We start from the raw sequence: 115,343 nt of genomic DNA on the forward strand, positions 1-115,343 counted from the left end.
ACTGGCTAAAATAAAAACCGTAAGCACAGTTTTGAGGCTGTATCTCACTATCAATACCTATATTGGCGAATCCATGTATATATAAATTGTAGTCAGAAAAACAAATGCAGTGAGAAATCATTGAGATAATTCTCTACACATACATAGATAATGTATAAGGATGGTTTTTACTTAGGTGCTCATCTAAATTTAGTTACAGCAACACATACCTGAGCACCTAAAATATTATGACTACTACGTATCTGCACATATTTGTGGTGAATGTTATGACAGGACTTTACTAACCAAGATCTCGCATTAGTATCTCATACTCCTCATTTGCATCTGCAATAAGGTGGGATAGCTCTCTTGCATCCCGCTCTTTGAGTACAAGCTGCCAGCTAGTAGCGCCTTCAATACCTGTGATCACAATGTCGGCACCAGTGTGTTCATATTTAATATTATCAAACTGGGTTGAATGGTGCTCATGAAGCTCAACAATATCGACATCCAGCTGACCTGTTGGGAAGACTTCAACATGGGCATGTAAATTTCTTTCTCCAGATAAGCAATATTCTCTATGTATAGTAATCATCACAAGCTCCTTACTGTTTGTTTAAGCCAAAAGTAAGTGTAGATCAGGTTAGTCAGATAGTGATACCCCGTCTAGATTTGTGGCGATTTATATTTCACAAATATCGGAATCAGCGTGAAAAAAGAACATATTAAATTTTTATGAATTATCAACCTTGGGTAAACCTCAAGGATCCCTTGAGGCAGATATCACATAGAGTTAATCTGTCAAAAATTATCCAAATTGGCCTTTATAACCCGCTACACCTTAGTGATTCACTGCTATTAAACGAGGATAGAGTCAGATTAATATAGTTGGAATCTTTCACGCTGCTCAGCGCAGAGTACCAAAAGCACTGGCCGGGACAGATAATGATGCCAAAGCGGAATTGAAAAAAACACATATCGTAAACAAGTGACCGTTAACTGTTACGTGATAAGGAGAATTGACAAATAATGCGGATGAGCTGTAGCTAATAAAAGGAAGTTGCATCAATAAGCATTCAGTAAATAACAAAGGGGGCTACCGCCCCCTCTAAGTATTATTGAAACCCGTTCAACATATTTTCACATACAACAGGCGTAGGCCTGTGATTGTCATCAACTGCGACAAATGTAAAGCTGCCTGAAATAGCCAAGTGCTTATCATCTTTGTGCATCGTTTCCAAGAAAATTTGTACTTCTACTTTGAGACTCGTGTTACCAACATGGACAACTTTCGCAACAAGCTCAGCAAACGTGCCCGCGGGAATAGCTTCTTTAAAATCTACACGGTCCGAGGAAATTGTTACTAATGGTTTGCGGCAAAACCTTGTTGCCGCTATAAACGCCACTTCATCCATCCACGCCAACGCATCGCCACCAAAAAGCGTGTTGTGATGATTGGTTCTACCCGGAAATACAGTTTTGGTTACCGATGTTATCGAGTCATGAATACGTTTCGCAATGGTTGCGTCTCTATCTTGTTCTGTCATTATTTACTGCTTTTGTTTGCTGGTTTATCTATCATTAATAATTCAGGGTCCAGTCTCTCACCGTACCAATTGAAACGCCAATCCAAATGTGGGCCTGTCACGCGGCCTGTTGCGCCTATATCACCTATTACCTCACCTGTGGAAACCATGTCCCCCACTTTGACGTGTAGCTTGCTCATGTGAATGTAGGTGGAAGTAATACCGTAGCCATGATCTAAAATCAAAGTTCCACCACTGTAATAGAGATCTTTTTCAGCAAGCACAACTTTACCCGGCAACGGCGCCCATATCGGTGTGCCGGTTTTGTTCGCGATGTCTAAACCAAAATGAGGGCGACGAGGCTCGCCATTAAAATATCTTTGACTTCCATAAACACCGGAAATACGGCCTTTCGCGGGGCGATATACTGGAGAATCAAAAAACTCAAGTGTACTGCTTTTGGCACGCGCAGCACTCACTTTCTTAGAGTCATTACGAATACGCTGCAATACCTCTTTCGGTGGGGAGACATATTTTTTTGCGACTCCAGTAATTCGATCGATATCGTAATCACGTGAGGTTATAAAGAACTCTTTCGAGTGCTGAATGTTATTTTTGTCGACCCAAATTAGCTTATGCTCGCTCTTTGCATCGCGTCCAAAACCAAAAACAAACTGTCCATTGGGTGTTATTTTCAGTTCTTTGCCATTTAGAGATACTGATTTTATGCCCTCTAAATGACCAGTCACCATGCCTCCTTGTGTAAGGTGGCCTTTTAACTCAATTGCTTGTGCACTCAGTGCAAAGCATGCGCCCAGTGCTAGCAACAATTTATGCATAAGCAATAGCTCCTTTGCCCACACCCTCATAGGCTCTGACTTTTACTTCTTTGTCTGGGTATGTCGTTTTAATTTTGTTAGCTAAGTAGTCAGCAATACACTCTACTGTGGTATCACACGGTAAAATATCACATCGCTCTTTGCTGATACACATTTCAAAATAGCCTTGAGATGATTCGTATGCGAACGAATAGTCTTCTTGTTTCGCTGAAATATACTTTAATTGAGCATGCTCAATTAAGTCTTCTTGCGTACCTAAATAGATATCTTCCCACTTTTGAGACCACTCTTTTTGTAGTCTAGGCATACTTACACCATCAAAGAATATGCCGATTAATGAGCGGTGCCCATGAATAATGCGTTGGCAATTACCATCGTGCTTTTTCAAGCCGTGGCTGTAATGATAATAGAAGCTACTGGTTTGTTCTGGACGTAGAGCAATTTCAATGTCTTTAACATTGTCAGGCATTTGAGGCAAAATTTGTTGCTTTAAAAAGGCAATGACAGATTGCTCGTCAATCTTTTCACCTTCAACAACACAAACCGCTTCATCTGGCGCACTCATAGCAAGGTGATGACCATCAAACTCATAATCAAATGATACCCTGCCGCCATTCAAATCTAACTGACAATCTAACGCTGAGGGAATGGCCAATTTATGATCTATTGTGTTATCAATAATTGCTTTAATTTGTTTTTTTACTTTTGCAAAGTCTAAAACCATTGACTCTTCATTCAGTTGACCATGCAGCGTCATATCAACTATCCAACTTTCTCCAACAGCGCCGCGTTTAGCACATAAGTAAGAAAAATCTATTACCGTCAAGGCATCTACAAAAAGGATCATAAATTTCCATTAAATTACTAACAAACAACCCGATTATAAAGTTTTTTCAACCAAAAATCGCGTAAATCACAAAGAGAATTGATTTTAATGTTACTGACGTATGATATAGATAAAAATTTAACTGTTCAGAGTTGTTTAGCGTACAAGTGTACGCTAGAGTACCCGCAATTAGAAAATGAAGAATGAATACTATGGAACCTAAAAATAGTTATACAAAAGAAGAACTAATCCTTTGTGCTGAAGGTAAAATGTTTGGTGAAAACAATTGCCGTCTGCCAATCGATAACATGTTAATGATGGATCGCATTGTAGAAATCAATGACGACGGCGGTGAATACGGCAAAGGCCAAATCATTGCAGAACTAGACATTAACCCTGACCTATGGTTCTTCGATTGTCACTTCAGAGGTGACCCTGTAATGCCTGGTTGTCTTGGCTTAGACGCTATGTGGCAGATTGTTGGCTTTTTCTTAGGCTGGTCTGGTGGCCCAGGACTTGGTCGTGCACTAGGTGTAGGCGAAGTTAAGTTTACCGGTCAAATCTTACCTACAGCTAAAAAGGTAACTTACCGTGTCGACATGAAACGTGTTATCAAGCGTAAATTGTTTATGGGTCTTGCAGATGGTGTTGTTGAAGTAGACGGCCGTGTGATCTATGAAGCAAAAGATCTAAAAGTGGGCCTTTTCCAAGATACTAGCGCGTTTTAATTTCTATCAGTCGATAGAAACAAATAAGCCCCTTTTCGGGGCTTTACTTTATCTCTTCGGTTCTGTTGATTCTGTTTTAGGTTTTAAACATATTGCGATTGTCTATGGCCTCTCGCCAGCCACCTAACCATTCTGATCTGTGCTCAATTTGCTGATATGGACATAAATCTTTGGACCGTCCTGCTAAACCTGCTTTAAATCCTTGTGAGTGTGCTCTCTCTAAACGGTCTCTTTTCTGTCTCTTCATAGGTAAATTCCTCACCTTCAATTTTTGATTGCTTAGTCTTACCGACATCCACATTTAATAAATAGTTAACCCAACTGTAATTTGCAACTATATTTGCGTCTTAATCTCGAATGCTATTTACAACCTCTTTTTAAGCAGAAAAATATATAAGCCGCGCAAATCAGGCACTACATGTCACTCAACTATCTTGGATAGAATCAAATTTAAATTTTGCAATAATGGTAACAATAAGACATCTGCTCACACTTGGTATCAGTGCGTGCAAAACTTATTCAGAAGGAATGGCCAAACCTCAGGTTCCAATTAACCATAGTTTGAAATCACATGCAATAGAGAATAGATAAGAACTTTTCTCAAATTGAAAAATTGGTTTTTTAATGCTTGAAATACTATAAAACAAATAATAAATACGATTAATAAGATTTTTATGAGTTAATGATGCAAGTTACACCGTAAAAAAACATTCATTATTTTGTCATAAAAAAGGCCGCTAGATAGCGGCCTGATATCAATCACTTGGGCTGATTACTTAAGAACCTCTAAGCCACCCATGTAAGGTTTAAGTACATTAGGCACAACAATCGAGCCATCTTCTTGTTGATAATTTTCTAATATTGCAACAAGCGTACGACCAACAGCAAGACCTGAACCATTTAGCGTGTGAAGTAGCTCTGGCTTCTTCTCTCCAGCACGGCGGAAACGTGCTTGCATACGTCTCGCTTGGAAATCTTGCATGTTTGAACAAGAAGAGATCTCTCGATAAGTGTTTTGAGCAGGTAACCAAACTTCTAAATCATATGTTTTAGCTGCACCAAAACCCATATCTCCCGTACACAAAACCACTTTTCTGTATGGAAGTTCAAGCGCCTGTAAGATGCCTTCAGCACTGCCTGTAAGCTCTTCAAGCGCATCCATTGAATCTTCAGGTTTAACCAATTGGACAAGTTCTACTTTGTCAAACTGGTGTTGACGGATAAGACCACGTGTATCACGACCATAACTACCCGCTTCACTGCGGAAACAAGGCGTGTGTGCAGTCATCTTGATTGGAAGTTCTTTCTCGTCGAAGATTTCATCTCTTGCACAGTTTGTAAGTGGTACTTCAGCAGTTGGGATCAAACTGTAGCCATCTTGGTCTTCTTCAAGCACTTCTGTATGGAATAAGTCAGCCGCAAACTTTGGCAATTGACCTGTCCCATACAAGCTTGCTTTGTTTACCAAGTACGGCACATACATCTCTGTGTAGCCGTTTTTGTCAGTGTGTGTATCAAGCATGAATTGCACAAGCGCACGATGCATACGCGCAACACCGCCACGCATCACGGTAAAGCGCGAACCACTTAGTTTCACGCCTGTTTCAAAGTCAAGACCCTTGTCTAGTGCTTCACCTAAATCAACATGGTCTTTTACTTCAAAGTCAAACTGCTTAGGCTCACCCCACTTAGAAACTTCAACGTTATCGTCTTCATCTGCACCCTCAGGGACATCTTCAGCAGGCAAGTTTGGTAATGTTGATGCTAAGTCTTGTAGCTGGGCTAAAATTTTGTCTTGCTCTGCTTTTGCAGCCGATAGTTGGTCACCAAGATTTGCAACCGCATCTAGCAGCGGCTGTACATCTTCACCTTTTGCTTTCGCTTGGCCAATTGCCTTGGAGCGGCTGTTTCGCTCACTTTGTAATTCTTGGGTTTTTGTTTGCAAAGTTTTACGCTGCTCTTCAAGCGCGTTAACTGCTTCAACATCTAGCTCAAAGCCACGTTTTTTTAAGCGCGCAGCAGCTTCTTCGATGTCCTGTCTTAAATACTTTGGATCTAACATGTTTGTTCTTTTAACCTTTTTGCATGACTAAGCAAAGACCTATCCAGGCCATAAATATACATACGACGACATTCAACGTTATATTCAATGCCATCTTCATAAACTGGCCTTGTTGTAACAACAATAGGCTGTCCATGGAAAATGTTGAAAATGTCGTCAAAGCACCTAAAAAGCCGACTCCTATCAAAGCCTTGGCAGGAGATACAGCTATTATTTGCTTTTCGATTAATCCGTAAAGAATGCCCATCAACAATGAACCAAGAATATTAACGGTCAATGTACCAAAAGGGAATCCCTTACCCATGAGTTTTAACACAATATCACTAATAAAAAACCTTAAGCAGGCGCCAAACGCACCACCAAAGGCAATCATTATATAAGTTTTGAGCATTTCCATTTATGCTTGACCCGGTTTTTTATTATACCGTTTTTGGTTACTTGTATTATCTAGGCTTTTTAAGTAGTTGAGCTTTTCTTTAATTTGCTTTTCTAAACCACGATCTGTTGGGAAGTAGTATTGCCGATCAGAAACAGATTCTGGAAAATAGTTCTCTCCCGCAGCATACGCCCCAGGCTCGTCATGGGCATAACGATACTCCTCTCCAAAGCCCATTTCTTTCATTAATTTTGTCGGCGCATTGCGAAGGTGCTCTGGTACTGGTAAATCTACATCTGTTAGAGCATCCCGTTTAGCCTGTTTGAATGCCGTGTATACAGCATTGCTTTTCGCTGCACTTGCAAGGTAGATTGTCGCTTGTGCAATTGCGCGCTCCCCTTCTGCTGGGCCTACTCTGTGAAAAATGTCCCACGCGTTGAGCGCGACTTGCAGTGCTCTGGGGTCTGCGTTTCCTATATCCTCACTGGCAATAGCGAGCAAACGCCTTGCCACGTAAAGGGGATCTCCCCCACCCGCTAGAATACGACAATACCAGTATAAGGCCGCATCAGGGCTACTTCCCCGAACTGATTTGTGAAAAGCCGAAATAAGGTCATAATAGATGTCCCCACCCTTATCGTATTTTGCAAGGTGTGTAGGCAATATTTGCATCAACACAGACTTATCAATGTCTACGTTGCTGCCATTTCGATGTCCCAAATCCACCGCTTGCTCTAATAAGTTGAGCGCTTTGCGTGCATCGCCATCTGCGGCTTGTGCCAGCGCATTTAAAGCTTCATCCTCAATATTAATTGCAAGTTGGCCCAATTGTTCGTCATCACTGAGTGCTTGCTTTAGTGCAAAAACCAGTTCTTCCAAAGTCAATGGCTTAAGCGTGTAGACTCGCGCTCGTGACAAAATTGCATTGTTTAATGCAAAAGAAGGGTTTTCTGTCGTCGCACCTATAAAAACAAAGGTTCCATCCTCAATATGGGGCAAAAATGCATCTTGCTGTGATTTATTAAATCGATGTACCTCATCAACAAATAGCAAGGTACGTCTACCTGATTGGGCTAATCGACTTTTTGCTTCTAGTACTACTTCTCTGATCTCTTTAACACCAGACGTAACTGCTGACAGTTTTGCCAATTGCGCATCTGCATGGTTTGCAATGATCTCTGCCAAGGTTGTTTTGCCTACCCCAGGAGGGCCCCATAAAATCAAGCTGTGGCATCGACCCTGTTCGATTGCTCGATATAAAACGGAATCTTTGGCAATTATGTGTGTTTGGCCAATATAGCCCTGTAACGACTTTGGCCGCATTCTAGCGGCCAAAGGTCTAACATCAGGTGCAAAGTCAAAACCTAAACTACTCACTGGCAGTTTGGTCGTCTATGACCACTCCATGGGGGATTTTGAATGTAAATGATTTATCGTCTAGCTCAATATTTGTTTTGGCATTCGAAAACTTAAACGTCGAAGTTTGCCCTGATGCATCTTTAATACTTAATGAATCAATAGCAACGCCTGCACTTGCAAAAACAATGTCTAACAGCTCAACTTGTGATTCGACATTCGGCTTTGGTGAAATCCGGTAGCCTACAGTCGTTTTGCTTACATCGTACTTTTCCCATTGCGCTTTGTCTTGAGTAGTTAATAAAATAAATGGTGTTGTATCTATCAAACCCGCAGTATTCATTACTGTGACTTGCTCAGCAAAGCTGTCAAAGTAAAAAGTCTTATTTCCGTCAGACACTAACAAGGTTTCATCTGGTTCTAGTTGCTGCCAACGAATCTTTGATGGGTATTTAAGTGCAATATTGCCCGTTCCATCTTGCAATAATGTACCTTCTTCATCTTTAACTTTTTGAGTAAAACTCGCTTCAAATGTATTTAGAGATCTGAGCTTTAACTTTAAGGATTCAGCTTCATTCGCAAAGCTTTGCGAAACAAAACCGCATGACAAACCTAGTACTAAGGCTATTGTTTTAAACTTCATTTTAATTTGCTCCACCTTTCGGTACTAATACTTCGCGTGCACCGTTGTGACCCGGTGCACTGACAACGCCAGACATTTCCATTTGCTCAACCAAACGTGCAGCACGGTTATAACCAACTCGAAGCTTACGTTGAACACTCGAAACAGACACTTTACCAGTTTCAATCACAAATCCTACCGCTTCATCATACAGTGGATCAGATTCTTCATCGCCACCTTCAGGCTGTTCACCCGGTAACAAAATTTCTTCTGTTGCATCACCGCATAAGATATCTTCGATGTAATTTGGTTTGCCTCGCGCTTTCCAATCATTTACTACTGCATGCACTTCGTGATCATCCACAAATGCGCCGTGAACACGGATTGGAACACTGGTACCTGGCGGCAAATATAACATGTCACCCATACCTAGTAGATTCTCCGCACCTTGCTGATCAAGAATGGTACGTGAATCAATTTTACTCGATACCTGAAACGCCATTCGTGTAGGTATATTGGCTTTTATCAAGCCAGTGATGACATCAACTGATGGTCTTTGAGTAGCTAAAACCAAATGTATCCCAGCTGCACGCGCCTTTTGTGCGATACGTGCGATTAACTCTTCAACTTTTTTGCCAACGATCATCATCATGTCAGCAAACTCATCAATTACCACAACGATGCTTGGCAATTTATCTAGTTCTTCTGGGCCATCAGCCATGCCATCAGTATCTTTAAACAATGGGTCCAGAATTGGTTGTCCGGCCTCTTTTGCTGCTAATACTTTTTGATTGTAGCCTTTGAGGTTTCTCACACCCAATGCAGACATCAGCTTATAACGGCGCTCCATTTCACCTACACACCATCGCAGTGCATTGGCTGCCTCTTTCATATCCGTCACAACCTCGCATAACAGATGTGGGATCCCCTCGTATACAGATAGCTCCAACATTTTTGGGTCTATCATGATCATACGAACATCTTCAGGTGGTGACTTATACAGTAAGCTTAATATCATTACATTAACGCCAACTGACTTACCAGAACCAGTTGTACCCGCAACCAGTAGGTGAGGCATTTTAGCAAGGTCTGCCACCACAGGCTCCCCTGCAATGTCTTTACCCAATACCATGGTTAATGGGGAAGCGTTTTGTTCAAACTTTGGCGCATTGATAACTTCTGAGAGCCTTACTATCTCTCGGTTTTTATTTGGCAATTCAAGGCCAACATAAGTTTTGCCTGGAATGACTTCAACAACACGTACACTAACCGCTGACAGTGATCTTGCTAAGTCTTTTGCCAGTCCGGTTATCTTAGCTACTTTAATACCCGGAGCAAGATCAAGCTCGAAGCGTGTAACAACAGGTCCCGGATAGACCCCGACCACCGTAGCTTGGATATTGAAATCCAAGAGCTTGGCCTCAACAAGGCGAGATACCGTTTCCAACTCTTCTTTTGTAATCGGGTTTTTTGCTTTATCTGGCCTATCAAGTAAATCAAGTGATGGAAGCGGATCGGCCGGAGGTTCAGCTTCCAATAAAGCTTCGAATTGTTCTTTTGCAGAAGGCGGTGGCTGATATGCTGCTTTTTGATTTGCTTCACCATCTGGCTTTTTTAACGGTCTCGCAGGCGACACAACCTTTGTTACTGGCTCTTCTTTTACTGCCGCATCATCCAACGCGTTCAATGCTGCTACTGTGTCCAGTGACTCATCGTCAATCGCTGAGAAATTGATTTCCTGCTCTAATATATGATCAAGTTCATCAAATACATCGGCTGCAACTGGTTCATCAAAAGGTGGTTGCGTCTGCAATATCGGTTCAACCACTTCGGCTCTTTGAGGCTTTTTATCTTCTTTTTTGCCGACAACAGAGAACAGCTTGTCTTTTAGTTTGAGTGGCTTTTCAGCCTGATCATGCACTTCAGGTTCAGCCACAGGAGCGCTTGGCTCTTCAAAATTATGAGCGCGCTCAATTTCATCTTTATCTTCTGATTCAAGCTGTATTTCTTCAATAAATGCTTCGCTTTCAGGTGCTTCACTTGGCACTCCACTTTGAGGCATTGTGTCTGCTTTTTGCTGAACTATGTCATTTTTCTTAGTCATTTTAGCAAAAACAAACTTTATAAATTTAACGACCTTCTCGCCTAAATAATCAACAGCTTCAACCCAAGAAACCCCGGTTAATAAAGTGATACCAGCAAAGAAAAAACACAATAGAAGAATAGAGGTGCCAGTAAAGTTAAATGCCGGCATCATGGCACCTGCCACGACGTCCCCCACTACTCCACCGGAAGAAAATGTATAAATATCGTCAAAATTGATACTACTTATCGCACTGGATGAAGCAATAAGCAACGTTGCACCAATAATTCGTAAACCAAGGGTGGTATAATCTAATTGGAAAATCTTGTGCGGTTTTTTAAATAGCAAATAGCCAAATAACTGCATTGCAGCAGGTACCCAAAAGGCAAGCCACCCAAAACTCAGTAACAAAATATCCGCAACCCATGCACCTGCTGCACCGGTGATATTATTTACTTTTACAAACTCACCCGCTTGTGTCCATGCCGGATCGGCTGGATCAAATGAAACCAAGGCGCAAAGCGTAAAAATTGCAGCTGCAGTGCTGACAATAAGACCCGTTTCTAGTAGGCGCTGAACACCATTTAAGCGCATTACATTCAACCTGTATTTATCTTTTATTGTAAACTTCTATTATAGGTTACACCATATCAAGAAATTCTTTAAGGTGCACAAGGTTTTATAACCTCCCCCTGCTCTCCTTTAACCTCTTCCATTACTACATAAGTACGACTTTCGTTAATATTAGGCAGTTTTAAAAGAATTTCACCGAGTACGCCCCGGTACTCCGACATGTCAGTAACCCGTGTTTTTAATAAAAAATCAAAATTGCCTGATACCAAGTGGCATTCAATAATTTCATCGTGTTGTTTGACAGCTTCATTAAACTGTTCAAATACATCTGGAGAGTTTTTATTAATTGTAACTTCAACAAATACAAGCAACCCCTGCCCCAACTTTACTGGGTCTACCACAGCTTTATATCCTTTAATGAAGCCATCTCGTTCGAGTTTTTTTACTCTTTCTAGGCACGGTGTTGCACTAAGCCCGATGCGTTTTGCCAATTCTACGTTAGATATCCTGCCGTCTTTTTGTAATTCGACTAGAATTTTTCTATCAGTTCTATCTAGCTGAGTATGCATGAAAAGTGTTTTATCCTGCTTTTTAGTGTTTTATAGATTTATCATCTTTAAAATAGCACAAAAAAGGTAGGACACACTAGCTTTGCATAATTATAATAGTCGAAAATGTTATCCGTTCTTACTTTGAGGCGATTTATTATGATTATTGGTGTACCTAAAGAGATTAAAAACCACGAGTACCGTGTTGGTATGGTTCCAGCAAGTGTTCGTGAACTAATAAACCACGGCCACCAGGTTATTGTTGAAACAAGTGCTGGTATCGGCATTGGTTTCACTGATGAAGATTATATCCAAGCGGGTGCTGAAATTTTACCAACAGCTGCGGACGTTTTCGCAAAAGCTGAAATGATTGTTAAGGTAAAAGAGCCACAGGCTGTTGAGCGTGCAATGTTACGTGAAGATCAAATCCTTTTCACTTACCTTCACCTAGCACCAGATCTTCCACAAACTGAAGATCTAATTAAGAGCGGCGCAATCTGTATTGCATACGAAACTGTAACTGATGCACGTGGTGGTCTTCCACTTCTAGCACCTATGTCAGAGGTTGCTGGCCGTATGTCTATTCAGGCTGGTGCTCAAGCGCTTGAAAAATCAAATCTAGGTCGCGGCATGCTATTAGGCGGCGTACCAGGTGTTGAACCAGCTAAAGTTGTCGTTATCGGTGGTGGTATGGTTGGTCGTAACGCTGCTCAAATGGCTGTAGGTATGGGTGCTGACGTTACTATCCTAGATCGTAACATCGACGTTCTACGTAGCCTAAACGCGCAGTTTGGTAGCCAAGCTAAAGTAATTTACTCAACTGTTGACGCACTTGAGAAGCATGTTGTTGAAGCTGACCTTGTGATCGGTGGCGTACTAATCCCAGGTGCAGCTGCGCCTAAGCTAGTAACAGCTGATCATATCAAAGCAATGAAGCCTGGTGCCGCTATTGTTGACGTTGCTATCGACCAAGGTGGTTGTATCGCTACTTCTAAAGCAACAACGCACGCTGAGCCAACTTACATTGTTGACGATGTTGTTCACTATTGTGTTGCTAACATGCCTGGTGCGGTTCCTCGTACTTCTACTTTTGCACTTAACAATGCAACTCTGCCGTACATCATCAAGCTTGCAAACCTGGGCTACAAAGAAGCGCTTCTTTCTGATGAGCACTTCCTAAATGGTCTTAACGTTCTTAAGGGCCAAGTAACTTGTAAAGAAGTTGCTGAAGGTTTCAATATGGAATTTGTTGAGCCTCGTTCAGCTGTTGAAAACGCATAATCGCGATCAGCTATGAATAGTAAAAAGGCCTGCAATTTTGCAGGCTTTTTTAATTTTCATTCAAGTGTGCTTTGTCGCCATTTTTCTATTTTTCTCGTTTTTTATAATTTTTGGCTATTCTTATTTGTATAAGATAATGCAGTGAGCGAGAAGTTATGGCCATATCTTTGACCCAACAAGAAAAACAGATCCTTAGGTCTATTTCAATCCCTCCGCGCCCAGAAGCGTTAGTCCAGTTTTCCGAAGAAACAAAATCCGCAGAACCAAATATCAGTAAAATTACGCAAATTTTACAAAGTGACATTGCAATCAGTGCCGCGATATTACAGGTGGTCAATTCAGCTGCATTTAGACGCAGTAAAGAAATTGAATCGTTAGAACAAGCCATTATGATTTTAGGGTTAAAAAGGTTGATCCCACTTGTAAAAGCTGTTGCAGTCAAAGCAACTGTGGATACACCAGCCGCACTTGATAACTTCTGGTCTGAGCAAAGTGACATTGCCCAGTTGTGCTCAACACTTTGTCAAAGCCTCAATAAGCCTGCTTTAGCAAACCATGCATATATGTTAGGTCTATTTCATACAGTAGGTATACCACTGCTGTGCGTGCACTTTGAAGACTACAACGAAGTTTTAGCAGTTGCTAAATCTGACGGGTGGACTAAAGCCACTGAGTTTGAATTCAATAAGTACAACACCAGTCATGCAACAATAGGGGCATTATTGGCCCAGCAATGGAAATTACCAAAACCCATGATAAACGTGATTTACTATCAGCACGATGCCAATGGTATCTATCGCTCTGGTGAGCTAGATGGTATTGCCCTTGAGCTGCTTTCAATTTTAAAGCTTGCACGCCATGGTAACTTCATATTTAAGAATACTGCTTCTATTGAACAAGACCCAGAATGGCATGCTATCAGTGATGAAGTTTTAGACTTTATTAATATGTCTGAAGATGAGTTAGATGAGTTGTATAGCTCATTAGAATCAGCCTAAATTCTCGGTTTTTGATAATTTTGTCGCAAATTTGTAAATAAATCCTTTAAACTAAAGGAAATCATTGCAACTATTCGCTTATGATTTACCTTTAATAATAAGCTCATATCCGGGAGACGTTCAGTGAAGTTTAAATATAAAGTAGTCGCCGTTTCTGCTAGTGTATTAGTGCTTGCCTTATTTTTGCTTTCAGTCAAGCAATACTTCCTGCTTAAAGAAAATTTAGAACAACAAGTCACACATAGTATGGAAGAAGTGATCCAAGGGATCAGTAATACTGTCACAGCTCAAATGCAAGGCTCGATGAACCTTGCTGCACTTACAACTGGTTTGGTTTCTCAAGTCGACGAACTTGAAGACGCTAGGCCAATGATATCTCAACCTAAACTCACGTCAGAATTTCTCTTAATAGGGTACGGAAAAGAAAGCAGTGGCAAATATGTCGCCAGCGACCCCAATTGGGACCCGGGTTCAACATGGGACCCAAGAGTAAGACCTTGGTACAAAGATGCCAAGTCGGCAAGGACCTTAGTTGTTACGGATCCATATGCCGATGCGGTCAGCGGTGAAATTGTTGTATCAATTGGTGCTCCTGTATATAAAGGCAATAATTTTGATGGCGCTATATTTTACGACGTCAGCCTAGCCAAGCTGGGTAATATGATAAATTCCTTTAATTTGTTTGATGCAGGCTTCGCATTTATGGTGAGCTCTAATGGCAGCATCATCTCTCACCCTGATATTTCACTCAATGGCCAACCAGCTCGTACATTTTTGGGGGATACTGTCGTTCGAGAGTCCTCTCAAGAAATTGAGATAGATGGCGTCAGCTATCTTGTTATGTTTAAAGCTGTAGAAGGATACGAATGGTATGTTGGTGTCGCACTTGAAAAACAAAAAGTGTTTTCCGCCATGGAAACTCTCACATACAATGCAACTGTTGTGTCTATCATCGCGGTTATTGCAAGTTTCTTAGCTCTTTCTTACGTGATCAATATTCTGCTCAAACCTTTGGAAGCAATAAACTCCGCAATGTCTAATATCGCACGGGGCAATGCTGATTTAACCGCAAGGCTACAAGCCTCGAGCGAACCTGAGTTTTCAGACTTAGCAGAGAACTTTAACCGGTTCACATCAAGGCTGCAAAATATCATTGCAGAGATCCAAACTTTGGGACACGAGGTGCTCGCAGATGCCAAACAGACTTCTGCCGGCGCAAACCACGCAACTCAAGCCATCCAAAGACAGCTCGAGTCGTTAAATTCGCTAGTTAACTCCACTGCCAATATGTCAAATACCGAGCAACAAGTTGCGAACACCGCTCAGCAAGCGGCAGAAGCAATTAAAACTACCGACGGCCTTGCACAAGACGGCGAAGGGATTGTTGAACAATCAACAAACTCAATTGGTGAGTTGTCATCCCAGATAGAACGTGCCGTTGATGTCGTCAATGAGTTAGAAGTATCTTCTTCAGGGATAGAACAGATTTTATCTGTCATTAATGGTATAGCAGAACAAACCAATCTACTGGCCTTAAATGCCGCAATTGAGGCCGCCAGAGCTGGCGAGTCAGGACGTGGTTTTGCTGTTGTTGCCGACGAAGTTAGGACACTTGCCCAACGGACACAAGAAGCAACAACTGAAATAAAAACGATGATCGACCAACTTCAATCGGGCGCAGAAAGTGCAGTGGGCGTCATGAAGCAAAGCCAGACAATTGTCGAAAAAACAGTAGTCAAGGCACAAGAAACAAAAGACGCTTTGCATGCGATCAGAGAGTCAATAGACAATATCGTCGAGCTCAATGTAAATATTGCAAGCATGCTTGAAGAGCAAAAAGCGGTTGTTGAAGCCGTAGACCATAATGCCTCAGAAATACGCAATTTATCTAACACTGTGGTTGATGAAGCAAAGGTTGTAGATCATACAATGCAATCACAAGTTGATAAAATCGCGAAACAAGAGGAAATGTTAGAGCAATTTAAAGTATAAACTGGTTAACACCTTGATTTAAATAGCTAGAGTGGAGAGAATAAGACACTGCTACTCTAGCTACACTGAATATTGGCATACATATAAATGCAAACAAACTTAAAAGAAAATTTTGAACAGTATTTTCAAATAGAAGAGACAAACCAAATCAACTTGTTCCCAGTTGAAGAAAATATGGTGCCTAAAAACCAAGCACAACTTGAAGCCGCTATCCCACCATTATTTAGACTCGCTAATGAAATTAACGAACTCGATCTCAATGCTTTGAGACCACTGCGTAACCTCGGTGATGTCGCATCCGACTTAGCCGCATATTTACAAGCACAATCTAGAAAAATTGACTTGATCATGAGCCATATTTTGGCAAATGAACAACCTGAAGATGAAAGCAGTTACTGTGATAGTTACGGTGGTGGTGGCATTAAAGTGACTACGGCTGAAAAGTTTCAAATTGGCCAAAACTTTAGGACAAAAATTTTTCTACAGCACGAAGCCAGTGCCATCTTTTGCTATAGTCAAATTATAGAAATAAGTAAACAGGAAGACGAAGCCTTACAATATACTTTGGCATTTACCCAAATAAGAGATTCTGATCAAGAATTGTTGGTTAGAGCAAGTCTACACGCACAAACTAGGCAACTAAAAAAGCGTCAATCAGATAACGAAAGTGATCAAAATAGCTGACACAGCGTTGTGCAGTGATACACTTAGCCCCTAGCAATCAAAAATCAATAAATTGTCATGAGTTTTACGTTATTACCAGAATGGTCACCGCAAGACGCGGTGATGGTCACTTGGCCACATAAGCAAACTGACTGGGTAGACATACTGGCGCAAGTTGAACCAGTTTATGTCGCGCTATGTCAGCAAATCTCCCAAATTCAAAAAGTTGTTATAGTCGCGCATAGTTCAGAACTCAAGGCACATATCACCACCCTACTCCTAGATGCTAGTATCAATATGCAACAAGTTGTATTCGTAGATGCGCCTTGCAATGACACATGGGCGAGAGATCATGGTCCATTGACTACAGCAAATGACCAAGGTGAGCTCAACATCAAAGACTTTGTCTTCAATGGCTGGGGTAATAAATACCAAAGCGACCTGGATACGCAAATCAATACTGCGCTCTGCCGACAAGTTACTGATAAGAAGAACAGAATACAAAAAGTCGACTTTGTTCTTGAAGGTGGCGGCGTTGAAATCAACGAACGTAAAGTACTGCTCACTACCTCCGAGTGTTTACTTAACCCAAATAGAAACCCAGAATTGAATAAACAGCAAATTGAGGAAAAATTATCTCAAGAACTCGGCGCTGAATCATTCTTATGGGTTGACCACGGCTACTTGTGTGGCGACGACACAGACAGTCATATTGACACTTTAGTTAGGTTTGCGCCAAATGACACTCTTGTTTACGTGCAATGTGATGACGAGCAAGACGAACATTACAGTGCTCTCAAAGCAATGGAGTCTCAGTTACAAACATTTGTGACGCCGACAGGTAAGCCATACAATTTAGTACCATTGCCATGGCCTAACGCGAAATACAATACAGAAAACGAGCGCTTGCCAGCAACTTACGCAAACTACCTGATAATCAATGAAACTGTTTTGCTACCAATATATGGTGACGAGAAAGATGCTTTGGCGCTTACGCAATTGCAAAAAGCACACCCTGAGCGCACTATCATTGGTATCGACTGTCTGCCCATTATTCACCAATTCGGTAGTTTACACTGTATTACCATGCAACTTCCTAAAGGTTTTTTAAATAGGGATCCAAATGAGCAATAATAATTTGAAGGTCGCTCTTGTTCAGCACAGTAACAGCGACAACCTTGAAAGCAATTTTGAAAAATCAATCAATGGAATCAGAGAGGCATCCCAACAAGGCGCAAAGCTTGTGGTTTTACAAGAGCTTCATCGCAGCCTGTACTTTTGTCAAACTGAAGACACTGACCTGTTTGATTTAGCCGAAACTATACCAGGCCCAAGTACAGATGCATTTAGTGCACTGGCGAAAGAGTTAAACGTTGTGATAGTTGCCTCGTTATTTGAAAAACGCGCGACGGGTTTGTATCACAATACTGCGGTAGTCATCGAATCAGATGCGTCAATTGCAGGCAAATACCGGAAAATGCATATTCCAGATGATCCAGGGTTTTACGAAAAGTTCTACTTTACTCCCGGCGATTTAGGTTTCGAGCCAATTCAAACTTCTGTTGGTAAATTAGGTGTGCTTGTATGTTGGGACCAATGGTTCCCTGAAGGTGCAAGGCTTATGGCAATGGCTGGTGCCGAATTATTGATTTACCCGACCGCCATCGGCTGGGATCCTCGAGATGATAAAGAAGAGCAAATACGCCAAAGAGACGCTTGGATGATTGCACAAAGAGCACACGCGGTGTCAAATGGCGTGCCAGTACTTAGTGTTAATCGAGTCGGACACGAAACTGATCCGAGCGGCCAAAGCGACGGTATATTGTTCTGGGGCAACTCATTTGTAGCTGGCCCACAAGGTGAATTATTAATACATGGCTCTGAAGACCAAGAAGAAGTACTGGTCGTCGACATCGACCAGCAGCGCAGTGAATCTGTACGCCGCATTTGGCCATATTTGCGTGACAGACGTATAGATCATTACCAAGACCTATGTAAAATATACAGAGATTAAGTAGTTAGGAGTTAAGAATGGCGTTAGTGCAGTGGAATGAGCTACCTTGGGTAAAATCGGCAAAGGATAAAATCCATTGGGGTCAATTACTAGGTAGTAGTTTGGCAATTTCCGTAAGCGAGAGCGTGAAGAACAACAGCTCACTCGTTGTATTGGTGACGCCAGATACCCCCAGTGCACTGCGCTTGGAAACCGAACTAGGTTATCTACTCGGTGAAGACAATGTAATGGTATTTCCCGACTGGGAAACCCTACCCTATGACCACTTCTCTCCTCACCAAGATATTATTTCTCAACGTTTGGCGAGTTTAAATGCACTACGTAAAAAACAGCAAGGCGTGCTCCTAATTCCAGTTGCAACCTTAATGCTAAGAACTGCGCCACCAGAGTTTATTTATGGTAATGCATTACAGTTTAAAGTAAGTGACACACTTGATGCACAGGGTCTAAAAGAAACATTAACACAAGCTGGTTACCGAAATGTACAACAGGTGATGGAGCATGGTGAATTTGCTGTGCGAGGTTCGATTATTGACCTCTATCCCATGGGCAGCCAACACCCCTACCGTTTAGACTTTTTTGATGACGAGTTAGATAGCATTCGCCTGTTTGACATTGAAAGCCAGCGTTCAAGCGACACTATTTCGTCTATTGACTTACTACCAGCCCATGAATTCCCGACCAATGACGCAGATATTGAGCGATTTCGCATAAAATACCGAGAGACATTTGGTGCCAGCTCTGAGCAAGACTCAATTTATATGCAAGTTACGCGTGGCAATTGGCCAGCAGGTATAGAATATTACTTACCGCTGTTTTATGACAAGCTTGCAACTATTTTTGATTACCTGCCTAATGACGCCGTGTTTATGCACCTTGGAGACATAGAGCATGCCGCAGGTGATTTTTGGTTGGATGTTAGCAAACGATATGAAAGCCGCCGAGTCGACCCTCTTAGGCCTCTTTTAGAACCAAAAGAGCTATACCTCAATGTCGAATCTTTGTTTGAATCATTTTCTCACTATCCAAGAATTAGATTGAGTGAAGCGCAACTTGGAACAAAAGCGGGCCACACCAATGTAAACTCTGCGCTTATTGACGATGTCCGCGTTGACCACAAACAAGCTGATCCCTACCATGCTATTTTGAGCTATATAACAGCCCAAAAAAAGCAAAAAGGCAAAGTACTTTTTAGCGTTGAATCAGACGGTCGACGAGAGTCCCTACTTACGCTACTAAAACCCACAGGCTTAAAATTAAAAGAGTTCGAATCGTTTGAAAAATTTGCTAAAGGCCGAACAGATGTAGGCCTTATTGTGAGCCCTCTAGAGGCTTCAGTTTTTCTCGATGGCAAACAGCCTTTGACTTTAATTACCGAGCAAGAGCTGCTTGGTATTAAAGTTTCCCAGCGCAGACGCCGTAAGCACAAGTACGAGCAAGGCCAAGATGCGCTAATTAGAAACTTGGCTGAATTAAAAGAAGGCCAGCCTATTGTGCATTTGGATCATGGTGTTGGGCGTTATCTTGGATTGCAAACCATAGATGCTGCGGGTGTTGCAACTGAATTTGTGACAATTATTTATTCAGGTGATGCCAAACTCTACGTACCAGTATCTTCTCTTCATATGTTGAGTCGCTATTCAGGCGGTGAAGAAGCCTCTGCACCTATGCACAAATTAGGCTCTGATGTTTGGGAAAAAGCCAAGCGCAAAGCCGCTGAAAAAGTGCGAGATGTTGCCGCAGAGCTGCTGGATATTTACGCCAAACGTCAAAGTAAGCCTGGCCATCAGTTTAAACTCGATGGTGGGTCGTACAGAGATTTCAGCAATAGCTTTCCATTTGAAGAAACCGATGACCAGCGCAATGCTATCGAGGCGGTTATTGGTGATATGCAAACTAACCAAGCAATGGACAGGTTGGTTTGTGGTGATGTAGGTTTTGGTAAAACTGAGGTGGCAATGCGTGCCGCGTTTGTTGCCATCAACGACAATAAACAAGTTGCGGTGCTCGTTCCAACGACGTTACTTGCTCAGCAACACTTTGAAAACTTTAAAGACAGGTTTGCAGACTTACCAATAGAGGTTGGTGTTTTATCACGATTCAACAGTACAAAAGAGCAAAAAGAAACCCTCAGTGCGCTTGAAAGTGGCAAGATAGACATTGTAATTGGTACGCATAAGCTGATCCAAGAAAGCATTAAGTTTAAAGATTTAGGCTTGCTTATAGTCGATGAAGAACATCGCTTTGGTGTGCGTCAAAAAGAGAAAATCAAAAAGCTTAGAGCAGATGTAGATATCTTAACACTCACGGCAACCCCGATCCCGAGAACGCTGAATATGGCGATGAGTGGAATGCGAGATCTGTCCATTATTGCGACTCCACCAGCGAAACGCCTTGCTGTTAAAACCTTTGTACGCGAGCGCAATGACGAGCTGATCAGAGAAGCTATTCTGCGTGAAATTAAGCGTGGTGGTCAGGTGTACTTTTTACACAATAACGTAGAAACCATCGAAAAAACAGCAGCCGATATAGCGCAATTGGTACCTGAAGCAAATATTGCTGTGGCGCATGGTCAAATGCGTGAACGAGAACTTGAACACTTAATGAGTGATTTTTATCACCAAAAACATAATGTTTTAGTGTGTACCACAATCATTGAAACGGGCATTGATATTCCATCGGCCAACACCATCATTATGGATCGTGCTGACAAATTAGGTTTGGCTCAACTGCACCAGCTGCGTGGTCGAGTTGGCCGAAGCCATCACCAAGCCTACGCCTATTTACTCACTCGTAATAGCCAAAGCTTAACCAAAGATGCTGTGAAACGTCTGCAAGCCATCGAGTCTCTTGAGGACTTAGGTGCAGGTTTTGCCCTCGCGACCCACGATTTAGAGATCCGTGGTGCCGGTGAGCTTTTAGGTGATGATCAAAGTGGTCAAATTCAAACAGTTGGATTTACGCTATATATGGAGATGTTAGAGCAAGCAGTCCAAGCGCTTAAAGATGGCAAAGAGCCAACTTTAGAAAACTTGCTGCAACAGCAAAGTGAAGTAGACCTTAAAATCCCAGCACTGTTGCCGGATGATTACATTCACGATGTCAACATCCGTTTGAGTATGTACAAACGCATTGCCAGTTTGGCGTCTGAAAACGAGCTTGATGAATTGAAAGTAGAATTAATCGATAGATTTGGTTTACTACCTGACGCTGCGAAGAACATTTTTGAAATACAATTACTCAAATGCAAAGCCCAACAGCTTGGTATCCAGAAAATAGAAGCCAACCCGAAAGGCGGTTACTTTGAATTTAGTAATAATACCAGTGTTAACCCAACGTTCATTATCGGGTTGATACAAAGCAACCCTGCTATATATCGTATGGAAGGCGCGAGCAAATTACGCTTTAATATAGAAGAAAAAAATGGTCAAGAGCGCTTAAAGCTCATTAACGCCATGATGGATGACTTTCAGAAAAAGGCTGTTGCATGAAGCAATCTTTAGTTAAATGGGGACTTTTGGCGGCATTGTCCACAGCGACAATGCCTGCACTTGCAGTGCGCTGGTTTGAAGTAGAGCTCATCGCTTTTGCGCAAAAAGATGCATCGCAAATTAGAGAGGATTTCTCCATTGAGACCCCCCCTTTGCCAAATAACAAGCGTTTGGATTTGCTAACACAAGGCTATAACAATGTTGGCCATCAGGCCTGCTTAGCAGGTAACCCCAGCTATGACCCGCGCAGTGTAACAGAGCAATTTACCACAGCTCAAAGCTCTTGGTATTGCGATGATGACATCAACTACGTTCAAAAGTATGACGTATTACCCGTTGTGCCTGTCAGCGAACCTCTAGAACACATGCAGTCGATGTACTTACTTGCACCAGAGCAGCTTAAGTTCGAGTCGATTAGAAAAAAACTAGAACGTAAAGGACATACTGCGATATTACACACTGGTTGGCGATTCCCAGATCAAAGTAAAAAACGAGCGCCCAATGTTGTTGTATACGGTGGTAAAAAATTCGCGCAACCAGCCAGTTATATATATCGCGCACAGCCCAGCGATAACTTCATCAGTTTGCTCAATAGCGCACCGCAACCAAGTATTAAATCTGGCGGAGAAACGCTCTGGGAATTAGACGGCACAATGAAAATTCATATTCGCCACTATTTATATGTGACGAGTAACTTTGATTATCGCTACCTGTCTGACTCAGGTGAGCTAGAATCAGCGAGAATGTCACAGTTCACACGTGTATACAGTGGTGACATACACTATTTAGACCACCCCAAAATGGGGATTATTTTCCAAATAAGAAAATATAAACACTAACAGGACCGACAGCATGAAAAAATTTTGCGTTATGCTTGCTTTGCTTTCACTTACAGCATGTTCAAAAGTGAACATAGAAAATTATGAAAAAATATCCGTAGGTATGGAACGAGCTGAATTGGAACAAGTACTCGGTTCTGCAGACTCATGTGAAGAAAAGACGCTGCACACTAATTGTGTTTGGGGTAACGAGACCAAAAATATCACTGTGACTCTGGTGTCAGATCGCGTTACGTTATACAGCAAAAAAGGCTTATAAATATTAAAAAGGCTTTTAACTCAAGTTTAACCTATATTTATCTTGCTTGAGTTCAAAGCCTAAATATTTGAGAAGATTAATACTCCGAACATTCTTTGGCGCAACTTTCGCGTTAACTTGTGCAATTAGCGCTTTCGGTAAGATATGATGCAGCGAGTTAATTAAGCAAGTTGCAGCTTCTCTCATATAGCCTTGATTCCAATGCTCCGGTGATAACTCATAACCCATAGATATTTCAGCACTGCTCTGTTGATAGTCAAACAGCCCTATCGACCCAATTACACTCCCTTCTTTCAATAGTATAAAGCGCACACCAATGCCTTGGTAAAACAGCTCCAAATCGCTTTGGATCATTGCTTTGATATCCTGTAGGGTCAGTGATTTGCCATAGTCATTGTAATGGCTCACTTTAGGATGATTTAAGATCTGCAATAGTACATTGCTGTCTCGATAAGAAACCACGCGCAATGTAAGTCTCTGTGTTAGTAGTTCCATTGGGTTTAATTGGTCGATTTTTTATTATTTTGGTATAAACTACCCCATCTTATTTGAAAGTCCAGTGAAGAAAAAAATATGGCGGAAAAAAACTCAGAATTTAAAGTCATCCCCCCCACTACCAAGGTACTTTGCCCGGAAAAAGGGGAAGGTTGGACACTAACAGGCATCACTGGCATAGATGAACATACTTCAGTGATGTTTCAGGGCGTGCGCTACACATTACCGGCAAAATTAATTGTTGACGAACTCTTGCCTAACTATTTGGAATCTCAGAAAAACAAATAGTCAGATATAATTTTCATCCATTTGTCGTAATTTATTGTTGCAATTTTGTTCATAAGGAGACATGATACAATTAGATTGCAAAGATAATAATGGAAGCGTCTGTCTCGAAGGACTAAGAATGCACGTCGTACAGTGGACGTAGATGTGTGATTACTTTGTGTTGTATTAGCTTGCTTAGGATAAACCGAACAGAGTTTGTTACCATGCTAAAAACATCACTAACCATTTTAACCCTCGCAACTGCGTCATTGCCCTCCCTCGGGTTTGCCAACACCTGTCACGGTGAACTGTTTGGCATCAACGCTGGTCGTGGCGATGTGGGGATCTTATTTGGCTTAAATGAGCAAAACAACAGTGCATATGCACAAACCCTCGCCGAATTTAGTGCTTCAGCGCTTGCTTATGATAGTCAAAGCAAACGAATGTACTACATCTCTGCGCCAAGACCCATCGAATACAAGGTGGACGTTAGCGGATTGGCACTCACCGCAGAGCAAAAGGAACACTTGCCGATAGAAGGAAGTCGTTTCAAGTACTTGCGTTTAGCGTATTATGACTTTAACACCAATTCACATACTATCGTTGACAGGACAAGTCAGGTACTCAGTCTTGTGTATGATGCGGATAACGATGTGTTGCTTGGAACTGACTTTAAAAAGTTGTACCAAATTAATAAAAACTCTGGAGCTGCAACTGAGCTAGGTGCTTTAGGATCACTGAAAGGTAAATTTAGAGGTGACTTGGTTATTCAAGACGGCAACCTCTACTTGATCACCAGCCGATCTGTTTATCAAATAGACAGAAACACTTATGACGTGACTAAACTCGCAAATCACTCGTTGACAGCCGCAACGGGTGCTACGTTGAACCAAGCTGGTGAAATCGTGGTCAGCCGCACGCTAATTAATGACTATGGTCATGTCAACAAATCAAAATTATATAAATTAAACCCCCAGTCTGGTAATACCTGCCTGTTAGCCACAGTTCCAGTTCGTCTTAACGATTTAGCGACAAATACAGACAACGCGGTTGCCTGCTATACCACGCCGACTTGCGAAACAGATCCACTGCCATCATTTACATTAGAAGCGATAACAGACTCAGCCAATGAAGGTGGTCAGTTGGAGTATCAAGTCACTCTAAGCAATGACTACTATCAAGACGTTACGATTGATCTAAACATAGTCCACGGGTCAACTAGTGCGAGCGATGTTAGTTTGAGTGCTAGCAGCGTCACTATTGCCAGTGGTGATACAACAGCAAGTATCATTGTAAATGCGCTTGATGACCAAGATCATGAGGATAACGAGACATTTACCCTTCAGGCTACGGCCGATCAAAATGTAACTGGCTCAGCCTCTTTACCTGGCACTGTTTTGGACAATGATCCAGCATGTGTCCCTGACGATTACACCCGGATCAACTATCAATTTATCAGTGAAAGTGCCGCATATAACAATGATTGGGGCGTGCAGGTTAATGGCAGTTATGTGAAATTGCTTGATGAGTATGGTGGTTCAGGTAGCTATGATGTACTTGTCGGCGCCAACTACAACTACGTTTTGGCAATCAATGGAAATAGTAACCAGCTGACTACCAATTATTCAGCTTACGGTGATAAACAGTATTGGGAAGATCAAAATGACAATGACTACAATGACTTTGTAGTTAGAGTGTGGACAACATCTATTCAAAAAGGATGTGATTAAGCTTAACTTAATCTAACTTTTATGCGGTTTGCTGCTTAACTGGCCTTAACAGCAAATCGCTTTTTTGGTACAGCCTCTGCCACAGCCCCTTATTCCCAGAAAATATAGTATGTATGCTTCTCTACTTGGCCAGATGAGGTTGTAACATCGTAAGTTTGTTTATGCAGGGACTCAAACGTGACTGTTCTGCGTAAAATGCCTTTTTGATACTTATATTTTATCTGCTCATCGGGTGTAAGCACTGAATACACAGCACCGATAGAGTTGCTTTGATGATGCTTGATGTCTAAATAGTCGTTAAAACGGCTTTGTGTTGTATTTTCAATCGCTACCGATTTAGCACTCGGTATATCTACCCTATCACTAAAGTCTGAAAAACTAGGTGTCGCCGATGTATTGAATGAAATTCCAACTATGCACGTGAGATATAGAAAATCAGGTCTAATCATAATTACTCCTTTTGACTACTCACTTCTTACTTTAACCAAGGGTTTCTATATAAAGCCAGCCAAATATATTATGGAAAGTCTCTATTTTTAGTCCACATTAATACACACCTAAGATCTAACCTTTAAAATCAATAAATTAAAAAAATAATGTAATTAAAGGGTCCATTTAAATAAACATGGACGCTCAGCTCAAACTATCTCGATAAAGTGGCTCCAGTGCTTAGCAAACAAGCACACCTACTCAACAAGCTAATCATTTTTTAATGACATTAGCTAAGTAGAAAAACCTAAAATCGGAGTAATTAAAATGAACACATTTAAAAAAATGGCCATTGTAACTGGACTGTCCTGCATTTCTATCACTGCAAGTGCCCATCACCTCACACCAGATCAGCAGGCAAAGTTATCAAGCATACTCGGCTGTCTATCGCAGTCGAATGACACAGTCCATATTCATGGCTGTAATTTGCAAATCACCAATGGACTTGGTGAGACTAGCTCAAACAATGGTACAGGCAACTTAATCATTGGCTACAATAATGGTGCTTCTGCCCCATCAGCCCCTACAGCTTCTACCTCTGGCTCTCATAACTTAGTAATTGGCCATGGCCATACCTATACACGTTCTGGATCTTTCATTGCTGGGACGAACAATACCGTTCACTCCCCCTCTAGTTTTGTAACTGGTTCTAGCGGGTTAGCAGAGGGTCGCAACGCATCTAGAAGTACAATTGCAGGTGGTTTGGGCAATAAAAACTTAGCTTTTCAAAGCGGAATTTTAGGAGGCAACAGTAATACAATTTCTGACCAATTCTCCCATGCTATGGTTATTTTGGGCGGACAACACAATGATCTAGACGGTCAATACAGCACTATTGCAGGCGGTGTAAGAAATAAAGTAGTGAAAGCACTACAAGCCAACATCCTTGGTGGTGAAGACAATACTGCAACTGTACAACAAACTGTAATTGCTGGTGGTCGATTCAACACAGCAGCCAGAGAAGCAGCCACCATATTAGGTGGGCAAAACAACATCGCAAAAGGGTTCCGTTCAACCATTGCAGGTGGAGCTGAGCGCCAGACAACAACAGATCACGAATTCAGAGCTGGCGTCTTCAACTCTCAAGACCCATATCGAGCTGACGCAACCAACTCAAACGACTAAAAAATAAATTAGAAGGATAACTAAAATGAAAACACTATCTAAATTCGCTTTTATCGCGCTATCGGCAGCTTCTGTAAATGCCCATGCAGCGCTTACTGAGCAAGAACAAACAGCTTTAATTGACATTCTTTCTTGTTTGGAAAGAGTAGACAACACGCTGGTAGTAAGAGGATGTGATGTTCAAGTTGTTAACGGCTCTGCGGGTAACGTAGAAAAAAATGGCAAAGGAAATGTCATTATTGGTTATAACGCGCAGACCCTACCTTCGCAGCGAGTTGCGACAGGCTCGCACAACCTTGTGATCGGAGATGGTCACCAGTATACCTCCGTGGGCTCTGTAATTGCAGGTGACAACAACGCTGCCTTTGCAAACTCAACCTCAGTTGCAGGCGCAAATAACCATGTATCAGGCTTTCATAGCGCAGTCTGGGGTGGCGAGTCAAACGTTGCTGAGTCAAGCTTCTCGGTGATATTAGGCGGTCAAGAAAATCACACGCCTGCTTTTCATAACTTTGCGTTGATTGCTGGAGGTAAATCCAATACTGCAAGTAACTTCTTTGCTTCTATTTATGGTGGTGAAAACAATACAGCAACAGGTCAAAGCTCTATGATTTTAGGCGGACAAAATAATTTTACTCAGGGTCCAAGCTCCAGTATCACCGGCGGCCGTAATAATGAGGCCAATGGCGAGCTCAGTGCTGTTTTAGGTGGTGAGTTCAATCGCACCAATGGTTTCACCTCGAGTATCGGTGGCGGTCTTAGTAGAACTGTTAATGGCCAAGATGACTTTCAAGCTGGCTACTTCTTCTCAGAAAAATAATCTAATAAAAAATATTTTGGAGCTACAACATGTTTAACTTTAAAAAATCAGTACTACTAATGAGCCTTAGCCTGCTGAGCAGCGCAACTATTGCCAGTTCACACGACCACGACCCTATCAATGAGGAGCAAGCACTGCGCGCCATCCTACAGTGTATGACTAAAGTTGGTAATACTTTAGTTATTGATGGCTGCAACTTACATATTTCAAATGGTACAGGTTATACACATAAGAAAAATGGCGTCAGCACAGCCAACGCCGTCGGAAATTTAATTCTCGGATACAATGCAGTGCGCTATGGAAGTCAAACGCCGCAACTTGACCACAGCGGCTCTCACAACGTGATTTTAGGCGATGGCCACAGCTTTCAATCTACTGGCGCACTACTTACGGGACAAAACAACACCGTAACAGGTCAATCTGCCGTGATTGCTGGCGCAAACAACCAGATCAGTGGTAATGCATCGGCAATAATGTCTGGCAGTAATCACACTGTTGAAGCAAATCATGGCGTCATATTTGGCGGCACTAATCACACCATCTACTCCGATGCAACATGGGCGAGTATTTCGGGTGGCGAATCAAACAGAGTTTATGCGCCACTGGCAAGCATCGTTGGTGGTCGTCACAATACGGCCTACGGTATCGCCTCTTCTATCAGTGGTGGTCAATTCAACCAAACAACCGCTAACGCGCCATATGCAGTTGTCGTAGGCGGAAGTGACAACAAATCAGGCAATGCTGCTGCGGTCGTCTTGGGCGGGCGCTTCAATGAAGCAAATGGTGAAGCTTCAACAGTTGCAGGCGGGTTCAAACGCGCTACATCTGGCAAGCACGACTACAGAGCGGGAAGTAACTACTTCTCAAATCAATAAGTTTATTAGGCACAATCTATATCATTGTTCGGTCTAAGCCATCCCTAAAGATGGCTTATTTTTTAGACCACTCAAATTATTCAACTAAAAGATGGCTAAGCTCACGACGGTACCCACTGCCCTTGTCATCATCAAACAAACCGCACTTTTCTTTGCGAAATTGACTCGGCGTTAACCCAGTATAGGATTTGAACAACTTATTAAACGTGGACTTGCTATTAAATCCCGCATCAAAGGCCACAGCTAGAACCTTATGCTGCGTATTACACAGCAGCAACTTTGCTTCATCAACGCGATATCGGTTTACAAAGTCATAAAAATTCATCTTGAGGTGCATATTGAGTGTATTGGACACCTCAGCAGTCGTGGCATCAATATGTTCCGCTAGTTCCGAAATACTTAACTGAGGGTTTAAAAACAGCTTGTCAGTTCGCATCGACAGTTTTAACTGATGAACTATTTGCTCATTTTGATGTGAGTTTATTGCCTGTGCCTTCGCTATCGGCTCTGCCAATACGCCTTGTACATAAAGTGGTTTTATTTGATTGAAGTAAGACAAATAAAACAACCAAAAACTCATAGGAATATAGCTGGCAAGTGTGATCAGCTTGCTAATAGGTATGGAAAAAATATCATTTACAGATAGTAATAATAACGTAAACACCCAACATATCAGCTGAAAACGGGCCATAAAAACTAACCAAGCATAATTATCATATTGGCGACCCGTTCCTGAAAAAGATATTTTTGTTTTATGAGAATTCAGGTAACGCAATATATACACGGCATAAGATAACGCACATATCACACCAAAGCAGAATTCCCAGGTCATGCTAAACAGGTAACTTGCAAAAACAGGCAATAGGTGAAAAACATCTTCGAAAGAGACTTTTCTAGCTTCTATATGAAAGCGCACATAGAAATAAAAAACTAGCCCATAGAAGGGGTCAAAAGATACATAGTTCTCATAAGTCATGAAATCGGTCATGACGAAAGCGACTTGCGCTAGCTCCGCCATAAATAACATTATCCATATGCTCAAAAGGCTGCATGCGAGCGTTTTCGTTTTAGAAAGCAGAAGTAACAAACACAATATACCCGCCAAAGCCAAACTTAAAATATAAAAGTTTCTTATCACATCAGTGAGTAGCTCAAACATGTTGATTTTCCTTATTTTAATTTGCGCTATCATGCAGACCGTGAAAAACACACAAATGTTACAAATAAAACCAACTTATTTAACAAGGAAAATGACCTGTAGACTTAAACGCAATATTTTAGCGTCTAAACTAAAATATTGCGTTTGGCGTATTGACGCACATACTTACATATCAAGACTTAACGAAACGATGCCGATAGGCAGACCACCATGAAAAAATTCTCTGTGCTCCTAGTCGAAGATAATCATGTCTACGCAAAGCTAATACAACTGTTAGGTAGCGATAAAGCACAATTTACTTGGTGTAAAAACCTACAGGCCGCTAATGAGGCCATTAAAACACAGCAGTTCGACATCTACCTACTCGATCTTTATTTACCAGATGGCGACAGCATTGAGTTTTGTCGATGTATAAATACCCCGAAAAAGGAAGACACTATCACAGTGTTCATTAGTGGAGAAACAGATTTGGAGTGGCGACTTCGTGCCTTTGAGGCTGGCGCAGAGAATTATATTCAAAAAGACATTTCAAAAGAGCTGTTAAAACTAAAGCTGGATAGCTTACTGGATTATCAAGCTAATCGTCTACTCGCACTAAAACACGCGAAAAACGATTCTAAAGTTCAAACTGATAGAACATTTAGAACGCAGTTAGATCACAATGCCCTTATTCACTTCTATCGTCAATGTCTCAATCTCAATGATATCAGCAAATTTTCTGGCTATTTATCCTCATTAATGGAAAGTTGGGAACTAGACTACATTGCGCGTCTGAAGCTAACCGACGGAACTGAGTATCACTTTAAAAATAATGATGAAGCAATTTGTGATATGGAGCTTGAGCTATTTAACGATTTAGAAGTAAACAGCGCCAATGTTCAATCATTTGGTCAATCTACATTTTTTAAATATCAGCAAGCGGAGCTTATTGTTAAAAATATGCCTACTGATAGCTATAGTAAAGGGTCTTTGGTCGATATATTTCACTATGTTGTTGAAGCTATTGATATTCGATTAAATGAAATAGCTAAACTACAACATATGGACTCAATCATTCAAGAAATAAAAGAGCATTTAAAAGAACGAGAAGATGACAAAAGCCTTAGTTTGCTGAATGAGTTGGTTGACGATCTCGAATCTATCACAGTTGAAAAAGATTTGTCTGATGATAATGATGACATGGTATTTTTCTAACAATTAAGAACCAGTATAAATCAATTATTAAAAAGCATTTAAAATATAAAAACCAACAAGCAATTTAAAATATAAAGAACAAAAAAACAGCACTATAAAGCACTGTTTTTATTCTATAAATTAAACAAATAAGTCTATGTATTTAACTCAATTAAAATTGTTCTGAACTTGCGTTTAATTGCTCTTCAGTTACATCATGTGTGAACGGCGTGATCACAGGACCGCTGCCATACCAAAACATGCCGTATGCACAAGAGTTTAAGTTTTCCCATGTACCATCTTTGTAGAGAACACGTGTTGCGCATGCTTCTGCACTGCCACTTGGCTCTCTTGTGCTATTGCTAAATACACAGTATTGCCCTTTTCTGCAATCCCAACGGCCAGAAGTACCACTATAATTCCACGTTACTTCTGCGATTGGCTTACTCGACGTAAGCCTAAATATGACCTCGGTCGCAGGTGAGCTAGCTTGGCTAGAGCAAAACTGAGGCGTAAACTCTTGAGGTGTAGGTGTACCACTTATCAAACATTCAACCACAGCGGCTTGTGCTGATACACTTGCCATACCCAAACCCAATGCTGCAAGTAAAGTAAGTTTTTTCATTTTATATATCATCCTTTAATATTTTTAATTCATTATTTTTATTTAAAGATTAAAAGGCATAGCAAATTTAAATAACACCACCCCTAAAGTGGCCGCATGATTTAATGCAGCTAGGCTGGAGTTGAACAACAAAATTTAAACAGTGCTATAAAACTTAATTTTAACCACCCCATTGCTACTCCATTATACCTTTTACAGTGCGCAGCAATAGTGGCGAAAATAAAATGCCAGCTCCCTCACACAAAAGTCAACCAAAGTAATAATGAATTGAAAAATATAAGGTTTGAAAATCCACAATCATTTCATATGCAGTTGATTTTTTTAGAAAATAAACATAAGAAAAAAGCAAAAATTAATTTAATAAGGTTATGAAGGGATAATCCCAATTTCCACAAAATACAAGATTGAATCGAGGCTGTATCACTATAATATTATTGGTTATATAAAAACTATTTTCGAATAGCTGTTCAGTGCAGCGAAATAACTGCGATCTACACGATGTAAAGTGGGCGGTCTAAGCTCCACTTAATGAAGTTGCAAATTGCTCGACTAAGATAGGCTCAACTTTGACGAGAGTAGAAAAAGACAATTCAGGCCTATTTCGAATAGCTTAACGACTTTTGATCGATAAGCTATTTTGCAGTTTAGGACAATGATTTAGAGTGTTTTTTGACTGACCAGCGTACCAGAATACAACTCGCGCACTTCCAAGATATGCTGATTTGACGTGTTACTTTTCAAAAGAACAGATATATTAGGCACAGTGCTGTCAAGGCTGGGCTTGACTGGTGAGACACTGATAGGCTGATAATCCTTAGAAGCGAACTCTACTTTCGACAAAGTGTCATGAGTTATTGAATCTTTGACAACAACTTGTACGGTACCTGAGTTGCGCTTTCTCAGCAAAAGTAGTTCATCAGCCCCATTCTCATTAAGATCCGAAATCGACTCATGATCAACATAAATCGCATTATTCTCGTTGATTTTAACTTCCAACCCGGTGCTACCGTAGCTCCAGCCACCGTATACCACAAAATCAACAGTGTCACCTTGTTGCAATGCTAAATCATCAAATGAAAATGCCCCGGCATTTGCTTTTGACCACACCGAACTACCATTCACTCTAATTGCTACGGTCATAGAGCCTGAATCTCCAGCTAGAAATGCACCATCAATTGCATAGTCAGCTCCCGCTGGAGATGTAAATCGCGCGACGGCAACTTCACCTTTTGGCCCAGGGTGCAAAGATAGAGATTGAGGCGCAATACCGTACTTTACGACATTAGAATAATTGAACCCCACATTGGGTGTGTAACCCCTATCAATTGCGTCATCAAACCAATGATGAATTTGTCCTGTATCTACCTGATTGGGATACAAAGTAAATGACGAAAAATCTTTAGGCTGCCAACCGAAGGTCCATACACTGTTGTACGGCGATGCATAGTTAAAGTCCTTTGTAATATCATACTCTTCAGAAAATGAAGCATTGCTGTAGGCAAGTGTCGACAGAAGTAGCGACGATAATAAAGCGTTTTTCAAAATTTTAAATCCCTATTTTAATAGAATAATGTAAATTCTACCGCCTAGAGATATTAAGTTATTAATTTTAAATAACTTATGTAGACAGCAACGGCATAACCGCACAACCAGCCAAGCTCGACACCCGTAATGAGAACGGTTATCATTATAATGGAGTTCAATTGAATATTGGTTTCAAGAGTTTATTAGAATATCGGAATTTTCATGATACAAACAATGCACTTAAAAGCAGCACTATTGCTATCCACTTCAACGTTTTTGATGCAAGGTTGCGTTACCACGAACCAAGATAAAACGCTCTCACACAGCATTGTCACGCTGCACGACTACACTTTATATGATGCAAATAAAAAGCAGCAAATCGATATTAAAAAGCTCGTATCACACCTAAACAACGCGGACGTTATCTTTGTGGGCGAATATCACACCCACAGTGCTTCTCACCGCCTTCAAGCCAATATACTGCCCTTGATATATCGCCAAAATCCAAACTTAACACTGAGTTTTGAGCAGTTCACACGCGATAAACAATATGTGCTGGAGCAGTACATAAAAAATGAAATTGGAGAGCAGACTCTGATAAAACAAGCCAATGCGTGGGATAACTACCAAAGTGACTATCGGCCCTTGGTTGAATTCGCCAAACAATACAAACTGACCACTGTCGCAGCCAATACGCCATTGAGCGTCGTGCGTTGCGTCGCGCGCAAAGGGCCGGAATATATAAATACCTTTGATAAACAGCACCAAAACTGGGTTGCAAAAGATATCACCACCAGCTCACAGGCATATCAAGACAAGTTTATTGAGGCAATGAGTCATCATGCTCCAAAAACAAATAAAAAGTCAGGTCCGATAAAGCTAAGTAATAGTTTTTACGCCCAACTAGCTCGCGATAATACAATGGCAGAGTCTATTTACAAGGCACTCAAATCAAACCCAGCAAACCAAGTTGTTCATTTTAATGGTGCATTTCATAGTAATTATCATCTTGGTACCGTTGATGCGTTGAAACGACTGGATCCGCAACTCAAGGTTGCTGTGATCAGCCCACAATTTATCGATGATGCAATTGATTGGAACACGGGTGATTTTATATACACGATACAAGCACTTCCTGAGCGTTACGTAAAAAAAGAAAACTTGAACAAAGCTATCAAAGAAATGATGAAAAAGCGTAAAGAAACGCAATGTGAGCTGTAATCAAAAATGTATAAAGTGTGTTGCCTCCTGTGATTGGCTAAACTCTTTCAGCCCTTACGTCTTATTTAGTATGTTCAGCCACCGAACTGCAAGATTACTTTCTTAATGACAGATTAATCTGTCATTAAGAAAGCTGCCGACATAATGTGAGGAGATTATAAATTAAAATTATGGAAAACAATGAAATATATAGCTCTTGTTCTGGGTGCATTACTTGCGTCAGGTTGCTCTACATCCTCTACACACAGGCCATCAGACTATCAGGTGGAAACCAATGCGCCACAATCAACTGTGAGCTTGTTTCCGAATGACGGCCCCAGTATGAGCGATGCTCAAATCAAAAATGCCCTTGCCCATCAAATTTCATTGCCTCAAATTAATCGCATCGCCATTGTTAATTTATCGACCAAAAATAATTCACGAATGAACTCACAAGAATTCGTACAAATAGACAATGAAATGATTACGCACTTTATTGATAAGCTCAAAAGCTCACATAGGATTTACGACGCTTCTTTTCTACCGACATTATTGTTACCACAACAAAAAACCGTTCCCTTTTTACGAGAAGCAGCAGCACGCTATCAAGCGGACCTTATCTTAGTTTACAAAAATGGATGTGATAACTTTAAACAGCTAAGACTTTTTGAACAAGATCGAGTGCGCTCATATTGCTCTACTGAAGCTGTGCTGATAGACACAAGAACTGGAATTGTGCCATTTACACTCACTGCAACCAAACAATATACTGTAAATAGAGATGCTAAAGAGTTAAATTTCAACGAGACATTGAGAAAAGCAGAACTAAAAGCAATTAACGCTGGTTTAAGTGAAGTTGCAACAAGACTAACATCACATATTGAAGCCACACCAAAACTTTAAGCAGCACCTATTAGAGCCAATGGCACAAACATACATTGTGCCGTCAATCCATCTATTAAAAGTCAGCCAAGATTGACCAATGTACTTTTAGCACTTCACAGGCAGAGCCAAAAAAATTTAACTCTATCTAGTTTAGGGGCGACGTGAATAATGTTGACGTTCTGCTGGTATTGTTGCTTGAAAGTACAGTTACTTTTTAACTCTGAATAACCGAAAAGATATTTCCACTGTTGTCACTTATGTGAGTCATTATACCGCCCCAGCTTTGTTTTTCTGGCTCGTTAGAGAACGATACACCTCGCTTAGAAGCCTCTCTATAGAAGGTATCTATGTTTTCGACTGCAAGACTAAAGCCAAGATATCGTCCACATTCAAACTCGCCTTGTTCTTCTGGCTCCAAAATTAACTGAACGTTTTGCAGTTGCATGCCAACAAAACCTTCAGATGGCGATCCGAATAACACGGTTAACCGTAATTTATCGGCATAAAAAGCATATGCATCATTGAGGTTTTTACAGGGTATTCGAATTGCTGCAAGCTTCATTTTTGCTCCTACTGGCCAAGTTATATCAATATCTAGCTCTAGGCCAAATACGCGGTTCTATATACTATTAAGACAAAACAATGCCAGATTCTTTAAGCTCATTTGGTAACTCGATACGTGCAACAGCCCCGTCAGCATCTGTTCTGCTGTTTAAGGTCAATTCTCCACCTTGTGCACGAATAATTTCTCTACTCAGTACCAAACCAATCCCATTACCTTGCTCTTTTGTTGAATAAAAAGGCGTAAATAAATTGTCAGTATTGCTAATCCCTACACCATTGTCTAAAACGTCAATTTGACAAACTTCATTTTGTAAGCGCAATGTCAATTCTACCCTTTGAGAACCTATTACTTCATTGGCCTGTTGCGCATTTTTGACCAGATTCAATAGTGCTTGTTCCAATTGCTCAACGTCACAAAATAAAGATAAATTTTGCCCAGAGAGAAGCTTTACGCAAACCGAAGGAAATAACGTCTGCAAACGCAGCAATAAACCAGAAGCTGTGATGTGGCTTTTTTGTGGGACAGGTAATTGAGACAACTTCGAATAGTTAGCAACGAAGCTCAGTAAATGCTCTGAGCGCTTTTCAATCACATTCAACATGGTATCTCTGAGCTCTTCGTTCGATTGGTCCGATAACTCTTTTAGTGACTGAGCCATTGAATAAATAGGCGTCAAAGAGTTTCTTACTTCGTGGTTAAGTACTCGCACAAGCTTTTGCCATGCTTGCTGCTCATTGCGTCGCAGTGATTGCTCTATGGATACGTACACCATCAATTGGTACTTTCTCTGGCCTCGGTACAAACTGTGTTCAACAACTTTAAATCTTTGATTTTGTTTTAAAGTTTGCCACCTACCTTGCACTTGCTCCAACTTCAACTGGGCGGTACTAAGCCCAGTGATGTTTTTACCATGGTAAAATGTCTCAGCCGCTCGATTGTGATGATAAACATGATAGTGATGATCGAGCACCACTATCGGCAAGTCTAGTTCGTTGATAAAATCGAAGATAAAAGTCTCATTCTGCAAATACTCTTGCCGTTTATTTTTCATGCGCTCAGCAATCGTCTTGAGGTCGACTTTAATTTGTGCAACGCGCCCTTGTTTATACTTAGCTAAATGCCATACGGTAAACTCTTCATTTGCCAATCCATCCAGTTGCACCGCAACACCATCTAAGCATCCAAAGATGCGCTGGTAAGCTTTATAAAGCGCGAATAAACTAGGCAACAAGACAACCAATATTAGCGTGAATGACGTCAAGGCATCCAACGCCAAACTAATGGACGCCCAAACAGCAAACAATGTTATGGTGCATATAGGTATGAAAAACAACCAAATTAGGCTGCCCTCCAACGAGGCTGGCCGGGTTTTCATCTTTAGTCTTTTACCTGAATGTTAAACTTATCCACGCGACGATAAATCGCTGATTTACTCAAACCTAAAAATTCTCCCGCTCTAACAACATTGCCATCAAAGTGATCAATTGCCTTAAGGATCAGTTTTTTTTCTGCTTGCTCTAATGTCATCAAAGGCAATGGCAATAATGATTCGTCACCAGGTTGAATTTGCACATCTTGAGCTTGAATGACATTAGTATCCGCCATGATCACCGCCCGCTCTAATACATGAGATAACTCTCTCATATTGCCTGGCCAGTGATAAGACTTCAGCTTTTTATAAGCTTGCTCACTCAACGATACATCCGTTCGACCGTATCTATTCATGTGTTTTGCAATGAAATGCTCAGCAAACGCAGCTATTTCATCCAAGCGTTCTCGCAAAGGCGGTAGCTCTATCACTAAGGTATTGAGCCGAAATAACAAGTCACGCCTAAACTCCCCCTGCTCGATGAGCTTATTTAAATCAGCATTGGTTGCAGAGATCACTCGCGCATTGCTGCGTTTTGATGTCGAACACCCTACTTCTTCATATTCTCCACTTTCCAATACTCGCAATAGTTTTGCCTGCAAAGCGATGGGCAAACAGCCAACTTCATCTAGAAATAAACTTGAGTCATTGGCGAGTGTAAACCGGCCAGTACGATTTTCTTTCGCATCTGTAAAGGCCCCTTTTTTATGACCGAACAGCTCACTTTCAAATAAGTTCTCTGGTATCGCTGCCATGTTCACACTGATCATCTCGAGACTTGCTCGTAAACTTTCATTATGAATATATTCAGCTAGCATGCTTTTTCCAGTACCGTTTTCACCGGTGATCAATATATTCGCTTCCGTTTTTGCAATGCGCTGCGCTTTTTCTAGAAGTTGTTTACTCTGCGCGCTGAAAGCCAAAAAATGTGACTGTGTCGACGTGGTTTGCAGTAAATCAGTCTGTATTGTTGCGCCTTGCACAGCTTCTAATAAACGCGCGTTTTTCCAAGGCTTTTCAATAAAGTCACAAGCCCCCTTTTGCATAGCTTGTACTGCCAAGTCTATTTTGGCCCATGCCGTGATCACGATAACGGGGATGGTGTAGTTGAGCGATTGCAATTTAGATAAAAAAGCCAACCCCTCCTGTCCTGACGTAGTGTCTTGGCTAAAATTCATATCCAGCAATATTAAATCTATTTGATTTTGCTCCAAGCAAGTCATTGCGGCACTCGGGTGCTGGGCTTCTAAACAATGAAACCCATGACTTTCAAGTACGATTCTCGCACTGAGGCGAACGTCAATTAAATCATCGACAATTAAAACTGTTTTCATATTTCCTTACTAATTATCAATTATTGTTTGGAAAGTGGGCCTGGGATCTATTTCCAAGCCCACTGTCTATTACTCTTGACGCAAAGAAGCCATCGGTTTCGCGCCCAATATTTTACTCATCGGGTATAGGGTTGCGAATAACGCAAACACAACAATACCTGCGCTCACAGCAGTCAACCACAGCGGATTAACCAACATATAGTCGCTAATTTGCTCAACAAAAAACGTGTAACCTAATACACAGACTAGGACAGCTAGGATGAAAGCAAGTGCCAAAGGTAGGATAGTGTCCTGAAATAGTTGTCGATACAATCTTTTGCTTTTTGCACCTAAAGCCATACGTATACCTAATTCATAACGACGTAACCCTAGGTTGTAACTTAACACACCATAAATACCAACACCCGCTAGCACTAACGTAAACAGTGCGAGCAAAATACATAAGTTGCGAGTGATCCGCTCCATGTGTGTCATAAGCCCGTACTCCTTTTCCAAATTGGTTAAGCGCCATATCCCTGTGCGTTGATCAACACTACGAGCCGCTGTAAACAAAGTCTCTCGGCTTAAACTTTTCCCTTCTTCCATCTTGACGATATATGGAAAAGCAAAAGGTTGAGAAGCCCACCAAAAATGCCGCCCTTGATGTCTGCCGAATGATCTAGGATGATTAAAGTTCTCTGTTATGCCAACCACTTCTACCGGGTTGTCGGGGTCAAAGCTAATAAAAGTTTCGCCAATCAAGCTACCACCAGGCTTGAGTAAATCATTGACTGCTTTAGTCACTAAAAACTCATGTTTTTCACCACGCATGGCCGCTTCACTAAACGTACGCCCTTCAATGATTTTTAATCCGGTAACATCAAAATAGTCCATACCAACCCAAGCTTGAGGGATAAACACACTTTCGTTTCCTGCCATATCAGTAACTGTACTGGCTCGAGTATTGTACTGCACCGGGCTACTGCCATGAGCCACTTTCGCGACGCCATCTATTTTGTATAGCGCCTCTCTATACGCTTCAATAAATCGATAGCGCTCAGCAATGCTTTCTTCCATATCTTGGATAAATAGGTGCACCGCATAGAAGTTTTCGGTTTTACTACCTAATGGGCGATTTAATGTCTCCAGCGTTTTGCTCAGCACCATAGTTGCGCCAATTACCAAAGTTGAAGCTAAAAACAGCTGCACGGCGACCATCACCTTCACAGTTGTTGCGCTTACTTGGCTGACTGCCCCTTTGCCTGATGACTGAACCTGAGCGCGCAATTTGGTAAAATTAATAAGGCGACTTGTGATAAATGCAAATAGCCAAGCTAATAAAACACACACGAGTAAAGCACTGAGCAATACCGTACTGTCCAATGATAAGTCAGCTATCAAAGGCAAAAATCCAGTACTTAAAGAAACAAAGAGCTTTATACCCCATGCAGCTAAAAACAATGCCACCAGCACAGACGCGGTCATTAAAACCGAAGTTTCCAACAAAATGCTTTGAAACAAGACGCGACGCTTCGCACCCAAAACGGCTTGAAGCGCAAGCTGTTTGTGTTTAACTACAGCTCGAGAGACAAATAAATTGCTGACATTTAAAAGCGCAATTAACAGCAACCCGGTTACACCAGCTAGTAACAAAATAGCAAGTTTATTGTTGTCACCCAATTCAGCTTTCCGAAAACTCGTTACAATGGGCACTAAGTCTACGATATTCGGGAAACCCTCAACCCATTGCGCTTTTATTTCTTGCAGTGATTGGTGTAAATGGGTTTTTGCAGTAGCGTTGGTTTCGCCCGGCTTTAAAACTCCTATTAATTTAAGTGTGCCAAATAAGTTGTACCAAGGGCTTGGCTCGTCCTCTCGAAAATAACGTCTATCTGCGCTGAATTTAAACCAAATTTGTGCTTTGCCATCATTGAACATAAACGGGTCATTAAAATTTTGTCCAACCACACCAACAACGGTAAACTGCATCCCTTCCATCGTTATACTTTGACCTATGGCCTGTTCACTTCCGTCAAAGTAGCGCTGCCAAAATTGGTAAGAGATCATCACCTCCTGTACTTTTTCATCTAAAACCTGCACATTTGCGATATGTCGGCCGAGAATCACTGGCACTCTAAATAATTCATAGTACTCATCTGTGGCATAGGTTACATCTATTTTTGGCTGACCAGGTAAGTTGGTAACAATCTCTTGGCCAGTACTCACCGCTGCTGCTTTTTCAAATACTTGCTGTGTTTTGTACCATCGCTCTATAGATTGAAAGCTTTGATATCCCGGGCTGTTTTTATCGGCAAATACATTGTCTTGCTCGACAATAACCAAGCGATCTTCATGTTCTACATTTAATGGTTTGATAAAATAGTTGCTGAATAAACTCATCACAACAAAGAAACATGCCAGCGTAAGTGATAACGTCAGTATGATTGCAACAGAAAACCCTTTTGCTTGCCTAAGAGACTGAATTGCCAATTTGAGTTGATTGGAAAACCGAATGGTATTCATGCTATCTCCCTCTTTCCAGCCACATTATCACTGTCGTTCACTTCAGACTGAGTTTGCAGTACCTCTCCATCCAACAACTTAACTTGCTGTTTCGCGTAACCTGCGTAACGCGGGTCGTGTGTTACCATACAAATAGTAGTGCCTTGCTCATTCAGCGAGTCGAGTATTGCCATGACCGCATCACCATTTTTAGAGTCCAAATTACCCGTTGGTTCATCAACCAAGAGGATGCTGGGCTCTCCGGCCAATGCCCTTGCAATTGCAACACGCTGCTGTTGGCCACCAGAGAGTTGATTGGGCTTATGGTTGGCGCGATGATCTATTTCAACTTGAGACAAAGCGCGGTTAACACGCTGTGTTATGTCTGATTGGCTCAAAGGCTGTTCTCGATAAATAAGAGGCAGAGCCACATTGTCAAAGACCGACAGCTCATCAATTAAATTAAACGATTGAAAAATAAAGCCTATATGCAAGTTTCTCAACTCTGCAAGCGTGTCGGCGTCCAAGCTTTGAGTATCCACACCCTCAATTTTATATGAGCCCGAGCTGATGTCATCCAAAAGGCCCATTAAACTTAACAGTGTAGATTTTCCACAACCTGAGGGCCCACTTATTGCAACATAGTCCCCTTTGTAAATACTTAAATTGATGTTAGTAAGTGCGTGTGTTTCAACATTTTCACTGACGTAAACTTTTGAAACGTTTGTCAGCTCGATAACAGGTGTATTAGCCATAATTGCGTCCTTTTGAATTTATTGAGTTATTTTTATTTGTTCGAGATGTTTAAAATCGGACATGTCCGAGATCACAACTTGCTCGCCGGCCTTTACACCAGTTCGAATTTCGATGGCGTTACCGGCGAGTGTACCAAACTCTATTGGGGTTTTAACTAGTTGATTTGTTTCTTTATTGAGAACGTACAAAGCCGCTGTACTTTGTTCCGCTATGTAGCTAGGCCTTTGCAGAGATAACGCCCTAGCCTTCGTTTCTGTAATGATTCGCCCTTCAATTGACAGTGCAGGCCGAGCGTTGTCTGGCAAAGCGCCTGTTAGCTCTAGTTCAATGGCAATACGCCCATCTCTAACAACTGGGTCGATGCGATTAACACGAGCTTGAACTTCTCCACTGAAGGTGTTGATAATACCAACCTGACCGATTTGCACTCTACTAGCTTGTTTTTCTGGCACTTGTAAGTCAGCCAATAACGACATCTCGCTGCCGACTAAAGCCAAAGGTGCACCAACTTGTACCGATTGGCCCTGCTCAATATTGACCTCTTGGAGCATACCGTCAATTCCAGCTTTAACTTGCAAATTACGAACGTCGGTATCCGCAGCTTGGTAACTTAACTCGACTTCTCTCATTAACTCTTGCTCAATCTGTAAGCGTTGAGTGTGAAGGGCTTTGGTTTGTTGCAGCTGTAATTGTGCAAGCTTGACTCGCTCAGTAAGCTGATTTACTTCTAGCTGTGAACGCTTATGATCAAGGGCCGATACGATCCCCTTGGCAATCAATTTTGCCTCAGCTTCTTCTCTGATCTGTGCATTGGCAAGCTCGCTTTTAAGTAAAGTTAGCTGCCCCCTTTGGGTCAACAATGCACTATGTTGACTGAGTTTGAGCGCTTCGAAGCTGGCTTTTTGTCTTGCTAGTGCAAGGCGACTACGATTGAGGGTTTGCAGTAAATCTGGATTTGAAAGACGCATAATAACGGTATCATGTCTAACACGGCTGCCGGGTAAATGGAATATCTCTTCCACTTGCGAGCGATGACTTGCAGTGATAAAGCGACTTTGCTTGGAGCGTAATTGACCGTAACCTGAAACAGCCAAGCTTAGCTGGCCGCTTTGAACTTGCGCAAAAACCAAACTCGGAGCATCTACCTCTTCACTCTTAACATCTATAAATGCGACACCTATTAGCAAGGCGCAGCTGGCAATACCGATAGCTAGCGATTTAACCGGAAATTTTCGCTGTTTATTTTTCGCAAGGGATGCTTTTATGTCCATATTTGACCTTAGTGGTTGTTTTAAAACACTAAGGCGAATTACATGCCAAAATTAAACCCATGATTTATAATAGGATTTTTATTTTGTTAGCTTAGTTCTCTTCCCACTTTTGGGAAGTTAGTTTCAGTTTTGGGATAGGTTTTATCGACGCGAATAAGTGAACTTAAGGCGCGACAACACCTGCAAATATATTGAAGTTTTGAACTTGTATTGACACAGTCTAATACCAAATTATGATGGCTTTTTATCACCCCTATAGAAACTTGATTACTTTAAAAGCGCAATTTTAATTGTTCATGGCTTATTGCACATGCATTGAGTAAAAAAACAACTATTAATTGGATTAACTAAAATGTTTCTTTATTTACATTGCAAGCTAGTCTAGCATTGCGTCCTATTTTTTAAGAGTGGCCTAAAAATGCAGTTTTCACTGCTATGCCGCTCACGCGGATTTGACATTAACCTAGTAGGAAACCAATGCCTAAGATTTTTACCTCGCTCCTGTTTTTGTTTAGTTCCTTGCTGTCCACTGTAGAAGCGCACGAAACATCAAAGAACACCCTGTATAAAGAGGGTGATATTTACATAAAACAAAAAGATAAATGGGAAACATTGAAAATAATCAATGTTGGTCATGACAACCCTGACGACATAACATTACATGTCACTTTTTTTGAACATTCCGAAAAAAAGCCTACCAAATCAAGTGTCGAAAAACTCGGAGTTTTAGTGGGTCACACGACTTTATCAATAGCAGCACTAGCTGAAGGTTGGGAATCAATAGGAAATAAGCCAGTAAGTAAAAGCGAATTAGGCTACTTCTATCAATATTTGAAACACAATAACTTTCAAAAATATGCACATGTTACCGGGCAAAAAGTTGACGAGCTGATCGCTTTAGCAAATATAAAATATAAAGAAGCATACGCGCTTAGTGAACAAAAGAAGTTTAATGAAGCAATATCTTTATACCTAGAAGCGCTGGATATATTTCCACCTTTTTATGAAGCCATTGACAACATTGCCTTTATTTTTATGGATAATGGCGATTGTCCAGAAGCGCTCAAATACTTTGATCACTCCCTTTCTATTAACCCAAATAATGTCACTGCTCGCTACTATATGGGCCAATGTTATATTCAGCTTCGAGAATATCAAGCTGCAGCGAGTTTATACAAAGACACAATGGAACAATTCCCGGATGAAAAAGAAGCGTTTGAGAAAACCTACTTTCTCTTACTTGATGTACTAAAAGAGGCTAAAAAATAAGGGACTTCAAGGTAGGTACTAAAAACACCGTTTATTAAATTTATCTTTTAGATGTGTGTTTTCTTTAAAAAGTGAAGATGAAAAGAAATCTTTTTAGAGTTAACACACATTAATTCGAACTCTCCCTACTCAATACATTGTCACACTAATAACATACGGTACAAAGATTGCGGTTTCTAAGTTAAAAAATGCTTAAGAGCCTAGGATCAGGAAAGTAAAAAAGCAAAGCTGAGATAGCTTTGCTTAGAAAATAAGTTAGTTTGCAACAAGTATCCAAGCAGGTGAACGCCAGTAGTCAATATCAATGTGTGTTCTATCTCTTTCACCTTCGCCAGTTGTCAAATAACAACGATCCTGATTAGGGATATATTTACCAACTACTTTGATTTTACCATAACCATCAATAAACTTTTCTGCCATACAGTGATAAGAATACTCACCAGAGTCGCGCGCTCCACCAGTGATTTCTTTACCTGTTAAGTTGTAACCTCGGCCTATTCTTTTCCATGTATAGCCACCGCTAGGCGCCATTAGAATTGAGTAATCACTGTTACGCCAATTTTTTTTGTATTCTACATAGCAGTTGCCATCTGCACTTACTACACCCGGAACACGTCTGCCATCAATACAAACCATAGGGTCAAATTGATTACCATTTAATGGCGCTTTTACACCAGGGCCGTTGTAACCATTATTAATATAATCTTGCTGACTAAAAGGTACGTAATTGCCCATTGTTGCTGCTTGCACGCCAACAGTGAATAAAATAGAGGCAACACCTGCCAAGTACTTAGTTGTCATAATTTTCCTTAAATACACAATAAGTAGCATGTTTAACTATGCTAATAAATTCATCCCAAAATCGGGAAAACAAAAATAACAAAACACCCAAGCCAAGTAAATATATTTTATACAATATCCAATATTTTTAATTAATTTAATTGTAAAAAACAATATAATTTAAATTGCAATAATTGGATTTTACTCAATAAAATTTTGATATTACCTGAAAGCTATAGGTGTGATGTGACTCGTGATTATGATGTTAACTGACAGAATAAAAATAAATTGCTGGTGATAAATGCGTGTTTTTTATTAGATACCCCACACATGTGCAAGGAGTATCTATTTAATATTTATCAAATATCATGATAGGTTTGAGTACGAAATATATGGCTGTTAGCTAGGATTACTTGTTTTTTCCATAAATTCAATTGCATTCACAGGCTGGTAGCACTCGCTTTCACAAATGCGTCGATAGACGCTATCATGCAGTGACTCATTGGTACGTTGTCCTACACCTAATTTGCGTATTTTTTCTGTAATTTTATACACCCAACTCATTGAGTCTCTATATTCATCTAAATGATAGGGTCGATAGTAAGACAAAAATCGTTCATTAAAGACTAAACCGTGCTCAGTCGCTCTCTCTTTGATCCAATGCAGTGAGATGTTAGCAAGCCCATCTTGTGAATACCCACCGCCTACATTACTGTGGCTACCTGCAAACCATTTTTGCTCCAGAGTTTGAGTTGAGCCTTCTGGCAATGTCCAAATTGCAGGTTTAAAAGGCCCTCGTTTTTCATCAATGGCCAGAGCGTGATAAGCATGCTCAATGTTGTCTGTTAGACTGACATCATGAAATTGATAGCGACGATTAATTAAATCAAAGTCGAATGGTAAACCTAGCGCGCCAACTGTATCCCAAACTCCTACGAACTTAATCGATATGTCTGTACATTTGTGTTCTGTTTTGAATGCATCGACTTCAGTGTCAGATGCCCTATTACGGTACAACCTGTATGCTTCTGGCATATAAAAAGCGTGGTCTTTAGGTAACAACCCTATTTTATTGATAAGCCCAATCACGCTTCGAATGGTATATGCGCCTCGGCTAAAACCAAAGCCATAAATCTCATCACCAGGCTGATAATTTAAAACCAAAAATTGATATGCACGCAGTACATTTTGCGATAGGCCGAGGCCAAAACCGCCTCCTAGAATTTTATCCATTCCCCAATGTGTACCGACGCCTTCACTATAGTAAACAACTTGATGAATGCCATTTGGACAAACTTGTTCAACACCTCGGGCCAACTTAACAACATTGGTTGGTTTTCTTTTACCACGATCATATTGCGCAGGCTTATTCCACGTCCCATCCATACACAACACCAATCTTTTCATCACTTTTCCTTTTAAAAATCAGCACGATTAAGAATTGACGCTAAGATACAATTAAACTCATTGATAAAAAAGGGCAATTTTCACCTTTACTTTAAATTGATCAAACTCGCTAGACATTCAATGCTATGCGTCTGATTCAACTATTTCGTACTCGCGAATAATGGTGATATCTCTGACTGATGGCGTAAAATACTTCGCCTTTACGACTTGATACTCTGGCGCATTAAAAAATGATGTCATGACGTTTTTATTTGGGAACCGAATAGTAAATACACGGTTGATGTTTTGCGTAACTTCGCTTTTTAGCACTTCTTCAATGCGGAAGTCATATCCGAATTCACCACCCATTGACACTAAAACTGGTTTCATCGCTTCACGATAATCACTATATAAGTTATCGTCCTTCACATCTAAGCCTACCAACATTTCATAGATTGCCATACTTTTTCCTTCTGTGTTCAAACCCGGTATTGCTGCGCAAAGAAACACTCGCGAATTAGTGATTTCTATTACTATTGTTGATCTAGTACTTACCTAGCCTGTTCGTCGTATTCATCACATTGACTCTAAACAGTACTTTCCTCGCTTTAAACCTAATTGACATTAATACCTTGGTGCTATTTCTCGGGGTAGATTGGAGGTGAGACCACCTCCGAAGTATTTATTTAATCACGTCTGTATCACAGAAGATCAAAATGGAAGTAATGCCTTTTATCTCAGCTCCACCTGCAATCTTTTTTGTATCCTGTGGGGTTAAATGTGTATCTGCTACTACAAGCTTTTTTAAGTTTGCTTTTTTTAATACTGGTTTCATTTTTCTATTCCTTGTTTATTTTTAAAGTGTTGATTTATTATGTTTTTGTTTAATTTTAAGTCAATGTTATTTTGATACTCTTTGATTTTCAACATTTATCTTTGAATTTTTCACTGTTGCTTCAGCCTTTTATTATTTATCGGCGTATTTGATCTGAACACGCAAAAGGGCTGAAGTTCAAGTATTTAGGAAACAGAGTCTGTTATGAACGAAATACCCCATTCCAGATTTTGTACTGAGTATTATTGTCACAACCTTCACAATTGCTCCTCAATGATCTTTTATATAGTACTGTAATTGTATTTTTTGGACAAAAGCATGATAGCGCCACTCTTTACACACGATACCCAAATTAATGATGCTTCGCTCAACGTCATTGCCCATATGCCCACAGCGAGTTTATCAACTTTAATGGCTAACGAGTTTACCTTGAAGCTTAGTGATACTGACTATATGCGAATCGCAGTGCTGCTTGCGAAAAAAAGTTATGACGAAGGCGGTTGCCCCATTGGTGCAGTAATTGTCAACAATCATACAAAGGAAATTGTGGGTAAGGGACACAATACACTCGTGCAAGAGTCCCATCCTTACAACCATGGCGAAACTTCTGCAATTAGAGATGCTGGCAGGATAGACTTTTCTCAGACGACCCTATACACCAGTTTAAGCCCTTGTGATGTATGCGCCACCTTGTTATATATGCGTGGGTTTAATCGTGTGGTGGTTGGCGACGTGAGCAACGCCTGTGGCAATGAAAGGCTATTGAAAGAAAAAGGCATTGTTGTCGACATCCTTGAAGACCAGATGGGCATAAGCCAATACGCTCAGTTCAGAAAGGAAAAGCCGAACCAAGATCTAGAAGACTGGCAAGGTTTAGCCGCAATATCTAAATCGTAACTAAGACCAAATGCACATATTTCAAAATTGGCCTTTTTGGTCGTCCAGCTAATTTTGTTGCAATTGAACTCTCAATTCTACGATAAATGACGAAAGTTTTTTAATTCCAGTTTCATTAACCTAAAGGTATATATATTTTTAGGTTACCCTCTTTCACACTACAGAAAAGCCTAAGTTAAGCCATTTATTCGGTATTTCAATTTTATCGTATTAAGCTATGAAACCATGGGGCATAAGAAGCATCTTGGCAGTGTTGATCATTTATATTTTGCTTATCTTAATGACTGCTTTTGTCGATAACCCAGCGAAACACAAGCTTTAACCATATGGTTTAAGATACCTGTCTTTACCGTATTATTGTGGTTTATCTTTGGTCCATGATCTATTTTAAACGCTGCTCAAACTAACTGTTTATAGTAAGTTTGGGATGGGTTTATAACAAAGGCGTGCTGTCAGAGTTAACTAGCAATCAACTCTGACATCAAGTTTGGCATCAGCCGTTAAAGGCGAATACCTTCAATATGTAGCTCTAAAGTCACATGGGTTGATGCAGGACCAAGGTTATAATCAATACCAAAATCTTTTAGCTTTAGCGATGTTTCACCAGAGAAACCTACACGGTAACCACCCCAAGGATCTTTACCTTCGCCAATTTTTTCGACTGGGAAAGTAATCGTTCTTTTAACACCGTTTAACTCGAGTAAGCCTGTAAGCTTAGCTTCTGTGTCGCTAACTTGCTCATACTTAGTGCTTTCAAAAGTTGCTTTTGGAAACTGTTTGACGTTCAAAAAATCTTTGCCACGAAGGTGCTTGTCACGCTCTGCATGGTTCGAGTCAATACTTGCTGTATTGATCACGATGTTAATTTTTGAATCATTCGGCTTATTTTTGTCATAGTTAAACTTGCCGTCAAAATCGTTAAATCTACCCGTCAACCAGCTATATCCTAAGTGCTTAATTTTAAAATTGATGAAAGCGTGTGCTCCCGCTTTATCTACTTTATATTCTGCGGCGTTTGCAACGCCCGACATCACTAAACCAGTTGCTAAAATCGCACTAACGATACGCTTTTTCATATATTAACCTCTAATAATTTACTTTGATTCTTAAAATTAATTTTTATTTAGATGCTTTTAATATCCGGCTCAAACCGCCATCTTTATTAATAAGCTGATGTTTTAGCGCAGCCATTATATGTACAGCTACAAACCCAATTAAACCCCATGCAAGCCAAAAATGGATATCACCAACAATATCTTCTTGATTGTCAAATGACCAAGGCAAAGCTGGCACTTCAAATAGCTCAAATACGCTAATTGGTTTACCGTCCGCCGTGGAGATAAAGTAGCCACTCAATAGCAGCAGTAGCATAAGGATATATAGTACTTGATGGCCAAGCCGCGCTGCTAGCTGCTCTAGCTTAGGTCCTGGCAATTCCTGTGGCTTAATGTTGATACATCGCCACACAAAACGGAACAACCACAGCCCCATTAAAATAATCCCTAATGACTTATGCAAATCTAGAGAGCCTTTATACCACGGGTCGTAATATGTTAACTCAACCATATATAAGCCAAGGCCAAACATAAAAAAGATCGCCAGAGCCATTAACCAATGCACTGCGATACTTACCCAGCCATAACTCTGATTGCTGTTTTTCAGCATATGACACCTTACTTCTATAAGTTACTGATCTTAGGTTACCGCGTAGAAGGTGAAATGCATAGTGCATAAAGTAAAGAACTAATGTGCAAAAAACTATATACTCAGACACTAGACGAAGTTGAATAATTTATATTTATAATTATGCAGAAATTAAATTGGGATGATTTCAAAGTTGCTCATACCGTAGCAAAAGCGGGTTCCCTTGCCAAAGCTGCCGCACAATTAAGATGCAATCATACGACCGTATTACGCCATATTAACCGCTTAGAAGACGCACTCAACGTTAAATTGTTTATCCGCCATCAACGGGGTTATCAACTCACCGATGCCGGGCATATCATGACTGAAACACTGACGGATCTTGATACCCAATTTATTGCCTTAGAAGATAAATTGCAAAGTATTCAACAGGAGTTTAGCGGGAAAATCAGGGTCACAACTGTGACATCATATTCAGCTATGCTTGCTCCGGCAATGTATCAGTTTAGGAAAACCTATCCAAAAGTTAGAATAGAGTTGTTGGCAACTGACGAAGTCATTCCTGCGCAAAGTGGAAATATCCATGTTGCGCTCAGAGCTGGCCCTGAGCCCAAAGAGCCAGACCTTATTGCTCGCCATGTCTTATCACTCAAAATGGCGTATTTTGCATCACAAGATTATATCGCAGAGCATGGTCAACCGAAGCATGAAAGCGATTTTAATAACTTTCACTGGCTTATGCCTGACAAGTCTAAGCACCATATTCCTTTCATCAATCAGGTTATTCAACACTTGCACAATGAAAATATTGTTTATACCAGCAACCAGTTTCTTGACATACAATCCGCCGTTGTCAGTGGCATGGGGATCGGCCCACTGTCTGACAACGACGCCAGAAGATATCCAAATTTAGTTAGACTTGATGCGTGCCCCTTGCTAAGTTCAGAAAATGTCGGGGCACTTTGGTATACCTATCACAAGGATCTTAAACAAAACGCTAAAATACGTGCGTTATATGATGTTTTGGTGCAGCATACCAGCCACCTTGCCGCTGGGTAAACGCACGTTTCTTATAGTGAACAGGGCTAAAAACCTCATCTACTAGTGCTTCTTAACTGTGATATCCTTGCCCTGTTCACCCGCATAAAACACGATGATCCTGACATCTTCATTGCCGACGGCTTTGCCTTTATGCCACTGGTGGACTAACTCAACAATGGGGTCACCGGATTTTAATATTAGCTGCTCTCCACTTTGTTTGGTTACATGCAATTCCCCGGTAATCAAGACACCCGCATTGATCACTGGGTGAAGGTGCATTGGCAACTCTGTTCCGGCGGGTATGACAATATCCAGTACGGTAATTTCTGGTTTTCCAGATGGGTATGCTGGCAATTCCGTGCCATCCCAACTTTGGGAAGTTTTGGCTAAGGTTTTTACGCTTACTTCCTTACTAGATACAGATGACGTGTTGCCTAATAATAGAATCAAAGACAAGGCTGTTAAAGATGATCTTATACTCATAATTCATGCTTATTTTATTTTTAATTGACCTTACTGTAATCAACCTGTTTAAAATTAGCCATGAGATTTTAAATAATTACGACTATTGCCTGAAAAACAAAAAGCCCGCGAAATGCGGGCTTTAAGACTAAGTAATGTAAAAATTACGCAAGCTTGTCTGAGGCAACCTTATATTTTGGATCCTCAATAACGTTAATTTCTACCAAATCAGACGCTTTATCTAGCAACTGTTTACAGTCTTGACTTAAGTGGCGTAAATGCAACTTTTTGCCAGCTTTCGTGTATTTCTCAGCCAAAGCATCAATGGCTTCAATTGCACTGTGATCTGCAACACGGCTATATTTAAATTCAACAATAACATCTTCAGGGTCATTGGCGATATCAAAAAGCTCAGCAAAGTTCTTCACCGAACCAAAAAATAGCGGACCATGTAACTCATAAACCTTAGAACCGTCATCATCTATATAATTGTTGGTATAGATATGTTTTGCATGCTCCCAAGCAAACACAAGTGCAGAAACAATAACACCTACACATACTGCTATTGCAAGGTCAGTGATAACGGTTACACCTGAAACTAACACAATAACAAATGCATCGCTCTTAGGAATACGCTTCATTAAACGGAAACTAGACCATTCAAACGTCCCTAGCACTACCATGAACATAACACCAACAAGAGCAGCAAGTGGGATCATCTCAATTAAGCTGGCAGCAAATAAAATGAAACCAAGTAATAGTAGTGCTGCTGTAATACCTGATAAACGGCTACGGCCACCAGAGTTAATGTTTATCATAGATTGGCCAATCATGGCACAGCCACCCATTGCACCAAACACACCACACGTTACATTTGCAGCGCCCTGACCAACACATTCACGGTTACTGTTGCCGCGAGTTTCAGTGATTTCATCAATAAGTGTTAATGTCAGTAATGATTCAATTAGGCCAATAGCAGCAAGAATTAGCGCATATGGGAAAATAATTTTCAGTGTCTCAAGGTTCCAAGGTACATCAGGGATGTGGAACATTGGGAATCCACCAGCTATAGTTGCATCTGCATTGCCGCTCATGTCTTTTAAGTAATCTAGTACGTTGCGAGCGTCTAAATCAAAACCAATCACAATACCTGTTACAACTAAAATCGCTGCCAAGCTTGACGGAATCGCAGTCGTCAATTTTGGTAGAAAATGAATGATAGCCATTGTCAATGCAACTAACCCCGCCATGATATATAGCTCTGAGCCTTGCATCCATTGCAAAGTACCAGCTTCATCCATTACTTTAAATTGACCTAATTGGGCTAAAAATATAACAATGGCTAAGCCATTCACAAAACCTAACATAACTGGGTGCGGTACCATTCGGATAAATTTACCCAACTTAAATATACCCGCTAAAATTTGTAAAATACCCATTAATAGCACTGTCGCGAACAGGTATTCGACACCATGTTCAATCACAAGACTTACCATTACTACTGCAAGTGCCCCGGTAGCACCTGAAATCATTCCTGGACGACCACCAAAAATTGATGTGATCAATCCGACGATAAATGCTGCATACAAGCCAACCAGCGGGTCAACTTGTGCAACAAATGCGAATGCGACCGCTTCTGGTACCAGAGCTAATGCTACTGTTAAACCTGAAAGCACGTCGTTCTTAGCAGAGCTTGGCGCCTTGCCTATAAGATTAAACATTTATATCCCCAAGTGTTTTTTACTACGACAGAAAAGCGCTGGATCCTAACAAAATCCAGCGCTTTTAACAAACATGATACATTATAGTGTTAATTTGAGATGTCTGTATGACACTAAATGATTGGTAATGCGGTTGAGCGTTTGACGCACGTCATGGTCACATTAGAGTGAACTTCTTGTACATATTCCAGGTTAAGTAAATTATCACGAACGAAAAGCTCGTAACCTTCAATGCCTTTAGAGACAATACGCAGCATAAAGTCCATTGTACCAGCCATGGTGTAGCACTCTGTCACTTCATCATAGCTCATTATCAATTTTTCAAATTCAGCAAGATTGCTACGTCCATGATTTGAGAGTTTTACATGGGCATACACCAACATATCAAACCCAAGCTGTTTTTCATCTAACAGCGCAACTTTCCCTTTTATGAATCCATCTTGTTCTAATTTAGCGATGCGCCTCCAGCACGGAGATTGTGACAACCCTACTTTGTCTGCAATTTCAGCCGTGGACAAACTCGCATCTTGCTGTAACAACGCTAGTATCTGACGATCAACTTGATTTAATGACATATTTTTCTTTATATTTTAGTGTTAAATTTTACGCTATTCACGTTGCGTTACCCAAAGCGACCGCTCATAAATGGGTTATTACGCTTCTCGTACCCTATTGTGGTATCTTCTCCGTGACCACTCATTACCCGAGTTTCATCACCTAAGGTAAAGAGCTTAGTTTCAATAGCGTGCTTAAGTTGTGCGGCATCTCCTTTAGGAAAATCAGTGCGCCCCACAGAACCTTTAAACAGCACATCACCAACTAGTACTGTCGCACTTGCAGGTTCATAAAAAACTACATGTCCTGGTGTATGCCCAGGACAGTGCCTAACTTGCAATTTTAGCTCACCTAATTTTACCACTTCACCTTCACTCAACCAGCGATTGGGTAAGAAAGCAGTATGAGGCGCAAACCCAAACATTTGAGCTTGCATAGGTAACTCGTCTAACCAAAACTTATCATCAATATGGGGGCCGATAATCTCTACATCGAGCGATTGTGATATTACCTTGCTCACTCCCACATGATCTAAATGCCCATGTGTCAAAAGCACAAATTCAACTTGTAACTTGTTCTCTTTAACAACAGCGAGAATCTTCTCTGCGTCGCCACCTGGATCTACTATGGCAGCTTTTCCCGTCAAGTCGCAAGCTATAACTCGGCAGTTTTGCATAAATGGTGTAACTGGTATCGTGAAAACTTTCATGTTACTTCTTCGCATAAAACATCAGTACAGGGTATTTTAAGTACGCTTGATCATAGTATGGTGTTTTCTCATACAGCCATTCAAGCCTTTGTTTATCACTTTTAGCAAATGAATTATCTTCACGGATTTTTTTGTCGAATGCCAAAGCAAGCTTAGGGCTCTCTTTTAACATTTTCCTAGCATATGGCTCAAGTGCATAATTTTCAACATATTCTGTTCGTTGGAAAATACTATGAAAATCACCCCATGCAAAAAATGAATCGGGCGCTGCGGGATGAAGCAAGTGTGTAACTAACTCTGAGTATGCTTGTTTTGTTGATACTTTCGTCCAGCCAGAAAGGGATACTTCACGCTCTATCAGGTGATGATTAAATGTCGCATCGACTCTAAAACGCCCTTCAAAGGGCATTTTAGCGAAACTATAGTCATCTACATTAAGCTGAGTTAGCCCCGCCATAACGTCACCGTCGACGAGCTTTTCTATCTCAATTCCATGCAGTTGAAGTTTTTCAACCAATGCTGAATATTGTGGAGGAATAAAGTAAGCCTCCGGCACAGATACTTTTAACTTAACTTCCTTTTGCCAGAAGACCGGGAGTTTATCATAGTGAATCGGCTCTCCCAGATACTTAACTTCTTCATGACCTGACAGTGCGCTTTGAAAGCGTTTAAATTTTATTCCTTTAAAGCTTACGAAATCTGGCTCTTTACTATACTCTCTTGAAACCACCAGCTCGGTTGGGTAAAAGTGTTTTTCCGATTCGACCGCTTTTTCTAACGCCTTATGCTGCTGCGACAATGCATCTATCACGCCATCGATAAAAACATAAGTCCCTAGCACCCTTTGCTTATAAGGCTTTAATGAGTGATTTTCTACTAGGATAGTTGGCAACCCTTTAATATCTCCCCAGCCATTTGAAAACCTTGGTGATGCAACCCAACCCGCCAGCCCTTTTTCAAGGTTTCTTTTATCCATAACAAATACAAGCGGGCCTGGGATATGACCAAACTTTGACAGCTTTTCGTCAATAATAGGGGTAAACTGCTCTTCTAACACCTTCGCAATAGCTGGCGAGTCGCTGGCAAAGCTTGGGTTAAAGCCATAAGTGACATCGTATTGATAATCAGCGCCGTCAGTTACGTGTACATCAATGTATAGCGCAGGATCGTAGTCGTTAATGACCTTCAAGATCGCACGAACACCAGGTGTGTCTAACTTGGTGTAATCACGATTAAGGTTTAAGTTTTGTGCGTTTGTTCTAAACCCCATAGTCAACGGGCCACGTTGGTTTATACGGTTAAACTCACTGCTTCGCTCATGGCCATCCACATTCAAAATCGGCACAAACAAGATATTGACTTTGCTTAAGATGTCGCGGCGCTTTCCTGTAGCAATATCTCTTAGCAGCATAAACATGGCATCTTTGCCATCTATTTCACCGGCGTGAATACCCGCTTGAATTAACACTGTTGGCTTATTATTATTTTTCATCATCGCTGGCGAAAACTGACTTCCTTCTACAGCCAGCAACATATTGATGTCTCTACCTTGATCGCTTGTACCAATCTTTATTGATTGAAACTGAGTCGGGTTTGACGCCACTAATCGCTTGATAAATGCGTTTGTTTGTTCGTAATTCGGAGACTCCAATCCGCCACTTAACTCAAAGTCTGTTGTCAGAGGCCCATTTTGTTGCATCAAGCTTTGACTTTCCCCTTGCCAAGGCTGCAATGGAGGGAGATGACTATTCAAATTAAGTGTTGCAGAAAGCAGAACAATACCTAAACTCATAAACATTCTTTGTGTCTTTTTTGTATTAAGTTGATTATATCAATATTTTATTTAACGGCTTACAATGTGCGGTGATTCAACAAAAATTCACAGTTAAACGCACTAATGCGTCGCTAATTTAAGGAAAGTTTAACTAAACCAATGAGTAAAAGCATATTAATAACGGGGTGTTCTACCGGAATAGGATTATATTGTGCAAAAACTTTGCATAACTCTGGGTACAAAGTAATTGCCTCAGTGAGGAATCCAAAGCACCTTGAACAGTTTACAGAGCTTAATATCCCTTGCGTCTTACTAGACTTGTCAGATGAGAGGTCAATACAAGAAGGATTCGAACAAGCACTTCAATTATGTGATGGCCAATTGGATGTCTTATTTAACAATGGCGCTTACGGACAACCAGGTGCCGTCGAAGATTTACCTACGAATGTGTTAAGGCAGCAATTTGAAGTCAACTTTTTTGGATGGCACACATTAACCCGATTAGCGATCTCCCATATGAGAACAATTGGACAAGGGCGTATCGTACAAAATTCGTCTGTACTCGGTTTAGTTGCATTGCCCTACCGAGGTGCCTACAACGCGAGTAAATTTGCCCTGGAGGGATTAACCGACACACTCAGAATGGAGCTTGCAGACACTGACATTCAGATCAGCTTAATTGAGCCAGGTCCAATTTTGTCGGAATTTAGGAAAAATGCACGGCAAGCTTTCGAAACACATATTGATATTACTGCTAGCCATCACAGTGCTGAATACCAAGCACAGTTAACCAGGTTAAAGGCACAAACAGCACCGCAAAAATTTACGCTTGGTCCTGAGGCTGTGTATGATAAGTTGCTCCACGCCATTGAGGCGCCGAAAGCCAAACCTAGATACTATGTCACTTTTCCAACTTACTTAATGGGTTATTTAAAGCGGGTTTTAAGCTCACGTTGGCTGGATAAGTTATTGCTTAAGAATCGTTGAGAGATTTTTAGGAAACTCAATTTGTTGACCAAATTGAAAAAACAGTTTTTTTGAAAACTAAAAAAGGAGCCAAAGGCTCCTTTTTAACATCGCTTTACTTAATTAAAAAATTAAGCTGCAAGACCTTCTTTTGCTTTCTCTACTAGAGCAGTGAAAGCTACTTGGTCATATACTGCGATATCAGCTAGGATCTTACGATCGATTTCGATTGACGACTTTTTAAGGCCGTTAATGAAGCGGCTGTAAGATAGGCCGTTTTGACGTGCTGCAGCATTGATACGTGCAATCCATAGTTGACGGAAAGTACGTTTCTTAGCGCGACGGTCACGGTATGCATATTGACCAGCTTTAGTTACAGCTTGGAACGCTACGCGGTAAACACGTGAACGTGCTCCGTAGTAACCTTTAGCTTGCTTTAATACTTTTTTGTGACGTGCACGTGCGATAACACCGCGTTTAACTCTTGCCATTTCTGATATCCTCTATTAAGCGAATGGTAACATACGATCGATAAGACCTAGGTCATTCTTATGAACCATAGACTTAGCACGTAGGTGTAGTTTACGCTTTGAAGACTTCTTAGTCAGAATGTGACGAAGATGCGACTGTTTACGCTTGTAACCGCCTGAAGCAGTCTTTTTGAAGCGCTTTGCAGCACCTCTGTGTGTTTTTAGCTTATAAGCCATTGCAATAACTCCAAATGATATTGCGTTTAATATATGTAAGTAGGCGGATGCGAACATCTCTTTTAAGGCCCAGCTTACACCCTGTTCCGGTGAAGCAAAATGAAAACAAAATGCTTACTTATAACCGGTTAACACAGGTGACTCAAGATTAAAAATCTCAGTACTTTGTATACCTGTGCTAAATTCTTTCAAAAATCGGCGCGAATTATGCCTGACTTATGCTTTTTTTGCAATAGGTGCCATCATCATAACCATCTGGCGACCTTCAACACGATTTGGGAAAGACTCAACTTGAGCGATCTCTTCCAAATCTGCTTTTAAGCGATTAAGCATGTCGATTGCGATTTCTTGGTGAGCCATTTCACGACCACGGAAACGGATGGTGATTTTCGCCTTGTCGCCACCTTCTAAGAACTTGCGCAAGTTACGAAGTTTAACTTGGTAGTCACCTTCGTCAGTACCAGGACGGAATTTAATTTCTTTAACCTGGATCTGCTTTTGCTTTTTCTTCTGTTCTTTTTGTAATTTTGCTTTTTCAAAAACGAACTTACCATAGTCCATTACCTTGGCCACTGGTGGCTCAGCGTTTGGACTGATTTCAACAAGGTCTAAACCTGCGTTTTCTGCTTGCGCTAGCGCATCTCTCGTAGAGACAATGCCCGCTTGCTCACCTTCAGCATCGATTAAGCGAACTTCTTTCGCTGTGATTTCATCATTGATACGATTCTTTTGAGCAGTAGTTTGCCCTTTTTTGCCGCCTCTAATGGTACGTTCCTCCAAAAAATCCAAAATTAAACGTGCGGCACTGTTGTAAATATGTTTGCCGCACGGGTTTCAAAAGTTAAGCTCTGTTTTTAATTTCTTCGCTAATTTTAGCGACAAAATCATCTACAGAGAATTTGCCAAGGTCTTCGCCCTTGCGCGTTCTTACTGCTAGCTCTTGTTGCTCAACTTCTTTATCGCCAACAACAAGTAAATAAGGTATACGTTTTAAAGTATGCTCGCGGATTTTAAAGCCAATCTTCTCATTTCTCAAGTCAGCACAAGCTCTTATTCCAAGTTTATTTAGTTTTTGCACAACTTCTTGGACATAATCAGCCTGTTTATCCGTGATATTCATGATAACAACCTGTTTCGGTGCTAACCATGTTGGGAAGAAACCAGCATACTCTTCAGTTAAAATACCGATGAAACGTTCAATCGAACCTAAAATCGCTCTGTGAATCATAACAGGCGTTTTACGCTCGTTATTTTCAGCGACATATGTAGCGCCCAAACGACCCGGTAACGCAAAGTCTAGCTGCACTGTGCCACATTGCCAAGCTCGCTCTAAGCAATCGTACAATGTGAACTCAATCTTAGGTCCGTAGAACGCACCTTCACCCGGTAGGTATTCAAACTCAATGTCATTAGACTTCAGCGCTTCAGCTAGTGCTGCTTCTGCCTTGTCCCACATTTCATCTTCACCGATACGCTTTTCAGGACGAGTAGAAAGTTTTACAACAATCTTTTCAAAACCAAACGTTTCATATGTATCGTAGACCATCTTGATACAAGATGATACTTCATCCATGATCTGCTCTTCTGTACAGAATACATGGGCATCATCTTGTGTAAAGCCACGTACACGCATAAGACCGTGTAGTGCACCTGACGGCTCATTACGGTGACAACAACCAAACTCAGCCATACGAAGCGGTAAATCACGGTATGACTTCAGGCCTTGGTTAAAGATTTGTACGTGGCCTGGGCAGTTCATTGGTTTGATAGCATATTCACGCTTTTCAGACTCTGTGGTGAACATTGCATCTGAGTATTTATCCCAGTGACCAGACTTTTCCCAAAGCCCTCTGTCCATCATCAATGGGCCTTTTACTTCTTCGTACTCGTACTCACGTAATTTTTCACGTACAAAGTCTTCTAGCTCACGGTATATACTCCAACCGTCGTTGTGCCAAAATACCATGCCTGGCGCTTCTTCTTGCCAGTGCCATAGATCTAGCGCTTTACCAATTTTACGGTGGTCGCGTTTTTCAGCTTCTTCTAAACGTTTTAGGTAGGCTTTTAACTGCTTTTTATCTGCCCAAGCGGTTCCGTAGATACGCTGAAGCATTTTGTTATCTGCATTACCACGCCAATATGCGCCTGCCACCTTCATAATTTTGAAGTGTTGACAGAACTTCATGTTTGGTACGTGAGGGCCACGACACATGTCAACGTATTCTTCGTGATGATATAAACCCGGACGGTCGTCTTTAGCAACATTCTCGTCTAAGATTTCCATCTTGTAACTTTCACCGCGAGATTCAAATGTGTCTCGAGCCTCTTGCCAGCTTACTTTCTTTTTAACAACATCGTAGTTTGTTTTTGCAAGCTGTAACATCCGCTTTTCAATAGCATCAAGGTCTTCTTGAGTTAATGAATGCTCCATGTCGATGTCATAGTAAAAGCCATTGTCGATAGTTGGGCCTATCGCCATTTTCGCTTCAGGGAAAAGTTGCTTTACTGCGTGACCAATTAAGTGCGCACAAGAGTGACGAATGATCTCTAAACCGTCTTCGTCCTTTGCGGTAATAATTTCAAGATTGGCATCTTGTTCAATGATGTCACATGCATCTACACGCTCACCGTTTACACGGCCAGCGATGGTTGCTTTTGCAAGACCAGGGCCGATGTCTTTAGCAACATCAAGAGTAGTAACAGGGTTTTCGAAAATACGCTGACTGCCGTCAGGAAGAGTAATTACTGGCATTTTTAATCCTATTTACAGTGGTGACACCTACGCCGCGTCACATGTATCTATTATCAATTTTAAGTGTTAGTGTTGCCCATCAACGCTTTTACGAATAAGCATTGGTTATTCAGTGATATGCTAAATTTGACTGGGGTCTTTCAATCCTGGCGCTATTGTGACCTGATGCGTGACGAGTTGCAAGGAAAAGACTAAGATAAAATAGTCGTTATTAATGGAAAATTGAGGGAATTATATGGAGCAGCGAACAACATTCAAATTTGCGTCATTCAATCTTTTGAATTTTGCAGAGCCTCCGTATGCATTTTACCAACCTGAAGAAATGTATTCAGACACTCAATGGACCACTAAAACACAGTTTATCACAGGGCTGATCCAACACATTGACCCCACTGTTATCGTATTTCAAGAAGTGTTCAATCCAGACACTCTCGCATCACTGTGTGAAGATTTAGGGCTCACTCACTTTGCCACGGTGGATTCACCTAAGCCAGATGCTGTCTACTCCAATGTACTTTTTAACCCAGTTGTAGCAATCGCATCTAAACTGCCATTTAAACAGTGTAAACCGTTAGAGCCCAGCCACGAGTTGTTAGAATATTTAAACAACCTCGCCCACTTCAAGTTCAACCGGACACCGATAAAGTGTACATTTGAATTAGATGGTTTTGGCTTATTAACCCTCTACGCAGTTCATTTTAAATCCCAACGAGTTCATTCAATGGCCCAGTTACTCGGCGATCCAGATCAAGAAGACCCCTTCTTAACTATGCTCAACCAAACAGTCGGCGCAATGCAGTCTCAAATATCTCGCTCTCTTGAAGCCTCCATTGTGTATTACGATGCACTTAAAACACAGCGAGAAAAAAACTCAGCGACCTTAGTGATGGGTGATTTTAACGCACATATTACAAGCCCAGCACTATCGTTTATGACTGAGCAATTTCCCGTTGCAAGTGAATCCAGTCTGATTGAAAGCGTCGGCCTGTATGAGAGCTTTGCAATTGCAGACAACCAACCTGAACTAGGTATCAAGCCCCCGACTCATTACTTTCAGGGAGAAGGTAATGTTTTGGACTACATTTTAACGTCCAAAGAGTTTTCTCCTCGTCACCCAAGTTCGCAGGTCAATTCGCTAACTTATCACAATTACGCCAGCCACTTGGACCCAAAAAGAGATGAAGAGGACATAAGATATTCAGATCATGCAGCAATTGCGATAGAAATTACTATTTAACAAAAAAGCTATGCTATTATCCCTGCCATTAGGTATAGATTGGAAAATACAATGAGAACATTAGGTGTTGAAATTACCGGCAGCGAAGCGATGCTTTGTCTTTTAACGAAAGAAAGTGACGTTTTCGATATTAGGGATATTCGACAAACTCGTTTCACTTTGCCAAATATTGGCCAAGATCATGAAGCAATGCGCAAGTTTCACTTCGACTTATCAAAACTTGTGGAAGACTACCAAATTGACACTATCGCGATTCGTCAAAGAGCGCATAAAGGCAAGTTTGCAGGTAGTGCTGCTGGTTTCAAAATGGAAGCGGCTTTACAATTAATTCCAAATACAGAAGTTCACCTTTTAAATGCAACTGAAGTAAAAGAACAACTTAAGCGTAACCCTGTGCCTGTTGACTATGAAGAGACAGGTTTGAGAAAGTACCAACAACAAGCGTTTACAAACGCCTATGTACTTATCATGCGCAAAACATACGGCCACGATGTAGAAGACGAACAAGCTTAAACATTCGGCCTTAGCGATGGTGAGTCAACTTGCTCACCGTCGAAATCTTACTCCCCCATTTACACACTTCTCTTTTTTTAAAATACACTTAAAGACATTAATTTCTGTCAATGTCCGTAATCTTATATATGGTTAATAAGACACTTGGGCATTTATAAGGACATTTGATGTATAAGTTGTTTGAAAAAATTACTAACCCATTTCCAAATCGCAATGCGGATCAACCTCCCAATTCGCTCTATGCCTTCTGTCGTCATTACAGCCGAGGTATGGAATACCCACTTATCATTATGTCTATATGTGCTGCATCGCTGGCGACGTTAGAAGTCGTGTTATTCAGCTTTATGGGAACGCTGGTAGATTGGATGCAAACCATGAGTCCATCCCAACTTTTGAGCAACAAAAGTGAGGCTTTGATTGCGATGGCTGGAATAACCGTCATTGGTATCCCAATTTTGGTATTTGTGCATAGTGCATTTTTGCATCAGAGCTTACTCGGTAACTACCCCATGTCTATTAGGTGGCTTGCGCATCGCTATTTATTAAAACAGAGTATGTCGTTCTATCAAGACGACTACGCAGGCAGAATCGCAGCTAAGCTCATGCAGACCTCATTGGCCATTAGAGAAGCCGTAATGAAGTTGCTAGACGTATTGGTATACATCGTGGTGTATTTTGGTGCCACATTGGTGCTGATAGGCAGTAGCGACCTCAATTTATTATTGCCGCTTTTTGTTTGGTTACTGCTTTATGTCGGATTACAGTTTTATTTTTTACCACGTCTCAAGCAAGTCGCTGCGGAACAAGCCAATGCCCGCTCTGAAATGACCGGACGTATTGTTGATAGCTATACCAATATCTCAACTGTAAAACTTTTTTCTTACACTCGCCGTGAGGAACACTATGCTAAAAGCAGCATGGATGTGTTCATGCAACCGGTTTACCGCCAAATGCGCCTAGTAACCAGTCTCAATGTCTGTATTCAAGCTTTGAACTATTTATTAGTTTTCACCATTGCTGCACTCTCTTTATACCTTTGGTCGAAAAATGTTATTTCCGCTGGCGAGATTGCCATTGCAATTAGTCTATCCCTAAGACTTAATGGTATGTCTCAATGGATCATGTGGGAAATTAGCAGCTTATTTGAAAATATCGGCACAGTAGTCGACGGTATGAACACCTTGTCACGACCTGTTGAGGTAACTGATAGTCCAAATTCGAACGAGCTTATCGTGACCGCTGGCGCCATCAGCTTTGACAACGTAACTTTTGCTTACAAGCGATATGATGAGAATTTACCTAACAATGTCTTCTCATCTCTTTCATTGAAGATTAAAAGCGGTGAGAAAATAGGCATTGTTGGGCGCTCTGGCTCTGGTAAGTCGACGCTGGTAAACCTGCTGTTGCGGTTTTACGATATTCAAAATGGGGCTATTTCTATAGATGGGCAAAATATCAATGATATAACCCAGGAAAGTTTAAGAAAGCAAATTGCGATGGTGACACAAGATACTGCTCTGTTGCATCGCAGTATTAGAGATAACGTTTTGTACGGCAGACCAGACGCAACTGAGCAAGAGCTAAAGCAAGCCATTTCTAAAGCCCAAGCCGATACTTTTATCAAGGATCTCGAAGATAGCCACGGGAATCAAGGCTTAGAAGCACAAGTTGGAGAGCGCGGCGTCAAACTCTCTGGTGGTCAACGGCAGCGCATAGCAATTGCTAGAGTGCTGTTAAAAGACGCTCCGATACTAATTCTCGACGAAGCTACTTCAGCCTTGGATTCCGAATCAGAGCATGCCATTCAGGCCAGCTTAGATGAGCTTATGCAACAAAAAACCGTTATTGCCATCGCGCATCGGCTATCGACCATAGCGCAAATGGACCGACTAATTGTGCTAGAGCAAGGCGTCATCGTCGAGCAAGGTTCTCATCGAGAGTTGCTGGCAAAAAATGGTATCTATGCAAAACTTTGGGCTCATCAAACGGGCGGTTTTATTGGCGTGGATTAACTCCCCCACAAAACAACTTACACGCCTGCTCAATAAAGGCTGCAAGTTGCTGCTCATCAACTGGTGGTTGCCATCGAATTGCCATCTCCCAAAAGGTAAGCCTTTTTAAGCCACCCCAGAAAAAAGCAGCTGCAAAGTGTGCATCATGGTCTCCTAAACACCCAGCCAATGACGCTTCTTCAAACCACACCACCATAGAATGTTCACAATGGCTAAATTTTTCGTTAAGACGCTTAGCCTGAGCCTCACTGCGCATTGATTCAATCATCACAATTCGAGAAAGTCTTATATAATCGGGGTCACAGAGTAAGCCAACTACACTTGATGCAAGATGTTTTAGTTGCACTTCAAAGTCATAATTTGGAATAAATTGAATTGCTGTTAGAGGCTCAATTCTCTCAATAAGTAAAATAACCACCGCATCAAACAAAGCTTCTTTGTTGGGGTAATGTTTATATAAAGTCCGTTTTGATACTTCCGCTTTTTGGCAAATCGCCTCCATAGTTGTTGCTTGCAAGCCCATAAGCGCAAACTGATCTATCGCAGCACCCAGTATTGCTTGCTGCTTGGCTGACAATTGCGTCATCAATCTTTCTCTCTTTTGATAATTAACATAAGTTTAACTAAAAATAGGGACAATAAAAAGTATACGACAGCGTTTATATTTAATCCAAAAAAGTACACGGATCCGTTTACCTTCATTTCAAATAAGTATACACTAGCGTTTACTTGTATAATTGTCGAGTTTATAACCTTAGCTTTGGTGTGAGAAAGGTATGACATGACAAAGTGACCGCTATTTTTTTCCAGTGGAATATTTTATACAAGGCAGTAAGCTAAACTGTTATTATTGATTTAATGCAGCGGTTTAGAAAGCACGATATTAAATAGGATTTGGAGTGTTCATGTATCCAGCATCATTCAAAAGCAAAGTTAAACACCTCTCTTTGGCACTATTTGCCGCAGGTACATTAAGTGCTTGCTCGGAAGCACCACAGCAACAGGCCGGTTTTGGTATGCAACCTGCTAATGTCAGTGTTACACACGTTTCAACGCAAAGTGTACCATTTAACATCGAATTGCCAGCAACTCTTCTGGGCGATAAAGAAGTAGAGATCCGCGCAAGGGTACCCGGGCTTATTGAGTCAAGAAACTTTGACGAAGGCCAATATGTAAAGGCGGGCCACTCACTCTTTACCATTGAACTTAAACCATTCGAACTTGAGTTAGAAAAAGCGCAAGCAGATTTGCACGCAGCAGAAGCCAATGTTGCCCAAGCAAAGCGAGAGAAAAACAGATTGGAAAGACTGAAAGATGAACGCTCAGTGTCGAAACGAGACTTCGACAATGCTGTATCAGCTTACGATATTTCTTTGGCAAACCTAGAATCCGCAACTGTTGCTCTCAATGAAGCAAAGCTTGACTTAGATTACGCTCAAGTCAAAGCGCCGGTATCAGGTATTATTGGTCGAGAAAGAGAATCTCAAGGCAGCTATATTTCAGGTCCAACCGTATTACTCACGGAATTAACTGACACCAGCACAATGCGTGCACGCTTCGGTTTTTCAGAACGAGAACAGCTCGCTATGCGTAAGGATGTTGAGCTTGGCAAACTGACCTTACCAAACAACAACGAGTTTGACGCGACCATCATTTTGCAAGACGGTTCAATTTACTCTCAGCAAGGCAAAGTAAATTTTTCTGATGTCCGAGTAAACCGTTTCACAGGCACCTCAGAGCTTCAAGCCAGAATTGCCAACCCCAATGGTGAGCTGCGTCCAGGCCAGTTTGTTCGTGTGCAACTCAGTGGAGCAGTCCGAAATCAAGCGATTGTCGTCCCTCAAAGAGCCGTATTGGACAATGGTACTGGTAAATTCGTGTATGTGGCCGCTGACAATGAGCAAGGGATGAAAGTAGCACTTCCTGCCCCTGTAGAAGTTGGAGAATGGGTGAATTTGAATGGCCAAAACATGTGGATTATTCGTTCAGGCCTTCAACCAGATCAGCCAGTCATTGTCGAAGGTATGGCTCGAATTTTCTTTCCGGGCATGCCTGTAAATATAGCGGCTGAAGGAGAGTAAGCCCTATGTTTTCAAAATACTTTATAGATAGGCCTATTTTTGCCTTTGTGATTTCAATCGTTATTGTGCTTGCGGGCCTTGCAGCTATGCGTACCCTGCCCGTTGCACAGTACCCTGAGATCTCTCCGCCACAAGTACAAGTCACTGCCGTATATCCAGGTGCTTCTGCCGATGTCTTAGAGCAAACGGTAGCTGCACCTATAGAAAATGCGATCACTGGCGTTGAGGGCATGATGTATATGGAGTCGATCAGCAGTAGCGCTGGTGCAACGACGATTACGGTGACATTTGAAATTGGCACTGACGTGGACCAAGCCGCAGTTGATGTGAATAACCGAGTTAAGCAAGTCGAAGCCCGATTGCCTGAAGAAACTCGTCGTCAAGGTGTTGTCGTTGCTAAAGGTTCATCAAGCTTCTTACAAGTTCATGCTTTTTACTCGCCTGACAATAGCCGTTCGAGCTTGTGGACATCCAACTACGTCACTATGAATATATTGGATAATATTAAGCGTATCCCTGGCACCACAAATGTGCAGATATTTGGCGCGCGTGATTATGCAATGCGGGTTTGGCTAAGACCAGACATCATGAGTCAGCTGAAAGTTACAGTAGAAGAAGTAACTAGTGCTATTCGTGAACAAAACTCACAATATGCGGCGGGTAGCATTGGCGCAACACCCACTTCAGCGAGCCCACAAGAACTGGTATACAGTGTCACTGCACAAGGGCGGCTCTCAACCCCTGAAGAATTCGACAATATTATCATCCGAGCTAACACTGACGGTTCAACATTACGATTAAAGGATATTGCACGTGTTGAACTTGGATCAAAAGATTACAACTTCAACGGTACCATCAATGGCAAAGATGCAGTACTGCTCGGTATCTTCTTACAACCGGGCGCAAATGCCCTAGATGTCGCGAAAGAGGTTGAGGCGGAAATTGAATCACTCAAAACCCAGTTTCCACAAGGGCTCTCACATATTAACTCTTATGACACTACGCGCTTTGTTGAGGTGTCTATTCGCGAAGTGTTAATCACACTGGGTGAAGCAATGGTGCTTGTTTTCCTCGTGGTTTATCTGTTTTTGCAAAACTGGCGTGCAACTTTAATCCCAACACTGGCAGTGCCTGTATCACTACTTGGTACATTTGCTGGCCTATATATGCTCGGGTACTCAATCAATACCTTAACCTTGTTCGGCATGGTGTTATCAATTGGTATCGTCGTCGATGATGCCATAGTGGTATTGGAAAACGTTGAACGGATCATGCATGAGCAACACGTCAGCGCAAGAGAAGCAGCCTATAAAGCTATGGAAGAAGTCAGTGGTCCAGTTGTTGCTATCGTACTGGTACTGTGTTCAGTATTTATCCCAATCGCGTTTCTTGGTGGGTTAACAGGCGAGCTCTTTAGACAATTTGCGATTACAATTTCAATTTCAGTCAGTTTATCAGGTGTTGTTGCCTTGACGATGACTCCAGCACTTTGCGTACTTATCCTAAAACACGAGCACAAACAAACTGCCCGATTCTTTTTGTGGTTTAATGATTGGTTCACTCGTATGACAGGTAAATATGTTGGGTCGGTCAGCTTCATGATCCGTCGTGGTGCCCTCGGCTTCTTATTGATGTCTGCTATGGTAGGAGCGACTCTGTTTATGTGGCAAAAAACGCCAGGTTCTCTCGTTCCTGACGAAGATCAAGGGTTTTATATCAGTGCCGTCTTTTTACCTGATGGTACTTCTTTAGAAAGGACCACTGAAGTCACAAAACAAGTTATAGAAGCTGCACAGTCAAACCCGGCAAATGAAAATGTTGTTGCTTTTACTGGCTTTGACTTCTTAGGCGGTGGTTACAAAAATAACGCAGCAACACTTTTCATCACTCAAAAACATTGGGATGAACGTGAGGTAGACACTAAATCTCTGGTTGGCGAGCTATTTATGAAAACCGCGCACATCAAAGAAGCACTGGTACTAGCGTTTAACCCCCCTGCTATATTTGGTTTGGGTAGTACTGGCGGGTTTGAGTTCTACTTGCAAAATAAAACTGGTGCGGATCCTGAGAAGCTGAAGCAAGGCATGCAGTTAATGATGAATGCCGCTCAACAAAGCCCTATTTTAGGCGGCTTACAAACACTTTGGCGAGCCGATGCTCCACAGCTCAAAGTTCATATGGATAGAGAGCAAGCACGTGCAATGGGCGTCAATATCAACTCTGCCTTTAATGCGCTTGCTGCAAACCTAGGTAACTATTACGTCAATGACTTCAATAAGTTTGGTCGCTCATGGCAGGTCATTATGTCCGCTGAAGCGCAATTTAGAATGACGCCACAAGATGTTGGCCGCATTTACGTTAAGAATAACCAAGGTGATATGGTTCCAATTTCTGCCTTCACCGACATTGAATTTTCTAGAGGGCCTGAAAGCTTACACCGCTACAACAACTTATCAGCGGTAAAGCTGATGGGTAACGCAGCACCGGGATACAGCTCGGGGCAAGCAATAGCAGAAATTGAACGCATCGCAGCAGAAGTGCTGCCACCTGACATGACCTTCGAGTGGACAGCATCTGCTTTCCAAGAAAAGCGTAGTTCTGGCACTACAGGGCTTGCGTTAGGGCTTGCCGTTGTCATGGTATTTTTAATATTGGCGGCACTTTATGAGCGTTGGTCTCTGCCTATTTCTGTGCTACTTGCACTGCCGTTTGGTACCTTTGGTGCACTGGTTTCAATTTGGGTTGCAGGATTAACGAATGATGTCTATTTCCAGATTGGTCTAGTTACCCTGCTAGGTCTTGCGAGTAAAAATGCCATCCTGATCGTTGAATACGCCTTGATGAAACATCAGCAAGGTTGGAGTGCGAGTGCAGCGGCTCTCGAAGCGGCGCGGCTACGATTCCGTCCTATCATTATGACTTCAATGGCCTTCATCTTAGGCGTTGTACCTCTAGTGTTAAGTTCAGGAGCGGGAGCTGGTGCGCGACATAGTGTAGGCACAGGCGTTATGGGTGGCATGATGGCCGCAACCTTCTTAGCAGTGTTTTTTGTTCCCCTGTTTTTTTATTGGCTAACCACCAGGAAATTAACAGAAAATCGATCAAAACAAGAACTTGCCAATGAGATAGCGACACATCATAAACGAGATCATACCGATACACAGGAAGACCTCGCTTAATTTTCAAACATAAAAAATGCCAGTAACACTGGCATTTTTTGTTTCTGTAGATCCTCGATTACAAATCATAACACCTTAATGGCTGTAAAAGCGCCAAACTATTATGTTATTATTCGCAATTATTTACTCCCAAAGGCTATCTCTTTGCGTTTTTATGTTGCTCTAGCATTATCACTATTATTATTTGGTGTCTCCCCGGTTTACAGCTCAACACAAAGTTCTTGGCAACAAACCTACGATATACTTCGTGCACAAGATACTCGTACTGCATTTGATTATTTAGTAGAGCAAGTCAACATTACACAGCCCAGTGCAAAACGTGTCTATATCGGCGCAACACTGACTCGAACGGCATTAGCGCTTAAGCAAGGATCAACCTTAAACACGCTAATTGAGTATAGCAACAGTGAGTACGACGTTATTTTGCAACATCTGGTTATGGCCCTAATAAGTTCACATAATAATGAATACGAGCAAACAATGCAGGCTTTTAAGCTGGCTATAACACGCGCGTACACCATGGAGGACCCTGCACTCACTGCTACTGTCGAGCTCTTTTATATCAATGCAAAAATCACATTAGCGAACTACATTCAATTAGACCATCATATCCAAGAGGTTGAGCGCAATGCCAGCGTGCTGAAAAAACCATTTTGGGGCTTAAACGCTTTACAAAATGCGAAGGCGTTGAACGCTAACTTTTTAGGGGACCATGCTTTAGCAATTGAGATGTATCAACAAGTTATTGCCAACTCAAAATATGAAGGAAATAAAGCCCCCTATTACAATAACCTGGCTCTCACGTATCTAGAAATTGGAAATTATAACGATGCCACAAAGTATTTGGAAAAGGCACTGATGCTACGAAAAGCACAAAAAAACCAATTTAAAGTTGCATTGGCCATGCTCAATTTAGGGATTGTTGCCAACAAAGCGGGAAATTATGACCTCTCATTGCAATGGTTAGATAAAGCATATCAATACTACGTACAGTCTGATAACGCCTATCGCCAAGCCTACGCACTTGTTCAAAAAGCCAAAGTTTATACCAACACGGCGAAAACAGAACTCGCAACACAAGCCTTAGATCTCGCCCTGTCAAAAATTAGCGTGTCGAATAACATTAATCTAATCACTGATATAAGACTACAGGCAGCAGAAAATATGCGTGCACTTGGCCAAATAGAGAAAGCAGTTCAGCAAGCCACTCAGGCTAAAGATCTATCTCGAAATGCCAGTGACAAAACGCACCTTATTCAAAGTCTAGAACTGTTGTCAGACTTATATGCACAGCAATCAAACTACGAACAAGCCTATACATTGCAAAACCAACTCATTACTGAAAAAGAACAATTTAATAGCCAAAGAACGATGCAAGCGATGATTGCACTCGAGTCAGAACTTGAAGTGACAGCACAACAGCTAGAAAATATTCGCTTAGAAAAGCATAATAATTTGCAGTTGGACCAGATCTCCCAGTTAGAGGAGCGACAACAATTCCAAGCAATAATAATTTTGTTCTCGCTGCTACTTCTATTCATTAGTCTGCGCGGATACTCAAAACACAAATACCGAGCGCAACACGACAACCTAACCGGCGCTTTGACTCGCAGCGCATTTTTATCTGTGGTGTCGCGTACAAACTTGCCGGCGATCGGCAAACAACACTGCCTTGTATTATTCGACTTAGATCACTTTAAACAAGTCAATGATGTTTACGGACACCCAACAGGAGATCGTGCATTAAAACAAACAGCATTGCTGGCAAAAGAATTTTTCGGAAGCAGCGCACTTTTATCTCGTTTTGGCGGAGAGGAGTTTATGCTGTTCCTTCCAAACTTGGCGCGTTCAAGTTGTGTGGATATTATTGAGCAATTCAGAGTTCAACTTAGCAACACACCAATAGATACAGAGTCTGGAGAGGAAATCAACATAACCGCAAGCTTTTCGAGTTACTATTACCAAAACTCACCTCAAAGCCTAGACAAAATTTACAGCAAACTCGACGTTGCGCTTTATCAAGCTAAAAAGTCTGGTAGAAACCGCGTTGTGTGCGCACTTTAGCTTTTATAGCTACATACAGGGCATGCATGAATTATTGTCGCAGAGCAAATAAATTAGGCTTACACTATTGTATCGTGAGCACAATAATTACGCTACAAAACGCACTGCCACCACGTTAAAACAGCAACAAAAACTAGGGCACTTAAATACATTTAAAGTAAGTGGTGATTACCTCATTCCAAGTCATTGTACCTTGGTTATCTGTGGCACATCGTCAGGTGTTGTAGATTGAGTTCAAAACTAAAACTGTTCGTGCTGATATACAGTGGGTTGAGCACTGAAGCTTGCTCAACCCATTTAGAACAATATTAATTAAAGGCCAAATACAACCTTTTCACTCTTCAACATTTTGCTGCTCAACATAGTGAAAATAGCAAACAAGGCCAATGTGCCAAAAGACGATAATATCACTTGCATCAGAGGGAGTTCATTACCCTTGATAACCTCAATCATGGCGTACTGCTGCGCTGCAATGGGGATCCATTGTACATAGTCGGTCGCGATATCATAGGTTGTCATCATACTCAAACCGATGGGTACAAATAACACAAAAGCAACGTAAGACTGAGCCTCTTTAAACGACTTTGCCATAAAGGAGACAAACACAAGTAGACTCGCCGACATCAAGGCAATAGGTAACCCTATAAGAGTGCAAAATAGTATAAACATAACGTCTAAATTGATGCTAAAACCAAGCTGCTCCCATGGCACCATGCCATATGCGAACTTGGAAACAATCAAGACTAAAACCAATCCTATCATCGAATAACTGGCGATGGCAGCCACTTTTGCTAACACTATTTGCGTGCTACTCAATGGGTGGCTTAATAGGAGCGCCAATGAATTCCGCTCTCGTTCACCTGCACTGGTGTCAATGGCTAAGTTCATCGCAGAATAGAATAGCGCAATGATTATAGACAGAGTTGCAATACCTAAAAACATACCCCCTTTTGAATCTGGCGTTGCCTGATCATGGGTTTGTACATTGATTGCACGCATAATACTTGGGTCAATGCCTCGGCTAATCAACCTAAGTCCTGCTACCTCAGAATTATATCGAGCAAGTGCTGCTTCTAACCGACGAACTGACTTAATCAGTTTGTTATCAGATTTGTCGGCAACGATCGTTACACGCGCACTGCGACCTTCAGACATATCTAGCTCATAGTCTTCATCTATGATGAGTGTAATCGCTTTTGTATTGCCTTCTTGGCCATGACTAATATCATAAGCTTCTAAATAGCTTACAAGACTAGGGGCAGCATCTGAGTTCTCTATCGTAATTTCGAGTGCTTCTGGAGAGCTCAATTGTTTCAATAATATAGTAAACAACAAGCACATCACGATGGGCGCACCAATCGCGTAATAAAGACCTGCCATTACCGAGCGTTTATCTCGACTAGCATCCAGCATTTCTTTTTTATACAGAACTTGAACGAGTTTCATCATGCTGCAAGCCCTTCATCTGATCCTATTAATGCAATAAAAGCTTCTTCCAGTGTTTCTTTTTGAGTCTGTTGACATAATGCTTGTGGAGAGCCTTCGGCAACCACTTTTCCGCTGACCATAACAACAACATGGTCGCACAATGCTGCAACTTCTTGCATCACATGACTAGAAAACAAGACGCAATGTCCCTGCTCTTTGAGCATAAGTAACAAGTCTCGCAAAATGCGTGTACTCATCACATCGAGCCCACGGGTAGGCTCATCGAGAATAATATTTGTCGGCTGATGAACAATGGCCTGGGCCAGCGCAGTTTTCATACGCTGCCCCTGTGAGAAGCCTTGACACTTGCGATCAGCAATATCTTCCATTTGAAGTTTTTCAAGTACATTATTTGTAGCTGTGATCGCATCTTGCTTTTCCATCCCACTAAGCTCTGCGAAAAATTGGACATACTCTCTAGGGGTTAAACGCTCGTACAAGCCACACGGGTCAGGGAATAAGCCTAGCTGTTGCTTGGCACGCATAGGTTCGGCCGCCACATCAATATTGTCTATCTTGGCAAACCCGCTATCGGCTTGAAGAAGGCCAAATACAGTTCGCAAGCATGTGGTTTTGCCTGCCCCATTGGGACCCAAAAGCCCTGTTATTTTGCCATCATCAGCGCGAAAACTTAGTTTATCCAGAGCTTGCACCGTGCCAATCTTTTTCTCTAAGTCAGTTACTTCAATCATTAGTTTTCCCTTTACTCTGGTTGGCAACTGGGCCATTAATATTCATGAAGTACTGCTTTCGGTTGTCTTTATCTAAACAATCAGTAGTCAGCTCAGAAAACGTCAAGGTATTAATGAATTGCCCTATCACTTTGTTGGCACAGGTTTGTGCCGCAACGCCATGAGTTGCAGATGGCGCTACGAGGTGTTTTGCATTGGACAAGTTAACCATGGCAAGCTCTGCCCAGCTTGGTGGAGTTGCGGGGTCTAGCCCACCAGAGAGAAGTAAAATAGGTAAATCTGTTTTTACTGGTTTATAAAATGACTCATCCACTGGCTCTACTTGCCATATTGGGCAGATGGCATCTAGCGACTCAATCATCATTTTACCAAAATAGGATTGGCTATATTGAACTCGGTCGGGTTCGGTCAGGTTTGGCCAGTCTTCACCACATGTGATAGCGCTGTGCATACCCATTGCAATGCCACCTAATGTTGTTTCATTGCCAAGTAATCCAGCCAGTGGGCTATAGTTTTCACGCTTAGCCGAGTCTATTACCAGCGGGATCAATGAACGTGTAGTATGGCTATATAGAGCCATTCTTACCGCGCCTCGCAGTTTACTTTCGGTGATTACAAGTTTGATCTCTTCAAAGGTGCGAGGATGCCTGACTTTTACAGTAATCGGTTTATCTTTAAGCGACGCGATAAGCTCTGCATAGTCATTGGCCAGCGTTGGATACTGTTTTAAACACGCATTGTCAGCCATGCAATCCAAAAACACTTCATTTAGCGCACCATCAATAGCGTCGCCGATCGCAACTAAACTTTGCTGCATAGGTACGACACCGTCAAGTGTTGCACTGGCGACCGACTCTGGGTATTGACGCAAATACTCTTGTGCTATGCGAGTACCATAAGATGCACCATACAGGTGTAATTTGTCATACCCAAGCGCGATTCTCACAGCTTCAAAATCGCTGGCGGCGGCTACGGTTGTAAAGTTTGATAAGTCGACTTGTAGTTGCGCTTTGCACTTATTGGTTTCTTCTTGCGTAAAAGTAATAAACGACAGGGCTTGATCGTCGAATGCAAATTGCTCTTTTATACTGCCACTGTCACATTGTAAAAGTTGAGATTTTCCTGTTCCACGCTGGTCCACAAGGATAATGTCTCTGTTCTCTCTTGCATACTTTAAGTTACGTGCAAATATTGCCGCCACTTCAATCGCTGATTGTCCAGGACCACCAGCGAATGCTAATACAGCCTCTTTTGGGTGCAATTGTTTTATCGCCGGGATCACGGCGAAATGAATTTCCACTTTTTCCGAAGGCGAATTCTTTGACAACGGTTGGCTAACCGAGCCACACATTAATCGGTCTTGAAGCCCTTCAACATAACACGCTTCAAGAGGTGTATTTTGTTGCGCAGTGGCTATCCCAGAACAGGCAATGGCAAGAGTCGCTAAGCCAGAACTAAACAGCTTAACAAAGTGGCTGCCGTACTTATTCATTACTGTTTTCCTTATGTAAATCAACACCTGTTTTTAGATTCGTTGTTGATATTTTTTGTATTAGTCGATTAATACAGAGGGCGTTAGAATAGAGGGCCGATTGTGGCAAGTCAACTGTTCACGTTTCTAATTTAGATGCATAGAGTGAGCAATCATCAATTCAGCATGACTGTGATATTTGCCCGTCGGCAGGTTTATTTGATTGACGTTACTTTGAAAACATCTGTCCAATAAAAAGGCCAGCAAATGCTGGCCTTTTAGTTATTTCTTACGTTTTTTCTCTTCTTCAACCCACTTACCATCAACAAAAGTTGCTTTCCAGCCTGTGGCTTTTCCTTCAACTTCTGTCATGACATATTGAGTCTTCGTTTTTCGAGAGTACCTAACTACCGCTAAGTTCCCGTCGTTATCCTGCTCTGGCGCATCCGCAAGATAATAAAACTTAGGAGAAATTCGATCTCTAAATCTCTTCAACTCTGCCACTTTTGGCGCACGAGTTTCCCTCGATTTAGGGAATGTATGCGCCGCCAAGAAAATGCCCGATGCACCGTCTCTCAGGACGAAGTGTGCTTCCGACTTTTCACATTCCAATTCAGGTAGCGGAACTGGATCTTCTTTTGGTGGCGCTGGCTCACCACTTTTCAGTAGTTTACGCGTATTTTTACAATCTTCTTTTGTACAGCCAAAGTACTTACCAAATCGCCCTGACTTGAGCTGCATATCAGCGCCGCATTTGTCACACTCAATAACAGGTCCATCATAACCTTTTATCTTGAATGTTCCCTGCTCAACAACATAACCACCACATGCAGGGTTATTACCACACACATGGATCTTGCGTGTCTCATCTATCAGGTATGAGTCCATTGCCGTTTCACAGATTGGGCAGCGTTTTTTCTGTCTTAAACTTTCTGTTTCAGCATCTTCAACATCTTCAGCATCAATGGCTTCATCACCAGAGATCAAATTCATTGTTGTTGTGCAACGTTCTTTAGGTGGCAAGCTATACCCGGTACAACCTAAGAACACACCAGTCGATGCTGTACGAATACCCATTTTTCTGCCACAAGTTGTACAGTCAATGTCTGTCTCGACCATCACATTTTGACGCATGCCGCCTTCGGCTTCATCTTGACCTGCCAATTCAAGCTGCTGTGAAAAGTCCGCATAAAACTTATCAAGAACATGAGTCCATTCCCTTTCACCTTCAGCAATGTCATCCAAACGACCTTCCATTTTTGCTGTGAAGTCAAAGTTCATTAGATCATTAAAGTTCTCAACTAAGCGATCTGTAACTATCTCTCCCATTTTTTCAGCGAAGAAACGTCTGTTTTCCACACGTACATATCCGCGCTCTTGTATTGTTGAGATAATTGCCGCGTAAGTAGACGGACGTCCGATCCCTCTCTTTTCCAATTCTTTAACTAAGCTTGCTTCACTGTATCTAGCCGGTGGCTTAGTGAAGTGCTGTTTAGGATCTAGACTCACTAAGTCAACGTTGTCACCTACGGCCACAGCAGGCAATGCTTGCTCTTCTTCGTTCTTTTTGCGCACTGCTGGTTGTACTTTAGTCCAACCATCAAACCTCAATACACGTCCACGTGCTTTTAGGGTGTAGTCGTTTGCACCAAGAGTGATATTGGTCAGGTCATACTCAGCAGGAGTCATTTGACAAGCAACAAACTGTCGCCAAATAAGTTCGTATAACTTCTTAGCATCCGCGTCAACGCCCTCGACATGTCCTGATAATACATTTACATCAGACGGTCGAATTGCTTCGTGCGCTTCCTGTGCATTTCCCTTAGCACTATATTTTATAGGTGCTTTTGGTAAATACTTGTCACCAAAGTTCCCTTGAATATATTCGCGACACATTTCAACGGCATCATTTGACAAGTTTGTTGAGTCAGTACGCATATAAGTTATGTAACCAGCTTCATACAAACGTTGCGCCAACATCATGGTTTTCTTTACGCCGTAACCTAATCTGGTACTCGCAGCCTGCTGCATGGTCGAAGTAATAAAAGGTGCACTCGGCTTACTCTTACTTGGCTTCTCTTCAACTTTAACAACAGAAAGACTTGCGCTTTCAATATCCGCAACTGCTTTTAATGCTTCTTGCTCATTAACGGGCTTAAACGCTTGACCTTGATACTTAGTCACAGCAAAACGAACATCGCTTGCTGCCAGTTTTGTATCGGCATGAATATCCCAAAATTCTTCAGGGATAAACGCTTTAATTTCTCTTTCTCGCTCAACCAGCAAACGCACAGCAACCGATTGAACTCGACCAGCTGATAACCCTCGCGCGACTTTTTGCCACAGCAAAGGTGAAACCATAAATCCTACAACTCGGTCTAGAAAGCGGCGAGCTTGTTGCGCATACACCATATCAGTATTGAGCTGACCCGGCGCCTCAAATGCTTGTGTAATTGCGTTTTTGGTTATCTCATTAAATACCACTCGCTTATACTTTGACGCATCACCACCGATTATCTCTTCAAGGTGCCAAGCAATTGCTTCCCCTTCTCTATCCAAATCGGTTGCGAGATAGATATGGTCTGCATCTTGCGCAAGCTTTGTAAGCTCTTGAACAACTTTTTCCTTGCCAGGCAACACTTCATAGTGAGGCTCCCAGCCCTTCTCTGGGTCAATACCCATTCTTGCAACTAAATTAGCGTAGTCCTTTTGTTTGCGATATGCCGCCTTCTCTTCTGGTGACATTTTACGTACTTCAGCCGGAGACTTGGTAGCAACCCCTTTGGTTTTACCCGCTCCTGACGTTGGTAGATCACGAACATGACCTACACTGGATTTCACAATGTAGTCTTTTCCCAAATACTTATTAATAGTTTTGGCCTTTGCGGGAGACTCTACGATTACTAGCGATTTGCCCATATTTGCCTATTTTGACTAATTTTGTCTGTTGTGCCCTCTTGGGCGTTATTATTTATAGGTATATCCACAAACACCTATTGTTACAAGCTTTTCATTCTAACTTTTATCTGAACAGTGATTAATTAAGCAATTATTGCTTCATTTTTACTCAATCACATCTTTGTGACTCGTTAAAGAGGCGAATATAGCGGATATGTGAGGAAATTCAAGCGTTAATAAAAAAGGGCCTTAAAAAAGGCCCTTTGACTACGAAATTTTAACCATTATCTTGAATCGTCAGTGTTTTGGTTCTGACTATAGTTTCACCAGGGTTATTTGGATCTGGAATCGTGAATGTCACTATTAAGTTTCCAGAACTTAAATTATTGGCTGCATTTTCAGGCGTGACTAAAACGACAGCTTTACCACGATCAAAACCACCACTGGCATATATAGTACCAGTTAACTCCTGTACGGTTATTGAGCCGTTTTGAGTCGAGATACTCACCGTGGTGCCTTCTGGTAACGTGTTACCGTACAGATCAGAGTAATATATCTCTACCATCACCTGCGCAGTTTCATTTTCACCATCACCATTGAAGTCCCCTATCATTATACGATTTATATCGCAATAATTAGCGTTTTCAGTATCCTCAAGTCCAAATAGACCTTCGACAGGTAGCGTAACTACTTCGGAATCAGGATCTTCAGGATCTATTGGACCGACTGGATTGCTACACGCTTCACCAACGCCGCCAATATGTGACTTATTGACGACGAAACGAGCATATACTACGTCGCTTGACGCAACAATTTCAAACTGCTTCCTAATATCAACAAGATCTTTACTACATTGGCCCGCTTCTTCGGCAGCCTGTCCACATAAGAGACCATTGTAAATACCAGTTGTTGGATCAGCAGGTAATCCGTCGTAGCGGCCATTATTGTTGGCATCTAAATAAGGTTCATTGTGACCACCATTACTCAAAGTCGGTTCACATGGGTCGTTTGCTTCCCCATTACTTGGGTCACAATCTACAGCGTCAAATTGGTTATTGCCATTAAAATCAATGAAAGCTTCAGGTAAATCGTCGTTTAGTGGCTGAAATTCACCGATATCGAATAAACCATTTTTACGCGTAATGGTATCTGTCGAAGGCTTATCATGAAAGTTTTCTTGGCCTTTTGCTGTCGCAAGAACCGTAACACGAGCACCACGTACAACCGTTCTTGTTACATCAACACCGTCAATATTCTCAGTTACCGTGGTAGGGTAATCTCCAATACAAGGGACTGGTTGTCCTTGATAGGTATCACACACGTCGTTAATCTTATTGCGCCATTTGTCCGCGGTAAAAGGTAACTCCCCTTGAGATCGCCACTGGACCTGACAACGTCCTTTGTCAGCAAAACATTGATAAGACTCATCTCCACCCGAGCCATCTATATTTCCTACAACCCCTGCTTCTGTTTGAACATTCGCAACTAGGTCATCTTTTGAAAGTTGATTAAACTGATCACCAAAGAACACATTAATGGTCGTGGTTATACCAACATAATTTTGCGTGTTAAGAATATATGTCTCGGGTGCCGCATCAAAGCTATCTTGATCAGGAACACCTGACGATAGGACAACGCCAGAAGACACCGCGTTGATCTGGTCATTCGCTGGAATTAATGTGTAGCCTGTAATACCAGCAGGAAGTTCGCAAAACTCTAAACTTGGGTCCGCAGTACATTGATCAATTTTAGACTGCCAGCACGTTGGAAACAGGTTGGTCTGAGCTGCCTGTGCGATTGTTTCATCAGGAAGGTAACAAGCCTCTACTACTAAGCCTCCAGGTACAACCCCACCCTCGATCAAGGTCTTTGCTTCACCATCGTTATCCGTATTACCTTTATACGTATTTAGGCTTGCCTCACCCGTTAAATCCGCAAACCTGAATTCAATCTGCTTTTGCCTTAGCGGGATATCATCCGTGTCAATTAACTGGAATGTAATGGTTGACGTAACAGCCACACTGCCGGTTGCAGGAGGTAGCCCAATAAAGCGGTTGCTTGCGCTGATAAACTTCAATGATTGCACAGGGGCTGTTTTTACAAAGAAAGCATAGTTAACCGGATCCGCGGCAGAAATACTCGCTGTTATAGTGTCATTGCCATTACAGCCACTGGCGCGATACGTAGAAGTTGCTACTCCAGCTTGAGTTCGTACTGGGCTGTCAATTGTTGCCAATGTACCAGCTGGCTGTTGGCTTGCGCAAATAGACGAAAAGCCAATGTCTACAGGCTGTTCATATAAGCTAGTTAAAGCTTCATCTGTAAAGACTCTTGCAGTCACGATAAAGCTATCGCCGGAGTCTAATTCAGGCAGAGGTTGATCTGGGTTAGTCGAAGCGGGTAAATCTGCAGACAACTGCAAGTAAAGCTGCTGTATACCAACAGAGAAATTTTCGCTTGCATCTTCTCCGTCAAAACTAACACTGATTGTGCCAGCGCCGTCACTATCACCGGGCTGCAGCTTTAAGATTGCAATGCCATTTACATCCGTCAATACCTTTCCTGAGCTTGGCAGAACTTGTCCTTTATCCGTCGTAACTTCGATAATTTGGTTCTCTACACTCTCACCGGCGCTGGTCACCTTACCCAATTCAATAAATAGTTCAGGAATTACACTGGAATCAACACTGGTTACTTCTGTACAATCACTTGGGTCAACTGGGTTGGAAGTGTCATTGCGTACTGCGTCCCAATCAGGTGCACAGTTGATTAATAGGCGAATGTCAAAACTATAATTGCCATCAATAACAACCGCATCACCTTTAGAGTTAAACACTGCTGGGTTTGTTGTGATGCCCTCATATTCCGCCGTTACTTCTCCAACGCCAGACACCGTTGTAACAAATAAATCTATTGAAGCTTTACCTTGGCTATCTGTCACCGCTCTGCCATTTTCCGGAGACATTGTCCCAACATCATCTACCGTAAAAGTCACTAAAGCACCTTGAACGGGGCTGCCGTCCTCTGTAAGCACAGCGATGACTTCCGCTTTATTATCTTTTGTCAACAGGTTGCCTTCGCTAATGTCAGTACCGTTGCCGTCCTTGATAGATTCAATAATCAGTAATAAGCCACCATCGCCTTGGCTATTAAAGTTGAAGTTGCGTGATACTTCTTCCCCGTTACTTGCAGTAAACGTCGCTGTAACTCTACCAGCTCCTTTAACGGAGTTATCTTTAAGTTGAATAGTAGCAACACCCAAAGAATTAGTTAAAACCGAACCAGATTGCGGGTCTAATGTCCCAAACGCGTTGACCGTGAATTGAATTTGTTGATTTTCAAATGCTGAACCATTTTGTAACAGCGTTGCACTCAAAGTCAGCTCTGAATTACCAGACAGCTCATTAGTTATTTGACCAGACGCATTTCTTGCAACAATTGATAACTCAAATGCCGAGTCGCCAAAGTCAGGATCTCCCTCGGTGTAGTAGATATATTGCTGTGTCACGGTTTCAGATGTCATTGGATCTGTATAAGTCGCTGACAGTTGCCCAACGCCAGTCTCATTGTTAGCAACCAGCTCTAATGATGCTTTACCGTTTGCCTGAGTTGCAGCCTGGCCATCAGAGGGTACAGTGGCTGCCTTACCACCCGTAGAGACATTGACAATCGCATTACTGACCAATGTACCATTGTTGGAAAGCGTGACTTCTACCGAGCCTTTAGTCGTACCACTGAGCGGATTGCTTTGGCTAATTGGATCGCCGTTTTCTTTATCTGTAACAGTGAGTACCATCTGTAAGCCACCGTCACCAGCACTAATAAAGCTGAAAGATTTACTGATCACCTGGTTATCTTCAGTCGTATAAGTTGCCGTGACTACACCCGCACCGTCTACATTGTTTTCAGTTAGCACAACCGGAGCAATACCATCAGAGCCAGTTTCTACCACACTGCTCGCCAGCAAACCTTTGTCATCAACCGAAAAGTTCACATTTTGCCCTGATACAGGCGAACCGTTTAATGTAAGTGTCGCCTTTACCGTCAACGGTGACGCAAAAGATAATTGATTTGAAGATACTCCTGCGGCCGTCTCACCGACAATTGCAAGTTCATACGTCTGTTGACCAAAAAACTCATCTCCATTTGAGTGATAATTAACTGTGTTGGTTACAGTCTCTGTTTCAGTCGTATATGTTACCGTTAGCGTGTCAACGCCCGACTCCATGTTTGGAATAAGTGCCAATGTAGCTTGACCGCTACTATTTGTTTCTACGCGGCCATCCGATGGTAATGTAATGCCTTTTGTGCCCGCATTAACAGATACAATTGCGCCAGAGAGTGGCTGACCGTTATCTAACAAATTAATTGAAACCGAGCCGTTTTTGCCTGTATCTAACGGGTTTTGTTCAGATATTACATTACCCTGAGGATCGGTGATTTGCACCTGCATCTGCAAACCGCCGTCACCCTCACTTTCAAAACTTATAGATGACGAAACGTCTTCGATTTCAGTGCCCGGAGTTTCATAGGTCACATTTAACTGTCCAACGCCGGATTCATTGTTGTCAATCAGATTGAAGGTGACTACACCCTGCTCATCTGTTTTCAAGACATTGGTTGCTGAACCAATCAGTGCCTTATTAACGGTAAACACAAGAGGTTCATTGGCAAGCGGTTTACCGTTTAGTGTTAAGGTTGCTCTGACAGCTATCGGCGAAGAAAACGACAAGTCATTTGTTTCATTGCCCTGTTGGTCTAAGCCGACAACAGATAAGGCATAGACTTGTAGCCCAAAGAATTCGTATCCATCTGAAACGAAGTTCGTGCTATTAGTTATGTCACCATAAGTAACGACGATTGACCCTGCACCAGTTTGCCTAGTTGCATTAATTTGAAAACTAGCCTGCCCGTTCGCATCTGTGACTATTTTGCCATTACTTGCCGTGCTGATTAGTTCATCAAATGTGAAGGTCAGAATTTGGCCTGTTAAGGGCGTCCCGTTGCTAGTTAATGTCGCCATAACTGTTGCTGGATTTTCACCAGCTAGCCTATTGGTTGTGTCGACTGCATTACCATTGGCATCAGTGATAGCTAGCGCAATTTGAGTACCACCATCGCCCATTGCCGCATATTCGATTGATTTGGTCAGTGTTTCGCTATTAACATCAAATGACGCTGTTATGGTACCTGCGCCTTGATTGTTATTCGCAACGATCCCAACTGTTGCAATACCTTCACTATTTGTGAGCGCAGACGTTGAGCCATTAAATTCGGAAAATTCATCGCCTACAAATTTAACAAGCCTATCTGCTTGAGCTTGGCCATCTTTTGTAATTTTGGCTTGGACCTGAATCGGGTTGGAAACGCTGAGTTCGGAGGAACCACTTTGAGAATTGAGACTTAATGCAATTGCATATTCATCTGTATCATTACCACCATCACCGGAGGTGTCTTTTTCTATCGACCCCCCTCCGCCACAGGCTGTTAGAAGGAATATCATAAATATGGTGCTAAACCAACGCATTGAAAACATCCGCAGTTCTCCCTCGCACAATTTAAAATTAGAGTTATTTGCACAATGTTAACCCAAACCAAGATAAAAAATCACAATTTTTTCGTAGTCTTGGCATTTTTTTTTGTTCATTTTGAACCATCCTGTTAGGCTATAACGATTTTAACAACGAATAGTTTTAGGGCGTGTCCAAAACAATGACTGATAATAATAAATTTAGCCTGACTACACGTATCATGATAGCCATGATCGCGGGTATTGGTGTGGGTATAATTTTCCAACAAATTCTTGCCGGTGAGCCTGAGTTCTTAATTCCCCTTGGATTTGTCGACTTTCCATTAAGAGGCTTCTTTGTCGATGGTCTTTTCCACGTCGGTGGCCAAATCTTTATCGCCAGTTTGAAAATGCTGGTTGTTCCGCTGGTATTTATATCACTGGTTTGTGGTACCTGTAGCCTAAGTGATCCTAAAAAGTTAGGTCGTTTAGGTGGTAAGTCCATATTGCTATACTTAACAACTACTGCTATCGCTATCACAGTTGCAATATCTCTTGCTCTGCTGGTGAGTCCAGGTGCAGGAATTGATATGCCAACAACAAGTAGCTTTGATGCAAAAGAAGCCCCGACTCTCGCTCAAGTTATCATTGGTATGTTCCCAACTAACCCAATCGATGCAATGGCCAGTGGCAATATGCTTCAAGTTATCGTATTTGCTTTGCTATTCGGAATTGCTATGGCATTAAGTGGAGAGCCTGGCAAACGAATCGCGGCTGTTTTTGATGATTTAAATACGGTAATTTTAAAATTAGTTACTCTATTAATGAACTTAGCGCCATATGGTGTGTTCTGTTTAATGGCAAAACTGTTTACCGATATTAAAATGGGTTTAATCGTTGAGCTTGGAAAATACTTTTTAGTTGTAGTAGCGGCACTGTTTTTCCACGCTTTAGTAAACTACACCATTTTACTTAAAGTGCTTACAGGCCTTAACCCTGTGACCTTCTTAACTAAAATGAAAGATGCTTGCATGTTTGCATTCAGTACTTCTAGCTCTAGTGCAACGATGCCTGTCACACTTGAAACCGCGACCAAAAAGTTAGGCGCAAACAATACCGTCGCCTCTTTTACGGTACCTTTAGGTGCAACAATCAATATGGATGGTACAGCCATTATGCAAGGTGTTGCTACCGTCTTTATCGCTCAGGTATTTGCTGTTGACTTAACTCTTAGCGACTACCTAATGGTGATTTTAACAGCCACGTTGGCTTCTGTGGGCACAGCCGGTGTACCAGGTGTTGGCTTGATCATGCTTGCAATGGTGTTAAACCAGGTTGGTCTTCCTGTCGAAGGGATCGCTATTATCATGGGTGTTGATAGGCTACTCGATATGACCCGTACAGCTGTTAACGTTACTGGTGACTGTATGGTTACTTGTGTCGTCGCAAAATCTGAAGGTGAGTTAAATCATGATGTGTTTAACGACCCTAACGCAGCAAAAGACCTTGAAGAAAACTTAACTACTTCTAAAGTTTAATTGCACAGTACAGAGTAGCTTGGACACCAAGTTACTCTGTTATAAACCTTTCAAAATAAATGCATGAAAACAGTTCATTATCATGCAAAATATTCAGCCAAAACTCCCCCACTTAAGTTACAATCGAGTCACTTGTCACAACTGGATTGTTAAATATGACATCAAATAACAAAAATATAGCTTTTATTGGCCTTGGTGTAATGGGATTTCCAATGGCTGGTCACCTAGCAAATCAAGGCTATAACGTCACTGTATACAACCGCACTACGAGCAAAGCACAAACTTGGATGGAGACTTATTCCGGTCAACTTGCTACAACCCCAGCTTTAGCAGCTGCGAATGCGGATATCGTATTTATTTGCGTTGGTAATGACGATGACCTCAGAGAAGTAACCACTGGAACTGATGGCGTTCTTCAATCTATGCGCGCAAATACTACACTAGTTGATCACACAACAGCTTCCGCAGATGTAGCCAGAGAATTGTTCAAAGCCTGCGAAGCTAAGCAGATTGGCTTTGTTGATGCACCAGTATCTGGCGGGGAAGCTGGCGCAGTTAACGGACAGCTTACCATTATGTGTGGTGGTAAAGCAGACATCTACAAGGCCGTTGAGCCTGTAATGGCCGCTTACGCTCGCTTTTCTAAATTGCTCGGCGATGTCGGTTCAGGTCAAATAGCAAAAATGATGAATCAGATTTGTATCGCAGGTGTTGTACAAGGTCTCGCAGAAGCACTACAGTTTGGTCAAAATGCCAACATAGACTGCGAAGCCGTCATTGAAGTAATCTCCAAAGGTGCTGCTGGAAGCTGGCAGATGGAAAACCGCCATAAAAGCATGTTAGATGACCATTACGAACACGGGTTTGCGGTAGACTGGATGCGAAAAGATCTGTCTATTGCCCTTGATGAGGCAAAAAAGAATGGCTCCACTTTGCCTGTGACCGCGTTGGTAGATCAGTTCTACGCGGATGTTCAAAAGATGGGCGGTAATCGCTGGGATACCTCCAGCTTATTAAAGCGCCTTGTTTAGACTTTTCTTTTTTGTGCCACACTCGTGGCACTTCTCTCTAAAGCCCTGCTTCACCTATCATTTGTGTACGTTTGGTTAAATTTAAATTCCCTTGACATAAAATTGACCAAAATGACTGCTATGCTTGAACAATGGAGGGGATTACACCTCATTGGCAGTCAGTGGACTACATAACAACTCCACATGAAAATTATAAATACAACTCGTTATATGCACGGAACTTTGCAGCATGGATAATATTTACAGATACAGTGTTAAGTTACTTACCGGTGAGACAGTTTCACTTAGGTCATTTCAAAATAGGCCCGTTATCATTGTCAACATCGCCAGTAAATGCAGTTTTACGCCACAGCTCACCGCCCTTGAAAAAATGTATCGTAAGTATAATAAACAAGGCTTAGAGATAATTGCATTTCCATGCAATCAATTTGGTAAAAACGAGCCGCTAGAAAATGAAATGCTTCGTGAGTTTTATCAATCACATTTTAGTTTAAGTTTTAAAGTTGCTGAAAAAACATTGGTCAACGGCCCTGATGCACACCCTTTATTTAATTACCTAAAATCACATACACGGGGAATTGCTCAAAACCGAGCAATAAAATGGAACTACACTAAATTTTTAATCGGTAATAATGGCGAGCTTTTGTCACGCTATGCACCGCGTACAAAGCCAGAATCTTTAAAGCAGATCATCGAGGGTCAGTTGCAAGATGAAAGTAGCACTTTTCAGTTCGCAAAAATATGAAAACGCATTCTTCTCTCAAGCAATTAAAAATTTCATTGATATAGAGTTTGCGTATTTCGAACATAACCTAAACAGAGATACCGTTTACTTGGCGTCTGGTTGTGACGCAGTATGCGTGTTTGTCAATGATGACCTCAATGCTTGTGTACTCGCTGAATTAGCTGAGCTCGGTATTAAATACATCGCACTGAGGTGTGCCGGCTACAATAATGTAGACATTGAGTCAGCGCATGCATTGGGCCTGCAAGTTGTACGAGTGCCCTCATACAGCCCTGAAGCGGTTGCAGAGCATTGCATGGCGCTTATACTCACCTTAGCGAGAAAAACACATAAAGCATATAACCGGATCAGAGAAGAGAATTTTGACCTCAATGGATTATTAGGCTTTAACATCCACAACAAAACTGTTGGGCTAATTGGCTGTGGTAAAATTGGTCAGGCCTTGGTATCTATCTTAAATGGCTTTGGCGCACACACACTTGTTTATGACCCCAATATAGGCGAAGGCTCTTATACACAAGTGTCACTCGATATGCTTTTGCAGCAGAGCGATATCATATCCCTGCACTGCCCCCTAACCGATACCACACATCACTTACTTGATGCTCAAGCATTTGGAAAAATGAAGCAAGGCGTTATGGTAATTAACACCAGTCGCGGTGCGATAATTGACACACGCGCATGTATTGCTGCGCTCAAATCAAATAAAATCGGGTATTTAGGGCTGGATGTATACGAACAGGAATCGGAGCTTTTTTTCAAAGACCGCAGTGAAGAGATCATCCAGGATGATACCTTTGTAAGGCTTAGTAGCTTTCCAAATGTGCTAATAACGGGACATCAAGGGTTCTTTACACAAGAAGCTCTGACTGAGATAGCGAATACAACACTAAAGAATTTGCACGCACTTAAACACAAAACGCATACTCCAAATCTCGTTTAGCACATACACGCTTTATTCATCCGAGTAAAATAAAAAGCGCAGCCAATTGGCTGCGCTCTCTTGTTATCTGCAATTTGGTGTTATTTATTGATAACGACATTAACGAATACGGCAGTCATTAGTATCGGACAAATAAATCGCAAATACTGAGCAAACCAATAGCGTAAACCTGTCGCGTCCAATAGCAGTGTATTACCTCGCTTCCACATCCAACCGACTGTGATAAAGTAGAAAAGCCCCATCAAAGGTAATTGATATCGAGTGAAAACAGAAATCACCAAACCGAACAGCCAATCAAAGTTCATTATGATTAAGCTTGAGCATACTAAAATCACCAAAGTAACAATCCATGTTGCTTTTCTTCTTTCCATACCATGATTTTCGACTAAGAATGAAACCGGTATTTCTGTAGAGGAAATAGTCGAAGTTAAAGAAGCAATTGACATAAGCACGAAGAACGTTAGTCCGACCCAAATACCTATCTGGCCCATACTTTTAAACAGCTCAGGTAATATCGCAAAGATCAGACGCCCTTCCCCAGCCAATTTTCCATCTTGAAAAACTTCCACGCCATTTTGCTGCGCCACGAAAATAGCCGGTATAATCAGCAAGCCAGCTAAAAATGCAACACCGGTATCCAACATAGCAACACTAAAAGTCAACTTAGGTAGATTTTCATTCGGCTTTAGGTATGAGCCATAAATCATCATACAGCCGACACCAAGGGACAGAGAGAAAAATGCCTGACCCATGGCTGCGATGATCAAGTCCGGATCTGTAATTTTATCAAAATTAGGAACCAAGTAAGCTTTAAAGCCTTCTGCCGCCCCCTCCAACGTTGCCATGTAAGCAATCAAACAGCACAACAACAGCAACAACATCGGCATTAGTCGACGAGACCAAGTTTCTATACCAGATTTCACCCCTTTAAGAATAATTGCCGCAGTTAGCAGCAACATCAGAGGCGTAAACACAAAGTTTCTCGTCGTTGAGTCACCAGTTAAAAACTGACTCACGGCATCCATACCAAACAACGAAGTTAATGGTTCTAAAGAATGTGCCAGCATCCAACCAGCGACAATAGAATAGAAGCTGAGCATCACAATTGCGCCACTCAAACCTATGTAACCGGCGGCCGCCCCCACACTTGGCTGCTTTTCTTGCCAAGCTTGTTTGAGCGCTTTTACTGGATTCGCCTGTGCTTGATGACCGAGATAAAGCTCGGTATACAAGGCTGGTAATGCCAGCAAAAAGATAACGATAAAATATGCGAGTAAAAATGCACCACCGCCATGATTGGCAGCTTGAGTTGGGAAGCCCCAAATATTTCCTAAACCAACAGCGGCACCCGCTGCTGCTAGGACAAAGCCAAGTCGGCTTTGAAAACCATCACGTACCTGAGCCATATTCGAACACAAATATAATTATTGTTTTGGCCAGCGATTATACCTTTTTGATTGAAAAATGCGAGCACAACAACCCCGATACGGGGACTTCCCTTGCCCATTAATGAATAAAACTCACCAATTAAAAACTAGACCCTGGCTGCTGCAAAAACTCAATTTCTTCATCCGTTGAAACTCGACCTAAAATCTCGTTTCTGTGAGGGTAACGTCCAAATCGATCAATTATTTTTTTATGTGCCAGCTCAAATTCATAGCCTGGTAATTCACGAAACAATACCTCTGCTTGGCGATGAATAACCGCGCTCTCACTATGCATAAACGGCATATATAAAAAACCGACTTCTGTATCGTTTAACGCCTGATCAAACCCTTTATCTATGGCTTGCTGAGACAAGCTCAAAGCCAGAGCATCACTGGCAAAGGCCTGTGGTGTATCACGGTACATATTTCTTGGAAATTGATCTAAAACGATAATCTCACACAATGAGCCGACTGGGGTATCTCGCCACCTTTCCAACTCGCCATTGTGTGCCATTTTATGTAGAACTGAAAATTGGCTTTTGATTTTTTGGTCAAATGCTGATGACTTCTGCCACCAATCTTTTTCTGAGCATGTAACAAACCAAAACTCATAGATATCTTGATACTGCATGGGAGGCCCTTATGCAAATTATTGTTACTTTATTAAGATTGCCACCTCGGGTTCTTTATTGCAACTTTATCATTAATATTTGTTATAAAGTTATTTCGTCAACAACAGAAACGATAGTAGCCTAGAAAATATACCTAAGCTACTATCGTAAAACCAGAATTTTAGGCCGCTTCCAACAATTTTTGATGGATTGCTTGAACGACTTGATCAGAGCTGGCCTGTTCAACTAAGAAGCATAAATTGTGACGACTTGCACCATGGCAAATTAGACGTATATCGAATTCAGATAACACATCAACCAAACAATCATCGCCCCCTTTTAGTTGAATTTCAGAACCTATCATAGCGACTAACGTCAAATTGTTCTCTACACTAACGTGGCAAAATTCACCGAGCTCATCAAGACACGCTTGTTCAAGCTCTGGACGAGACGCGTTGGGCGCGTTATCTAAGGTCAAAGCAACGCTTATTTCAGAAGTCGTAACAAGATCGACCGATATATTGTAGTTACTTAATATCGTAAATATTTTCGCGAGAAAGCCGCTAGCTAACAACATCTCAGGGCTTTTTAATGTTAATAGGATTTGGTTCTTACGTTGTGTGACGGCACGGATCCCAGACTGAGTCTGAGTTTCTTTTTCGATCCACGTGCCACCTTGATCGGGCGCTTTACTGGAGCCGACAAAGACAGAGATGCCTTTTCTGCTGGCTGGTAATATCGTCGCTGGATGCAGTACTTTCGCGCCAAACGTTGCCATTTCAGCCGCTTCGTCAAAGCTCAATCTCGGAATTGGTTTTGCTTTAGTACAGAGCCTAGGATCTGTACTAAAAATGCCAACTACATCAGTCCAAATTTGAACACTGCCAGCATCAATTGCTTCTGCGATCAACGCCGCACTGTAATCAGAGCCACCGCGACCTAAAGTGGTTGTTTGCCCATATTTATCACTACCGATAAAACCTTGTGTTACGACCACGTGATTGTCTAGCAACGGAGCCAAATGTTTAGCGGCTGCTACTGCTGTAGCTTCAATGTCAGGTGTCGCTTTGGAAAAGCTGCTATCGGTTTTTAGAATGTTTCTAACATCAAAACGGACTGAATTGACGCCTAGCGTTCGTAGCACTTGAGTAAAAATGAATGAAGAAAAGCGTTCACCAAAACTCAACACTTCATCACACTGCTGTGTGCTCAGTGCAGGTAACAATGCTACCTCTTTAAATTCTAAATAAGTTTCTTCAAAACCAGTTTGTAAATCAGAGTCTAGGGTCACGTGTTCAAGAATACGATGCTGAATTTGCATGACCGCTTCTACCAGTGCCAAGCGCTCTTCATGATTGGCTTTTTGTTGAACTAGTTCTACTAGGTGGTTTGTAACACCTGCACTGGCACTTACAACCACTACTTTTACTGTAGGGTCGTCGTTAATAATTTGTGCACAACGATACATAGCAGTGTAGTCAGCAACACTTGTACCACCGAACTTAGCAACAACAGACTGGGAATTCATTTTATCTCCTTGTGATAGCACATGTACTATCAAAAAAATAAGGAGAACTAACTTGGCAAGAGGAAATAGAAATATATTGAAAAAACCACTGCCAGAAGCTCTCCACCAATAAACGGTGACAGTTCCGAGGATTCAACCCCGTAAACCGAAAAGTCATTGATGCGACCAATCACTTTCCTCGGCGAATACTTCCCTCGCTTGCTGTCGTCGGATGTCGTGTCCTCGAACAAGCTACCTAAGCATCGCACCTCTTCTGTCTATTTTGCGGGTATTAAGCTGAACACCGGCAAAATAAAACCTGCTACAAGAGCAGGCTTTTAAAAACTATCTTTTAGACGTCTAGGTGTCAAGTAGTTTTGTACCTTAAGGCTAAAAAAGCTTAAATAAGTTGCCCCATATAATACGAGCCAGCGTAACCTATGGTATAAGCAATCAGTAAATACAGCGCCATTTTTAAATAACTCATAAAAGTCAATGCTTTTACCTTACTCATCGCAATAATACCAGCAGCTGAACCAATAATTAGCATAGAGCCACCCACTCCTGTTGCATAGGTAAATGTCAGCCATTGCTGTGGGGTCATTTCGATCTGCGCTTTTAATAGCGCTGCGGTTAGTGGCACATTGTCTACTGCTGCACTAAGCAACCCAACCAAATAGTTTGCATATTCAGGCGCCAAATATTGATAGAGTTCAGTAAACATACTTAACACACCAACTTCCTTGAGCGCCCCCACCAGCAGCAGTACACCAACAAAAAATAGCAGCGTGTCGTATTCTATTTCTCTAATGTAATCAATTATCTTTTTGTTGACGTCTTTTTTTCGCATTAAAAATTGCGCAACTAGAAACATAAATGACAAACCGAATAAAAACGTCAGCATAGGCGGTACTTGATACTGAACACTTAAAAACAACGTAGCGAGTACGGTGGACATAAAAATGACTGCAATAGTTATGTCAGTCTTTTCTATACGGCGTAATTCTTGGCGTGCAAAGTAAAGTTGCTCATTCATACCGATGGATAACATAGCTGCCAGTGCAAATACGCTCACGATGGCCGGCAAAACTAACAGCAAGAGATCCGGTATTGTGACTTTACCCGCCAAAAATATCATCAAGGTTGTTACATCACCAGTGATCAGCGAAACACCGCCAGAATTTACGCTAAAAATGATTAATGTGGCATACTTTACTAGCTTTTTCGCATCCAGCTTTAAGGACATGACAACAGCCAAAGATATTAGCGTCGCAGTAATGTTGTCAGAAATCGAAGAAAATATAAACGCAAAAGCACCGACGAGAAACATTAACTTTCTCTCGCTGATCTGCTCAGGCATGATGCGATGGACAATATTTTGGATAAAACCTTTAGAGTTTAAATAAGCAACAAAAGTCATCGCAGCCATTAAAAAAAGCCATAACGTCGCAATTTCTAAGATGTTGTGATCGAGCTGATGTTGTATAGTTTCTGAGCTTTCGCCATGAATTGGAGATATAAAAGCGATAATCCAACATAAAGTACCAAAAAAAAGCGTCGTTTTGGCCTTGTTTACATGGATAATATCCTCTATAACGATAAGCACAAAAGCTAGCGCTATTAGGGTTAGGATTATGGAAGTGACCATACGCGTAAACAACCTGTAATCAAATGTAATTTTTGTAAAGGGTGATGTAAATCGGCGCGGAGTCTAACACTATGGGCAAGTGACCGCTATCAATAATTACAATTTATGACAAATTCGTGAACAAGTGATGTCACAAAAATGATACAAACTGGAAAGTTATGATCCCAGCGAAAAAAGTTCTTAATACATTAAATGAACACTGGAACGTTTTAGAGTTGCTATTTAAGCGATTTAAAATGTCTGATTTCAGTATAAAAGATGTACAAAACTTAATAAAATTGAAGAACCCAAACTGGTCAAGTGAACGGGTTTACAAAGAAACAAATAGACTGCTTAATCAAGAAATTATTATTCCTCTAGCTAAGTCTTCGCAACTCGAAATCAACCGTGCAGTCGCTGATTTTGCAAGTTTTTTGCTCCAAGAGGAGCACTTAGGTCTTGCTGAAGAAATCACCGTATTAGTTAAAGATTTGCAACGGCTTGGAGCACGCTTAGCTCAGGCGGGTAATGAAGGCGACCATAGTGAGCTTCGACGCTTTAGCCGCATAATGGATGAGCGAGTCAGAAAAATTGTAAAGCTTTATCAACACAATGAGAGTGCAATTCTCAATCTTGTAGAGCAAGCCAAATCTGATCACAGCAACTTATCATTGAAGCGACGTTACCAAGCAGTCATCGAAGCGTTTGACGAATACATTGAACCAATGCTTGAAATGGTTGACATACACGGTCCATTCCAAGCTTGTTTTAGCGACATAGAAACGCAAATTAGTGAGCAAATAAACCAAATCGAACAGCTTGGACGAGGGGCTCAAGACAAACGTATGCTTGAGCAACTGAGAACACGTATTTTAGACATGCATTTAATTGGCAGAGAAAGTTTGGGTAAGAGTGCCGATATGCTTATGCCGTTGCGTGAAGAATTAAGACGCAATACGCTAATTACTCGCCAAGCAGCCAAAGTACTGGGACTTATCCGGAAAAATGGTGTGGATCGTATGCTTAGCCCGGTTCAGCCAGACTTTGTATCCGATATTCAGCGCTTTAACCTCGGCCAAAAGCGTCACATGGTCGCTTATATGGCAAGCCTTGCCGAATTTGAACATGAAGAATACCAATTGCCAGATCATCAAGATGTACCAGCATATCAAAGCCCCAACATTCCTGATTATCAAGACGTCAAAAAGTCTTTTTCAACCAGTGGGCAAAAGCGCACTGCCCTGCTTGGCTTTTTAAGTGATAGCTATCCTAGCCTAGAAGCTGACGAAATGCTGTTTTTGTATCAAAAACTTATTAGCGACCCTGAATTGATAGTCAGTCAGTCCGATTCAAAAGAATCGATGCAACTCGCTAATACCAAAATCAAATTGTATCCATTTAGCGCTACAGAGAATAATACTTCTGACGCTGAAAAAGCAAAACAATAAGTACGACACCATGACACAAATTAATCTAAACGATTTATCACAACTGCAAGCCATCAACAAAAAGCTTGCTGGTGGATATCACATCAGTGAACAAGATACGACACTCTGGCAAGAGCTGGACCAGCATATAGAGTCATACCAAGCGCTTTTTGCAGCGCTTGGTCATGATTTACAACATGATGCGAGAGGGTTTTACTACCTTGCCAGTGACGAAAGTACCCCAAATATGGGCAAGATAAGTCGCGCTATCGCTTTAACGGTTTTTATTCTCATAGAATATTACGCAAATCAGGGTAAAGATCCATTACGTGCATTGTTTGATGAACAAATTGATTTGGAACTGATGCAAACGCTTATCCAGCTCAACAAACATTTATTTGATCAGTTAGAGATCTTCTCAGGATCAGACTTGAGAAAAGACGTTTTTTTACGAATGTTGAGACTTGGATTGTGTAAAGAAACTGAACGCGGTTTTGTACTATTAGCGCCAGTTTATAGATATATCGATGCCCTAATGGAAGTTAACGAAGACAATTTTGAAGCGCTAGAGGAAGAAGTATGAGCGAATTATATGGTTTAAGTAAGCTAGCGCTTTTAAATACCGCAGGTTATGCAAAGTGTGTTATCCCACTGGACAAAAGTGCGTCTATTTGCGCCCCTAACAACACAGGTAAAAGCTCAGTTATCAATGCACTTCAATTTCCTTTGGTTAACGATTTGCGCTTGACTGAATGGGACGGTCACGATTTAGAAGAAACCCGAAAATTCTATTTCTCAAGCGATCAGTCATACATTTTACTAGAAGCAAACCTACCCCATGGTGACGTAGTCATTGGCGTGGCTGGGCTTGGTAAAATCGCAGGTTACGCGCACCAGTTTTTTTGCTACAACGGTAAACTTAACCTAGATGATTTTACCGAAGGTAAAAGCATCATTAAATACACTAAACTATTCAATCATTTAGAATCAAAAGGTTACAAAGCCATAGAGCTAAAAGCCGCTGAGCTAAACGCACTCTTGACCGGGGGCGCAACCCCATATGATGGTGACATCAATCTTAAAATGATCCCACTTAACAATGTTCAAGACGCCGCGATCTACAAAGAGATCTTTAGACGCATTTTGAATCTACATAAGTTAGGCGCTCATGATGTTAAACGTTTTATGTTACGTGTTTTTGAACGCCATATGTCAAACTCAAAAGTCGACTTTTACGAAGTCTGGCGACGTGCATTCGATAAAGTCAATCGCTCTAAACGTGAACTTACCGCCTTAGAATCAATGCAAGAGCCGATTGCTGCACTGGAGCAAATGATTGAAAGCGAAGCGACCATCAAGGGTAAGTTGGCAGCTTATGCGCCAAAAATTGATCAAGCTATTATCGCATTCGATGAATATCAAACGTCACAAATCGACGAACTGAACGAGCAACTCGAAAATATCGAGCAAGAAAAACGTGATTTTGAACAAAAACAGCAGCTTTATGTTCAGCAATCTCGTGATATTGAACGTAAACAAACACAAATTGAGCAATGGTTTACTGACTATCAGGCACTCAAATCTGAGTTTGAATTAACCAACCATGCGACACTAAAAACAAACCTCACTCTTTTAAAGAAAGAGTATGAGCAGTTGTCATTCTCAATCAACAGCGCACAAGGTCAGAGTTTACACACTTTAGATTACCGTATTGGTGAAACTCAGAAGCAGATAAAGAGCTTAAAGCTGCAACTTAAAAACCTAGAGTTCAATTTATTTACTCGTATGAGAGAAGATCTATCACTCAAAGAAGTGGAAGAAATCTCTCGTATACTGAACCCTGATCTGCTTTCGTTTGCAACCACCTCTCAAGGTGAGGTAACCATTCACGATGAAGATGCGTTTGCTGATTTCTTATCCTTACTTTCAAACGCAGTAAAAGGTGGTGAGCTGCAATTACCTGGTGTGAGCGTTAAACTCAAAAAGCTAGCGCCAGTGCAAATGCAAAGTGGAGAGAACAAAGCACAATTGCAAGCCCAGCTCGAAGCACTGCAACGTTCATTGACAGAGCTAAAGCAGCAAAGAGAAGTTGCAGCGAATGTTGCTGACAAGCAGCAAGAGCGCGATGCCTTGTATCAAGAACTCATGGCTACTGAAGATGCCCTTAAACGCTTCGAGCAATTCCAAACCATGCAACAGTCGGCAGAGGCACAAATGGCTCTCAAAGACCAATTAGGTGCCGAACGCGAGCAAGTAGATGACTATTTACAAGATGTACAACGCAATGCAGGATCAATTTCAGATCGCCGCTCGATCATAAAAAGTAAACAAGATCTTATTTTGAGACAAAGCGATCGTCTTAAGCAAGTTAAGTCCGAGCGTATCGACCACACGTTAGCAATTTATGAAGGAAAACAGACACCCTATCCTATTGACGTGAAGATCGATTTTGATAACTTGTCGGAAATAGTCCACCAGTTCAACAAAGATTGCCAAGAGCTGAGAAACTTAGATGTTAATGTGCGCAATACATATCTACATATCTACAATGCAGGCATCACCAAGTTTGACAACGAAACCGACGAGTCAACCAAGTACGCTAAATTGATCAGCGCATACCACAATATTGATAACGAACGCGATGCTGTTGAGCGTCAAGCGCGTGTTGCCCTGACCGAAGTCGCTGCGACAATAAAAGGCTTAAGAGAGGATTTAGATCGATTACGCCGTGAAATGAATAGCTTTAACCGCGGTATCAGCCAGCACCGTATATCGAACTTAAAAGCATTTAAGATCAATGTTATCCCTCGCAAAATGCTGGTCGACAGCATTGATACTATTATCAGCACTTCTGAAGTCTATGAGCAAGGGGACAGCTTCGACTTGCTTAGTGAAGCAAAAGCAGATGAGAATGCAGTTAATGAAGCAAAAGACCATATCATTAAACTAGCCAGTGAAAAAGCAGGCTTAACGCTTACCGATTTATTCGATATTCGTTTTGAAGTCGTCAATAGAGCCGGTGAAACCGAGCACTTTGATAAAATTGACTCTGCGGGCTCAAATGGTACCCGCATTACCATTAAACTGTTATGTGGCATGCTGTTCATTCGCTACCTATTGTCTGATCAAGAGCAAGCTTTATATCGTATACCGATATACATTGATGAGGCTGCGGATATCGACCCGCAGAACCAAAAAGCAATTATCGAAACTGCACTGAGTTTCGGGTTTGTGCCAATATTTGCTTCAGTTAAGCCACAGATCAGCTGTGATTACTTGGTTCCTATCCGCAGTGTTAATCAGGGAAGTCAGAACTGGGTTGATGAAAAAGACTGGATTGAAGTGGAACATTCATAGTTTTAACTGGTCTTACTTACTGGATCTTAAAGTTTATTTGCTTTTTGCTTATCAATTTTGGTCCAGTTAGTATTACAAGGCCAAAAGCCTTAATTAAGGAGTAAAAAATGACTCGTAACCTGCTTGTAGCGCTAAGTTTTATAGTATTAAGTGCTTGTTCTAACACCCCTGATTGGGACTATGATAAATCAGTTGAATTTGCCAACTACAAAACTTTTTCATGGTCTCCAGACACTGCAAACTTTGACAAAGGTGCCCAAAACTATCAGATCAGTGAACTGATGGAAAAGCGCGTTCGCAATGCAATTATTACTGAAATGGCGCAACATGGACTCTCCTTGGTAGAAAATGCTCAGGCAGATGTCATGGTAAACTTTCATGCAGCGGTTGATACAAAACTTGACGTAGATACATTCAATACCAGCTACTCTGCCCGTTGGAATTATTGGGGTGTTGGCTGGCATACGCAAACACAAGCACGTGAATATGAAGTAGGAACTTTGGTTATTGATGTCATCGACAGAGCTTCCAATCAGCTTGTATGGCGCGGCGCAAAAGAAGGACGCCTTCGCAAGAAAGAGTCACCTGAAAAGCGCACAGAAACGGTCAACAATACCGTAAAGGATATTTTGTCCAACTTCCCTCCAAAAGTGGAACACTAAACCAGTAAAGGCAGCAACATGCTGCCTTTTTCGATTGTATTAAACAGAAATAAATTGTTCAGACTTGCAAGGTTAATTCAATTAGGTAAAATTCTGCGGTTTATGGTTCTTAATGAGCAAATACCTTGATTGAGCAACTTCGGAAAGACTTCCCTTTATTACAAAACTTGGTTGATGAGCAGCCGCTTTGTTACTTTGATTCAGCCGCTACCACGCAAAAGCCGCAAGTTGTTATTGACGCTGTTAATCAATTTTATCATCAAGAAAATGCCAATGTGCATCGAGGTGCGCATACACTAAGTGCACAAGCAACAACAAAATATGAAGCGGTGCGTGATAAGCTTGCTAAATATTTAAATGTCCAACGCAACGAGGTTGTTTGGACCAAAGGGGCGACAGACTCACTCAACCTTTTGGCCTATGGCCTTACTAATATACTTGGTCAAGACGACGTTATTGTGCTTTCACCGCTTGAGCATCACGCGAATATTGTGCCTTGGCAACAAGCTGCTGAAAAAACCGGGGCAAAAATTGCGCTTTTACCTATTTCAAAAGAAGGGGTTTTAGATCAATCTGCCGCGATTGAGCTTATTCGCGATACAAAACCTAAGATAATTAGCCTGTGCCATGCGTCAAACGCTCTTGGTAATATTCATGACGTAAAACAACTAATTGAAGCGTCTAAACCCTACGGAACCATCACAGTCGTTGATGGCGCACAGTCTTTTATGCATTTGAGGCCTGATCTTAAAGCGCTAGATTGCGATTTTTTTGTATTCTCAGCTCACAAAGCACTTGGGCCAACAGGTGTTGGTGGTTTATATGGCCGTTATGACTTGCTCAACAATTTACCCGTTTATCAAACTGGCGGGGAAATGATTGATACCGTGAGCTTTGCAGGCACAACATTTAGAAATGCCCCCGAGAAGTTTGAGCCCGGTACGCCAAATATCTGTGGCGTAATTGGTTTTGGTGCGGCGCTTGACTATTTGACTTCGCTTAATAAAAACGAGCTACTTGCCTACGAGCAATCACTACATCAATACCTGTTGACTCGACTACGCCAAATCGACGGCATTAAAATATGGGGTGACAATAAAAACAATATCGGCGTGGTAAGCTTTACGTATAAAAATGAGCACCACTTCGACATTGCCACGCTTCTCAACTCTTATGGCATTGCCGTCAGGAGTGGGCACCATTGCACCCAGCCACTTATGGCACATTTAAATATTACTGGAACTGTTCGCGTGAGCCTTGCTTTTTATAACAATCAGCAAGACATAGATTCCTTTATCGCTGCGCTTATGGAAACCATTGAGATGTTGGAAGAATAAAAATGGATATCAATCAAATCCAAAGCAAATTAAATAGTTTAAAAGGCTGGCAAGCTAAGTATCGAGAGATCATGTTATTAGGCAAGCAGCTACCTGCATTACCTGAGCCACTAAAAACCCCTGATGCGCAAGTTAAGGGTTGTGAAAGTAACGTGTGGCTTCATTTGGACCTAGATGAATCACAACAAAGACTAGTCATCATTGCTGACTCAGACACTCGAATTGTGAAGGGGCTGCTAGCTATCATCCTAGCGTGTTACAACAACGCTCTCCCACAGGACGCTCAATCCATTGATGCTTATCAGCTGTTCGAAGAAATGGGCCTAATTAAACACTTAAGCCCATCAAGGGGCAATGGTGTTAAAGCCATTGTTGAGCAAATAAAACGCCAAGTTGAAGTACTCCAATAGACAGCCCTTCAACAAGCTCAAACAGAAATCATCCTTTACCTAAGCCCAAGACATCCATAGGCATGAGCATGGTGTTTAGCAGCCCACTTAATCGTGACTCATTCATCTTTTAAGTGGGCTTTAAGACTTATCTTAGCTAACTGAAATGATTTATCATTCTCGAAGCGCTTTGCAGTATGTATCCTCTAGGTGATGCAAATATGCTAATTAAATGGCTCATTGGTTTAATTGTTGTACCGAGCTGTTTAGAGTAGCTGACACATTAAGGCTTGTTATTTTTAACCAATCTATGGTCAATAGTCTTTATCGCTGATACGTAATTAGATTAACAGTTCCACACGCAGCACATGTACTCAGACATACAGCACCTAAAGGTTCACTCACCAACTACCGATGGAGTAAAGTGTTCGCTATTTTTTCAATAAGGTACGTTCCGCCACCTAATATATTTTGCATGCGAACACTGTATTGACTTTGAAGACTTATTTGCTGATCCGAGCACACTTATCTAAATATTTTCTAATAGACCGTGCAGCTGCAAAAAAACCAAAGCTGCCAGTCACCATAGTTGCAGATCCAAAGCCAGTAGCACAGTCCATATTTTTGCTACCATCAGCTTGCTGCTTTGCTTTACAAACAGCCCCGTCTCCGGTCGGATAAACAAGTTGCTCCGTTGAATATACACAATCAACGGCAAACTTTCGTTTTGGATTTGATGTAAAGTTGTATTGTTTACGCAGTAGGTATCTCACTTTAGCAAGCAAAGGGTCATGGGTCGTTTTAGCAACATCACCAAAGCAAATTTGGCTCGGATCCGTTTGTCCCCCTGCACCACCAGTTGTCATTACTGGTATTTTATTTCGTTTGCAATGTGCGATCAGGGCTGCTTTTTCTTTCACAGCATCAATACAATCAATAACGTAATCAAAACCTTGAATATACTCTTTGATATTTTCAAGTGTGATAAAATCATCGATAACGGTAACCTGGCAATGTGGATTAATACTTTGCAAACGTGTTTTCATTGCTTCCGCTTTGATATCACCTACCGTTTCGGTAACAGCGTGCAATTGACGATTGATATTAGTTACACAAATATCATCTAGGTCAATTAAGGTAATATGTCCGATACCTGTTCTTGCTAACGCTTCTGCGGCCCAACTACCAACCCCACCGATCCCGATGACGCAAAAGTGAGCTTCACTTAGCCATGTCAGTTGCTGTTCACCGTATAATCTACCGATGCCACCAAAACGAAGTAATGTATCTTGTTCTGTCATATTACCACTCTAACTGCTCAGGCTGACGCCATGATAAAAAAATGTCATGCTCAATTAATTGCATAAATTGCGAACCTTCTTCTGGTACTGCGCTAAAACTTTGAAGTGTTCCGTTCCAATAAAATGAAAGGGAAAAAGCGTGAAGGTATACCCTATCTGACTGCTTACCACCATAGCTCTCATCACCCAATATTGGTGCTGATAAACTTTTTAATGCAACTCGAAGCTGATGCGTCTTGCCACTGTATGGCTTAAGTAAACAGGCCCTCAAACCGGATTTAATACTCGCAGTATAAAACCGTGTGACAGCAGGGTTGTCTTGGCTTTTTAGCAACTTAAAAGTACCACGGCGCGACTTAGCCATATCACCTTTTATCCAGCCTTGCTTTTTTTTCGGTTTATCGGAAATCAGCGCAAGGTAAAATTTGTTTACCTCTCGAGCCGTAAAAAGCGCTGTAAGCTTCGCGGCCGCTTGGCTTGATTTTGCCAAGACAATCAACCCTGAGGTCACCTTATCCAATCTATGTACAGGGAATAAATTGCATCCCAGTTGTTGCTCCAACAGTGCGACAAACCCTGCCTGCTCTTCACTGTGAAAGCTCAAATTACAGGGTTTATAGGCAACAATGTAATCTTCGTGTTGCGCAATGACATTGAAGTTAGTCATTCAAAAACTCGACCACTCTCTCTAGGTCCTCTGGGGTATCCACACCTGCATGAACTGGTTTAATCGCCTTTGTAACCTTGATTGGATAGCCATGAAACAATACCCTAAGTTGCTCTAGTGACTCTTGCACTTCAAGTGGTGAAACACTTAGTGCTAAATAAGTTTTAATAAAACCAGCACGATAGGCATAAATTCCAACGTGACGATTAAAATGAGATACTGGGATGCGCTCTTTATCCAGTGCCATCATACTGTCTCGCTGAAATGGAATGGGTGAGCGTGAAAAATACAGTGCATTTTGATTAATATCACTGACTACTTTGACTGCATTGGGGTTTAGCACTTCTTCTACATCGTTAATATCCACACTCAGAGTTGCCATAGGTGCAGACGATTGGAACAATAAATCAGCAACTTGAGAGATGTTTTCGGGCTCCAGCAGTGGTTCATCACCTTGCACATTTACCATCAGTGTGTCGTCGTCAAGATTGAGTAACTCCACAACTTCAGCAAGGCGCTCTGTACCGGACTGATGGTCTTCTCGCGTCATTAATACGTTGTCAGTAAAACGCTTTACTTCGTCATAAACCAATTGATGATCGGTAGCCACATAAACAGCTTTTGCACCCGACTTGACCGCCTGTTCATACACTCTTTGAATCATGGTTTTGCCGCAAATATCAACCAGCGGCTTGCCCGGTAATCGGGTTGATGCATATCTTGCCGGTATGACAACTATGAATTCCACTTTTCTACCTCTTCAAGGGATAACTCCCTTGCTTCATTTTCTAACAAAACAGGAATATCATCTCTTACAGGATAAGCAAGCTTTGCGGCTGTACTTATAAGTTCTTTGTTTTCTTTATCATATGCTAATTTGCCTTTGCACACTGGGCAGGCAATAATTTCAAGTAATTTTGTATCAAACGCCATGGGTGATAATCCCCTTTTTATCTAATAAATTATGGAGCTTAGTAATAAGCCCTTCTGACGGAACAGCATCTACACGTAAAAAATACCAGTTGTCTTTCGCAAAAGACTGGCATTTCACCGCGTCTTTTTCTGTCATGAATAAGTTGTTTTTGCTAACTGTGTCAAAATCCTGCTCGGTAAACATATGATGATCAGCAAAGTGCCGGCTTTGAATAATGTTTACGCCATTGGCTTTTAACGATTTTTCGAATCTTGCAGGGTTGCCTATCGCGCTTACGGCAATGCCTTTGGGTGTAAAGTCACTCACCGGGAGCCCTGTTTTTACACTAAAAATACCTGTCGTATTAAGTGAGTAGCCATCCTCTTTAATTGAACCATTGAATACCGTTAAATCCACGGTCTTCAAACGTTTAGGTAGCTCTCGTAGAGGGCCTGCGGGCAATAACAAGCCATTTCCAAAACGGCGTTCATTATCGACAATGCATACCTCGATATCTCGGTCTAATTGGTAGTGTTGCAAACCGTCATCGCTTACAATTATATCAGGTTCATTATTTTCAATGAGGTATTCAATACTCGCTTGTCGATCAGCGCCAATGACCACATCGCAGCCAAGTCGCTTAAAAATCAATAGTGGCTCATCGCCCGCTAGCTGTGCGGTACTATCATTTGAAACTTGATACGGTGTATGAGGTGGCTTCGCGCCATAGCCTCTGCTTATCACAGCTACTTTTAACCCCAGTGATTGCAAATAAGGCACCAACCAGAGCACAAATGGTGTTTTTCCATTGCCACCAATGCCAATATTTCCAACAATCATTACTGGTACAGAGGCTTTGTACGAAGATTTAATACCCAAGCGGAACAAAACACGTCTTCCCCCGCTTATTAACCAAAATAGCGCACTCAGTGGCAACAACAAAATATTAATTAGGCCAACTGGTTTGTACCAGCTCTTCTCTATTTTATTCACAATTATTCACCGTATTGCATTTTGCAAAGTGCTGAATATGCCCCATCCTTTGCTAATAACTCTTGATGCTTTCCTTGTTCAAGCACACGTCCCTGCTCAAGTACATAGATTTGGTCTGCCTTCTCAATGGTAGATAAACGGTGTGCAATCACTATCGAAGTTTTATTCACCATAAGTTTATCAAGCTCCTCTTGGATCAAACGCTCTGACTCAGTATCCAAAGCCGAAGTTGCTTCGTCTAGAATTAGAATTGGCGCATCTTTGACTATTGCTCTTGCAATAGCGATGCGCTGTCTTTGACCACCAGAAAGCATCACCCCATTTTCACCCACTTCGGTGTTCAGCCCATCTGGCAGATCTTTAACAAACTCCCAAACATGTGCTTTTTTGGCAACTTCCACGAGCTCTTCGTCTGACATTTTTTCATCTAGCCCATACATTATGTTGTTGGCTATCGTATCGTTAAATAGCGTAACGTGCTGCGATACCAAGGCAAACTGCTTCCTTAAGCACGCCAAAGAATAGTCGCTCAATTCAATGCCATCTAGCGTAATTGAACCGCTATCTAAATCGTAAAATCTGGGTAATAGACTTGAAAGAGTTGACTTACCTGAGCCACTTCGTCCGACCAATGCTATGCTTTGCCCTGCTGGAATATTAATCGATAAGTTTTCTATGACTGGCTCATCTTTGGTTGGATACGTGAAAGAGACGTTTTTAACCGCGATATCACCTGCAACTGCTTCAACACTGTGCGTACCCAAGTCTTTTTCTTTTTCCTGATCCAGTACTTCAAATATGCTATTGGCTGCCGCAATACCGCGCTGAAAGTCACTATTAACATTAGCCAATTGCTTTAAAGGTCTTAACATCATCACCATAGCAGTAATCAACGACGCTACGACGCCTGGTGTTAGTGACTCATGCACATCAGGCATGGCAATTATAGCAAGCACGACAGCCATGGCACTGGCTGCAATCAGCTGGATCACCGAAACGCTTAACGCTCTAGTTGCATCCATTTTGACACGCTGTTGGCGATTGTGGTTGTTCACCGTGGCAAAATGTGAAATCTCTTTTTCCTGGCCACCAAAACCGTGAATTTCTTTGTGCCCTGATAACATTTGTTCAGAGCTACGGGTGACTGCCCCCATCGCGTCTTGTATTTTTTTCGAAATTTTTCTGAAACGTTTAGATACTACGCTGACCACGATGGCAACAAATGGCACGATCACCAAGAATAGCAATGACAACTTCCAGCTAATGGCAAACATTCCCCAAAGCAAGAAAACAACAAACGCGCCCTCTCTAATTGCAACCTGTAATGCGCGCGTCACAGCCTGCTGGACCTGCTCTGTATCAAATGTAATCTTCGAAACTAGCTCACCGTTTGAGTGTTTATCGTGAAAAGAAACTGGCATAAATAGCATATGTTCATATAACTGTTGTCGCAGCTTCCTAACCACCTGAGAGCCTACATAGCTCAAACAGTAAGATGACATGTAATTAAATACTCCTCGCCCTAGAACGAGTAAAATTACAACAAAGGGAGCCATCGCTAATACGTCTTGGTTGCCTTCAGTTAAACCTTCATCCATAAATGGCTTCATAAGCTGGATGAACAATGCATCCATAGCCGCATACCCGAGCATACCAATTACGGCGAACAACGCAGCAGCTTTAAATTCGTAGGTGTAAGTCAAAAGCCTTTTATATATTTGCTTTCCAGACGATTGCATAGTAATACTCTAAAACTTCAAAACCCCCTTATTGTATCCGCCAATACACAAAAACTGAATGCATTATCTTAAAAACCATAGATTTTTCGCGTTTCTTGCGGTGTAAACTTCAAAGTGGTCAGAAAACACCCTGATCTGAATTTGCCCATCTAATGCCGTATCGTATATTTCGTATTCAGCATCGAGATATCGCTTTAGTATTTGTTGGTGGGGTAATTGCCAAGCAGTGTTGTGACTTCGAGAGAAGATCACAGTCTTTTTGGCGCCAACAGCGCGTACAAAAGGTAAGCTTGAAGAAGTACGGCTACCATGATGTGGTGCTAATAAAAAATCAGCGTCTAATTGTTCACCATATCGAGCCGTTAGTTTTTTTTCTGTCGCTGACTCAATATCACCAGGTAAAAGTAACTTGTACTTCCCATCATCGACGACAACAACGCAAGAGCTATTGTTATCATCATTCTGACGCTCACTAGGCCAAATTGAACGAATTGTTAACTGACCAAAAGTTATTTCCTTCAAGCCACAAGGCTGCCTGTATGGAATACCATGAAAAGCGTTTAGAGTTTTCTCGAATGAAAACTTTACTAAATCTGGTAACCCACCTGCATGGTCACCGTCATCGTGGCTCACAATTGTATGAACAAGCTGAATGTCTCGAGCGCGTAGATAAGGTAAAATCACCTTCTCAAACATGGAGTAAGTGCCAAAATAATTGGCTCCCAAGTCATATAAAAACCCTTTACCCTGATGCTCTACCAAGATGGCACTACCATGACCAACATCAAAAATATTAATTTGCCAAGGTGGCGAAGTATCCACTGCTTTGTGCGCTATTAACACAATCATTGGTATTACCGCGTAAGCACGAATAAGAACATGGCTGAGCATAAGCAAAATTAGCATTATCAATGCTGCTTGAGTGGCGGATATATAGCCTACTTCAAGCCAGTTGTAGTCAAGATTAGTTAACCACTGATACCCAAGGTAAATAAGATGGTCTAGTTGACTCATCAATTGAATATTGTAGCCAGCTGCAACCATTATTTGGAACAACAAGGCAGGAAAAATAACACAAGACAATAAAGGGATCGCTATTAGGTTCACTACCACACCCGATAAACTGATCCCTTGAAATGCAAAAATCATTAACGGACTCAGGGTGAGGAAAAGAAGTAACTGAATTTTGAAAAACCAAGCACACTTTGCTGTCCAGCTTGCTTCGAAACTTTTGTGAGAAACAGGGCCTGCGAGCAGCCACAAAATGCTCGCGACGGCGGCAAATGAAAAATAAAGCCCCAAATTAAGGAGTGTAAATGGTGAGATGAGTAATATAACCGTTAATGCATATGTCAATGACCGGGTATAGCTCACTCTCGCCCCCATCACATAACATAAAACGCCTATGAACGTCATAAACCACGCACGCTGCGCTGACACCTGCATACCACTCAGCACAACATAGCCACCAGCCAATACCAGAGCACAAACTAACCCAAAAATATGTATATTTATACTTTGTGCTACAACATCTTTAAATGGGTAAACAGCTGTTTTTATTAAAAGAAAACTAAGAGAAAAGAAAATAGCAATATGCAAACCTGAAATTGCCAATAAATGACTCAAGCCCAACATACGAAAGTGTTCTTTTTCTTTTTTGGGGATTAGTGATTTGTCTCCAGTCATTAATACGTAGTACAACCAACCAAATTTATACTCACCAAATGTATCCAAAACAAAATGTCGATACTTATCTTGCAGAGCATTTGTATCCCCGACTCTAAACGTTACTTTCAACCTACCTTTAAAATGGACATAATTGCGAAAGGCATATAATTCCGTATTGAAGCCATATAAATTTTTCCGGGAGCGAAAAGTTTTCAGTTTGGCAATTCCGGCGACCATATCGCCTTCTTGCAATTTAATGCTGTCAGTATCCGCCGACAAATTTGCATACACTTTTTGCCAGGATTTAACCTGAAACTTGTCAATAGATTTGATGTCTACCTGTATGTAGGGACGTTTTCCCGCTTTTATAATTTGGGTCACTTGAGCAGTGATCTTTACTGGTTTGTCAACAACTAGGTTTTTCCAAGAAAGCTGATAAAACAACTGGTAATGTAAAACTGTAACAAAAATACCTAAAATAAAACCTGCCAAAACGTTTGAAAAAAGCTTAAAATAGCTACTAACTAAAACGAGCAAGGCTAAACTGCCGGGTAACTGCCAATTATCCATGTAAAATACGGATATTAGACACCCACAGATTATGCCGCAGCAAATCAATATTGAAGTAGATGGTTGCTCTATATGGCGAAGAAAACGATCCAACGCTTTTTACCCGATCACAATAAGATCAAAGAACAAAAATCGTTAAGAATTTTTGGAAGTTTATTGCATGATGCAAACCTCTGGCATCTTAATCGACGCTCAGCACGAGGTGCATTTTCTGTTGGACTATTTTTTGCGTTCATCCCTGTCCCTTTTCAAATGGTTTTAGCGGCTGCACTCGCAATTCCATTTCGAGTAAACTTACCTTTATCAATTGCGCTTGTTTGGATTACAAACCCGCTAACAATGCCACCAATATTTTACTGTTCTTATCTTGTCGGGGTTTTTGCCCTTGGTCAAGAGATGCAGCCTTTCCATTTCGAGCCAACCTGGGCATGGTTAACAGAAAGTATCACCACCATTGGTCCCGCATTTATCGTAGGATCGTTGATCTGTGCATGTATCGCAGCCATTATCGGCTTTTTTGGTATCGATTATCTTTGGAGACGCTCAGTAAATAAAGCGTGGGAAGCAAGGAATCAGTAATTTTTTATTTGGAGTTTAAGACCAACCTCCTTCAAAAGTAAATTTCATAAAAAAAGGGCCTAAGGCCCTTTTTTTATTTGTTTACTTTCTGCGTCTTCGCAACATTAACAGCGGCAGAGCCAATAAACTAAATACACCAAAAGATGCTGAGCTTCTCTCGTAAGTTTCAGCTTCTTCAGGCGCACATTGCTCAGGTTGACCACTGCTATCTGGAGTTAGTAATACAGGCACTGCTATCGACTCATACTCGTCCGCACCTGAACTATCTTTCATCACTTGTCCTAGGCTATCTCTGCGCTTTGCCGTTTTTGTCGCTACACCGTATATTCGGTTATCTTCCGTAATCTTGACAGCTTCTACAACACTATATGGAAAAGCATCACTCTTACACGGCAACAAATCGTTTATGTTCTGCAGCTCAGAGTTAGAAGTATTATAAAGAAACGCTTCTCTTCTTGGGTTGTCACCTAAATTTTCTGCCTCTGCCTGACCGACAATATAACCGGCATCGTTGATATCTTCAGGGAATAATGCTGAACCATCATAGAATGACTTTATTTCTGTATACTTCTTGTCATTTACATCGAAGTAAAAACCTTTAACTTGCTCTTTTCTACCAAGTGTAATTTCATTAAAACGGTAACCGATTGCTACACCTTGATTGTTAATTTCAACGCCATGGCTTGACTCATAACCTTCAACATGATCAACTATTTGTGTAAATGTACCGTCTTTGAAAAAGCCAGCTCTTTGTCTGATGATGAAGTTGTCGTCTTTACGTGTTTGTGAATGACCAACAGCAACGCCTGCATTGTTAACTGCTAGCGCAGTTCCGATATGAGCACGCTCTTCATCATCTTCACGAACCAGACCAACACCGATGCTTTTAGATTCACCCGGAATAATATTGAAATTAGCGTCAAGCTTCCATTGGTATGCTTCGCGGTTGTAATACTCAGATAAATTCTGTAACCGCCACACACAAACGTTCACTGGCTCGCTTTCATTTTTACAAATATCGTCAAAGCGATCTTGACCATCTTTAGCGACACTGACAGCACTTTGGCCAATTACTAGATAGGTACCGTCATCTAATTTTTGCACGTCAGTAGCGATACTCTGCCCACCGTAATCCGCGTCAAAACTTGGAGATGGTAGTTCAATCACTTCTCCCCCTGGCGTTATAAACACTCCTTTAGAGGAAAACTCTCGCTCAAAAAAGACCGTTGTTTCATTTTCGTCTTTTTTAGTAAATTCGTTCTTTTTCGTGTATGGCGCTGTGCCCCAACCGACCATGGCACCATCTGATGAAACAGCAGTGATAAAAGAGACTACTGAACGAGATAATTCTCCTCCTGTATAGTCTCTTTGCGCATCAAAAATCACCTTTTCGTCGGCGCTTGAGGTCGCATATATCAAGCTGGTGCTAGCGTTTAATTTTTGAAATTCTGCATTACCATTACGCTGGCCCAAATAGCCACGCATAAATGCATGTGCATCTGGATCTGTTGCTGTAGCGTTATTATTTTGGATATCATCAAGCGTAAATTTGATAGGATCATCGATTCTATCACGCGCTTCTTTCAAACGATCATATTCTCTTATTAATGTTTCATCGCTAAAGTCGATGTAGCTAACATCAATTTTTAAGTTAAAGAGTTCTGTTGCTCGACCTGCAACAACACCTGAGTCATTAGCATCAGAGACAAAGGTATTCTTTGATCCATTATGTGATGGTAACTCTGTTAATTGGTACGTTGCAGCAAATAGCTGCCCTGAAAAGCACAAACCAATACTGGCGGCTAAAAGTGAATATCTCATTTCAATCCTTACTGCTGATTCTGTAAAGCTTCTAATTCTTCCCAACGTTCATACGCGGTTTCGAGCTTGGACTCCAATTCCGCTAGTTGGTTCAATGCTTGTTGTGTTACATCAGACTCTTGTTTAAAGAACTCAGGGGAGTTAACTAATTCTTGCTGACTTTCAAGCGCGGACTCAAGCTCCTCTACTTTACTCGGCAAGCCTTCTAATTCAAGTTTTAATTTGTAACTGAGCTTACTAGATTTGTTTTTACTTGTATCTCGCTTTGCCGGGCTTGTAGCAGCCTTTTCTTTATCTAACTTTTCCAGCTCTTTTTGTTGCGCCAGTTTATTGTCACGATAAGACTCGAAATCACTGTACCCGCCGACTATCTCAGTAACAACACCATCACCTTCAAACGCCCACACGCTATTACACGTATTATCGATAAACTCTCTATCGTGGCTGACAATTAAAATTGTACCTTGATATTGCGTGATAATTTCTTCTAACAGCTCAAGTGTTTCTATATCCAGATCGTTGGTCGGTTCATCCAAGACCAATACATTTGATGGTTTTAAGAATAGCTTAGCTAGGAGTAATCGGTTTTTCTCACCACCTGAAAGTGCTTTTACTGGTGTTCTCGCTCTTGCTGGTGGAAATAAAAAGTCTTGTAAATAGCCTAAAACATGACGACTTCTGCCACCTATTGAGACCTCTTGCTTACCTTCCGCAACATTGTCTTGCACTGTCATTTCTTCATCAAGCTTTTCTCGGTATTGATCAAAATACGCTACTTCTAGATTCACGCCTTGCTTGATCTTACCGCTGTCTGCTGACAACTTGCCAAATAACAGCTTGAGTAAAGTCGTTTTACCTATACCATTTGGACCAATTAATCCAACACGGTCACCACGCATAACCAGCGTTGAAAAGTCTTTTACAATTGGCTTATCTTTAAATGCGTGATTTACAAAGCTCGCCTCAAATACCAACTTACCTGAACGCTCGGCCGACTCAATATTGAAATCAGCTTTACCGACCTGCTCAACACGTTGTTTGCGCTCTACACGCAACGCCTTAAGTGCACGAACTCGGCCTTCATTACGTGTTCTTCTCGCTTTGATCCCCTGCCTGATCCAAGCCTCTTCTTCAGCTAGTTTTTTATCAAACAGCGCATTTTGCGTTTCTTCTACTTTTAAATCATGGGCTTTTTGATCTAGATACTTTGCGTAGTTTCCTGGATAAGAAACCAGCTTACCTCTGTCTAAGTCTAGAATCCGAGTTGCCACAGCTCTAATAAAAGCACGGTCGTGGGAGATAAAGACGATGCCACCTTTAAAATCTTTTAAAAACGATTCAAGCCATTCCACACTTGCCATATCCAAGTGGTTGGTGGGCTCATCTAGTAGCAATAAATCAGGATCGCTTACCAACGCCTTTGCCAATGCAACTTTTCTCAACCAGCCACCAGAGAGCTTTTCCAAGCGCATTTGCGCGGTCAGTTGCAACTGGCTCAATACTAAGTTGATACGACTTTCAAAACGCCATGCATCCGCAGCTTCAATCTCCGCAGACAACCGTTCAAGTTTATTAAGCAAGCTCGTTGACTGATCTGTTTGAAGCGCCTCACTGACATGGTTGTATTCGATTAATAGACTCGCAACGTCAGGTAAGCCTTGCGCCACGTAGTCAAATACACTCCCTTCGGCGCCTTTTGGTGGATCCTGTTCAAGTCGCGATACTTTTAATCCAGTCAATCGGTTTATTTCACCGTCGTCCAGCAATACCTGACCATCAAGGACCTTTAATAAAGTTGATTTACCGGCACCATTTCGACCAACAATACACACCCGCTCGCCAGCTTCGATAAGCGCATCTGCGTTGTCTAATAAAGGATGAGAACCAAAAGCAAGTTGTGCTTTAGCAATTCTAATTAAATCCATCTTCTTTTATAAACTCTTCAATTTGTTGTTGAGTAAATGGCCAGTTCAGCAATTTACCTGTTTTTATATTCTTAATTACTGGGATTGAAGTTTGAAACTGTGTCATCAATTTCTCGTCTTCCACAATATCTTGATGATGAATGTCGTTAGTAGCAAGCACATTAACTGCTAACGCATATGCTTGCTCACAGAGATGACATCCATCAGTATGATATAAAACCACCTTAGCCATGAGTGATAAGCCAGCTATTGTGAATTTGCTTGTTTCGCTTAAAGTCAGGAGATAGTGTCTCCTTTGAGATATTCTCCGCTTTCAGTCCCAAACCCATTAATGCAACTTCATCCATTTTAAATCCACGCTTGTTGTTAGAGAACAACAGAACGCCATCTGGGCTCAAAATATTCTTTACCCAAGTTAGCAATTGAATATGGTCTCTTTGCACATCAAAAACATTCTTCATTCGCTTTGAGTTTGAGAACGTAGGAGGATCTAAGAAGATCAGATCGTATTGACCTTTCGCATGCTCAAGCCAGTTCAGACAATCTGCCTGCTCGAACCTAAAACGCGGATTTTTAAGGTTATTAAGCGCAAAGTTCTCTTCAGCCCATTTGAGGTATGTCTTTGACATATCAACTGTCGTCACCGACTTAGCCCCGCCAAGAGCAGCATGAACTGATGCAGAGCCGGTATAAGCAAACAGGTTTAACACTCGTTTATCTTGTGCGTTTTGTTGAATAAACCGACGCGCAAGACGGTGATCTAAAAACAGACCGGTGTCTAAATAGTCATACAAATTTACTTTAAATTTTGCACCAAATTCTTCGATAACTTGATAACGATTTTGTTTTTCGTATGAAGTATATTGCTCATCGCCGCGCTGTTTTTTACGTACCTTAACCGCTAAGTTGCTTGGCGAAATATCTAATGTCTCAGCAGTCAAAGAGATGACATCTTGTAACCGCTTATCTGCGACTTCCGCGTTAATTTCTTTTGGTGCTGCATATTCAAAGATAACCGCGTTATCGCCATATACATCAACCGCTACGTTATATTCAGGGATATCTGCGTCATACAAGCGATATGCTTCAACAGCCTCTTTTTTCAACCAACTTTTTAGGCCCTGCTTATTCTTTTTAAGCCTGTTAGCAAATGCGCGAGACTGTTCATAATGTAACTCTGAAGTTTGTTGATTCTGCGCAACTTGCTTCTCATTCAGCTCATACATAAACAAAGTGACATCAATTGGGCCGTTCTTAAACTTATAACGTTTTTTAGACGCAAGCTTAAGCAACCTAAATAACTCATCGTCGGTACCGAGCAGCGCAGCATTCCAATCACGATAATGCTTTTTGAAGCTCACACCCATGTTACGATAAAGATTAATTAATTCGGCCATTGAGCCCAAGCGCTCACCATATGGTAAGTTACTTAGCACTGTCCCAGGTCGTTTCGCGACAGACTGCAATTTTCCAGCATCTGCCACTTTAAACTGGATAAACTCGCCAACACCAGCGCGATTAGCATTAGATTTTGCTGTTTCTATTACTTTTGAATCAATATCGTGACCAATTAACCACAGCTTAGAATCTACTTTTTGTTGTTTCAGTTCCTTTTGTAACTCTTTAAATTTTGCATCTCTAAAACTTGGCAAACGTTTAAATGCAAAAGATTTATTCAAATTAGTAGGCGTTTTTAGCGCCATACTCGCAGCTTCGATGAGTAACGTACCCGAGCCGCAGCAAGGATCAAAAAGCGGTTTAGACGTATCATTCAACCAACCACTGCGGGTCACAAGTGCTGCTGCAAGATGCTCGCGAATTGGCGCCTTGCCTTGTTTTAAACGGTAACCACGGTCCGATAACCTCGGTCCTGAGTAATCCAAATATAAGGCAATTTTTTGTTTGTTGAGCTTAGCAATGATGCGAACATTGGCATCTTGTTTATCTACTGATGGACGCTGCTCGTAAAGATCTTGAAAATAGTCAACCACAGCATCTTTGATGACTAGCCCTGAAAACTGAGTGTTTTTTAATTCTTTATTTGTACCGTTAAATTCAACAGCAAAAGTTTGTGAAGGGCCAAACCACTCTTGCCAACCCTGAAAACGAGCAAACTTATAAAGGTCATCTTTATTATTAATGTCTTCATGCTCGTCAATCAACAACATGACGCGCGTTGCGTATCGCGTCATCATACAAAACTTTTGGGCAGTGAGGTTGTCTGCTTCAAAGCGAACCGAACCAATACTTTGCTTTGTGACTTTAATTTCGAAAGATTGAAGTTCTTCGACTAGTAAATTTTCGATGCCAATCGATGTAAGCGCAATAAACTGCAATGTGATAACCCTGTAATTTCAATTGACGCGATTATAACACAGCTATGTACAGACGGGGATTGGATTAAGCTCTTATGCTTACTTTATTACTAACCAATACTGGGTGGATACGATCGTTCAAAACTTTTATCGCTTGGAACTGTTCTAAGCTAATATTTTCGTCAAGTTTAAAGTCCGCGGTCAAGTTGATGCACAAACTCGCTTCACGTTCATGATCAACAATTAGGCACTCGCCTGTCATCACTTTAGACTTAAGACTTACAACAGCGTTGCAAAGCACATCAGCCCCTGTATATGACCGAAAAAACCAACTTTTGGCTTGCACAGGCAACAAGTGAAACTTGGCAGCAGTTGCGTTTAGTGCAATCTGGCAGCATTGTGCTTCAGACC

Annotated in this window: 99 protein-coding genes and 1 riboswitch (2 of these 100 cut by a window edge); of the genes, 39 read left to right on the forward strand and 60 right to left on the reverse strand. The window is 41.5% G+C overall.

The window, feature by feature from the left end; translation table 11 throughout:
- The 5 genes from J8M00_RS19730 to J8M00_RS19750 form a co-directional block, all read right to left on the reverse strand.
- Positions 1-48 carry the start of a CHASE3 domain-containing protein gene (locus tag J8M00_RS19730; protein WP_211012214.1) on the reverse strand. The gene continues 996 nt to the left of window position 1, outside the view, so the window shows 48 of its 1,044 coding nt (coding positions 1-48); it begins with the start codon at positions 46-48; its stop codon lies off the left edge, out of view.
- Positions 49-280: 232 nt separating this feature from the next.
- A complete protein-coding gene (locus J8M00_RS19735) occupies positions 281-574 on the reverse strand; it encodes a hypothetical protein (protein WP_211012215.1) in 294 nt (97 codons plus the stop codon).
- Between the two features lie 520 nt (positions 575-1,094).
- A complete protein-coding gene (locus J8M00_RS19740) occupies positions 1,095-1,526 on the reverse strand; it encodes an acyl-CoA thioesterase (protein ID WP_211012216.1) in 432 nt (143 codons plus the stop codon).
- The gene (locus J8M00_RS19745) at positions 1,526-2,344 is read right to left on the reverse strand and encodes a M23 family metallopeptidase (RefSeq protein ID WP_211012217.1); all 819 of its coding nucleotides are present in this window, start codon (positions 2,342-2,344) and stop codon (positions 1,526-1,528) included. Before J8M00_RS19745 ends, J8M00_RS19740 begins: the two co-directional genes overlap by 1 nt.
- Complete coding sequence (locus tag J8M00_RS19750; protein ID WP_211012218.1) at positions 2,337-3,191, reverse strand: 6-carboxytetrahydropterin synthase; 855 nt, start codon at positions 3,189-3,191, stop codon at positions 2,337-2,339. The genes J8M00_RS19745 and J8M00_RS19750 overlap by 8 nt, the downstream gene beginning before the upstream one ends.
- 191 nt (positions 3,192-3,382) lie before the next feature.
- Between J8M00_RS19750 and fabA the strand changes: the two genes are divergently transcribed.
- Positions 3,383-3,898 carry a bifunctional 3-hydroxydecanoyl-ACP dehydratase/trans-2-decenoyl-ACP isomerase gene (fabA, locus tag J8M00_RS19755; protein WP_211012219.1) on the forward strand — a complete coding sequence of 172 codons (516 nt, stop codon included), beginning with the start codon at positions 3,383-3,385 and terminating at the stop codon, positions 3,896-3,898.
- A 76-nt stretch (positions 3,899-3,974) separates the two neighbouring features.
- Here fabA and rmf read toward each other — a convergent pair whose 3' ends face one another.
- From rmf to lrp, 7 genes are all read right to left on the reverse strand, one after another.
- Positions 3,975-4,145, reverse strand: coding sequence for a ribosome modulation factor (gene rmf, locus J8M00_RS19760; RefSeq protein ID WP_023398857.1), 171 nt, complete (start codon positions 4,143-4,145; stop codon positions 3,975-3,977).
- A 525-nt stretch (positions 4,146-4,670) separates the two neighbouring features.
- On the reverse strand, positions 4,671-5,960 hold the full coding sequence (serS, locus tag J8M00_RS19765; RefSeq protein ID WP_211012220.1) for a serine--tRNA ligase: 1,290 nt from the start codon (positions 5,958-5,960) through the stop codon (positions 4,671-4,673).
- Between the two features lie 10 nt (positions 5,961-5,970).
- The gene (gene crcB / locus J8M00_RS19770; RefSeq protein ID WP_211012313.1) at positions 5,971-6,351 is read right to left on the reverse strand and encodes a fluoride efflux transporter CrcB; all 381 of its coding nucleotides are present in this window, start codon (positions 6,349-6,351) and stop codon (positions 5,971-5,973) included.
- 6 nt (positions 6,352-6,357) lie between these two features.
- The gene (locus J8M00_RS19775; RefSeq protein ID WP_211012221.1) at positions 6,358-7,713 is read right to left on the reverse strand and encodes a replication-associated recombination protein A; all 1,356 of its coding nucleotides are present in this window, start codon (positions 7,711-7,713) and stop codon (positions 6,358-6,360) included.
- Complete coding sequence (lolA, locus tag J8M00_RS19780; RefSeq protein WP_211012222.1) at positions 7,706-8,335, reverse strand: outer membrane lipoprotein chaperone LolA; 630 nt, start codon at positions 8,333-8,335, stop codon at positions 7,706-7,708. Before lolA ends, J8M00_RS19775 begins: the two co-directional genes overlap by 8 nt.
- Position 8,336: 1 nt before the next feature.
- Positions 8,337-10,991 carry a DNA translocase FtsK gene (locus tag J8M00_RS19785; RefSeq protein WP_211012223.1) on the reverse strand — a complete coding sequence of 885 codons (2,655 nt, stop codon included), beginning with the start codon at positions 10,989-10,991 and terminating at the stop codon, positions 8,337-8,339.
- A 68-nt stretch (positions 10,992-11,059) separates the two neighbouring features.
- Positions 11,060-11,539 carry a leucine-responsive transcriptional regulator Lrp gene (lrp, locus tag J8M00_RS19790; protein ID WP_023398863.1) on the reverse strand — a complete coding sequence of 160 codons (480 nt, stop codon included), beginning with the start codon at positions 11,537-11,539 and terminating at the stop codon, positions 11,060-11,062.
- A gap of 138 nt (positions 11,540-11,677) precedes the next feature.
- On the opposite strand from lrp, the gene ald reads away from it, so the two are divergent.
- The 9 genes from ald to J8M00_RS19835 all read left to right on the forward strand — a co-directional run bounded on the left by ald (position 11,678) and on the right by J8M00_RS19835 (position 23,055).
- Positions 11,678-12,799, forward strand: a complete 1,122-nt coding sequence (ald, locus tag J8M00_RS19795; protein ID WP_211012224.1) for an alanine dehydrogenase — start codon at positions 11,678-11,680, stop codon at positions 12,797-12,799.
- 155 nt (positions 12,800-12,954) lie between these two features.
- Positions 12,955-13,797: an HDOD domain-containing protein gene (locus J8M00_RS19800; RefSeq protein WP_211012225.1), complete on the forward strand. Its 843-nt coding sequence runs from the start codon at positions 12,955-12,957 to the stop codon at positions 13,795-13,797.
- A 123-nt stretch (positions 13,798-13,920) separates the two neighbouring features.
- On the forward strand, positions 13,921-15,789 hold the full coding sequence (locus tag J8M00_RS19805) for a methyl-accepting chemotaxis protein (protein WP_211012226.1): 1,869 nt from the start codon (positions 13,921-13,923) through the stop codon (positions 15,787-15,789).
- 87 nt (positions 15,790-15,876) lie between these two features.
- Positions 15,877-16,473 (forward strand): PilZ domain-containing protein, encoded by a 597-nt coding sequence (locus J8M00_RS19810; protein ID WP_211012227.1) that lies wholly within the window; start codon positions 15,877-15,879, stop codon positions 16,471-16,473.
- A gap of 57 nt (positions 16,474-16,530) precedes the next feature.
- Positions 16,531-17,586 (forward strand): agmatine deiminase family protein, encoded by a 1,056-nt coding sequence (locus J8M00_RS19815; RefSeq protein WP_211012228.1) that lies wholly within the window; start codon positions 16,531-16,533, stop codon positions 17,584-17,586.
- Positions 17,576-18,466, forward strand: a complete 891-nt coding sequence (locus J8M00_RS19820; protein WP_211012229.1) for a carbon-nitrogen hydrolase — start codon at positions 17,576-17,578, stop codon at positions 18,464-18,466. The genes J8M00_RS19815 and J8M00_RS19820 overlap by 11 nt, the downstream gene beginning before the upstream one ends.
- Before the next feature lie 17 nt (positions 18,467-18,483).
- On the forward strand, positions 18,484-21,957 hold the full coding sequence (gene mfd / locus J8M00_RS19825; protein WP_211012230.1) for a transcription-repair coupling factor: 3,474 nt from the start codon (positions 18,484-18,486) through the stop codon (positions 21,955-21,957).
- Positions 21,954-22,796 (forward strand): CsiV family protein, encoded by an 843-nt coding sequence (locus tag J8M00_RS19830; RefSeq protein WP_211012231.1) that lies wholly within the window; start codon positions 21,954-21,956, stop codon positions 22,794-22,796. Before mfd ends, J8M00_RS19830 begins: the two co-directional genes overlap by 4 nt.
- A gap of 13 nt (positions 22,797-22,809) precedes the next feature.
- Positions 22,810-23,055: a DUF3862 domain-containing protein gene (locus tag J8M00_RS19835; protein ID WP_211012232.1), complete on the forward strand. Its 246-nt coding sequence runs from the start codon at positions 22,810-22,812 to the stop codon at positions 23,053-23,055.
- 15 nt (positions 23,056-23,070) lie between these two features.
- Here the strand turns inward: J8M00_RS19835 and J8M00_RS19840 are convergent, their stop codons facing one another.
- Positions 23,071-23,550, reverse strand: a complete 480-nt coding sequence (locus J8M00_RS19840) for a GNAT family N-acetyltransferase (protein ID WP_211012233.1) — start codon at positions 23,548-23,550, stop codon at positions 23,071-23,073.
- A gap of 78 nt (positions 23,551-23,628) precedes the next feature.
- Here J8M00_RS19840 and J8M00_RS19845 point away from each other — a divergent pair, with 78 nt between their 5' ends.
- Both J8M00_RS19845 and J8M00_RS19850 read left to right on the forward strand, forming a co-directional pair.
- Entirely contained in the window at positions 23,629-23,838 is a 210-nt protein-coding gene (locus tag J8M00_RS19845; protein WP_211012234.1) for a hypothetical protein, read from the forward strand.
- A gap of 203 nt (positions 23,839-24,041) precedes the next feature.
- Entirely contained in the window at positions 24,042-25,547 is a 1,506-nt protein-coding gene (locus J8M00_RS19850) for a hemolysin (protein WP_211012235.1), read from the forward strand.
- A gap of 89 nt (positions 25,548-25,636) precedes the next feature.
- Here J8M00_RS19850 and J8M00_RS19855 read toward each other — a convergent pair whose 3' ends face one another.
- Entirely contained in the window at positions 25,637-25,996 is a 360-nt protein-coding gene (locus J8M00_RS19855; protein ID WP_211012236.1) for a hypothetical protein, read from the reverse strand.
- Positions 25,997-26,303: 307 nt separating this feature from the next.
- On the opposite strand from J8M00_RS19855, the gene J8M00_RS19860 reads away from it, so the two are divergent.
- The 3 genes from J8M00_RS19860 to J8M00_RS19870 are packed head-to-tail and all read left to right on the forward strand — an operon-like array spanning position 26,304 to position 28,856.
- Positions 26,304-27,161: a hypothetical protein gene (locus tag J8M00_RS19860; protein ID WP_211012237.1), complete on the forward strand. Its 858-nt coding sequence runs from the start codon at positions 26,304-26,306 to the stop codon at positions 27,159-27,161.
- 25 nt (positions 27,162-27,186) lie between these two features.
- The gene (locus J8M00_RS19865) at positions 27,187-27,981 is read left to right on the forward strand and encodes a hypothetical protein (protein WP_211012238.1); all 795 of its coding nucleotides are present in this window, start codon (positions 27,187-27,189) and stop codon (positions 27,979-27,981) included.
- A 29-nt stretch (positions 27,982-28,010) separates the two neighbouring features.
- A complete protein-coding gene (locus J8M00_RS19870; RefSeq protein WP_211012239.1) occupies positions 28,011-28,856 on the forward strand; it encodes a hypothetical protein in 846 nt (281 codons plus the stop codon).
- Between the two features lie 76 nt (positions 28,857-28,932).
- Here the strand turns inward: J8M00_RS19870 and J8M00_RS19875 are convergent, their stop codons facing one another.
- Positions 28,933-30,015, reverse strand: a complete 1,083-nt coding sequence (locus J8M00_RS19875; protein WP_211012240.1) for a helix-turn-helix domain-containing protein — start codon at positions 30,013-30,015, stop codon at positions 28,933-28,935.
- 210 nt (positions 30,016-30,225) lie between these two features.
- Here J8M00_RS19875 and J8M00_RS19880 point away from each other — a divergent pair, with 210 nt between their 5' ends.
- On the forward strand, positions 30,226-31,209 hold the full coding sequence (locus J8M00_RS19880) for a response regulator (protein WP_211012241.1): 984 nt from the start codon (positions 30,226-30,228) through the stop codon (positions 31,207-31,209).
- A 151-nt stretch (positions 31,210-31,360) separates the two neighbouring features.
- On the opposite strand, the gene J8M00_RS19885 is transcribed toward J8M00_RS19880, so the two are convergent.
- Positions 31,361-31,813, reverse strand: coding sequence for a hypothetical protein (locus tag J8M00_RS19885; RefSeq protein ID WP_023398324.1), 453 nt, complete (start codon positions 31,811-31,813; stop codon positions 31,361-31,363).
- 657 nt (positions 31,814-32,470) lie between these two features.
- Entirely contained in the window at positions 32,471-33,355 is an 885-nt protein-coding gene (locus J8M00_RS19890; RefSeq protein WP_211012242.1) for a hypothetical protein, read from the reverse strand.
- Between the two features lie 204 nt (positions 33,356-33,559).
- Between J8M00_RS19890 and J8M00_RS19895 the strand changes: the two genes are divergently transcribed.
- Together J8M00_RS19895 and J8M00_RS19900 are read left to right on the forward strand one after the other, a co-directional pair.
- Complete coding sequence (locus tag J8M00_RS19895; protein WP_211012243.1) at positions 33,560-34,558, forward strand: ChaN family lipoprotein; 999 nt, start codon at positions 33,560-33,562, stop codon at positions 34,556-34,558.
- 180 nt (positions 34,559-34,738) lie between these two features.
- A complete protein-coding gene (locus J8M00_RS19900) occupies positions 34,739-35,440 on the forward strand; it encodes a hypothetical protein (protein WP_211012244.1) in 702 nt (233 codons plus the stop codon).
- A 196-nt stretch (positions 35,441-35,636) separates the two neighbouring features.
- Here J8M00_RS19900 and J8M00_RS19905 read toward each other — a convergent pair whose 3' ends face one another.
- The 6 genes from J8M00_RS19905 to J8M00_RS19930 all read right to left on the reverse strand — a co-directional run bounded on the left by J8M00_RS19905 (position 35,637) and on the right by J8M00_RS19930 (position 43,198).
- Positions 35,637-35,984 carry a VOC family protein gene (locus tag J8M00_RS19905; RefSeq protein WP_211012245.1) on the reverse strand — a complete coding sequence of 116 codons (348 nt, stop codon included), beginning with the start codon at positions 35,982-35,984 and terminating at the stop codon, positions 35,637-35,639.
- 67 nt (positions 35,985-36,051) lie between these two features.
- Positions 36,052-37,362, reverse strand: coding sequence for a sensor histidine kinase (locus J8M00_RS19910; protein ID WP_211012246.1), 1,311 nt, complete (start codon positions 37,360-37,362; stop codon positions 36,052-36,054).
- A gap of 2 nt (positions 37,363-37,364) precedes the next feature.
- Positions 37,365-38,690, reverse strand: coding sequence for a sigma-54-dependent transcriptional regulator (locus J8M00_RS19915; protein ID WP_211012247.1), 1,326 nt, complete (start codon positions 38,688-38,690; stop codon positions 37,365-37,367).
- 69 nt (positions 38,691-38,759) lie between these two features.
- Entirely contained in the window at positions 38,760-41,192 is a 2,433-nt protein-coding gene (locus J8M00_RS19920; protein ID WP_211012248.1) for an ABC transporter permease, read from the reverse strand.
- The gene (locus J8M00_RS19925) at positions 41,189-41,926 is read right to left on the reverse strand and encodes an ABC transporter ATP-binding protein (RefSeq protein WP_211012249.1); all 738 of its coding nucleotides are present in this window, start codon (positions 41,924-41,926) and stop codon (positions 41,189-41,191) included. The genes J8M00_RS19920 and J8M00_RS19925 overlap by 4 nt, the downstream gene beginning before the upstream one ends.
- 18 nt (positions 41,927-41,944) lie before the next feature.
- Positions 41,945-43,198 (reverse strand): efflux RND transporter periplasmic adaptor subunit, encoded by a 1,254-nt coding sequence (locus J8M00_RS19930; RefSeq protein ID WP_211012250.1) that lies wholly within the window; start codon positions 43,196-43,198, stop codon positions 41,945-41,947.
- Between the two features lie 477 nt (positions 43,199-43,675).
- Between J8M00_RS19930 and J8M00_RS19935 the strand changes: the two genes are divergently transcribed.
- Entirely contained in the window at positions 43,676-44,467 is a 792-nt protein-coding gene (locus J8M00_RS19935; RefSeq protein WP_211012251.1) for a tetratricopeptide repeat protein, read from the forward strand.
- A 255-nt stretch (positions 44,468-44,722) separates the two neighbouring features.
- On the opposite strand, the gene J8M00_RS19940 is transcribed toward J8M00_RS19935, so the two are convergent.
- The 4 genes from J8M00_RS19940 to J8M00_RS19955 all read right to left on the reverse strand — a co-directional run bounded on the left by J8M00_RS19940 (position 44,723) and on the right by J8M00_RS19955 (position 47,468).
- Complete coding sequence (locus J8M00_RS19940) at positions 44,723-45,268, reverse strand: DUF3421 domain-containing protein (protein WP_211012252.1); 546 nt, start codon at positions 45,266-45,268, stop codon at positions 44,723-44,725.
- Between the two features lie 378 nt (positions 45,269-45,646).
- Entirely contained in the window at positions 45,647-46,654 is a 1,008-nt protein-coding gene (locus J8M00_RS19945) for a DUF2235 domain-containing protein (protein WP_211012253.1), read from the reverse strand.
- A 123-nt stretch (positions 46,655-46,777) separates the two neighbouring features.
- Positions 46,778-47,095: a DUF1330 domain-containing protein gene (locus J8M00_RS19950; protein ID WP_211012254.1), complete on the reverse strand. Its 318-nt coding sequence runs from the start codon at positions 47,093-47,095 to the stop codon at positions 46,778-46,780.
- A gap of 220 nt (positions 47,096-47,315) precedes the next feature.
- A complete protein-coding gene (locus J8M00_RS19955) occupies positions 47,316-47,468 on the reverse strand; it encodes a hypothetical protein (protein ID WP_211012255.1) in 153 nt (50 codons plus the stop codon).
- Positions 47,469-47,786: 318 nt separating this feature from the next.
- Here J8M00_RS19955 and J8M00_RS19960 point away from each other — a divergent pair, with 318 nt between their 5' ends.
- Positions 47,787-48,365: a nucleoside deaminase gene (locus J8M00_RS19960; RefSeq protein WP_211012256.1), complete on the forward strand. Its 579-nt coding sequence runs from the start codon at positions 47,787-47,789 to the stop codon at positions 48,363-48,365.
- A 500-nt stretch (positions 48,366-48,865) separates the two neighbouring features.
- Here the strand turns inward: J8M00_RS19960 and J8M00_RS19965 are convergent, their stop codons facing one another.
- Positions 48,866-49,441 (reverse strand): YceI family protein, encoded by a 576-nt coding sequence (locus J8M00_RS19965; RefSeq protein WP_023398340.1) that lies wholly within the window; start codon positions 49,439-49,441, stop codon positions 48,866-48,868.
- Positions 49,442-49,484: 43 nt separating this feature from the next.
- Entirely contained in the window at positions 49,485-50,030 is a 546-nt protein-coding gene (locus J8M00_RS19970; protein WP_211012257.1) for a cytochrome b, read from the reverse strand.
- Positions 50,031-50,171: 141 nt separating this feature from the next.
- Between J8M00_RS19970 and J8M00_RS19975 the strand changes: the two genes are divergently transcribed.
- Entirely contained in the window at positions 50,172-51,068 is an 897-nt protein-coding gene (locus J8M00_RS19975; RefSeq protein ID WP_211012258.1) for a LysR family transcriptional regulator, read from the forward strand.
- A 42-nt stretch (positions 51,069-51,110) separates the two neighbouring features.
- On the opposite strand, the gene J8M00_RS19980 is transcribed toward J8M00_RS19975, so the two are convergent.
- The 5 genes from J8M00_RS19980 to J8M00_RS20000 all read right to left on the reverse strand — a co-directional run bounded on the left by J8M00_RS19980 (position 51,111) and on the right by J8M00_RS20000 (position 56,289).
- Positions 51,111-51,533 (reverse strand): cupin domain-containing protein, encoded by a 423-nt coding sequence (locus J8M00_RS19980; protein WP_211012259.1) that lies wholly within the window; start codon positions 51,531-51,533, stop codon positions 51,111-51,113.
- 143 nt (positions 51,534-51,676) lie between these two features.
- Positions 51,677-53,233 (reverse strand): SulP family inorganic anion transporter, encoded by a 1,557-nt coding sequence (locus J8M00_RS19985; protein ID WP_211012260.1) that lies wholly within the window; start codon positions 53,231-53,233, stop codon positions 51,677-51,679.
- A 113-nt stretch (positions 53,234-53,346) separates the two neighbouring features.
- Positions 53,347-53,808, reverse strand: coding sequence for an Lrp/AsnC family transcriptional regulator (locus J8M00_RS19990; RefSeq protein WP_023398345.1), 462 nt, complete (start codon positions 53,806-53,808; stop codon positions 53,347-53,349).
- Between the two features lie 47 nt (positions 53,809-53,855).
- Positions 53,856-54,497, reverse strand: a complete 642-nt coding sequence (locus J8M00_RS19995) for an MBL fold metallo-hydrolase (protein ID WP_211012261.1) — start codon at positions 54,495-54,497, stop codon at positions 53,856-53,858.
- 1 nt (position 54,498) lies between these two features.
- The gene (locus J8M00_RS20000) at positions 54,499-56,289 is read right to left on the reverse strand and encodes a M14 family metallopeptidase (protein ID WP_432652284.1); all 1,791 of its coding nucleotides are present in this window, start codon (positions 56,287-56,289) and stop codon (positions 54,499-54,501) included.
- 141 nt (positions 56,290-56,430) lie between these two features.
- Between J8M00_RS20000 and J8M00_RS20005 the strand changes: the two genes are divergently transcribed.
- Positions 56,431-57,258, forward strand: coding sequence for an SDR family oxidoreductase (locus tag J8M00_RS20005; RefSeq protein ID WP_211012263.1), 828 nt, complete (start codon positions 56,431-56,433; stop codon positions 57,256-57,258).
- A gap of 110 nt (positions 57,259-57,368) precedes the next feature.
- Here the strand turns inward: J8M00_RS20005 and rplT are convergent, their stop codons facing one another.
- The 4 genes from rplT to thrS all read right to left on the reverse strand — a co-directional run bounded on the left by rplT (position 57,369) and on the right by thrS (position 60,696).
- The gene (gene rplT / locus J8M00_RS20010; protein ID WP_023398349.1) at positions 57,369-57,728 is read right to left on the reverse strand and encodes a 50S ribosomal protein L20; all 360 of its coding nucleotides are present in this window, start codon (positions 57,726-57,728) and stop codon (positions 57,369-57,371) included.
- 15 nt (positions 57,729-57,743) lie between these two features.
- Positions 57,744-57,944 (reverse strand): 50S ribosomal protein L35, encoded by a 201-nt coding sequence (gene rpmI / locus J8M00_RS20015; RefSeq protein WP_023398350.1) that lies wholly within the window; start codon positions 57,942-57,944, stop codon positions 57,744-57,746.
- A 216-nt stretch (positions 57,945-58,160) separates the two neighbouring features.
- A complete protein-coding gene (gene infC / locus J8M00_RS20020; protein ID WP_081216365.1) occupies positions 58,161-58,724 on the reverse strand; it encodes a translation initiation factor IF-3 in 564 nt (187 codons plus the stop codon).
- Positions 58,725-58,785: 61 nt separating this feature from the next.
- Positions 58,786-60,696 carry a threonine--tRNA ligase gene (gene thrS / locus J8M00_RS20025; protein ID WP_211012264.1) on the reverse strand — a complete coding sequence of 637 codons (1,911 nt, stop codon included), beginning with the start codon at positions 60,694-60,696 and terminating at the stop codon, positions 58,786-58,788.
- 235 nt (positions 60,697-60,931) lie between these two features.
- Here thrS and J8M00_RS20030 point away from each other — a divergent pair, with 235 nt between their 5' ends.
- From J8M00_RS20030 to J8M00_RS20040, 3 genes are all read left to right on the forward strand, one after another.
- Complete coding sequence (locus J8M00_RS20030; protein WP_211012265.1) at positions 60,932-61,933, forward strand: endonuclease/exonuclease/phosphatase family protein; 1,002 nt, start codon at positions 60,932-60,934, stop codon at positions 61,931-61,933.
- Between the two features lie 51 nt (positions 61,934-61,984).
- A complete protein-coding gene (locus tag J8M00_RS20035) occupies positions 61,985-62,446 on the forward strand; it encodes a DUF3010 family protein (RefSeq protein WP_023398353.1) in 462 nt (153 codons plus the stop codon).
- A 167-nt stretch (positions 62,447-62,613) separates the two neighbouring features.
- The gene (locus tag J8M00_RS20040; protein WP_211012266.1) at positions 62,614-64,458 is read left to right on the forward strand and encodes an ABC transporter ATP-binding protein; all 1,845 of its coding nucleotides are present in this window, start codon (positions 62,614-62,616) and stop codon (positions 64,456-64,458) included.
- Here J8M00_RS20040 and J8M00_RS20045 read toward each other — a convergent pair.
- Positions 64,442-65,044, reverse strand: coding sequence for a TetR/AcrR family transcriptional regulator (locus tag J8M00_RS20045; protein WP_211012267.1), 603 nt, complete (start codon positions 65,042-65,044; stop codon positions 64,442-64,444). The genes J8M00_RS20040 and J8M00_RS20045 overlap by 17 nt on opposite strands.
- Before the next feature lie 319 nt (positions 65,045-65,363).
- Between J8M00_RS20045 and J8M00_RS20050 the strand changes: the two genes are divergently transcribed.
- The 3 genes from J8M00_RS20050 (at position 65,364) to J8M00_RS20060 (ending at position 71,782) form a co-directional block, all read left to right on the forward strand.
- Positions 65,364-66,539: an efflux RND transporter periplasmic adaptor subunit gene (locus J8M00_RS20050; protein ID WP_211012268.1), complete on the forward strand. Its 1,176-nt coding sequence runs from the start codon at positions 65,364-65,366 to the stop codon at positions 66,537-66,539.
- A gap of 5 nt (positions 66,540-66,544) precedes the next feature.
- Positions 66,545-69,718 (forward strand): efflux RND transporter permease subunit, encoded by a 3,174-nt coding sequence (locus J8M00_RS20055; protein ID WP_211012269.1) that lies wholly within the window; start codon positions 66,545-66,547, stop codon positions 69,716-69,718.
- A gap of 144 nt (positions 69,719-69,862) precedes the next feature.
- The gene (locus J8M00_RS20060; protein ID WP_211012270.1) at positions 69,863-71,782 is read left to right on the forward strand and encodes a tetratricopeptide repeat-containing diguanylate cyclase; all 1,920 of its coding nucleotides are present in this window, start codon (positions 69,863-69,865) and stop codon (positions 71,780-71,782) included.
- 312 nt (positions 71,783-72,094) lie between these two features.
- Here J8M00_RS20060 and J8M00_RS20065 read toward each other — a convergent pair whose 3' ends face one another.
- The 5 genes from J8M00_RS20065 to J8M00_RS20085 form a co-directional block, all read right to left on the reverse strand.
- Entirely contained in the window at positions 72,095-73,231 is a 1,137-nt protein-coding gene (locus tag J8M00_RS20065) for an ABC transporter permease (RefSeq protein WP_211012271.1), read from the reverse strand.
- Positions 73,228-73,962, reverse strand: coding sequence for an ABC transporter ATP-binding protein (locus tag J8M00_RS20070; protein WP_211012272.1), 735 nt, complete (start codon positions 73,960-73,962; stop codon positions 73,228-73,230). The genes J8M00_RS20065 and J8M00_RS20070 overlap by 4 nt, the downstream gene beginning before the upstream one ends.
- Positions 73,955-75,454 (reverse strand): alpha/beta hydrolase, encoded by a 1,500-nt coding sequence (locus tag J8M00_RS20075; RefSeq protein WP_211012273.1) that lies wholly within the window; start codon positions 75,452-75,454, stop codon positions 73,955-73,957. Before J8M00_RS20075 ends, J8M00_RS20070 begins: the two co-directional genes overlap by 8 nt.
- Before the next feature lie 261 nt (positions 75,455-75,715).
- A complete protein-coding gene (gene topA / locus J8M00_RS20080) occupies positions 75,716-78,352 on the reverse strand; it encodes a type I DNA topoisomerase (RefSeq protein ID WP_211012274.1) in 2,637 nt (878 codons plus the stop codon).
- Between the two features lie 256 nt (positions 78,353-78,608).
- Complete coding sequence (locus J8M00_RS20085) at positions 78,609-83,858, reverse strand: beta strand repeat-containing protein (RefSeq protein ID WP_211012275.1); 5,250 nt, start codon at positions 83,856-83,858, stop codon at positions 78,609-78,611.
- A 185-nt stretch (positions 83,859-84,043) separates the two neighbouring features.
- Here J8M00_RS20085 and J8M00_RS20090 point away from each other — a divergent pair, with 185 nt between their 5' ends.
- The 4 genes from J8M00_RS20090 (at position 84,044) to J8M00_RS20105 (ending at position 88,097) form a co-directional block, all read left to right on the forward strand.
- Positions 84,044-85,378, forward strand: a complete 1,335-nt coding sequence (locus J8M00_RS20090) for a dicarboxylate/amino acid:cation symporter (protein ID WP_211012276.1) — start codon at positions 84,044-84,046, stop codon at positions 85,376-85,378.
- A gap of 155 nt (positions 85,379-85,533) precedes the next feature.
- The gene (locus J8M00_RS20095) at positions 85,534-86,409 is read left to right on the forward strand and encodes an NAD(P)-dependent oxidoreductase (RefSeq protein ID WP_211012277.1); all 876 of its coding nucleotides are present in this window, start codon (positions 85,534-85,536) and stop codon (positions 86,407-86,409) included.
- A 229-nt stretch (positions 86,410-86,638) separates the two neighbouring features.
- Positions 86,639-87,154 (forward strand): glutathione peroxidase, encoded by a 516-nt coding sequence (locus J8M00_RS20100; protein WP_211012278.1) that lies wholly within the window; start codon positions 86,639-86,641, stop codon positions 87,152-87,154.
- Positions 87,120-88,097 (forward strand): 2-hydroxyacid dehydrogenase, encoded by a 978-nt coding sequence (locus J8M00_RS20105; protein WP_211012279.1) that lies wholly within the window; start codon positions 87,120-87,122, stop codon positions 88,095-88,097. Before J8M00_RS20100 ends, J8M00_RS20105 begins: the two co-directional genes overlap by 35 nt.
- A gap of 80 nt (positions 88,098-88,177) precedes the next feature.
- Here J8M00_RS20105 and J8M00_RS20110 read toward each other — a convergent pair whose 3' ends face one another.
- From J8M00_RS20110 to nhaD, 4 genes are all read right to left on the reverse strand, one after another.
- Positions 88,178-89,503, reverse strand: coding sequence for a sodium-dependent transporter (locus tag J8M00_RS20110; protein ID WP_211012280.1), 1,326 nt, complete (start codon positions 89,501-89,503; stop codon positions 88,178-88,180).
- A 121-nt stretch (positions 89,504-89,624) separates the two neighbouring features.
- Positions 89,625-90,155 carry a DUF924 family protein gene (locus J8M00_RS20115; RefSeq protein ID WP_211012281.1) on the reverse strand — a complete coding sequence of 177 codons (531 nt, stop codon included), beginning with the start codon at positions 90,153-90,155 and terminating at the stop codon, positions 89,625-89,627.
- 161 nt (positions 90,156-90,316) lie between these two features.
- A complete protein-coding gene (gene lysC / locus J8M00_RS20120; RefSeq protein WP_211012282.1) occupies positions 90,317-91,663 on the reverse strand; it encodes a lysine-sensitive aspartokinase 3 in 1,347 nt (448 codons plus the stop codon).
- An 87-nt stretch (positions 91,664-91,750) separates the two neighbouring features.
- A riboswitch (Lysine riboswitch) is annotated at positions 91,751-91,924 on the reverse strand.
- Between the two features lie 118 nt (positions 91,925-92,042).
- A complete protein-coding gene (nhaD, locus tag J8M00_RS20125; RefSeq protein WP_023399441.1) occupies positions 92,043-93,290 on the reverse strand; it encodes a sodium:proton antiporter NhaD in 1,248 nt (415 codons plus the stop codon).
- Between the two features lie 158 nt (positions 93,291-93,448).
- Here nhaD and J8M00_RS20130 point away from each other — a divergent pair, with 158 nt between their 5' ends.
- From J8M00_RS20130 to J8M00_RS20155, 6 genes are all read left to right on the forward strand, one after another.
- Entirely contained in the window at positions 93,449-94,717 is a 1,269-nt protein-coding gene (locus J8M00_RS20130) for a hypothetical protein (RefSeq protein ID WP_211012283.1), read from the forward strand.
- Positions 94,718-94,727: 10 nt separating this feature from the next.
- On the forward strand, positions 94,728-95,279 hold the full coding sequence (locus tag J8M00_RS20135) for a condensin complex protein MksE (protein WP_023399439.1): 552 nt from the start codon (positions 94,728-94,730) through the stop codon (positions 95,277-95,279).
- Positions 95,276-98,053 carry an ATPase gene (locus J8M00_RS20140; RefSeq protein WP_211012284.1) on the forward strand — a complete coding sequence of 926 codons (2,778 nt, stop codon included), beginning with the start codon at positions 95,276-95,278 and terminating at the stop codon, positions 98,051-98,053. The genes J8M00_RS20135 and J8M00_RS20140 overlap by 4 nt, the downstream gene beginning before the upstream one ends.
- A gap of 107 nt (positions 98,054-98,160) precedes the next feature.
- Complete coding sequence (locus J8M00_RS20145) at positions 98,161-98,715, forward strand: DUF4136 domain-containing protein (protein WP_211012285.1); 555 nt, start codon at positions 98,161-98,163, stop codon at positions 98,713-98,715.
- 125 nt (positions 98,716-98,840) lie between these two features.
- Positions 98,841-100,052, forward strand: coding sequence for an aminotransferase class V-fold PLP-dependent enzyme (locus tag J8M00_RS20150; protein WP_211012286.1), 1,212 nt, complete (start codon positions 98,841-98,843; stop codon positions 100,050-100,052).
- A gap of 2 nt (positions 100,053-100,054) precedes the next feature.
- Positions 100,055-100,462, forward strand: a complete 408-nt coding sequence (locus J8M00_RS20155) for a SufE family protein (protein WP_211012287.1) — start codon at positions 100,055-100,057, stop codon at positions 100,460-100,462.
- 482 nt (positions 100,463-100,944) lie between these two features.
- On the opposite strand, the gene tcdA is transcribed toward J8M00_RS20155, so the two are convergent.
- The 7 genes from tcdA to J8M00_RS20190 form a co-directional block, all read right to left on the reverse strand.
- Positions 100,945-101,742: a tRNA cyclic N6-threonylcarbamoyladenosine(37) synthase TcdA gene (gene tcdA / locus J8M00_RS20160; RefSeq protein ID WP_211012288.1), complete on the reverse strand. Its 798-nt coding sequence runs from the start codon at positions 101,740-101,742 to the stop codon at positions 100,945-100,947.
- A gap of 1 nt (position 101,743) precedes the next feature.
- Positions 101,744-102,409, reverse strand: a complete 666-nt coding sequence (locus tag J8M00_RS20165) for a TIGR01621 family pseudouridine synthase (RefSeq protein ID WP_211012289.1) — start codon at positions 102,407-102,409, stop codon at positions 101,744-101,746.
- Entirely contained in the window at positions 102,402-103,157 is a 756-nt protein-coding gene (kdsB, locus tag J8M00_RS20170) for a 3-deoxy-manno-octulosonate cytidylyltransferase (protein ID WP_211012290.1), read from the reverse strand. Before kdsB ends, J8M00_RS20165 begins: the two co-directional genes overlap by 8 nt.
- Positions 103,145-103,342, reverse strand: coding sequence for a Trm112 family protein (locus J8M00_RS20175; RefSeq protein ID WP_023399430.1), 198 nt, complete (start codon positions 103,340-103,342; stop codon positions 103,145-103,147). Before J8M00_RS20175 ends, kdsB begins: the two co-directional genes overlap by 13 nt.
- Positions 103,332-104,315 carry a tetraacyldisaccharide 4'-kinase gene (gene lpxK / locus J8M00_RS20180; protein ID WP_211012291.1) on the reverse strand — a complete coding sequence of 328 codons (984 nt, stop codon included), beginning with the start codon at positions 104,313-104,315 and terminating at the stop codon, positions 103,332-103,334. Before lpxK ends, J8M00_RS20175 begins: the two co-directional genes overlap by 11 nt.
- A 2-nt stretch (positions 104,316-104,317) precedes the next feature.
- Positions 104,318-106,054 (reverse strand): lipid A export permease/ATP-binding protein MsbA, encoded by a 1,737-nt coding sequence (gene msbA / locus J8M00_RS20185; RefSeq protein ID WP_211012292.1) that lies wholly within the window; start codon positions 106,052-106,054, stop codon positions 104,318-104,320.
- Between the two features lie 63 nt (positions 106,055-106,117).
- Positions 106,118-108,385 carry a DNA internalization-related competence protein ComEC/Rec2 gene (locus J8M00_RS20190; RefSeq protein ID WP_348772562.1) on the reverse strand — a complete coding sequence of 756 codons (2,268 nt, stop codon included), beginning with the start codon at positions 108,383-108,385 and terminating at the stop codon, positions 106,118-106,120.
- Between J8M00_RS20190 and J8M00_RS20195 the strand changes: the two genes are divergently transcribed.
- Positions 108,365-108,871, forward strand: coding sequence for a DUF2062 domain-containing protein (locus J8M00_RS20195; RefSeq protein WP_023399426.1), 507 nt, complete (start codon positions 108,365-108,367; stop codon positions 108,869-108,871). The genes J8M00_RS20190 and J8M00_RS20195 overlap by 21 nt on opposite strands.
- 81 nt (positions 108,872-108,952) lie before the next feature.
- On the opposite strand, the gene J8M00_RS20200 is transcribed toward J8M00_RS20195, so the two are convergent.
- From J8M00_RS20200 to J8M00_RS20220, 5 genes are all read right to left on the reverse strand, one after another.
- Complete coding sequence (locus J8M00_RS20200; protein ID WP_211012294.1) at positions 108,953-110,692, reverse strand: DUF3466 family protein; 1,740 nt, start codon at positions 110,690-110,692, stop codon at positions 108,953-108,955.
- A gap of 8 nt (positions 110,693-110,700) precedes the next feature.
- Positions 110,701-112,617: an ATP-binding cassette ATPase Uup gene (gene uup, locus J8M00_RS20205; RefSeq protein WP_211012295.1), complete on the reverse strand. Its 1,917-nt coding sequence runs from the start codon at positions 112,615-112,617 to the stop codon at positions 110,701-110,703.
- Positions 112,604-112,849: a glutaredoxin family protein gene (locus J8M00_RS20210; RefSeq protein WP_211012296.1), complete on the reverse strand. Its 246-nt coding sequence runs from the start codon at positions 112,847-112,849 to the stop codon at positions 112,604-112,606. The genes uup and J8M00_RS20210 overlap by 14 nt, the downstream gene beginning before the upstream one ends.
- On the reverse strand, positions 112,842-114,953 hold the full coding sequence (gene rlmKL, locus J8M00_RS20215) for a bifunctional 23S rRNA (guanine(2069)-N(7))-methyltransferase RlmK/23S rRNA (guanine(2445)-N(2))-methyltransferase RlmL (RefSeq protein WP_211012297.1): 2,112 nt from the start codon (positions 114,951-114,953) through the stop codon (positions 112,842-112,844). The genes J8M00_RS20210 and rlmKL overlap by 8 nt, the downstream gene beginning before the upstream one ends.
- A 64-nt stretch (positions 114,954-115,017) precedes the next feature.
- A protein-coding gene (locus J8M00_RS20220) for a cell division protein ZapC domain-containing protein (RefSeq protein ID WP_211012314.1) crosses the window boundary here: on the reverse strand, positions 115,018-115,343 show its 3' portion. Its footprint extends 205 nt past the window's final position; only the last 326 of its 531 coding nucleotides appear in the window; the start codon falls outside the window, past its right edge — the gene reads right to left on this strand; it ends in the stop codon at positions 115,018-115,020.

Origin of the sequence: Pseudoalteromonas luteoviolacea, assembly GCF_018100925.1 — a bacterium.
Lineage (GTDB): Bacteria > Pseudomonadota > Gammaproteobacteria > Enterobacterales > Alteromonadaceae > Pseudoalteromonas > Pseudoalteromonas obscura.

Coding starts and splice junctions, on each gene's coding strand:
- J8M00_RS19735 (WP_211012215.1), bottom strand. CDS start 574: ATGATTACTATACATAGAGAATATTGCTTATCTGGAGAAAGAAATTTA.
- J8M00_RS19740 (WP_211012216.1), bottom strand. CDS start 1,526: ATGACAGAACAAGATAGAGACGCAACCATTGCGAAACGTATTCATGAC.
- J8M00_RS19745 (WP_211012217.1), bottom strand. CDS start 2,344: ATGCATAAATTGTTGCTAGCACTGGGCGCATGCTTTGCACTGAGTGCA.
- J8M00_RS19750 (WP_211012218.1), bottom strand. CDS start 3,191: ATGATCCTTTTTGTAGATGCCTTGACGGTAATAGATTTTTCTTACTTA.
- fabA (WP_211012219.1), top strand. CDS start 3,383: ATGGAACCTAAAAATAGTTATACAAAAGAAGAACTAATCCTTTGTGCT.
- rmf (WP_023398857.1), bottom strand. CDS start 4,145: ATGAAGAGACAGAAAAGAGACCGTTTAGAGAGAGCACACTCACAAGGA.
- serS (WP_211012220.1), bottom strand. CDS start 5,960: ATGTTAGATCCAAAGTATTTAAGACAGGACATCGAAGAAGCTGCTGCG.
- crcB (WP_211012313.1), bottom strand. CDS start 6,351: ATGCTCAAAACTTATATAATGATTGCCTTTGGTGGTGCGTTTGGCGCC.
- lolA (WP_211012222.1), bottom strand. CDS start 8,335: ATGAAGTTTAAAACAATAGCCTTAGTACTAGGTTTGTCATGCGGTTTT.
- J8M00_RS19785 (WP_211012223.1), bottom strand. CDS start 10,991: ATGCGCTTAAATGGTGTTCAGCGCCTACTAGAAACGGGTCTTATTGTC.
- lrp (WP_023398863.1), bottom strand. CDS start 11,539: ATGCATACTCAGCTAGATAGAACTGATAGAAAAATTCTAGTCGAATTA.
- ald (WP_211012224.1), top strand. CDS start 11,678: ATGATTATTGGTGTACCTAAAGAGATTAAAAACCACGAGTACCGTGTT.
- J8M00_RS19800 (WP_211012225.1), top strand. CDS start 12,955: ATGGCCATATCTTTGACCCAACAAGAAAAACAGATCCTTAGGTCTATT.
- J8M00_RS19810 (WP_211012227.1), top strand. CDS start 15,877: ATGCAAACAAACTTAAAAGAAAATTTTGAACAGTATTTTCAAATAGAA.
- J8M00_RS19815 (WP_211012228.1), top strand. CDS start 16,531: ATGAGTTTTACGTTATTACCAGAATGGTCACCGCAAGACGCGGTGATG.
- J8M00_RS19820 (WP_211012229.1), top strand. CDS start 17,576: ATGAGCAATAATAATTTGAAGGTCGCTCTTGTTCAGCACAGTAACAGC.
- mfd (WP_211012230.1), top strand. CDS start 18,484: ATGGCGTTAGTGCAGTGGAATGAGCTACCTTGGGTAAAATCGGCAAAG.
- J8M00_RS19830 (WP_211012231.1), top strand. CDS start 21,954: ATGAAGCAATCTTTAGTTAAATGGGGACTTTTGGCGGCATTGTCCACA.
- J8M00_RS19835 (WP_211012232.1), top strand. CDS start 22,810: ATGAAAAAATTTTGCGTTATGCTTGCTTTGCTTTCACTTACAGCATGT.
- J8M00_RS19840 (WP_211012233.1), bottom strand. CDS start 23,550: ATGGAACTACTAACACAGAGACTTACATTGCGCGTGGTTTCTTATCGA.
- J8M00_RS19845 (WP_211012234.1), top strand. CDS start 23,629: ATGGCGGAAAAAAACTCAGAATTTAAAGTCATCCCCCCCACTACCAAG.
- J8M00_RS19850 (WP_211012235.1), top strand. CDS start 24,042: ATGCTAAAAACATCACTAACCATTTTAACCCTCGCAACTGCGTCATTG.
- J8M00_RS19855 (WP_211012236.1), bottom strand. CDS start 25,996: ATGATTAGACCTGATTTTCTATATCTCACGTGCATAGTTGGAATTTCA.
- J8M00_RS19860 (WP_211012237.1), top strand. CDS start 26,304: ATGAACACATTTAAAAAAATGGCCATTGTAACTGGACTGTCCTGCATT.
- J8M00_RS19865 (WP_211012238.1), top strand. CDS start 27,187: ATGAAAACACTATCTAAATTCGCTTTTATCGCGCTATCGGCAGCTTCT.
- J8M00_RS19870 (WP_211012239.1), top strand. CDS start 28,011: ATGTTTAACTTTAAAAAATCAGTACTACTAATGAGCCTTAGCCTGCTG.
- J8M00_RS19875 (WP_211012240.1), bottom strand. CDS start 30,015: ATGTTTGAGCTACTCACTGATGTGATAAGAAACTTTTATATTTTAAGT.
- J8M00_RS19880 (WP_211012241.1), top strand. CDS start 30,226: ATGAAAAAATTCTCTGTGCTCCTAGTCGAAGATAATCATGTCTACGCA.
- J8M00_RS19885 (WP_023398324.1), bottom strand. CDS start 31,813: ATGAAAAAACTTACTTTACTTGCAGCATTGGGTTTGGGTATGGCAAGT.
- J8M00_RS19895 (WP_211012243.1), top strand. CDS start 33,560: ATGATACAAACAATGCACTTAAAAGCAGCACTATTGCTATCCACTTCA.
- J8M00_RS19900 (WP_211012244.1), top strand. CDS start 34,739: ATGAAATATATAGCTCTTGTTCTGGGTGCATTACTTGCGTCAGGTTGC.
- J8M00_RS19905 (WP_211012245.1), bottom strand. CDS start 35,984: ATGAAGCTTGCAGCAATTCGAATACCCTGTAAAAACCTCAATGATGCA.
- J8M00_RS19910 (WP_211012246.1), bottom strand. CDS start 37,362: ATGAAAACCCGGCCAGCCTCGTTGGAGGGCAGCCTAATTTGGTTGTTT.
- J8M00_RS19915 (WP_211012247.1), bottom strand. CDS start 38,690: ATGAAAACAGTTTTAATTGTCGATGATTTAATTGACGTTCGCCTCAGT.
- J8M00_RS19920 (WP_211012248.1), bottom strand. CDS start 41,192: ATGAATACCATTCGGTTTTCCAATCAACTCAAATTGGCAATTCAGTCT.
- J8M00_RS19925 (WP_211012249.1), bottom strand. CDS start 41,926: ATGGCTAATACACCTGTTATCGAGCTGACAAACGTTTCAAAAGTTTAC.
- J8M00_RS19930 (WP_211012250.1), bottom strand. CDS start 43,198: ATGGACATAAAAGCATCCCTTGCGAAAAATAAACAGCGAAAATTTCCG.
- J8M00_RS19935 (WP_211012251.1), top strand. CDS start 43,676: ATGCCTAAGATTTTTACCTCGCTCCTGTTTTTGTTTAGTTCCTTGCTG.
- J8M00_RS19940 (WP_211012252.1), bottom strand. CDS start 45,268: ATGACAACTAAGTACTTGGCAGGTGTTGCCTCTATTTTATTCACTGTT.
- J8M00_RS19945 (WP_211012253.1), bottom strand. CDS start 46,654: ATGAAAAGATTGGTGTTGTGTATGGATGGGACGTGGAATAAGCCTGCG.
- J8M00_RS19950 (WP_211012254.1), bottom strand. CDS start 47,095: ATGGCAATCTATGAAATGTTGGTAGGCTTAGATGTGAAGGACGATAAC.
- J8M00_RS19955 (WP_211012255.1), bottom strand. CDS start 47,468: ATGAAACCAGTATTAAAAAAAGCAAACTTAAAAAAGCTTGTAGTAGCA.
- J8M00_RS19960 (WP_211012256.1), top strand. CDS start 47,787: ATGATAGCGCCACTCTTTACACACGATACCCAAATTAATGATGCTTCG.
- J8M00_RS19965 (WP_023398340.1), bottom strand. CDS start 49,441: ATGAAAAAGCGTATCGTTAGTGCGATTTTAGCAACTGGTTTAGTGATG.
- J8M00_RS19970 (WP_211012257.1), bottom strand. CDS start 50,030: ATGCTGAAAAACAGCAATCAGAGTTATGGCTGGGTAAGTATCGCAGTG.
- J8M00_RS19975 (WP_211012258.1), top strand. CDS start 50,172: ATGCAGAAATTAAATTGGGATGATTTCAAAGTTGCTCATACCGTAGCA.
- J8M00_RS19980 (WP_211012259.1), bottom strand. CDS start 51,533: ATGAGTATAAGATCATCTTTAACAGCCTTGTCTTTGATTCTATTATTA.
- J8M00_RS19985 (WP_211012260.1), bottom strand. CDS start 53,233: ATGTTTAATCTTATAGGCAAGGCGCCAAGCTCTGCTAAGAACGACGTG.
- J8M00_RS19990 (WP_023398345.1), bottom strand. CDS start 53,808: ATGTCATTAAATCAAGTTGATCGTCAGATACTAGCGTTGTTACAGCAA.
- J8M00_RS19995 (WP_211012261.1), bottom strand. CDS start 54,497: ATGAAAGTTTTCACGATACCAGTTACACCATTTATGCAAAACTGCCGA.
- J8M00_RS20000 (WP_432652284.1), bottom strand. CDS start 56,289: ATGAGTTTAGGTATTGTTCTGCTTTCTGCAACACTTAATTTGAATAGT.
- J8M00_RS20005 (WP_211012263.1), top strand. CDS start 56,431: ATGAGTAAAAGCATATTAATAACGGGGTGTTCTACCGGAATAGGATTA.
- rplT (WP_023398349.1), bottom strand. CDS start 57,728: ATGGCAAGAGTTAAACGCGGTGTTATCGCACGTGCACGTCACAAAAAA.
- rpmI (WP_023398350.1), bottom strand. CDS start 57,944: ATGGCTTATAAGCTAAAAACACACAGAGGTGCTGCAAAGCGCTTCAAA.
- thrS (WP_211012264.1), bottom strand. CDS start 60,696: ATGCCAGTAATTACTCTTCCTGACGGCAGTCAGCGTATTTTCGAAAAC.
- J8M00_RS20030 (WP_211012265.1), top strand. CDS start 60,932: ATGGAGCAGCGAACAACATTCAAATTTGCGTCATTCAATCTTTTGAAT.
- J8M00_RS20035 (WP_023398353.1), top strand. CDS start 61,985: ATGAGAACATTAGGTGTTGAAATTACCGGCAGCGAAGCGATGCTTTGT.
- J8M00_RS20040 (WP_211012266.1), top strand. CDS start 62,614: ATGTATAAGTTGTTTGAAAAAATTACTAACCCATTTCCAAATCGCAAT.
- J8M00_RS20045 (WP_211012267.1), bottom strand. CDS start 65,044: ATGACGCAATTGTCAGCCAAGCAGCAAGCAATACTGGGTGCTGCGATA.
- J8M00_RS20050 (WP_211012268.1), top strand. CDS start 65,364: ATGTATCCAGCATCATTCAAAAGCAAAGTTAAACACCTCTCTTTGGCA.
- J8M00_RS20055 (WP_211012269.1), top strand. CDS start 66,545: ATGTTTTCAAAATACTTTATAGATAGGCCTATTTTTGCCTTTGTGATT.
- J8M00_RS20065 (WP_211012271.1), bottom strand. CDS start 73,231: ATGATGAAACTCGTTCAAGTTCTGTATAAAAAAGAAATGCTGGATGCT.
- J8M00_RS20070 (WP_211012272.1), bottom strand. CDS start 73,962: ATGATTGAAGTAACTGACTTAGAGAAAAAGATTGGCACGGTGCAAGCT.
- J8M00_RS20075 (WP_211012273.1), bottom strand. CDS start 75,454: ATGAATAAGTACGGCAGCCACTTTGTTAAGCTGTTTAGTTCTGGCTTA.
- topA (WP_211012274.1), bottom strand. CDS start 78,352: ATGGGCAAATCGCTAGTAATCGTAGAGTCTCCCGCAAAGGCCAAAACT.
- J8M00_RS20085 (WP_211012275.1), bottom strand. CDS start 83,858: ATGCGTTGGTTTAGCACCATATTTATGATATTCCTTCTAACAGCCTGT.
- J8M00_RS20090 (WP_211012276.1), top strand. CDS start 84,044: ATGACTGATAATAATAAATTTAGCCTGACTACACGTATCATGATAGCC.
- J8M00_RS20095 (WP_211012277.1), top strand. CDS start 85,534: ATGACATCAAATAACAAAAATATAGCTTTTATTGGCCTTGGTGTAATG.
- J8M00_RS20100 (WP_211012278.1), top strand. CDS start 86,639: ATGGATAATATTTACAGATACAGTGTTAAGTTACTTACCGGTGAGACA.
- J8M00_RS20105 (WP_211012279.1), top strand. CDS start 87,120: ATGAAAGTAGCACTTTTCAGTTCGCAAAAATATGAAAACGCATTCTTC.
- J8M00_RS20110 (WP_211012280.1), bottom strand. CDS start 89,503: ATGGCTCAGGTACGTGATGGTTTTCAAAGCCGACTTGGCTTTGTCCTA.
- J8M00_RS20115 (WP_211012281.1), bottom strand. CDS start 90,155: ATGCAGTATCAAGATATCTATGAGTTTTGGTTTGTTACATGCTCAGAA.
- lysC (WP_211012282.1), bottom strand. CDS start 91,663: ATGAATTCCCAGTCTGTTGTTGCTAAGTTCGGTGGTACAAGTGTTGCT.
- nhaD (WP_023399441.1), bottom strand. CDS start 93,290: ATGGTCACTTCCATAATCCTAACCCTAATAGCGCTAGCTTTTGTGCTT.
- J8M00_RS20130 (WP_211012283.1), top strand. CDS start 93,449: ATGATCCCAGCGAAAAAAGTTCTTAATACATTAAATGAACACTGGAAC.
- J8M00_RS20135 (WP_023399439.1), top strand. CDS start 94,728: ATGACACAAATTAATCTAAACGATTTATCACAACTGCAAGCCATCAAC.
- J8M00_RS20140 (WP_211012284.1), top strand. CDS start 95,276: ATGAGCGAATTATATGGTTTAAGTAAGCTAGCGCTTTTAAATACCGCA.
- J8M00_RS20145 (WP_211012285.1), top strand. CDS start 98,161: ATGACTCGTAACCTGCTTGTAGCGCTAAGTTTTATAGTATTAAGTGCT.
- J8M00_RS20155 (WP_211012287.1), top strand. CDS start 100,055: ATGGATATCAATCAAATCCAAAGCAAATTAAATAGTTTAAAAGGCTGG.
- tcdA (WP_211012288.1), bottom strand. CDS start 101,742: ATGACAGAACAAGATACATTACTTCGTTTTGGTGGCATCGGTAGATTA.
- J8M00_RS20165 (WP_211012289.1), bottom strand. CDS start 102,409: ATGACTAACTTCAATGTCATTGCGCAACACGAAGATTACATTGTTGCC.
- J8M00_RS20175 (WP_023399430.1), bottom strand. CDS start 103,342: ATGGCGTTTGATACAAAATTACTTGAAATTATTGCCTGCCCAGTGTGC.
- msbA (WP_211012292.1), bottom strand. CDS start 106,054: ATGCAATCGTCTGGAAAGCAAATATATAAAAGGCTTTTGACTTACACC.
- J8M00_RS20195 (WP_023399426.1), top strand. CDS start 108,365: ATGGCGAAGAAAACGATCCAACGCTTTTTACCCGATCACAATAAGATC.
- J8M00_RS20200 (WP_211012294.1), bottom strand. CDS start 110,692: ATGAGATATTCACTTTTAGCCGCCAGTATTGGTTTGTGCTTTTCAGGG.
- uup (WP_211012295.1), bottom strand. CDS start 112,617: ATGGATTTAATTAGAATTGCTAAAGCACAACTTGCTTTTGGTTCTCAT.
- J8M00_RS20210 (WP_211012296.1), bottom strand. CDS start 112,849: ATGGCTAAGGTGGTTTTATATCATACTGATGGATGTCATCTCTGTGAG.